The organism is Rhodovulum sp. BSW8, from assembly GCF_003314725.1.
Classification (GTDB): Bacteria; Pseudomonadota; Alphaproteobacteria; order Rhodobacterales; family Rhodobacteraceae; genus Rhodovulum; species Rhodovulum visakhapatnamense.
The window spans coordinates 122,039-203,789 of the sequence record NZ_QNVX01000005.1 but is presented as its reverse complement, the minus strand read 5'-3'; the positions used below and the strand labels follow the sequence as shown (position 1 = coordinate 203,789).

The window sequence follows — 81,751 nt, the reverse complement described above, 5'->3', positions numbered from 1 at the left end:
GTCGGTTCGCTGCTTGCCTGGATCGCTCCCCGGACTTCGGTGTCGTGGTGGCCTGCCTGTGCAGAGAGACCAGCATGCTCCCATCCCTTCCCGAACCTCGCGCAGGATCGACCTTGCCATGAACAGGGCAGACCGGCGCGGGGCTATGTGATCATCCGGGATGGAACACGCAGGCCCATGGCGAAGCGCAAAGCCGTGGGCTTTCTGATGACGGAGAAAGGCTTCAGCGCACGGCGGGCCTGCCGGATCGCCGGGCTCGCCCGGTCGGTGCAGAAATACTGGCCGAAGCCGAAGACCGACGTGGCGCTGGTTGCGCGGATGAAGGCGCCAGCGGACGAAAACCGGCGCTACGGCTATCTGCGCCTGCCCGCCATGCTGCGCCGCGAAGGGCTCATCCCGAATACCAAGCGCACCGATCGCCTCTCCACGGCCGAGGGCCTGCAAGTGCCCAAGAACAAGCGACGAAAGCTACCCCGCCGGGATCGCGTTGCACCTCAGGTGCCGAAACGGCCGATGCAGCGCTGGCCGATGGAATGAGGCGGATCAGGAAAGGCCCCGGTGGGGCGTTTGCCCGCCGAATGCGAGCGATCAGCTGGCCGATAGCCGACGGTTCCTGGCGCGGCACTTCGTCGATGATCACAGCCGCATCTGTCCCGGCCAGATCGTCGATATCTCGATCTGCGGCGCGTCGCCAGTGTCGCTCGGACCAATGACGCTCCAAATGGCGACTGAGCGGTTTCTCGAAGACTTGGCGCAGCGCGTCGGTCTGCCCGAAGAGATCGTTCTCGACAACGGCCCCGAAGGCAGCAGCAGACCGAAGTCAGCCGAGGCGTGCAAGCGAGGGGAAGGTCTCCAGCAGCCAGTAGCTGAACGCGCTGAAGGCGCCGGTCAACAGGGCCAGCCCGACCGCAATCAGCAACACGCCCATGGCGCGTTCGATCAGGGCCATGTGGCGCTTGAGGCGGTTCATCACCCCCATCGCCCGCTGAATAAAAAGCGCGGCCAGCAGGAAGGGAATGCCAAGTCCCGCCGCATAGACCGCAAGCAGAACGGTCCCCCGCGAGACGCTGGCCTCGGAGGCCGCAAGCGACAGGATCGCGCCAAGCTGCGGACCGATACAGGGCGTCCAGCCGAAGGCAAAGGCCAGCCCCAGCAGATAGGCCCCCATCGCCGACCCGCCGCGATCGCCCGCATCGACCCGCATCTCGCGATCCAGCAGCGGAATCCGAAAGACATGCAGGAAATGCAGACCGAAGACGATCACCACCGCGCCCGATACCCGGGCGAAAAGGGTCTGGTTCTGCAGGAAGAACGCCCCGAAGGCCGAGGCGGTGAACCCAAGCAGCAGGAACACGGTCGACAGCCCCAGCACGAAGAAAAGCGCGGCCACTGTCGCGCGCCGCCGTCCCGCACCCGCCCCGGTCAGCTCGCCCATCGTGATCCCGCCCATATAGGCCAGGTAGGGCGGCACGATCGGCAGCACGCAGGGGCTGAGAAAACTCAGCAGGCCCGCCGCCAGCGCCACCAGCATGGCGGGCAGAAGCCCCGCGTCGATCAGCTCGATTCCGAACATGGCCCCTCCGTCGCCCGGTCCAGGTCTCTCGACCTCGTTCCGGTCCTAGCCGAAGCCGGTCCATTCGTCACGGGCGACGGTCTCACAAAGCCGTGGACATGTCGGCGCATCGGGCCTAAGCGCGGCGCCATGGAGGACGAGATCGAAATCGACCTACGGGGGCTGAAATGCCCGCTGCCGGTGCTGCGGGCGCGCAAGGCGCTGGCCGGCCTTGCACCCGGTGGTCTGCTGCGGCTTCGGGCGGACGACCCGGTCGCGGTGATCGACATTCCGCATTTCTGCCGCGAGGCCGGGCACGTGCTGGTCTCGGCCGAAGACGAGGCAGACGCCACGCTTTACCTGATCCGGAAAGGATAGGCCCGGCCCCCCGAAGGGCGCCGGGCCAATACCGTTCTGACCGACTGTGCCTCGAGCCGCCCGTCAGCGGCCGAGCGACCACCAACCGCGCCGCTTGGGCTCGTCGCTTTGAGGCTCTTCGGCCTGCGTTTCGGGCTCGGGGTCCGAGACCGGGTGTGCATCCGAGGACCCTTCGGCGTCCGGCTCCGGCGCGTCCGCAGGATCGGCAGCAGCCTCGGTGCCGCGCTCCTCCTCCGCGAGGGACGTTTCGACAACCGGCTCGGGGTCAACCGACGGCTCGGGCGTCGCCTCGGGCGCCGGTGCCGACACATCCTCCGACACCGGTGCGGTGACCTCTGCCTCTGCCTCAGCCTCTTTCCCGGTCTCTTGCTCGGTCCGGTCAGACTTGCGGCCGCGCGAGCGGCTCCGCCGCGTCCGGCGCGGCTTGTCGTCGGACTTTTCCTCAGCCTGAGCGGACTCGTTCTCGGGATCGGCAGCCTCTTCCGGTTCGGGCTCGGCCTGATCCGCGATGTCGCCGTCGTCTTCGCCCTCGGCATCGTCCTCGGCCGAACCGGCCTCGAAGCCCTGATCGTCCCCGCCCTGCGAGGGTTTCTTGCGGCGGCGGCGGCGGCGGCGCTTCTTGCCCGGCTTGTCCTCGTTCTTTTCGTCGGCTTCGGGCTGGGCGACGGTCTCGACGACCGGCGCCTCGTCCTCTTCCTCCTCCTCGACCGGGTCGGGCATGTCGGACATGTCCAGCGACACCACCGGCGTCACCACCTCGGGCACCGACCGGGTCGCGGTCTTGAACCGTTCGATGGAGAAGTCGGGCGAGATCAGGAAGGGATCGGCCTCGATCCGTACCGACAGCCCGTAGCGGGCCTCGATCTGGGCGACATGTTCGCGCTTCTGGTTCATCAGGAAGTTGATGATGCCGATCGGCGCCTTCAGAAGCACCTCGCGCGACCGGCCGCGCACGCCCTCTTCCTCGATCTGGCGCAGGATCGACAGCGCCAGGTTGTCGTCAGACCGGATCAGCCCGGTGCCGTGGCAATGCGGACAGGGCTGCGTCGTGGCCTCGATCATGCCCGGGCGCAGACGCTGGCGCGACATCTCAAGCAGACCGAAGCCCGAGATACGGCCCACCTGAATCCGCGCGCGGTCGGTTTTCAGCTTGTCTTTCAGGCGCTTCTCGACCGAGGCGTTGTTCTTGCGCTCTTCCATGTCGATGAAGTCGATGACGATCAGCCCGGCCAAGTCGCGCAGACGCAGCTGGCGGGCCACTTCCTCGGCGGCCTCGAGGTTGGTCTTGAGCGCGGTTTCCTCGATCGAGCCTTCCTTGGTGGCCCGGCCCGAGTTGACGTCGATGGCCACCAGCGCCTCGGTCACGCCGATCACGATGTAGCCGCCAGACCGCAGCTGCACCACCGGGTTGAACATCGAGCTGAGGTAGCTTTCGACCTGATAGCGCGCGAAAAGCGGCATCGGGTCGGTGTAGTGCTTCACGTTCTTGGCGTGGGACGGCATGATCATCTTCATGAAGTCCTTGGCCAGACGGTAGCCCCCCTCGCCTTCCACCAGAACCTCGTCGATCTCGCGGCTATAGAGGTCGCGGATCGAGCGCTTGATCAGGTCGCCTTCCTCGTAGATCGGGGCGGGCGCGATGGATTTCAGCGTCAGTTCGCGGATCTGTTCCCAAAGCCGCTGCAGGTATTCATAGTCGCGCTTGACCTCGGACTTGGTGCGCTTGGCGCCTGCGGTCCGGATGATCAGGCCCGCGCCTTCCGGAACGTCCATTTCCGAGGCGATTTCCTTCAGCTTCTTGCGGTCGACGACATTGGTGATCTTGCGGCTGATGCCGCCGCCCCGTGCCGTGTTCGGCATCAGCACGCAGTAGCGGCCCGCCAGCGACAGATAGGTGGTCAGCGCCGCGCCCTTGTTGCCGCGCTCTTCCTTGACGACCTGGACCAGCATGATCTGCCGGACCTTGACCACTTCCTGGATCTTGTAGCGCCGGGCGCGCGGCTTGCGCGGACGGATCTCTTCGGTGACGTCCTCTTCGGCGACCGACTCGATCTGGTCGTCGTGATGCACCTCTTCGGGGCCGTCCTCGTCGGCTTCGGCGGCGGGCACGGCGGGCGCCTCATCCTCAGCCTCGTCGGTCTTCTTGCGCGATCCGCGACGGCGGCGGCGCGACGAGGACTTGCGGCCCTCGGACGCGCTTTCCGAAGACGGCTCGTCGGCCAGGTCGCCTGCGGTTTCGTCGTCCTCGCCCAGATCGACCACGTCCATGCCGGGAATACCGGCGCCCGGCTCGCGGGTCTCGACCGGGTCGTCGCTATGGGCCGTCATCGCCATGACGGTGGGCGGGGTATCGTCGTCCTCCTCCTCGTCGCCTTCCTCCTCTTCGGCGGCATCCGTCTCAGGGCTGTCCGCGTCGTCGTCGGAATCCGCATCGGAAGGCCCCTCGGCCTCTTCGGCGTCGGGTTCGGACGCGCTTTCGTCGTCCGCATCCTCGGCGGACGCAGAAAGCTCCTCGATTTCGTCAACGGGATCGTCGTCCCCGTCTTCAGTGTCGAGCGCACCCTCATCGGCCTGATCCACGGAAGACGGGGAGGTGCCCGACGCCCCGCTGCCCGAGCGCGGCTTGCGGCGCGACCGGCCGCGACGCTTGGGCTTGTCGCCGTCGCCATCCTCATCCTCGAGGTCCTCGGCCAGCGCGCGCTCCTCGGCCAGCAGGGCCTCGCGGTCGGCGACCGGGATCTGGTAATAATCGGGATGGATTTCCGAGAAGGCCAGGAAGCCGTGACGGTTTCCGCCGTAATCGACGAAGGCCGCCTGGAGCGACGGCTCGACCCGGGTGACTTTCGCTAGATAGATATTGCCTGCGAGCTGGCGCTTGTTGACCGACTCGAAATCGAACTCGTCAACCTTGTTTCCGTCCACCACGACAACGCGGGTTTCTTCCGCGTGGGTGGCGTCGATGAGCATCTTCTTTGCCATTGGATCTCTTTGCACCACGGCAGATCGCTCGGCCCCGGGGGGGCAGAACGGCCTGGTGGGTGTCTTGTTGGGGCGTCAAGGCGTGCATGCGAGGCGCGGGCGGCGGCGTCGAGCCGTCTGCGTCCCTGCCTCGTCATCTCTGCACGCTCCATCGCGGTTCGTCTCCGATGCCGCGTCAAGCGGCATCCATTCGGTTGTCCCGGCGTCATTTCCGCGCCGGAATGCGGTTGGCCGAAACCGGCCAGATCGATCTGTTCCTTGCGGGCAACGGGCCTCCGGGCCCTGCGCCGCGCGAAAAAACAGCGAAACTCAAAATCTTCCAGAGCGGCCGACAGGCGGCACGGTCCTCCGTCAGTTGACATTAGCGGGTGGAGACGGTCAAAGACAATGCCTTTTTCCACACGCCGCAGTTGCGGATCAAAGATAGTCCGCGCGACTGAGGCCATATTTGGCCATCTTCTCGTTCAAGGTGCGCCGCGGAAGGCAAAGCTCTTCCATCACCGCCGCAATCGAGCCCTTGTGCCGCCGCATCGTGTTGTCGATCAGCATGCGCTCGAAAGCCTCAACATATTCTTTCAGCGGCTTGCCTTCGGTCGTCATCACCGGCTGGCTGGCCTCGTTATCGGCCATCAGAAGGCTCGCGATGGTGCCCGAGCCGCGCCGGTTCTGCAGCACCGCGCGTTCGGCGATGTTGATCAGCTGGCGCACATTGCCCGGCCAGGGCGCCTGCATCAGCTGGGCGGCTTCCTGCGCGGTCACCTCGGGCGCGTCGCAGCCGTATTCCTCGGCGAACTGGTCGCTCAGCCGGTTGAACAGCGTCAGGATATCCTCGCCGCGATTGCGAAGCGGCGGCAGGGTGATCTTCATCGCCGCCAGCCGGTAGAAAAGATCCGGCCGCAGCATGTCCTCGACGGTCTTGTCCTGCTCCTGCAGGTTCGAGACGGCGATGATCCGGGTTTCGGCGGGGCTCCCCTGCTCGTTGATGAACGTCAGCAGGCGGGCCTGCAGCGTCGGCGACAGCGCCTCGATATCCTCGAGGCACAGCGTTCCGCCTCGGGCTTCCTCGACCGCCGGAAGCGTGGTCGAGCCATCTTCGATCGGCCCGAAAAGCCGCGCGGTCAGCGCCTCGGGATCGAAGGCGGCACAGGCGATCTGGACGAATTTGCGCCCGGCACGCGGCCCCACCGCATGGAGCGCGTGGGCAACCAGCGTCTTGCCGGTGCCGGTTTCGCCGTCGATCAGCACATGGCCGTCGGCCTGACCCAGGTCGAGAATGTCCTCGCGCAGCCGCTCCATCACCGCCGAGGACCCGATCAGCTTCTTGACCAGCACGGTGCCGTCGCCCAGTTCGCGCCGCAGCGCCCGGTTGTCGAGCGCCAGCCGCCGGGTCTGGCTGGCCCGCTTGGCCAGTTCGGTCATGCGGTCGGGATTAAACGGCTTTTCCATGAAGTCGAAGGCGCCGATCCGCATCGCCTCGACCGCCATCGGCACATCGCCATGGCCGGTTATCATGATGACCGGCAGCGTCGAATCCTGGCTCATCAGCCGTTTCAGAAAGGTGATACCGTCCATTCCCGGCATCTTGATGTCGGTCACGACGACGCCCGGATAGTCAGGCCCGATCTCTTTCAGCGCATCCTCGGCCCGGGCATAGGTGGCGGTTTCGAATCCGCTCAGGGCCAGCCACTGGCTGATCGACTGACGCATGTCCTGTTCGTCATCGACGATGGCGATCTTCATGGCCTGAGGCATGTGCTGCTCACTCCGCGGCTTCTTTGTCCTGGTTCAATATGGGAAGCTGCACCTCGAAGACAGCCCCCTCTTCGCGCGCATTGCGGGCGGTCAGGCGGCCGCCAAGGTCGGCAACGATCCCCGACGAAATGGCGAGCCCCAGCCCGACGCCGTCCCCGGGTTGCTTGGTGGTGTAGAAGGGTTCGAACAGCCTGTCGATGTCCTCGATCCCGTGACCGTTGTCGCGCACGGTCAGCGTCGCGGTCTCGCCCGACGACAGGATCAGGTCGATCTGCGGCACCGGGCTTTCGCGGGTCGCATCGAGCGCGTTGCGCAAAAGGTTGATGATCACCTGTTCCAGCCGGATGCGGTCGGCCATCACCATCACCGGCTCGCGCGGCAGCGACCGGGTGATCGTCACCTTCCGCCGCTTGAGCTGCGGCTCCATCATCGACAGCGCGCCAGAGACGCAAGACCGCATGTCGAGCGGCTCGAAGGCGTCGCCGCCCTTCCGGGCATAGCTTTTAAGCTGGCGGGTAATGGCGCCCATCCGCTCGATCAGGTCGTCGATCCGCTGGAACGAGGACAGCGCCTCGTCGGGGCGCTTGCGCTGCAACAGCAGGCGCGCGCCCGCCAGATAGGTCTTCATCGCAGCGAGCGGCTGGTTCAGCTCGTGGCTGATTGCGGCCGACATCTCGCCCAGCGCAGCCAGCTTCGAGCTTTGCTCCAGGGTCTGCTCGGCCACCTCGAGGTTCTTCTCGGCGCGCTCGCGTTCGGCGATCTCGCGCTGAAGGCGCGCGTTCAGCTCGCGCAACTCGACGGTTTCGCGCTGATAACCCAGCGATTTCATCTGCGCCCGGCGCGACAGCAGGTAGAAGGACAGCGCCAGCAGCATGGCAAAGCCCATGATCTCGAGCGCGAGCACGGCATTCACCTTGTCACGGATCGAGACATAGGGGGTGAACGAGATGATGCGCCAGCCGCGGAAGGGTATCCGCGCCTCGTTGCGCATCACCGCCTCCCCCATCACATAGGCATCGGGCGGCAGCGCGCCCCAGTCGGCGGTCGCCTGGATGGCACGCGCCACGGCCGAGGGCGCCGAGCGCGCGTCGAGCGCCTCATTGACCAGCCGCCCGCGCCAGCGAGGTTCGGTGGCGAGGATGATCTGCCCCTCGCTGTCGGTCACGATCACCGCATCCGAAATGCCCGCCCAGCTTTGTTCGAACTTCGCCAGATCGACGCCCACGACGATTACCCCCGCCTTCTTGCGGTCGACCGTGATGGCGCGCGAATAGGTGAAGGTGAAATTCCCCGCTTCGGCCCGCGAGGTGATGAAGACGGTATCGTTCGACCTGAGCGCCTCGACATAGAAAGGGGCAGACCGCAGATTGGTGCCGATGGTCGAGCGGTCGGTCGCGGCCACCACCCGCCCGGTATCGTCCAGAAGCTGCAGCGAGGCGGCACCGATTTCATCGACATAGGAAATCAGCAACTGCGAGCTTTGCGAGAAGTCGACATTCTCGAGCGCGCGAATCAACGTGGGGTCGCGGGACAGCAGCAGCGGCACCACCGAGGCGCGCTGCAACTCGCTGACCACGTTCCCGGAATAGAGCGCCATCCGCACCTGCGCCCGGCTGCGCGTGCTTTCGGTGAAACGGTCGGTCAGCCATGTATTTGTGGTCCAGACCGTCGCGACCGCAATCAGGATCAGAACGCAGACCGCAAGGCGCACGATCCACACCCCCCGCAGGGGATATGCGGACCGATAGGGGCTGCGCGAGGGACCGGACATGCCGGCAAATTACGCTTGCGCGAAGGAACGCTCAAGCGGCGCGGGGTCACGCCGGGACGAGTGCGCCCAGAAGCGAGCGGAAAAGCGCCGCCCCGTCGGTATTGCCATGGGCGGGTTCCGCCGCCCGTTCGGGATGCGGCATCAGGCCCAGAACCCGGCGGTTTTCCGACAGGATGCCGGCAATGTCGGCGGTCGCGCCGTTGATCGGTTCGGCATAGGTGAAGGCGATGCGGTCCTCGGCCCTCAGACGCGCCACCAGATCGGCATCGGCCACATAGTTTCCGTCGTGATGCGCGACCGGAATGGCGATCTGCTGTCCCTTGGCATAGCCCGCGGTAAAGGCGCTGTCGGCGGTCTCGACCGTCAGCGGCACCGGCCTGCAGACGAACTTGAGACCGGCATTGCGCATCAGTGCGCCCGGCAGCACGCCGGTTTCGGTCAGCACCTGAAAGCCGTTGCAGACCCCCAGCGCATAGCCGCCGCGCGCGGTATGCTCGATCACCGCGCGGGTAATCGGCGAGCGCGCCGCGATGGCGCCGCAGCGCAGATAGTCGCCAAAGGAAAACCCGCCCGGAATGCCCACCACGTCGACGCCCTCGGGCAGCGCGCTGTCCTTGTGCCAGACCATGGTGACCTCGGCGCCCACGTTGCGGAAGGCCATGGCAAGGTCGCGGTCGCAGTTCGACCCGGGGAAGACGAGAACGGCGGCTTTCATGGGCGGATTCCTCTCTGGCGGCTCTCAGGCGAGAAAATTGGTGATCACGGCAACGCCGGGCGGTGCGGGGGCATCGAAGGCGGCCAGTTCGCCACTGGCCTCGGTCAGCTTCACACGCCGCCCGATCAGCGGCGTCAGGTCCACGTGCCCGCCGTCGATCAGCGACAGCAGCGAGGGATACTTCCAGGCCGCCATGCCGCGGGTGCCGTAAACGGCCAGCTGGCCGGAATAGACCGCATCCATCGGCAGCGCCATGGTGGTGTTCTTGCCGGTCGGCATGCCGACCTGAACCATCCGCCCCAGCTTGCGCAGCGATTTCATGGCGCCGATGGTGGTCTCGGGGATGCCCAGCGCCTCGATCGCCACATGGGCGCCGCCGCCGGTAATGTCGCGCACGGCCTCGGCCGGGTCCCCGGCGCGCGCGTCGATCGCCGCATCGGCGCCCAGCGCGACCGCGTAGTTCAGCTTGTCGGGCACGACGTCGACGACCGCGACCCGCGCGCCCAGCGCCCGGCCCAGCAGCAGCGCCGAGATCCCGACCCCGCCGCCGCCGAAGATCGCCAGCCATTCGCCCGGCCGCAGCGCGGCGCGCCCGGTCAACGCCTGCCAGGCGGTCGTCACCCGGCAGCCGAGCGCGGCGGCCAGCGCCGGATCCATGGTTTCGGGCAGCGGCGTCAGGTTGGTATCGGCGAAGGGCACCGCGATCAGTTCCGCGAAGGCGCCGGCCTGGGTGAAGCCCGGCAGCACCTGATGGGCGCAGATCGTCTGATGCCCCGAGGCGCAGTCGGCGCAATGTCCGCAGGCCAGAATGAAAGGCGCGATCACCCTGTCGCCGACCTGCCAGCGCGTCACCCCGGGCCCGACCTCTTCGACCACGCCGCAATATTCGTGGCCCGGGATCAGCGGCAGCGACACGTCCGGGTCGGCGCCCGTCCAGGAATGCCAGTCGGACCGGCAGATGCCGCAGGCCAAAACCTTCAGGACCACCCCGTCCTTGGGGCAGTCCGGGTCGTCGACCTTCGAGACCTCCAGCGGCTTGCGCCAGCCGGTGAGGACCGCGGCCCGCATCGCTCAGACGATCTCGATGTCGTAGCGTTCGATCACCGTATTCGCGAGCAGCTTCTCGCACATCTCGCGCACCCGCGCCTCGGCCGCCGTCCGGTCGGTCGCGTCCAGATCGAGGTCGATCACCTTGCCCTGCCGGACCCCGCCGACGCCCTCGAAACCAAGCGTCCCCAGCGCGTGGCGCACGGCCTCGCCCTGCGGGTCGAGCACGCCGTCCTTCAGCATGACATGAACGCGGGCCTTCATCGGGTGGTCCTTCCTTGGATTGTCCTGGTGCTGTCCCCGCGCCCGGCGCGGGCACCGGGCGCGGTCTTTGGGGGCCGTCTGTCGCGGCGGGCGCGCGGCCCGCCGTCAGTCGCGCCGGGGCCGCGCGCCCCGCACGCTGCGTCTGGGATCATGTTCGGTGGAACCCTGTGATGACACAAGCCGAACACGCTTACCCTTTCAATTGATCAGGGTCGGCTTGCTGGGATGCGCGACATTGGTGGGCAGCACCCCCAGACGCTTGGCCACCTCGGTATAGGCATCGGTCAGCGAGCCCAGATCGCGGCGGAACACGTCCTTGTCCAGATGCTGGCCGGTCTTGACATCCCAGAGCCGACAGCTGTCGGGGCTGATCTCGTCGGCCACCACCAGGCGCATGAAATCGCCTTCCCAGATCCGGCCGATCTCGATCTTGAAATCGACCAGCTTGATGCCGACCGCGACCATGATCCCCGAAAGGAAGTCATTGACCCGCAGCGCCAGCGCCACGATGTCGTCCAGATCCTGCTGACCGGCCCAGCCGAAGGCGATGATGTGTTCCTCGGTGACCAGCGGGTCGCCCAGCCCGTCATCCTTGTAGTAGAATTCGATGATCGGGCGCGGCAGCTGGGTGCCTTCCTCGATCCCGAGCCGCTTGGACATCGAGCCCGCAGCGATGTTGCGCACGACCACTTCCAGCGGGATGATCTCGACCTGGCGGATCAGCTGTTCTCGCATGTTGATGCGCTTGATGAAGTGCGTCGGCACCCCGATCGCGTTCAGCCCGGTCATGAAGAATTCGGACAGGCGGTTGTTCAACACGCCCTTGCCCTCGATCACGTCATGCTTTTCGGCGTTGAACGCGGTGGCGTCGTCCTTGAAATACTGCACCAGCGTTCCCGGCTCGGGTCCTTCGTAGAGAATCTTCGCCTTGCCTTCGTAGATCTTCTTCCGACGTGCCATGGAAACTCCGAATGCGATTGGCGCGGGTGGCAGAGGTGCGCCCGCGCGATTTGACGCGCTTGTAGTCCAAGCCGCGCCCTGCCGCAAGGCGGCTGCGCGGTCGCGGCAGCCTGCCGCCTTGCGGTTGCGAGGGTCCGAAGGCGCCGCGCGGTCTTGCCGTGAGGCCCCGCCCCTGCCAACGTGTCTCTAGGCAGACGGAGGAAGTTCCCTTAAATGGCATGCACCGCAGGAATTCCACGACGGGGGGAAGAGAAATGACCACGTTCGACGACCGCGAACTTGCTTTCGAAAACAAGTTCGCCCACGATTCCGAACTTCAGTTCAAGGCCGAGGCACGGCGCAACAAGCTGCTGGGCCTCTGGGCCGCCGAACTGATGGGTCTGAGCGAGGAAGCGTCGCTCGACTATGCGAAGCAGGTCGTTAAGGCCGATTTCGAAGAGGCGGGCGACGAAGACGTTTACCGCAAGGTGTCGTCCGATCTCGGCAGCCGGGTCGACGAACCCACGCTGCGCGCCAAGATGGCCGAGCTGATGGTTCTGGCCAAGGAACAGATCATGAGCGAATCCTGAGCCCGGAGGCGCCTGCCCCGGCAGGCGCGCGCCCCGGACCCTCGATCCGCCGCCGGTCCCCGGTGGGATGACTGCCCAGCCGGGCCGCTTCAAATGCATGAGGACCCCCAAGATGACTGACGCCCTTTCCCGTTTGCTCGCCGAGCGCGACTGGCTGATGGCCGATGGCGCGACGGGGACCACCTTGTTCAACATGGGGCTGAGCTCGGGCGAGGCACCCGAATTCTGGAATGCCGACGAGCCCGACAAGATCCGCGCGCTTTACCGGGGCTCTGTCGAGGCCGGGTCGGACATCTTCCTGACCAACAGCTTCGGCGGCAATGCCTCGCGGCTGCGTCTGCACGAGGCCCAGGACCGGGTGCACGAGCTGAACCGGCTGGCGGGTGCGCTGGCGCGCGAGGTGGCCGATGCCGCCGGACGGCCGGTTGTCGTGGCGGGCTCGGTCGGGCCGACCGGCGAAATCATGGAACCGATGGGGCCGCTCTCCTATACGCGCGCGGTCGAGATCTTCCATGAGCAGGCCGAGGGGCTGAAAGAGGGAGGCGTCGATCTGCTTTGGGTCGAGACGATCAGCGCTCCCGACGAATACCGCGCTGCCGCCGAGGCCGCCAAACTTGCCGGCATGCCCTGGTGCGGCACGATGAGCTTCGACACTGCCGGGCGCACGATGATGGGCATGACCTCGGCGGGGCTGGCCGAGCTGGTCGAGAAACTGCCCCACAAGCCGCTTGCTTTCGGGGCCAATTGCGGCGTCGGCGCGTCGGACCTTTTGCGCACCGTGCTGGGCTTTGCCGCCGCCGGGACCGAATGGCCGATCATCGCCAAGGGCAATGCGGGCATCCCGAAATATGTGGACGGGCATATCCATTATGACGGCACGCCCGAGCTGATGGCCGATTACGCCGTGCTGGCCCGCGATTGCGGCGCCACCATCATCGGCGGCTGCTGCGGCACCACGCCCGAACATCTGCAGGCGATGCGTGCAGCGCTCGAAACCCGCCCGCGCGGCCCGCGCCCCAGCCTTGACGAAATCACCGACCGGCTGGGCGGGTTCTCGTCGGCCTCGGACGGCACCGGCGACGGCGAAGGCCCGGCCCGCGCCCCGCGCCGACGTCGCCGCAGCTGAGACAAACCCCGGGCATTGCCGCAATGCCCGGCTCCCCATGCCCCTCCAGACGCTTGCGACGGGAATTTCTTCCGCGATCAGAACAGAGAAAGCTGATCTCCCGCCCGGGGCGGCACCCGGAAAAGCGCGGTTGAAAGCTCGGGCTGCGCGGTTGCCAGGCCCAGCCGGGCCACGGCCAGCCGGAACCGCTGCGCCACGATCTCGGCATAGGGCCCCTCGCCCCGCATCCGGCGCCCCCAGTCGGGGCTGTAGATCTCGCCGCCATGCATCTCGCGCAGCCGTGCCAGCACCCGCGCCGCCCGGTCGGAACAGTGCCGGGCCAGCCAGTCGGAGAAAAGCGGCCCGACCTCGCGCGGAAGGCGCAGCATGATCCAGCTGGCAGCCCCCGCCCCGGCCGCCGCCGCCCGCGCCAGAATCGCCTCGAGCTCGGGATCGGTCAGCGCCGGGATCACCGGCGCCACCATCACCCTTACCGGCACCCCCGCCGCGGCCAGGCTCTCGATGGTCTGCAACCGCCGCTCGGGCGCGGGCGCGCGCGGCTCCAACCTGCGCGAAAGATCCCGGTCGAGCGTCGTCACCGAAATGCCGACCCGCACCAGCTCCAGCTCGGCCAGTTCCGACAGCAGGTCGAGATCGCGCTCGATCAGCGCGCCCTTGGTGACCACCGCCACCGGATGGCGGAAATCGCGCAACACCTCCAGAAGCCCGCGCATCACGCGATAGCTGCGCTCGATGGGCTGATAGGGGTCGGTATTGGTGCCGATGGCCAGCGTCGCGGGCCGGTAGCCTCGGCGCGACAGCTCTTCGGCCAGCACCCTTGGCGCCTCGGGCCGGGCGATCAGCCGGGATTCGAAATCGAGCCCCGGCGACAGCCCCAGCCAGGCATGGCTCGGCCGGGCAAAGCAGTAGATGCAGCCATGTTCGCAGCCGCGATAGGGATTCACCGACCGGTCGAAGGGCACATCGGGCGAGCTGTTGCGGGTGATCGCCGAACGCGGCCGCTCGACCCGCGTCTCAGTCCGCAGCGGCGGCGGCGCCTCGCCCGGGTCCCAGCCGTCATCCTCGGGCGTGACCGCCAGCCGGTCGAAGCGGTTCGCGGGGTTGCCGCTCGCCCCGCGCCCGGGCGTCGGCCCCTGCCCCGGCCCTGGCACCGGGTCGATCCTGGGGCCGGAACCGGCCGAAGACATCCGCGCGCGTGTCATGCCGCGAGACTGGAACATAACGCGAACATATACAAGCGCCAGGCGGTGTCGGGAGCGCCGTATTTTCGCGGTCAGGTCGCTTCGGGAAGCCGGCTGGTCGCAATTCGGTAAGCCTTGGATGTGCAAACTCCCGATGAAGGGACAAGAGGGTCCGGCAGGGCGCCGGGCCCCATTGGGAGCATGAGATGGCCGAGGAAGACGACGACATCGTCCTGGCGGAGCTGCCGGATGACGAACTGGTCCCGCAGATGCAGGACGACCTTTACGACGGGCTCCGGGACGAGGTCGTCGAAGGGGTCGAGATCCTGCTGTCGCGCGGCTGGGCGCCCTACCGGGTGCTGACCGAGGCGCTGGTCTCGGGCATGACCGTCGTCGGCCATGATTTCCGCGATGGCATCCTCTTCGTGCCCGAGGTGCTGCTGGCGGCCAATGCCATGAAGGGCGGAATGCAGCTCCTCAAGCCGCTTCTGGCGGAAACCGGCGCGCCGCGCATGGGCAAGATGGTGATCGGCACCGTCAAGGGCGACATCCACGACATCGGCAAGAACCTCGTCGCGATGATGATGGAAGGCGCCGGGTTCGAGGTGGTCGATCTGGGCATCAACACCGATATCGACCGCTATCTGGTCGCTCTCGAAACCGAACAGCCCGACATTCTGGGCATGTCGGCGCTGCTGACCACCACCATGCCCTACATGAAGATCGTCATCGACACGATGGCCGAAAAGGGCATCCGCGACGATTACATCGTGCTGGTGGGCGGGGCGCCGCTGAACGAGGAATTCGGCCGCGCCATCGGCGCCGACGCCTATTGCCGCGATGCGGCCGTGGCGGTCGAGACCGCAAAGACCTTCGTCGCCCGCAAGCACAACAGCGCCGCGGCGGGCTGAGCCGCGCGGTCGAAACACGCAGCGCGTCGGTCCAGATGGCCAGGCCCCGGAGGACGCCGAAACCGTCCCGCCCCCAGACCGGGCCCAGGTCCCAGGGCAGGGGATGTACGACCGCCGGGCGACGCCATCGGCGCCGGGCGATGGCGTCGCTCGGCACCCGGCGAACCGGCCGTACCGTTTCAGCTGGGTGTACGATCCGAACGGAGGTCTCGAAACGAACGGGCGGGTTCTCCCAAACCCGCCCGCCGCGCGAAAGCCGGTGCGCCTACCCCCCGGAAACGCCTGGAGCGCCCCCGTGCCGGCAATCGCTGCAGCGCCCGATCCTCCCCCGGGTCGGCCGCTGCCTGTCGTCTCTATCTGCCCCGCAGCCCCGCCCCTGCTGGGCAGGGGCACAGGTCTTTTGCGCTGACCCTGTCCGGGCGAGGCTTGTCGGAGCCACGCTTTTCGGAACGGGCCATTCGCCGGCCGCAAGGCCAATCGTCGCGAAGAACCCGATCGGACACCGCCAGATCGAAACCATGCACCGCGTTCATGGCCGTTCTCCGGGCATGCCCCCTGAAGGACGCTCCGCACCGATTACTGACACATGGCGGCGTTCCGACCTCGGCCCCGAGCGGATGCGGCCCGGTCAAGATGCCGTAACGCAACGTAACACGAGAGCGAGCAAAAGACCAGAACTGACTGACTTTATTTAATTATTCCAAATCTTTAAAGCCAACTCCCCAACATGCCTTGCCGAGCTCTCGGCTCTGCCCCACATCGGTAACGAAAGGAGACGTCATGCCTGTCCGTCGTCTTGCCCTGCTTCTGACTGCTGTGATCGGGGCCGCTGGCCTGACCGTATGGCTGGCCGCGCTTCTGCCCGCCAGCGGGGTCGCATGGCTTCTGCCGCTGGCGCTGGCCGCCGCTGTGGGACTGCGCCTGCTGCAGAGGCGGCGGTGAGCGCGCCCGACGACCGCAGCCTGACCGAGACCGGCCTGCCGCCCGACGGCATGGGACGGGTTCTGGTGATCGGCTGCGGCGCGCTCGCCCACGAGATCCTGGCACTGAAGCGGCTGAATGGCTGGGACCATCTGGACCTGACCTGCCTGCCCGCGATCTGGCACAACCACCCCGACCGCATTGCCCCCGGGCTCCGCACGCTGGTCGAGCGGCACCGCGCCGCCTATCCCACGATCCTTGTCGCCTATGCCGATTGCGGCACTGGCGGCGGTCTGGCCCGCACCTGTTCCGAGCTTGGGGTCGAAATGATGGAGGGCCCGCATTGCTATGCCTTCTTCGAAGGCCAGGCCGCTTTCGCCGCCCGCGCAAGCGGGGAAATCGACGCCTTCTACCTCACCGATTTCCTGACCCGGCAGTTCGACGCCTTCGTCTGGCGCCCGCTCGGGCTTGATCGCCATCCCGAACTCGCGCCGCTTTACTTCGGTAATTACCGAAGCCTCGTCTATCTGGCCCAGACCGAGGATGCCGCGCTCGACCGGCAGGCAGCGGCCTGCGCCGCGCGCCTCGGGCTTGCCTACGAGCGGCGGCCCACGGGCTATGGCGATCTGGCGGCGTTCCTGGCCGGGCGCGGCTGAGCCGGGCTATTTCGGCGGGATCGAATAGGTCAGGCTGGCCCGGGCTACGATCTCGTCGCTGCCGTCAGAGCGGATCATCGCATCGCCCACCGCCAGCACCCGGCCCAGCTTCAAAAGCCGCGCCTCGCAGATCAGGTCGCGCCCGGCGGCGGGCTTGCGCATGAAGTCGATCGAACAATTGGTGGTGACGGCCAGCGCCTTCGGCCCGATCATAGCCAGCACCGCCAGATAGATCCCCACATCGGCCAGCGCGAACATCGACGGTCCCGACACCGTGCCCCCCGGCCGCAAGTGCCGGTCCGTCACCGCCAGCCGCACCCGCACCCGCATCGGCGCGACCTCCTCGACGACGAACTCTTCCCCCACCTGCGGAAACGCGCTCCGCAGAAAGGCGGTCAGCGCCGCCACGTCCATCACTGGCTGCATGGGCTTTTCCCTCCTCCCGTTCCGCCCTAGTCTTCGCCGCCTGAGGGAGGAGACACAAGATGACCGAGATCCTGTTACGCGACGACACCCGCGGCGTGGCCATCCTGACGATGAACGCGCCCGAGCGGCTGAACGCGCTGTCCGACGCGATGCTGGCCGCGCTGCAGGACCAGATCGACGCGCTGGCCAAGGACCGCGAGACCCGGGTGGTGATCCTGAAGGGCGCGGGCAAGGCGTTCTGCGCGGGTCATGACCTGAAGGAGATGCAGGCCGGGCGTCAGGCGCTTGATGGCGGCAGGGCCTATTTCGCCGACCTCTTCGCACGCTGCGCGCGGGTGATGACGGGGCTCATGCGCCTGCCTCAACCGGTAATCGCGGCGCCGCATGGCATCGCCACCGCCGCAGGGTGCCAGCTGGTGGCGTCCTGCGATCTGGCGGTCGCGGCAGAGGGCACGCGATTTGGGGTGAACGGGGTCAATATCGGGCTTTTCTGTTCGACGCCGATGGTCGCCCTGACCCGCACCATCCCGCGCAAGCATGCCTTCGAGATGCTGACCACGGGCCAGTTCGTTGACACCGGCCGGGCCGAGGCTCTGGGGCTCATCAACCGCGCGGTTCCAGCGGACATGCTGGACGATGCGGCCTGGCGCCTGGCCGAAACGCTGGCGGGCAAGCTGTCGCCTGCGCTGCGGGTGGGAAAGGGTCTTTTCTACGACCAACTGGAGCGAGGCATCGACGAGGCCTATTCCATGGCAGGCGCCGCGATGGTCGAGAACATGATGCTGTCGGAAACGGAGGAAGGCATCGGCGCCTTTCTCGAGAAACGGCCGCCAGCCTGGCAGGCCTGACATCATGATCGGGGCCGGGCGACGTCCGCCCGGCCCTGATCCTCATCCTGTCATTCCGCCGGCACAACGCGGCCAGCGGCGGCGGCGCGCTTCTCGCGGCGCTCGCGCGAGGCTTTCAACTGCTCTTCGGTCTGGCGCAGGTTGATATAGGCGAAGGCGAGAACGAAGCCGAGGGTGCCAAGACCCAGAACGGCGTTGATCGCATCGATATCCATTGGTCGTGTCCTCTCTGTGCAAGTTGCAATGTACAAGGGATACGTGGCGCCCTCGGGACCGGATCACCGCATGGGCGGAAAAATCTGCAAATCCAAGGGCATGCGGCGAAAGCCGAAGCGCAAGCCTTTGAAATAGGACAAAAAAATGGCGCGATCTCGCCGCAATCAAACGAATGTGAGCGCCGCATCCGGGACCGATCAGGCCCCCGGGGCCGGGGCGCGCCTAGCGGATCAGCAGGATCACCAGAAGCAGGAAGACCAGCATCCCGAGGATGCCGGCATGGGCGAAAACCAGGCTCGTGAGGAAAAGCCCTGTCAGGACCGCAGCCACGATGGTCGCCTGGTCGCGAAGCGGCCGGGCCTCCAGCCGCGCGGAGATCTCTTCGGGCGGGCGGCGCCACCAGAGGCGGGCGACAATGGCAAAGGCCACCCGGCGGGCGGGGAGCCAGATAGCTTGCCAGAGCCGGTCATGCGAGGTCATGCCATCCTTCCTAGCAGCACCGCCCTCCCGGGGCGAGCCTCGACACGGGAGGTCAAAGCCCGTAGATCTCGCCGAACTTGGCGTCGAGATAATCGAGAAGCGGGCCTTCGCCGGGGGCGAACCCGCAGGCCCGGCGGATCGTCTCGGCCGGTTCGTAAAGCCCGCCGGACCGCTGCACCTCGGATTTCAGCCAGGCGGTCGCGGGTTCGGCATGGCCCCGCGCCAGATCGGCATCGAGCGTGGGCACCGCGGCGCGCAGCGCCTGATACAGGCAGCCCGCATAGACATTGCCCAGCGTATAGGTCGGGAAATAGCCGAAAAGCCCCACCGACCAGTGCACATCCTGCAAGAGCCCATTGCGCGGCCGGTCGACCGCAACCCCGAAATCGGCCTCGAAGCGGGTGTTCCAGGCCTCTTCCAGATCCTCGACCTCGAGCCGCCCGGCGATCAGGTCGCGTTCCAGATCGAAGCGCAGCATGATGTGCAGGTTGTAATGCACCTCGTCCGACTCGGTGCGGATATGGCCCGAATGGACCCGGTTGACCGCCGCATAGAAGGCATCCGCGTCGGCCGCCCCCGCCGTGCCGAAGACCTCGGCCATCCGCCCGAAAAGCCAGGAGCAAAAGGCGCGACTGCGGCCAAGCTGGTTCTCGAAGATCCGGCTCTGGCTTTCATGCACCCCCATCGAGACGCCGGCCCCCAAGGGCGTCAGCCCATAGGCCGGGTCGATCCCCTGTTCATAGGCGCCATGTCCGGTCTCGTGCAGTGTGGAATAAAGCGAACCCAGCGGCTCGGTCTCGTCGACCCGGGTGGTGATCCGGACATCGGTGCCCGACCCCGAGGTGAAGGGATGAACCGAGAAATCGAGCCGCCCATGCCGCCAGTCATAGCCGAAATGCGTGGCGACCTCGCGCGACAGCGCCATCTGCCCGGCTTCGGGGAAATGGCCCGAAAGCGGTGCGGGCGCCCGGCCCGAGCCCATGATCCGTTCGCGCAGGCTCACCAGACGCGGGCGCATCCGGTCGAACATCGCGGCCAGCGCCCCCGCCGTCGCGCCGGGCTCGTAATCGTCGAGAAGCGCGTCGTAAAGATCGCCGCCCATGGCCAGCGCCGCCGCCTCTTCGCGTTTCAGCCGCACCACCTCGCGCAGCGTGGGCAGGAAATGCGCGACATCGTCGGCGGCGCGGGCCTCGGCCCAGATCCCCTGGGCGCGGCTCGTGACGCGGGCGATCTCGGCCGACAAGGTCTCGGGCAGGCGCGTCGCGCGGGTATAGCTGCGGCGGATATGGCGCATCTGCGCCCGTCCGGTCTCGTCGAGCAGGTCGTCGTCGATGGCCCCCAGCCAGTCGCCCAGACGCGGGTCGGTGCGACGGCGGTGCAGCACCGATTCCAGCGCCGCCATCTCTTCGGCCCGCTGCTGCGCGGCACCGCGCGGCATCATCGTCTCCTGGTCCCAGCCCAGCCGCATCGAGACCTGCGACAGTGCCTCGGTCTCGTGCTGGAAGGCCATCAGATCGTCAAAGGCGGTCATCGCGCGTCACCCCCGAATGGATTGCTGAACAGGATATTGCGCCATGAACCGGGCGCGCAGCACCAGAACCCACAGAAGGACGGCGCCCACCAGATGGGTCAGCGCCATATGCCACTGGCCCGCGTAAAGCACGGACCCGACACCCAGCACCCCCTGCCCGAAGACCATCACCCCCAGCCAGTCGAAGGCGCGGCGGGTGCGGGCATGGGGGCTTTTGCGGCCGCGCAGCCAGGACGCAAGCCCCAGCAGCACGACCAGATAGCCAAGCCCGCGATGGATGAACTGCACAAGACCCGGATTGTCCCAGATGTTGCGCCAGACCGGCTCCAGCGACAGCGGCTCGGGCGGCAGGATGCCACCCGCCATCAGCGGCCAGTCGGGAAAGCCCCGCCCCTGATCGAGCGCGCCCAGCATCGCTCCGAACAGGATCTGCAGGAAGGCCAGATGCATGACCCCGGTCGCCATGCCGAAGGCGCGTCCGTCGCGGGCGCGCCGCGCCTGCATCAGTTGCGCCTCGGGGCGGCGCAGCAGCATCGCGCCCCAGGCCGACAGCCCCATCCCGGCAAAGCCGAAGCCCGTCATCGCCGCCAGCCGCAGCGAGGCCGCGTCGAAGGGCGCGGGCAAGAGTCCTGCGGGCCCCATCGCCCAGTCGGCCGCGCCGATCCCGAGGATCGTGCCGCCCAGCGGCAACAGCCGCAGCGCCCAGCCCTTGGGGAGCTTGCCGAAAACCAGAAAGCCCAGATAGCCCAGCGCCCAGACCAGGGCCGCAAGCGTCCCTGCCTGGCGGATGCCCCAGCCCCACCAGTAAAGCCGCTGGAAGCCCGCAAGGTCGGTCGCACCGCCCGCCGCCGTGAGACGGTCAAAGGCGGCCGTCCATCCGGCCGGATCCAGGGGCGGCAGCTGCCCGTAAAGCGGACCGAACCCCGGAAGGGCCGCCGGATGGCCGGTCAGCCGGGCGACGCCCGCCGCGATCAGCATGGCGGCGATCAGCACGAAGACCGAGATCAGCCACCAGGCCACGGCCCCGCGCGCGCCGCGCCGGGCGGCGCGGTCGATGGCGCCGGGCTGGACGACCGGGCGTTCCAGCGGCGCCTCGGTGCCGACCTCCTCGAAGATGCTGCGGGTCTTTGCCTTGCTGCGGGTCTTGCTCATCGGCCCCCCTCCGTCTTGCGCCGCGAGACTAGGCGGGCGGGCGCGGCGCTGCAAGTCACTCGCCGCGCCCCCTGACGCGCGTCAATTGCCGCAGCATCCCGTGCAGGATCTGCACATCGGGCCGGGTCAGCGGCATCCGGCTCCACATGTTGCGCAGCGCCAGCTTCATCCCGGGCGCCTTGGTCTCGGGAAAGAAGAAGCCCGCCTCGGACAGACGCTCTTCGTAATGCTCGGCGAGCTTCTCGACCTCCAGAAGGCTCGCAGGCTCGGCCCCCGCCATTTCAAGTCGCTCGGGCAGGACCTCGGCGGTCTGGCGGCGCCATTCATAGGCACTCAGCAGGACGCATTGCCCGAGGTTCAACGAAGCAAAGTCGGGGTTCACCGGCACCGAGACGATGGCATTGGCCCGGGCGATGTCGTCGTTTTCCAGCCCTGCCCGTTCCGGCCCGAACAAAACCGCGACGCGGCGCCCGTCGGCCAGCAGCGCACGGGTCTCTGTCATCGCCTGCTCGGGGGTCACGACGGGTTTCGTCAGACCGCGCGGCCGGGCCGTTGTGGCGAAGACATAGTCGCAATCGGCCACCGCCTCGGCGGTCGAGGGAAAGATGCCCGCATGATCCAGAAGCCGCCCCGCGCCACTGGCCAGCGCCACCGCGCGCGGATTGGGCCAGCCGTCGCGCGGATCGACCAGACGCATCCGGTCGAGCCCGAAATTCCACATCGCGCGCGCCGCCGCCCCGATATTCTCGCCCATCTGCGGGCGCACGAGGACAAAGACGGGCTGGGCTGCTGTCATGGGGCTCGCTTCCTTCAAAAACTGCGGGGTGATACGCTTTGACCGGCGAAAGGGCAAGCCAGAGGGGCGCATGGCATTCGACGAAGGATTGGCCGCAGAGTTGCGGGGCGATCTGAATGAGGCCGGGTTTGTCACCGAACGGCGGATGTTCGGCGGGCTTTGCTTTCTGCTGGAAAGCCATAAGGTCTGCGGCGCCTTCGGCGAGGCGGGGTTCTTCCGGGTCTGTCCCGACCGCGCGGCCGAGGCGCTGGCGCTGCCCGGTACGCGGCCCTTTGCGTCCTCGGGGCGGCGAATGACGGGGGTCATCTCTGTCGATGCCGATCTGATGGCCGACGACGCGCGGCGCGGGCAGATGCTGGCGCTGGCGCTGGCCTTCGTCCGGAGCCTTCCGCCCAAACGGGTTCGGCAGGCGGGCCGTAGCCAACCGGAAAAAACCCCGCTATAGCGGCGCCACGGATAAGAGGAGCCCGCAAATGGCCGAACCCGAGCGCCCGCAGATCTACCTGATCACCCCGCCCGCCTTCGATCCCGAGAGCTTCGGCCCGCGCCTGGCCGGGGTGCTGGACAGCCATGACATCGCCTGCCTGCGCCTGTCGATGGCCAGCCGCGACGAGGATCTCGTGGCCCGCGCCGCCGACGGCCTGCGCGAGATCGCACATGAGCGCGACGTGCCGCTGGTCATCGAGACCCATGTCGGCCTGGTCGAGCGGCTGGGACTGGACGGGGTGCACCTGACCGATGGCGGGCGCAGCGTCCGCAAGGTGCGTACGCTTCTGGGGGCAGATCCGATCGTCGGCGCCTTCTGCGGGGCCTCGCGCCATGACGGCATTGGCGCGGGCGAGGGCGGGGCCGATTACATCGCCTTCGGGCCGGTCGGCGAAAGCGGGCTGGGCGATGGCAGCCGCGCCGAGGCCGATCTGTTCGCCTGGTGGTCCGAGATGATCGAGATTCCCGTGGTGGCCGAAGGCGCGCTCGATCCCGCCACGGTCGCGGCCCTGACCCCGATCACCGATTTCTTCGCCATCGGCGAGGAAATCTGGCGCGAAGAGGACGCCTCGGCTGCGCTCGGGAAACTGATCGCGGCCATGGGCTGAGGCCCCGGCAGAGGCGCGCGGCCTAGCCTGCGGCGGCGCTCCGCACCGCCGTCTCGCAGGCCAGCGCCAGCACCTTGCGGTTTTCGGCCTCCGCCACCCGGAGCGGCGGGTGATAGACCAGCTCGACCCTGCCGGGGCGTGCCGTCGCCAGAAGCTTCAGCGCATGCGGGCCAAAGCCCATGTCGCCCCACCAGCCATAGAAGGCCGGGTCCTCGCCCTCGGGCGCGGTGTAGACGACCGTCACCGGCTGCACCCAGAGAATGTCGCGCAGGTCGGCGCCGAAGAAGGCCGCGAACAGCGTCGACTTGAAGGGCAGCACCCGGCGCCCGTCGGTCGAGGTGCCTTCGGGGAAGAAAACCAGCCGGTGCCCGGCCTTCAACCGCGTCTCGAAGAGGTCAGCCTGGGCCTTTGCCTCGCGCTTTTCGCGGGCAATGAAAACGGTTCCGGCCGCCCGCGCCAGCCAGCCGATCCCGGGCCAGTCCGCGACCTCGGCCTTCGAGACGAAATAGACCCGTCCGCCCGCGTTCAGCGCAAAGATGTCAAGCCAGGAGGCATGGTTCGCGACCAGCGCGCCGCGTTCGCGCATCGGCCGCCCCCGTCGCCGGTAGCGCATCCCGAGGATCGCCAGCGCGGCCCGGCTGACCCCTTGGGTGATCCAGGGCGTCACCGGCCGCCTCAGCCCGAAAAGCGGCCGTTCGACCAGCCGAAGCGTCAGTTTCAGCATCATGCCAACACAAAGCACCGCGATCAGCGCCCCGCCGCGCAGCGCGACCCGCAGCCAGCCCGCCGCGTCGATCGGGGGCGCCTCGGGCGGCGCGGCGCCGCGCCAGGTGCTCACCCCTGACCCCGCCCGTAGCGCGACCGGCTTTTCTCGTTCATCTTGGCGGTGTCCATCAGAAGGCACACATCGGTGGTGTTGAAGGCCCGGTCGATGAAGGCGCCCTCGCCCACGAAGCCGCCAAGCCGCAGATAGGCCTTGATCAGCGCGGGCATTGCCAGCATCGCGCGTTTGCGGTCGATCTCGGACTCGGGCATCAGGTCCATCCGCTGGAAATGCTCGGGCAGGACCCGGACCCGCAGGTCCGAAGGCGCCAGATGGCGGTGATGCAGATAGGACAGCGGCTCGGCCAGCGCCCGGGCATCGGTGCCATGAAAGCTTGCCACCCCGAACAGCACCTCGATCCCCTGGTCGAGCACGTAATCGGCCAGCCCGTTCCACAGGTGATACAGCGCGGTGCCGCCGCGATAGTCGGGATGCACGCAGGACCGGCCCAGCTCCAGCAGCCGCCGCCCCGAGGCCTTCAGCGCCGACAGGTCGTATTCGTCCTCGCTGTAGAACCGCCCGATGGCAGCCGCCCGGTCCGAGGTCAGCAACCGGTAGACCCCCACCACATGGTCAAGCGCCGCCGCGTCGCGCCTTGTGTCGATCAGGATCAGATGGTCGAAATGCGGGTCCAGATCGTCGCGTTCCAGCCGCGCCTCATGGTCCACCAGCGGCCCGTCCGCCCCCAGCTCGGCCACGAAAACCTCGTAGCGCAGGCGCTGAGCGGCCATCAGGTCGGCCTCGCCTCGGGCCAAACGAAGCTGAAAGAACTCCTCGGGCGGCTGCATCTCTTGACCCCACACCACATTGACGCCCGCTTCTAGGGCGGCACCGGCGCAAGTGCAACCGCGCGGCCTGACGCGGCCGGACCGGCAGATCGCGGCAGCGCGGGTGTTCCGGCCGCGTTAATGTCCCATTAACGATGATGGGGCAGCTTTGCGCCGTACACGTATATCAGGACTCGAAGACAGGTATGAGCTCGACCCGCGTTCCGTCGATGACGACTTTTCCGGCCTCGGTGAAATTCACCGTGATCCGCGCCCCGATGACCGATTGCACCTGGCCAAGGCCCCAGTCCGGCTGCCCCGGATGGCGGACCAGCATTCCGGGTTCGAGGATCGCGTTCATCGGGTGCATCGGCTCTGTCCTTTCCGCGGGACCGGGAGGCTGCCATGACTGATCTGACAGCGCTTGTGGGATCGCGTATCTGCCACGATCTTATCAGCCCGCTCGGCGCCATCGGCAACGGGATGGAGCTTTTGGCCATGGCCGCCGCCGAGACGCCCGATGACGCGCCGGGCGAAGAACTGGCGCTGATCTCGGACAGCGTGGCCCGCGCCAATGCCCGGATCCGCATGTTCCGCCTGGCCTTCGGCGCGGCAGGCGACGGCGCCGAGGTCGCCGGACGCGAAGTCTGCGAGATCCTTGCCGACTATTACGGCGGCAGCCGCCATAACGTGACGGCCGAACCGCCCGCAGCGCTCAGCCGTGCGATGGCCAAGGTCGCGCTGCTGGCGGTGCTTTGCGCCGAAACGGCCCTGCCCCGGGGCGGGCGCATCGCGCTGTCCTGGTCGGAGGGGCGCGTTGTCATGCAGGCCGAGGCCGAGCGGATGAGCCTCGATCCGCGGCTCTGGACGCCGCTGACCGAAGGGGCGCTCTGCCATGAGGACCTCCGCCCAGCCGAGGTACAGTTCGCGCTTCTGCCCATCGCGCTGGCCGAGGCGGGACGGCGGCTGACCTTCGATCATGACGAAACCCACCTGACGCTTGCCTTCTGAGGCAGGGCCCCGGCGCGCCCCGGGGCCCGTCACACAGCCCGGGCTCAGGCCCGGAGCGTGCCGTTGCCTTCGACCAGATACTTGAAGCTGGTCAGCTGTTCGGCCCCGACCGGCCCGCGCGCATGCAGCTTGCCGGTCGCGATGCCGATCTCGGCGCCCATCCCGAATTCGCCGCCATCGGCGAACTGGGTCGAGGCGTTGCGCATCAGGATCGCGCTGTCGAGCCGTTCGAAGAACCGCGCCGCCGCGGCGTCATCCTCGGTCAGGATGGCATCGGTATGGCCCGAGCCGAAGGTCCGGATATGCTCGATGGCGCTGTCGATATCGCCCACCACCTTGGCGGCGATGTCCATATCGAGATATTCGCGCCCCCAATCCTCGGCGGTGGCGGGCACCGTGCCCGGCAGCCGGGCCAGCACCTTGTCGGCATGGACCCGCACCCCGGCCTTGACCAGCGCCGCGACCAGATCGGCGCCAAGCGTCGCGGCCACGTCCTTGTGGATCAGCAGACATTCGGCCGCGCCGCAGATGCCGGTGCGCCGGGTCTTGGCGTTCAGCACCACCGACAGCGCCTTGGCCGGATCGGCGGCCTTGTCGACATAGATATGCACGATGCCCTCGAGATGGGCAAAGACCGGCACCCGCGCCTCGCGCTGCACCAGCCCGACCAGTCCCTTGCCGCCGCGCGGCACGATGACGTCGATATACTGCGTGAGGGTGAGCATCGCACTGACTGCGGCGCGGTCGCGGGTCGGCACGCGCTGGATCGCATCCTCGGGCAGCCGTGCCCTGGCAAGCCCCGCCACCAGGCATTCGTGCAGCGCCCCCGAGGAATGAAAGCTTTCCGACCCGCCGCGCAGGATCACCGCGTTGCCGGCCTTGAGGCAAAGCGCGCCCGCATCGGCGGTGACATTGGGCCGGCTTTCATAGATCACGCCGATCACGCCCAGGGGCGTGCGCACCCGACGGATATGCAGCCCCGAGGGCATGTCCCATTCCGCCATCACCTGGCCCACCGGGTCGGGCTGGGCGGCAACTGCACGCAGGCCCGCGGCAATGGCCTCGATCCGGGCCTCGTTCAGCATCAGCCGGTCCAGCATGGCCGGGCTCAGTTCCTTGTCGCGGCCGTATTCCATGTCGGTCGCGTTCTCGGCCAGGATCTGCGCCTTGTGCCTCAGAACGGTCTCGGCCGCGACGTCCAGTGCCCTGCGCTTGGCCGCCGCCGGGGCAAAGGCCAGTTCGGCCGCCGCCACCCGGGCGCGCGCCCCCAGATCGGCCATGAGGGCGTGAATGTCGATGATGTCCTTCATGTCGCCATGTCGTCCCTGTGTATCAGCGCCGCCCGTCCGGGATAGCCGAGGATCGACTCGATCTCGCCCGAGCGGCACCCCTTGATGAGCCGCGCCTCGACGGAAGTATAGCGCGAAAGCCCGGTGCCAAGACCCTCGCCCTGCGGGCCGAGGATCGCGACCGGCTCGCCCCGGCCGAAATCGCCGGTCACCTCGGTCACGCCTGCGGGCAGAAGCGACTTGCCGCTTTTCAGCGCCCCGGCCGCGCCCGCATCGACCCGAAGAAAGCCATGCGGTTTCATCGCGGCGATCCAGCCCTTGCGGGCGGCGCGCGGATCGCCCTTGGGGCGGAACCAGGTGCAGGCCGCGCCCTCTTCCAGCGCCTTCAAGGGCCGCATCCGCGAGCCTTCGGTGATCGCCAGCGCGCAGCCCGCGCCGGTCGCGGTCCGGGCGGCCATCAGCTTGGTCTTCATGCCCCCCTTCGAGAGCCCCGAGCCCGCATCGCCCGCCATCGCCTCGATCTCGGGCGTGATCTCCTCGATCAGGTCGAAACGGTGCGCCTCGGGGTCCTGCATCGGGTTGGCATTATAGAACCCGTCGACATCGGACAGCAGCACCGCGACATCGGCCCCCACCGTCACCGCCACCTGCGCCGCCAGCCGGTCGTTGTCGCCAAAGCGGATCTCGTCGGTGGCGATGGTGTCGTTCTCGTTGACGATAGGCACCGCGCCAAAGCCCAGCAGCGTCTCCATCGTGGCGCGGGAATTCAGATAGCGCCGCCGGTCCTCGGAATCCTCCAGCGTCACCAGCACCTGGGCGGTGGTGATGCCATGCGGTTCAAGGCAGTCCTCATAGGCGCGGGCCAGCCGGATCTGGCCGACCGCGGCGGCCGCCTGGCTTTGTTCCAGCGCGAGCGTGCCCAGCCCCAGCCCCAGCACCCCGCGCCCCAGCGCGATCGAGCCCGACGAGACCAGCACCACATCGGTGCCGCGCGCCTTGATCATCGCGACGTCCTGGGCCAACCCCTTCAGCCAGTCGGCGCGCAGGCTGCCGGTGGCACGGTCTACCAGAAGCGCCGAGCCGATCTTGACGACCAGCCGCCGGGCCGAACTCAGGGACGCCACGCTTCGCCCTCCCCGTCCTCGTCGGCCTTGAGGCGCAGCCGGTCCTCGTCGATCTCGGCACGCAGCGCGCGCAGCACCTCGGTCACACCTTCGCGCGACACCCCCGACATCAGCATCACCGGGCCGCCGGTCGCCTCTTCGAGGGCGGCCCGCTTCTCGGCGCGCTCGTCGTCGTCGAGACTGTCGATCTTGTTCAGGACCGTCACCCGCGGCTTGTCGGCCAGATCGCCGCCGTAAAGTTCAAGCTCGGTCAGCACGGTGTCCCAGTCGGCAGCGACATCCTCGGACGTGGCATCGATCAGATGCAGAAGCACCGCGCAGCGTTCGACATGGCCGAGAAAGCGGTCCCCGATTCCGCGCCCCTCATGGGCACCCTCGATCAGGCCGGGAATGTCCGCGATGACGAATTCGGCGCCGTCGACACCAACCACCCCCAGATTGGGATGCAGCGTCGTGAACGGGTAATCGGCGATCTTTGGGCGGGCATTCGAGGTCGCGGCCAGGAAGGTCGACTTGCCGGCATTGGGCAGACCCAGCAGCCCGGCATCGGCGATCAGCTTGAGCCGCAGCCAGAGCGTGCGCTCGACCCCCTCCTGCCCGGAATTGGCCCGGCGCGGCGCCTGGTTGGTCGAGGTCTTGAAATGCAGGTTGCCCCAGCCGCCATTGCCGCCCTGGGCCAGCAGCACGCGCTGACCAAGCTCGGTCAGGTCGGCGACGACGGTTTCTTCGTCCTCTTCGAGGATCTCGGTGCCCACCGGCACCTTCAGCACCATGTCCGCGCCCGAAGCACCGGATTTCTGGCGACCCATGCCGCCCTGCCCGTTCTGGGCGAAGAAATGTTGCTGATATCGGAAGTCGATCAGGGTGTTCAGCCCCTCGACCGCCTCGACCCAGACATCGCCGCCCCGGCCGCCATCGCCGCCGTCGGGGCCGCCGAATTCGACGTATTTCTCGCGGCGGAAGCTGATACAGCCGTTCCCGCCGCTGCCCGAGCGGATATAGACCTTTGCAAGGTCAAGGAATTTCATGACGAGCCTCGAATTTTGCGCGTATCAGGCGATAGTGGATATTGGGCGCAGGCTCAAGCCGCGCCAGCGACCGCCCCGCCCCACGGCCGAGCCGTTCGAAGCCGAGCTTCTCGAGCACGCGGCCCGAACCGGGATTGTCGGCGAAATGATCGGCCGCCAGCACGTCGAGCCCGCGAAACCGCGCGAAAGCCGCAGAGACGAAGGCCCGCATCGCTTCGGTGGCGTAGCCCCGTCCCCAGACCGCGGGATCGAGGAAATAGGCAAGCATCGCCGGCGCGCCGCCAAGTCCGGCCACACCGATCAGCCCCAGGCCGCGCTGCTCGATAGCCAACCGGAAGCCGGGCTCGCCCCGAAAGCGCGACCGGGCGATCCATTCGGTCGCCTGCGCCCGCGTCCAGCGCACCGGAAGCGTCGACATCATCTGCGCCACCCGCCGGTCGCGGCCGATCCGCAGCAGCGGGGTCACGTCTTCGGGCCGGAACTCCCTGAGGATCAGGCGCGGCGTCTCGACATGAAATCCGTCCGCCGCACCCGTCATCTGTCAGCCGAGCTTCTTCAGATAAGTCCAGGTGGCCACCTTGGCCTCCCGCGCGACCGAATAGGCTTCGGCGTCGCCGAGATATTCGAACCCGGCATTGGTCAGCACCCGGGCCGAGCCGGGATTATCCTGAAAGACCTCGGCGAAGACCGTCTTGGCCTTCTGCGGATTGGCCGTCAGAAGCGCACCCACCGCCTCGGAAGCGATGCCGGTATTCCAGAAGGCCGGCGCGACCCAATAGCCGATTTCCGACTGGTCGCGCTCCATCCGGTCGAGCGCGATCACGCCCAGAACCTCGGACAGCCCCTGTTCGGCCCCGTCCATGACCCAGACATCCTCGCTGCGCTCGGGGTCCTGGGCGCGTTGGATGAAGGCCTCGGTCGCGCCGGGCGGCAGCGGATGCGGGATCGAGCGGGTGAAGCGGGCCACGCGAAGATCGCCGCTGTAAAGCGACAGCAGCCCCGCATCGGACCGGCGCACCGGACGCAGCACGAAGCGTTCTGCCGCGATCGCGGGCTGGGGGGGGATCAGGTCGAGTTTCATGGCTTGCCTCCTCCGAACGGCGCCGGATTCTCCCGGTGACCGGATGTGCCGGGGCGCGTCGCGAAACATGCACGCCCCGGACCTGTCTCAAACGCCCGGGACGCGCGTCCTTCCACGCGTCCCGCGCCCACGGTCACCCGCGACCAAGATGGGTCCCGCCCCGGTCGTCTGCAAGGCACGGAGCCGGGTCCCGCGGCGGCCATCCGGCCGCCAGATCCGAGAAACGCATGGGGGCTTCATCTACCCGAGCTCCGTTTACAAAAACAAAAAGGGGACCGGCGCTCTGCCGATCCCCCGCTTTGTGATTTGCCCTGAGGTTTCGGCTTACTCGGCGGCCTCCGCCACCGGGAGAACCGAAATGAAGGTGCGGCCCTTGAGGCCCTTCTTGAAGGTCACGGCGCCTTCGCAGGTCGCAAAGATGGTGTGATCCCGGCCCATGCCCACGCCTTCGCCCGGCCAGAACTTGGTACCGCGCTGACGGACGATGATGTTGCCCGACGCGGCCGCCTGGCCGCCATAGATCTTGACGCCAAGACGGCGCCCGGCAGAGTCGCGACCGTTACGCGAGGAGCCGCCTGCTTTCTTGTGTGCCATGTCGTCCTCTCCTCTCGCTTAGGCCTTCTTGGCCAGGTCCTTGGCAAGCGCCACCCAGCCGTCATTCACGATCTTGCCCTTCAGGCCGAGACGCGAATCCATCGCGGCAGCCTGCTCGTTGGTCCAGGCAGCGATCTGCGCGAAGCGGGTGATCCCGGCCTCATGCAGTTTCTTTTCCATCGCCGGGCCGACGCCGGGCAGTTTCTTCAGGTCGTCGCCTGCGGGCGCGGCGGCTTCGGCCGGGGCCTCGGCCTTGGCTTCGGCGGCCTTGGCGGCCTTCGGCTCGGCTACGGCAACCGCAGTCCCCGACACCGAGCCGGACCCGATCGCGGCCTTCACGCCGGTCGCGGCAGCGCCCGAGGCCAGGATCTCGGTCACGCGCAGCAGCGTCAGCTGCTGACGGTGGCCCTTGGTGCGCTGCGAGCTGTGCTTGCGGCGGCGCTTGACGAAGTGGATGACCTTGTCGCCCTTGATCTGGTCGATCACGGTGGCCTGCACCGCAGCGCCCTCGACGGTCGGCGTACCGACCTGACCGTCCACCATCAGGATCTCGTTGAACTGAACCGTCTCACCGGCTTCGGCAGCAAGCTTCTCGACGCGCAGCACGTCACCCGACTGCACCTTGTACTGCTTGCCACCGGTCTTGAGGACCGCAAACATCGGCCATTCCCTTCTTGTCGCCGCGTCCTTCGGCCCCGCCCCGTAGCGGTGTTCCCGCGCTTGCGCGCGCCCCGGACAGCGCGCCCCCATCGGGGCGATGTCTATGTTTCGTCAATGTCAAACAACCCGCCATGCGCGCGAACGCAAAGACTGCGTACGAACGCCATTCGGGCCAGAGCCGTGCGTATCGGCGATTTCGACGCCCAAGTCAAGCCCGCCTGGCTGTGCCCCGGTCCCGGTCGGCCGCAGGACGGACGGGGCTAAAGATCCTGCCCGGCGATGAACCGCGCCGCAGCGAGCCCAAGGTCGCGCGAGATACCCTGGAAGGCGGCCTCGAACCCCTCGAAGAGCGCATCGTTCAGATCCTGCCCGGGGCGGGTCTCGGACAGCCGGATGTAGGATTCCATCGTCGCATCGTCGAGCGGCGCATAGGCCATCGCCAGATAAGAGAAAAGCCAGGTCCGCGTGTCCTCGCGAATCTCGGGCTCCTGGCGCCGGACATCGTCGAGGATCTGGTCCTCGGTCAGCGCATAATCGAAGGCACGACCATCGACCAGGCCGGTATAGAAGGCGTAATTGGCATTGAGCGCGCCCGCGACATTGGCCTCGATCAGCCCGTTCGCCGCGATGAAGCGGCCCACCAGATCGAGCCGCGGATCGCCGTCGGCCTGCATCTCCTCCAGCCGCTCGCGACTGGCCTTGTCGATCTCGGGGTCGAGCATCGCGCGCCGCGCCGACAGTTCAAGCGCCACGATCCGCGCCCCCTCGGGCGAGGTGAAGAAGGCCACCAGCGGCTCGATCTCGTCGGCCGCGAGTCGCGTGCCGAGGGCCTCCCGCATCGCCCTCTCGATCCGGTCGGAGTCGTAGATCCGCGCGACGGCAGCGTCCCAGCGCGCGCCCCCACGGTCGGGGAAAAGGTCGGCTTCCAACCCGTCGCCATAGACCAGCCCCTCGTCGCGCATGATCTCGACCAGATCCGGCAGCGCCAGCGCCTCGACGAGTCGCTGCACCTCGGGACCGTCGTCGGCCCGGACCGGTCCCCCGGTAAGGGCGGCAATCAGGGCGGCGGCGGCGAAGAGACGTGACATCGGCGGGTCCGGGTTCAGGGGTGGTTCAGAGCTATCGCGAAGCGGCGGGAAATCCAACCATGTCCGGGAGTCTTGGCGAAGTTTCCTGCCCGCGCGAAAAACGGTTGCACCCCGTCGCGGTTCCAACTAAATGACCGCTCCACAAGGCCACGGGCTGCGGAGAGGTGCCGGAGTGGTCGAACGGGGCGGTCTCGAAAACCGTTGAGCCTTCACGGGTTCCCAGGGTTCGAATCCCTGTCTCTCCGCCACAAAACCTTGCGAGGTTTTGGCAAATTACCAAGCAAGAACAAGACGTTAGATTGCCGCGCTCTGCGCGCGATCCGTCGTTCTACCTTGTTTTGCAACACATTTCGCCGCGCAATCCGCACACGCCACCAGCGGGGAAACGGCCATGACCATCATGAAGCGGGGCAGCACTTACCACCTGCGCAAGCGCGTGCCGCGCCGCTATGAGGGCGTGGAAGAGCGCAAGAGCATCTGGGTCAGCCTGCACACGGACTCCCTTACCGTCGCGCAACAGAAAGCCCCTATCGCGTGGCAGCACATCGTTGAGGGCTGGGAAGCCCGGCTTGCCGGTGACACCAGCGACGCAGAAAAGCGTTTCGAGGCAGCCAAGAATCTCGCTGCCGTCCGGGCCTTCCGCTACCTGCCAGCGCCCCAAATCGCCAAGCTGCCGCAAGACCAGCTCCTTGCACGTGTCGAAGCCGTCAAAGAGCGCAAAGACGGTGAACTGGATATGCGGGACACGGCTGCCCTTATGGGCGGAGTGAGTGAACCGGCGATAACAGTGACTCGGGCGCTGGAACTCTATTGGGGCTTGGTCGCGGACAAGACGCTTGGCAAAAGCCCGGACCAGCTCCGACGCTGGGAAAACCCGTGCAAGAAAGCCGTGAAGAACTTCGTGGACGTGGTAGGCGACAAGGCCATTGGCGACATTACCGGCGACGATATGCTGGACTTTCGCCAGTGGTGGTTTGAACGCATCCAGAGCGAAGACCTTACGCCCAATTCGGGCAACAAAGACCTTATCCACCTTGGCGACGTGCTGAAGACCGTGAACCGCATGAAGCGGCTCGGGCTGGTGCTGCCCCTCTCCGATCTCAGTTTCAAGGAAGGTGAGGCACAACAGCGCCCGCCCCTCTCCGAAAGCTGGATACGCGACAAGCTCTTGGCCGCCGGGGCGCTGGACGGGCTCAACAAGGAAGCCCGCTGCATCCTTCTGGCGATGGTCAACACCGGGGCGCGGCCGAGCGAGCTGGCGGCCCTCACAAGCGATCAGATACGGCTTGGCGCGGCCACACCGCACATTTCGATTGAGCCCGTTGGACGCCAGCTCAAGACGCGCAACGCACGCCGCGTCATCCCCCTGACGGGCGTGAGCCTGAAGGCTCTGGCGCAGTGCCCCGACGGCTTCCCCAAATACCGCACCAGCCCCGCCAGCCTCTCGGCCACGGTCAACAAGTATCTTCGGGCCAACAGGCTCTCGGAGACGCCGGGACATTCTCTTTACGGGTTGAGGCATACCCGCTGCCGAGACGGCCACGCCGATCTTGGTGCTTCCGCTGGCGGCGCTGGTCACAGTCCCGTCGGAGGTGCGGAAAAAGACCGCATCGCCCACGGCCAGTTCGTCGGTGGGGACTTTGGGCATCTCGAAGACGCCTTCCGTCACCAAAACCAGCGGATCGCCAATGGCGGCGTCCCCCGATGCAATGCCGAAGAGATTGCCGAGGTTGACGCCATCGCCAGAGCTGGCGGCGGCCACGGCGGTCATCCGACGGTGCTGGACGGCTGCCCGCTCCCGCACACACTTGCGTACGGAGTTTCTTACAAAGGCACCGAATTTATCACACCTTCACATTCGCCGGGGCCAGCAATTCGCCCGCTATTCGACGGTGACCGATTTGGCCAGGTTGCGGGGCTGGTCGACATCGGTGCCCTTGGCCACCGCCGTGTGATAGGCCAGAAGCTGCACCGGCAGGGCATATAGCATCGGAGCGAAAAGCTCGGGCGCCTCGGGCAGGACCAGCGTCTCCCAGACGCCGCTGCCAGCCTCGGCCGCGCCACGCGCATCGGTGATCAGCAGTACCGGACCGCCGCGCGCCATCACCTCCTGCATGTTCGACACGGTCTTGTCGAACAGCCGATCATAAGGCGCCATCACGATCACGGGCACGGTCTTTTCGACCAGAGCTATCGGGCCATGCTTCAGTTCGCCGCTGGCATAACCTTCGGCATGGATGTAGCTGATTTCCTTCAGCTTCAACGCGCCCTCAAGCGCCAGCGGGTACATCGCGCCGCGCCCGAGGAACAGAACGTCGGTGGCCTCGGCCAGACGCCGGGCCAGCCCCTCGATCCGGTCCTGGAGGGCCAGCGCCGCGTTGAACCGACCCGGCATCGCGCGCAGCGCCGCCAGATGTTCGGCCAGCGCCGCCGGCGACAGCCGCCCGCGCTGCCGCGCCGCCTCGAGCGCCAGCAGCGCCAGCACGCCCAGCTGGCAGGTGAAGGCCTTGGTCGAGGCGACGCCGATCTCGGCGCCTGCCAGGATCGGCAGCGCCAGGTCGCTTTCGCGCGCGATCGAGCTTTCGGCAACGTTGACCACCGAAACGATCCGCTCGGCCCGGCCCGCGCAATAGCGCAGCGCCGCCAGCGTGTCGGCGGTTTCGCCCGACTGGCTGACGAAGACCGCCAGCGTGCCCGCGGGAATCGGCGGCTCGCGATAGCGGAATTCCGAGGCCACATCGACATCGACCGGCAGCCCGGCCAGCCGCTCGATCCAGTATTTGGCGGTCAGGCAGGCCAGATAGGCGGTGCCGCAAGCGACCATGGTGATCCGCGTCACGCCGGAAAAGTCGATGTCGCCGGGCAACGCAATGGCGGTGCCCTCTTCGCCCAGATAATGGCGCAGCGCATCGCCCAGAACGGCGGGCTGTTCGGCGATTTCCTTGGCCATGAAATGCTTGTAGCCGCCCTTCTCGACCCGGGTGGCATCCACCTCGATGGTCCGGATCTCGCGCAGGACCTGCGCGCCCGAGGCATCGAAGATCTCGACGCCTGCGCGGGTGATGACGGCGCGGTCGCCCTCTTCGAGATAAGTGAGGCGGTTCGTCAGCGGCGCCAGCGCGATGGCGTCCGAGCCCACGAACATCTCGCCCTCGCCATGGCCGACCGCCAGCGGCGAGCCCTTGCGCGCCGCGATCATCAGATCGTCTTCGCCCTCGAACAGGAACAGGAGCGCAAAGGCGCCTTCCAGCCGGTCTAGCGCACGGGCGGCCGCCTCACGCGGGGCCATTCCCTCGTCGAGATAGGTCTGGGTCAGATGCGCCACGGTCTCGGTATCGGTATCGCTTTCGAAACCGATCCCGCGGGCGCCAAGCTCGTCCCGAAGCGCGCGGAAATTCTCGATGATCCCGTTATGCACCACCGCAACGCGGCGCGCGCGCTGGGGATGGGCATTGGCGAGGGTGGGCGCGCCATGGGTGGCCCAGCGGGTATGGCCGATCCCGGCCTTGCCCGGCAGCGGCTCGTGGACCAGAAGGTCCGACAGGTTGACAAGCTTGCCCACCGCCCGGCGGCGGTCGAGCCGCCCTGCATTGACGGTGGCGATCCCGGCGCTGTCATAGCCCCGGTATTCAAGCCGCCCGAGCGCCGCCACCAGCAGCGGCGCGGCCTCGTGATCTCCCAGAACGCCGACGATTCCGCACATGCGATTTGCTCCGAATGGGGCGGGAAGGCCCGCCTAGTGTCCCTTGCGCTTGGCCTTTTCGGCCCTCAGCCGGTCCATCAGCCGCCGCGCGAGCCCCGGCTTGACCTCTTGCCGCGCGCGGCCAAGCGCCAGCGCGTCGTCGGGCACGTTCGTGGTGATGACCGAGCCCGAGGCGGTCATGGCATGGGCGCCGATCCGCACCGGCGCCACCAGCATCGTGTCCGACCCGATGAAGGCATGGGCGCCGATCTCGGTCCGGTGCTTGAAGACGCCGTCATAATTGCAAGTGATGGTGCCCGCGCCGATATTGGCATGCTCGCCCACCGTGGCGTCGCCGATATAGGTCAGGTGGTTGACCTTGGCGCCCTCGGCCACCTGCGCATTCTTGATCTCGACGAAATTGCCGACCCGCACGTCCTCGGCCAGTTCGGCACCGGGACGCAGCCGGGCAAACGGGCCGACCACGGCACCACGGCTGACATGACAGCCCTCTAGATGCGAGAAGGCACGGATCCGAGCGCCGGATTCGACGGTGACATCGGAGCCGAAGATCACGTTGGGCTCGATCACGGCATCGCGGCCGATCACGGTGTCGAAGGCGAAGAAGACGGTTTCGGGTGCGGTCAGCGTGACCCCGTTATCCAGCGCCCCGGCACGCGCGCGGGCCTGGAAGGCGGCCTCTGCCGCGGCCAGATCGGCGCGCGAATTGACGCCCAGCGTCTCGGCCTCGTCGCAGATGACGACACCGGCCGACAGCCCGCGGGCACAGGCCAGCCCGACCACGTCGGTCAGGTAGTATTCGCCCGCCGCGTTGTCGTTCGAAAGCGCGCCGATCAGCTCGAAGAGCGTCGCGCAATCGGCGGCGATGACGCCCGAATTGCACAGCGTCAGGGCGCGTTCCGCCTCGGTCGCGTCGTTATATTCGACGATCCGGTCCAGCGCCTCGCCCGCCATCACCAGCCGCCCGTAGCGCTTGGGGTCGGCGGCATGAAAGCCCAGAACCACCACGGCATGCTGGGCGCGGGCGGCGGCCATCGCCTCCAGCGTCTCGGGGCGGATGAAGGGCGTATCGCCGTAAAGCACGATCACGTCGCCCGAAAAACCGTCCAGCGCGGGGCGGGCCTGGGCCACGGCATGGCCGGTCCCAAGCCGCTCGGCCTGCTCGACCACCGCGACCTCGGGGTCGATATCGAGCGCCGCCGCGCGCACCGCGTCGGCCTGATGCCCGGTCACAACCACGGTGCGGACCGGGTCGAGCGCGCGGCCCGCCGCCATCGCATGGGCCAGAAGCGGCGCCCCGGCCACCTCGTGCAGCACCTTGGCGCGATCGGACATCATCCGGTTGCCCTGGCCGGCGGCCAGGAGGATCAGGGCGGTGGGCATGGGGGTCTCTGCTCTTTCCTTTTTCTCGCCTCCCTTTTATCGCGGTTCCTGCGGTTCGCAACCGGCGGCCGCTTCACTTGGCATTTCGCTCTGTTACAGGGCGGCGAACGGAAGGACGAGGCACGGATGCGGACGGTGATCTTCGATTTGGACGGCACCCTGGCCGATACCAGCCACGACCTGATCGACGCGGCCAATGCCTGTTTCGAGACGCTGGGAAAGGGCCGCCCGCTGGACCCCGAGGCCGATGCCGCCACAGCCTTTCTTGGCGGGCGGGCGATGCTGCGACTTGGATTCGAACGTCTGGGGAAGATCGGCGAAGAGGCGCCGGTGGCCGAACAGTTTCCTCTTTTCCTCGACCATTACGCAGCCGGGCTCGACCGCCATACGCGGCTTTATCCGGGCGCGCTCGACGCGGTCGAGAGGCTGCGGGCCACTGGCATCGCGGTCGGGATCTGCACCAACAAGCCTGAAGCCCTGGCCGAAGACCTGATGACCCTGCTCGGCGTGCGCGGGCTGTTCGCCTCGCTGGTGGGGGCCGATACCCTGCCGGTCAGAAAGCCCGACCCGGCGCCTTACGTGCTGGCGGTCGAGCGCGCGGGCGGGCAGGTCGCGCACTCGCTTCTAGTCGGCGACAGCGCAACCGACCGCGCGACCGCGCGTGCCGCGGGCGTGCCCTGCGTGCTGGTGACCTTCGGCCCCGCCGCGGCGGAAATGACCGGCCTCGTCCCCGAGGCACTGATGAGAACCTATGACGAGCTTGACGGCCTCGTCGCCCGTCTTCTGCCGGAAAGCTGAGCCATGGCGCGCCGCTTCACCCGCAGCTTCACCCAGCAGGAACCGATATCCGAGGCCGCCATCGAGGCGGCGGTCGCGGTGCTGCGGCACGGGCGGCTGCATCGCTACAACCTCGCCGAGGGCGAGGCGGGCGAGGTCGCATTGCTGGAGGAGGACTTTGCGGCCTTCACCGGCGCGCGGTTCGCGCTGGCCGTGGCCTCGGGTGGCTACGCGCTGGCCTGCGCGCTTCGGGCGCTGCAAGTGAGGCCGGACGAGCCGGTCCTGACCAATGCCTTCACGCTGGCGCCGGTGCCGGGGGCCATCGCCAGCCTCGGCGCTCAGCCGGTGCTGGTCGAGGTCACGCCCGATTTGGTGATCGACCTCGACCATCTTAAGGCGCGGATAGACGAGACCGGTGCAAGGGTTCTGCTGCTGTCGCATATGCGCGGCCATATCTGCGACATGGACCGGCTGATGACGATCTGCGACGGCGCGGGGGTGCGGGTGATCGAGGATTGCGCCCATACGATGGGGGCCGCCTGGAACGGTGTGGCCTCGGGGCGGCATGGCGCGATGGCCTGCTATTCGACCCAGACCTACAAGCACCTCAATTCGGGCGAAGGGGGACTGCTGATTTCCGACGACCCCAAGCTGATGGCCCGGGCCGTGCTGCTGTCGGGATCCTACATGATGTATCCGCGCCACAGCGCCGCCCCCGCGCCCGAGGTCTTCGAGGATCTCTGGGCCCAGGTACCGAACGTCTCGGGCCGAATGGATGCGCTTCGCGCCGCGATCCTTCGGCCGCAGCTGGCCGACCTGCCCGGCCGGATCGTCCGCTGGGCCGAGCTGTACCGCGCGCTTGAGAATGGACTGCGGACAACGCCGGAGCTTGCGCTGATCGAGCGGCCCGCCGCTGAAAGCTTCGTCGGTTCGTCTTTCCAGGCCCGCCTGCCCGACTGGACGCCCGGCCGGATCGAGGCCCTCGTTGCCCGCTGCGCCGCGCGCGGGGTCGAGCTGAAATGGTTCGGCGCGGCACAGCCGCAGGGCTTCACCTCGCGCTATGCCCATTGGGACTATGCCGCACCCGAGCCCCTGCCCCGGACCGACCGCGTTCTGGCGGGGCTGATCGACTTACGGTTGCCGCTGACCTTCACCCCCGAGGATTGCCGCGTCATCGCGGAGGTCCTCGACGAAGAGATCCGGCGCGACACCGCATGACGCGGCCCCCGGGATCTAGCCGCCATCGAGCGCGGCGGTGCCCGGCAGCATCCGGTTCTTCATCAGCCAGCTAAGCCCGCGCCGCCAGGCTTCATCGGTGTTGCCCCGGATATCGGTCTGATAGAGCGCCAGTACCTCGCCCGTGCGGGCGTCGCGTTCGCGGATGACGATGGTCTGCACCAGGACTGACAGTTTCTGCACCGCCCCGGCAAAGGACCGCTCGGCCCCAAGCCGCGCGGCAATGTCCGCCTCAAAGGCGTTGCAGCTGAAGGGATTTCCGTGAAGCGCCAGATCGGCCTCGGCGGGCGCCATGTCGACCAGCCGGTAGCGCCCGCTTTGCGCGACAAGCCTGCGGAACGCATCCGACAGCATCCGCGCCCGCGCCCGTTCGGCCGCGTTGGTGGCGCCGAACTCGACCTCCTGGCTGAAGTTGACGAACTCGATGTCGAAGACCGCAACCGGCAGCGGATCGGCCCGTGCGGAGGCTCCGAAGACACCGGCCAGAAGCAGGATCGGAATAAGACGGCAAAGCGGCATGGGATGGTCCTCCTCCCGCGCAGGCTAAGGCTACGCGGCTTTGCGCGCTTGCCATTTCGCGCCACGCTGCGCTTGGAGGCGCCGATATGGGAGGATATGTCAGGGCCAGCGCACTGGCGCCGATCAGGTCATGCGTGGACCGTCTCGGCGGCCGGATGGATCGCATCCTGCGTGCGGTCGATCTACCCGTCGGGCTTCTCGACCGGCCCGTTCTGGTGCTGCCCCGGATGGATCACTACGCCGTCCTGCAGGCCGCGGGCCGCGACACTGGCAGCACGGATTTCGGAGCCGAGATGGGTGCCGCCGTTCGCATCGGGATGTTGGGCCCCTACGGCACCGGCACGACCGAGGCTCCGACGCTTGGCGCCGCGATCCGGCGCGCCAATGGCACGCTGAACCGGATGATGCAGACCGACACCGATCTGGTGCTTTGCCGACTGCGGCGGGGGGTGCGCTGGTCGATGGCCTTTCACACCCGGGGCAAGGCCGGGCGATTCCAGAACGAATTGCTGGCCACCGGCTATCAGTTCGACCTGCTGCGGCATTTCCCGGGAGAGGCCTGGTCGCCCAAGGCGATCCGCGTCCGCGACATCGAGCGCGCGCGGATAGCCCATCTCGAACAGCTTTTTCGCGCCCCGGTGTGCGGACCGGACCGAGGCGACAGCCCGGTTCCGGGCATGGAATTCGATGAACGGTGTCTTGCAGCCCTCAACCCAGCGACGGCATGGACGCGCCCTCGCACGACGCCGCGCCAGAGACCATGCCGACGGCCCCCGATCCCGTGGCCGGCGTGCGTGCCGCCATCCGGCTGGAGCTTTTGCGCGGACGTCCCGGGATCGACCGCGTCGCCGCCCGGCTCGGTCTGTCGCGGCGCAGCCTTCAGCGACGGCCCCATCGCCGAGATCGCCGATCAACTGGGCTATGCCGACCCGGCGCATTTCTCACGGGCCTATCGCCGCTGGACCGGCTTTTCACCGCGCGCCCATCGCCGGATGATCCTCAGCGCCGCCACGCCCGCACCTTTACCAAATCAAACCGCCGATGGCGGCCCCGCCAGTTTCAGCCGGGAAGACAGGGAAGCCTGAGCGCCAAACGTTCCCTCTCGGGATCATCGGACCCGCACCCGTTTTTCAGTCCTCGCTGCAGCCGCAGCCGCCAAGCCGGTGATCCATCATCACCGAAGGCTGGTCGCAGCCCGCCTCGCCCACAATCCGCGCGGGCACCCCGGCGACAGTCGAACAGGGCGGCACGTCCTGCAACACCACCGACCCGGCCGCGATCCGCGAGCAATGGCCGACATGGATGTTGCCCAGAACCTTGGCCCCGGCCCCGATCAGCACCCCGTCGCCGATTTTCGGGTGACGGTCGCCATCGTCCTTGCCGGTCCCGCCCAGCGTCACCGAATGCAACATCGAGACGTTATCGCCCACCACGGCGGTTTCGCCGATCACGATGGAATGGGCATGGTCAATCATGATCCCCTGCCCCATCCGCGCTGCCGGGTGGATGTCGACGCCAAAGCACTCCGACACCCGCATCTGCACCAGATAGGCCATGTCCTGACGGCCCCGCCGCCAAAGCCAATGCCCCACCCGATAGGCCTGCAAGGCTTGGTAACCCTTGAAGAAAAGGATCGGCTGAATATAGCGGTGGCAGGCCGGATCGCGGTCGTAGACGGCGGTCAGATCCGCCCGCGCCGCCCGGCCAAGCCCCGGATCGTCGGCATAGGCCGCATCGGCGATCTCTCGCAACAACTGCTCGGACATGTCGCCGGAGGACAGCTTCATCGCAAAGCGGTAGGCCAGCGCGTCGTCGAACCCGGCATGGTGCAACAGGCTCGAATGCATCAACCCGCCCAGCAAGGGCTCTGCGTGCACGGCCTCCTCGGCCTCGTCGCAGATCCGTTTCCAGACCGGGTCGAGTTCGGCAAGGCGGGGCTTGATCTCGGGCATGGGCGTTCCCTTTCTTTTCCGCCCCATACTACAGCAGATCCGCGCCTCCTTCCAAGATCAAGCCGCGCACACGCGCAGACGTGACCTTAACCGGCCCGCCGTCGCCCGTATACGCGGCGGCTATCGGCTCAGCCCGGGGAGGGAAAGGCCGCCTTCCAGTCCCGCCACGCCGCCAGCGCCGCGAAGACTTGCGCCAGGCATCGGCAATAGTCGGGCTCGTCCAGGGAGGGTTCGGGCGGCAGCGCCCCGCGCTGAACCAGTGCCATCAGCGATCCGTTTCCCCAAAGCGGATGGCCGCGCCCGAACCGCTTGCGATAGGCATCCGCCGCCTCGACCCGCAAGAGCATCGCCTGGAGCGCCCCGGCACGGTCGGCCTGCGGCAAGGTGTAAAGTGCCCGCGCCGCGGCCACCGCATCTCCATGAAGCACCGGACGCATCCCGCCGCCTCAGACGCTGGCCGGAATCGTCAGTTCGGCGAAATGGACGGCAAGCCGCACGGTGCCGCCGGAAAAGTCGCCGCCCTCGGGCGTCAGGGTCAGCGGCATCGGCGCGTAGCCCGTCAGGGGCGAGCCCAGAACCCCGTGCACATAGGAATTGAGCCCCAGGCCGAGGCCCGACCCGAATCGGTTGTCCGATCCGTCCGCGCCCAGCCGCCAGCCGGAAAGCGTGCCCGAGATTGCCTCGATCACCCGCCCGGTCACGCCGAAAACGGTCGCATGGGACGGGATCGCCACACCCGTGTCCTGCGCCCCTCCGGGCGTCAGGACATGGTCGAACTCCAGCACCCGCAGCGCAATACCTGCACCCGAGGCCGAAACCGCCGCGCCGATGGCAGACCAGGCGCTGCCGGTCCAGCGCATGTCCGCGCCCGCATCGACCACATAGGCCCGCCAGCCGGGCAGCGGGGCGACGAAGACCCAGCCGCCATTGTCCTGCACCGCGATCCGGCCGTCCTGTCCCTCCCAAAGGCCCTCGCCCGCGGCCGGAACGCCCCAGGCCTGACCGTCCGGCACCCCCATTGGCGGGGCCGAAACGGTGACGCTTTGCAGCCGAAGCTGTACCAGCGCGTCGAGCCTGGTCAGCGCCTCGTTCACGGTCACATGCTTCTGAGCCTGCGCCGCCTGCAGCAGCGGAAGCGACAGGTTCGCGGTGTCAGCCATCGATCTCGATCCTCCGATAGGGTCCGGGTCCGAACTGGTCGGACAGTTGCGCCACCTCGAGGGCGGAGGGCGCTGTCGTCCCGTCTGCCGCCTGCATGGCTGCGGTATAGGTCCAGCCTGTTGCGGCGACAGTTTCGGTCCGCAGCACCGCACCTTCGCCGGATTTCACCAGCACCGAATAAAGCTCGCGCTCTTCGCCCAGCGGCACCTCGACCGAGGCCCAACTGTCGCCGTCCACCCGCGTTCGGCGTACCCAGCTCAGCTCCAGATCGCCGCCGGGCGCTCGCACCGCCTTAAGATGACAGGGGGCATAGGGCCGAAGCCCGATCCCGTCGAAGGCCAGCCGGACATGGTCGTAGCTCGGGTCGTCATAGGCCCGCGTCCCGGGGCCGATCCGGTAATGCCGCGCAAGCCCCCGCGCCGACGCGGCAAGCGCGATCTGCGGCACCCGCGCATCAAGCAGCACGACGGTGCTTCCCACGGGCCAGATCTGGGGCATGTCGGCCTCGGTCCCGGCCTGCCCGCGAAGCCTCAGCCTCAGCTCGTAGGTCCGCGGCCCGATCAGTTCGGCTTCGGCGAACTGGAATACCTCCCAGCCCCCGGGTCCGCCCGCCCCGATCGCCGCGACATTGGCCCCGGCCAACAGATCGGCCTCGCCGACCGAGGCAAGGCTGCCCGCCGCAAGCTTGACCCGAAGCGCGGGCCCCCGGTCCCAACGGCCGGGGTCGGCTGCCGCAAGCGGCGTCTCGGTCAGACCGATCACTGCGGACCGGTCGAGCGTCGCGTTCAACGTGTAGCCCGCATCCTCGACCGCCGTGTAGACGTCGACCGTACCGGGCCAGGGGGCCGCGACCGCCGCGACATGGGGCGCATGGGGTACCTCCTCGCCGGTCAGCAGCGGCAAATCGAGGAAGACCGCATGCACCGGCACCGGCGCCACAAAGGCGGCTTGGGCCACGCCGCGATCCTCGAAGCGCGGCGGCAGGTAAAGTCCCCGCTCGACCCGCACTGCCTCGATCTGCCGCGTATCGGCCAGATCGACCCGATCAATCCGGTAATCGCCGGATGGCAGCCGCATCACGTCGCCCGCCCCCACAGACAGCGTCGACAGCGGCAAGGCCAGCCGCACCCGGTCGCGCGCCACCCGGGATTCCGACAGCCAGCGTTCGACGACGGCCTGCCCCTCGGCCGCAGTCAGCACCAGCGGCAATTCGCTGACCGAGACCGCCCGGCTGGCTTCATCGGGAAAGATCGCCTCGGCCGCCCGGGTCTCATAGGCACCATCGGCCTCGACGAAAGACAGGCGCACCCGTCCGGCGGTCTCGGCCCCCGGGGTCCGGCTGTGTTCGATATCGCCGGCCAGATCTCCGGTCTGGGCCAGATCGGCGGGGTCGAGGACGACCCCGGCCCGCCCGTCGCGATTGAAGAACACGATCCGGCCGTCGCGCTCCGCCGCCTCGATGCCGAAAGCCAGCATCAGTGGCTGCAACGCCGACCGTGCCCCGGCCAGGTCGCCAACCGCATAGCCCCGTACCAGCCCGTAGACATCGGACACATCCAGATCGGTCACCCCCGAGGCGGTACAAATCTCGCGGATCACCGCATCCAGAGCCTGCGCCGAGGCCCGTCCGTTCAGCCAGTGCCCACGACCGTAATTGTCGCCATCCGACCAGAGCGTCCGGTTCCCGGGAAACTGCGGATAGGGCCGCGCGTCCCAGGCCCAGACATGCGCCCGCGACAGATCCACCATCGGCCCGCCGTAAAGCGGCGAAACCGGGTTCACCGCCGGGTCGGCCCAATAGCCCAGCAGCGCACGCAGATACTGGTGCTGGATCAGGTCGTCGCGGGCGCCGGTCGAATAGGGCGGCAGCGCGCTTTCCGAGGATTTGGCGTCGCTGAAAAGGTTGGGTGCATTAGTCCCCTTGTCGACCGCCGGACAGCCCAGTTCGGTGAACCAGATCGGCTTCGACTGCGGAACCCAGGCCGTCGGCGTCGCACTGCGGACCCCGTCGATCCGGTCGTGATGGGTGCTCTGCCACCAGCTTCGGATGTCCTTGTAGCGCCAGACCCAGGGCTCGCCATGGGCGCCATCGGTGATCGGGCTGCGGATCTGCGCGTCGCGGGCAGCCTGCGAGGCATAGTACCAGTCGAACCCTTCTCCACCCTCGATATTCGCGCGCAGATAGTCCAGATCGTGGATCGCGCCCCAGGCGGCATCGGCATGATCGTCGCCGTCGCGCCAGTCCGACAGGGGCATATAGTTGTCGATCCCGATGAAGTCGATCGCCGGGTCCGCCCAGAGCGGATCGAGATGGAAATGCACGTCGCCCGGAGCGGTCTCGGGGTGATAGCCGAAATACTCGCTCCAGTCGGCAGCATAGCCGATCTTGCAGCCGGGCCCGAGGATGGCACGCACATCCTCGGCCAGCGCACGCAGGGCATCGACCGCGGGAAACCGCCCGGCCCCGCCGCGGATCGTCGTCAGACCGCGCAGTTCGGACCCGATGCAGAAGGCCGACACGCCCCCCGCCAACGCGCAAAGATGGGCATAGTGCAGGATGAAGCGTCGATAGCTCCAGTCATCGGTCCCGACATAGGCAACGCTCTGTCCCGAGGCAGTGAAATCCTCCGGCCGAGCCGTGCCGAAGAACAGCGCAACCTCGTCTTCCGCGAACCGCGTGCCATTCGTGGTGAAGGGATGGGCGGGCGCGAAATTCAGCGTGATGCGGCCGCGCCAGGGCAAGGGCGGCTGACCCGCCGCGCCGGTGTAGGGGTCGATCAGCGCATTGCCCGGCACCTGGTCCATCAGGATGAACGGATAGAAGACCGGGTCCTGACCGCGCGCGTTCAGCGCCCGGATCGCCTCGATCACGCTGGCATCGGCAGGCGTGCCGCCATAGATCGGCCGCCCGTCGACATGGGGCACGATCTCGGCCGCGCTCCGGCTGAGCCCCGCCACCCGCCAGGGCATCGGGTTGCCGTCGAAGCCTGTCTGTTCGACCTTCGGCCGAAGCCGCGCGACCGGCGCGCGCAGGTCCGAGGCGAACCAGCTGACCACCAGAGAGACCGAACGCACATTCGGCAATTCGCCCTGCAGCATGTCGAGCGATGTGGCGATGTCGGTCTTGCCACTCGGCGAATTGACGTTCGCCGATACCGCCTGACCCGGCCCGTAGGAGAAATGAACCGGCGTCGTTGCCAGGGCATATTCGCCGGTGCCCGGGATCAGCGACACGCCCTGCACCAGCGCGGGCAGATCGTCCGTCGCTCCCGCCGCCCGCCGCACGACCTCGAAGGACAGTTGCGGCACGCGGTTGCCGAAGCGTGCAAGCTCCATGTCCTCGATCACCACATAGGCGATGCCGCGATAGGCCGGAGCCCGCCCCGGCCCCTCGACCGCCTCGATCAGCGCATCGGGCAACTGGTCTTCGGACCCGTCATAGACGCGCAGCGTCAAGGATTGCGGCTCGATCTCGGCGCCGTCTGCCCAGATCCGGCCGACCCGGGCGATCTGGCCCTCGCAGAGTGCGATCCCCAGACTGACCGAATAGCTGTATTCCTTGACCTTGGGCTTGCTGGGCGCGCCTTTTCCTCCGCCATGCGTGCTGACCGTCTCGCGAAAGCGCGAGGCCCAGATCACCTGCCCCGCCACCCGCGACCGCCCCCATAGCCGGCCGACGGCCGCGCCCTCGCTGGCGCCGGTCAGGCGGAACCTCTCGACCTTTCCGGTCTCGACCGCCTGCGATCCGCTGCCAAGAAGCTGCTGGTCGATCACGCGGCCCAGCGTGGCGCCCACGGCCCGTCCGATGACCGCGCTCGACAGCCCCAGGACCGACCCGCCCAGCGCCGAGCCGGCGGCCGCTCCGGCCGCCGACAAAACAATCGTTGCCATGGGTCAGATCCCCTCGGGAAAGGCAAAGCGGGCCACGATCCGCCGCGCCCAGGGCTGGGAAAGCGAGCTTTCGACCACACCGCGCCCCGAATAGGCGTGGATGAAACTCGGCGCCTCTTCGACCCGACCCTGAACGCCCAGATGCTTGGCAACTGTGTCGTCGCGCATCCGGAACAGGATCACATCGCCCTCGGCGGCCTCTTCCAGCGGTTTGGCGATCAGATGCCGCCCGGCCGCGCGCCACAGGATCTCTTCGCCCTGAGGCTCGGACCAGTCCGGCGTATAGGGCGGCACCTCTTCCGGCTCGCGCCCGTAAAGCGACCGCCAGACACCGCGCAGAAGCCCGAGGCAATCCGCCCCGGCACCGCGCACCGATCCCTGATGCCGATAGGGTGTCCCGATCCAGCGGCGCGCCTCATTGGCGGCGCGTTCTCCCATGATGGTCATGATTTCAGACTTCCCCCGTCGTTCAGCCCCGAGCGGGTCGGATAGCTCATCAGCCAGTCCTCGCCCGGAATATGCGGAAACCCTCTGAAGTTGAGGAAATTGTCGAACTTGTCCCGGCAGGTCTCTGCCCGCCGGTCGCAGCCCGCGACCAGCCGCAGACTGTCGCCCGCCAGGACGGTGCCGCGGATCTCGGACCAAAGCTCGATCACCCGCCCCCCGCTGTCCTCGCGGTCCCCCTTGATGGCGCCCACCAGCCCCGCCGCCGGCCCCGACACCACCTCGAGCCGCCCCTGTTCGAACCAGCGTGGGGCAAAGCCCGACAGTCCGGCGATCCGGAACAGGCGTCGTCCGGTCACGCTTGCCACAGGAACGACCGTCGAGAAATCGGGATGAGCGGTGTCGAAGCGGCAGGCCGCATCGCCCAGAACCGCCCCGCAGGGCGCCTGATAGACCAGACCTTGCGGCTGGTTCAGCGCCTCGGACAGACCGCGCAATTCGGCCTCGAAGACCCCGGCCGTCCGGGTCATCTCGCCCAGCGTGCCGGTGAAGATCAGCGCGTGCTGGGCGGCATCGCGCCAGTTCACCATCCAGATCCTCAGCGCCGCACCGTCATAGCGTCCGGCCGAAATGTCCTCTTCGGTGATCGCCTCCGAACTCAGCGCCGACACGGCCGCCGAGTTGTCGACCGAAAGGCCCGTGGTCTGGCTCAACGCCCGCGCCGTCATGCCGGTATCGGCGCGGAAGGTGATGCCCGCGAAGGTCATATCGCGGTCGTGATCGGTAAAGCCCATGACCACGCCGTCCTGGCGCGTCAGCGCCCAGGCCCTGGCAAGCGTCGTCGCGCCGCTTTCCAGATGGGCCTGAAATGTCGCCGACAGCGGCATCAGATACGCAGCTCCACGACCGGGACCGAGGGGACTTCGCCCGCCCGGAAACTCTCGACCGAGGTCTGGATCCGGTCTGTGTCGAATCGCACCGGTACATCGAACTCGAAGCCCGCGGTCACCACTGCGCCCATCCCCGGCGGCTCGGCCAAGGTCACGATCCCCGTCGATGTCTCGATGGCAAAATCGACCGGGGCAAACAGCTGGCGCCCGTCGACTGCGACAGACACCGTGCCGGCCACCGGCTTGGCGATCGGGCGCAGATAGGACTGGCTGCCCGAGGCATAGGTCTTTCTCAGCTGGAACTCGACAGTGCTGGCATCCCCGATCCCGATCACCTGATCTTCTGGATCGACCGCGCCCGACGGGCGGCAGGACTTGTAGTCGGACCAGTCCTTCCAACGGAATCCGTAAAGCTGGCCGCGCCGCGCCTCGAAGAAGGCGATCAGCTGCTCTACATCGTCGAGCGAACTCATCGCGACCCCCGCATCGTAGCGCCGCCGGGCATGTTCCCAAGGCGAGTTGCGCTCCTCATAGCCATTGGCGAGCGTCACGATCTCTGTTCGGCGCTCCGGACCGCCGACCGACCCGAAACTCAGATTGGCCGGGAAGCGGACTTCATGAAATGCCATGGGCTCTGTCCTCCTTCACCTGTTCCGCTGGCCGCGCGACAGCAGGCGGCTCATTTCGGCCGCGATCTGACTTTGGCTGCGCGCGAATCCCTGCACGTCAGGCGTACTGATGTTCATGACGATCTGGATCGGGCGCGACGACCCGCTGCCGTCCGACCGGACCCCCAGCCGGCCATCCGCCCCGCGCGACAGCGGCAGGATCGCTTCCGGCCCCGCCTCGCCCATCAATCCGGTCGCCCCCCGCATCGGGAAATAGGTCGCCTGGCCGACGATGCCCCCAGAGGCGAAGGGAATGACCCGCCCCTGCGAGAAGGGCGCACCCCGGGCAAAGGGAAGTGCGGCGCCCAGAAGCCCCTCGATACCGCCGGCAAGCAGACCGCCCAGCTGGTTCTGCACCGGCTTGACCGCTGCGGCATAGGTCGCATTCGCAACCGAGTTTGCGACCGATTTCAATGCATCCGACAGTTTCATTCCGTCGAAGACCAGTCCGTCGAAGGCCCCCCTCAGGCCGCGACCGATGGCATTCGACAACGAACTGACCTCTCGGTTCGTCAGCGTCAGCGAGTCCCGCATCCGCACAAGTTCCACCTCGAAGGCCGCGGCCGTACCGCTCGCTCCCCCCAAGGTCGTCTCCAGCGCCTCCAGTTGCGCCTCGAAAGACTCGATATCCTCAGCCTCGGCCATGGCCTATCCTTCGTCCCTCAGTTTATCCGGAAAGGCGCGGGCCAGTTCCTCCAGCCGCGCACGGCTCATGGGGGCGGGCCCGCCTTCGGCCCCCAGCATCAGCATCAGTTCCGCAGGTGTGAGATCCCAGAACTCGGACGGCCTCAGACCGAGACCGCGAATGCCTGCCCGCATGAGGCCGCCCCAGTCAAAGCCCATCGTGCTTTGCCTCCGGCAAGGTGAAGGCCCGGGCCAGAAGCTGCGCGGCCGCCTGGGCCGCGGCGATCGGACCGCCGCCGATATCGGCTTCGGCAAGGTCGGCAGTCGTGCCCTTCCAGCCGCCCCCCCGAAGCCCCGCCAGCAACAGCGCAATCACGTCGCGCGTCGCGAAATGCCCTTCCTCGTAGCGCTCGATCAGGGTCAGCAGGGTGTCGGCGCCCAGCGCCGCCTCCAGCTCGGCCAGGGCACCAAGCGTAAGCTTGAGAACCTGCCGTTCTCCATTGACCATCAGCGCGACTTCGCCTGCGTGGGGGTTTGGCATGCTCAGATCGCCGTAAAGTTGAGGACACCGGCCGAAGCAAGCGTCATTTCATAGGTGGCTTCGCCATTGTGGCTGCCGGCATATTCCAGGCTGCTGACCTGAAACCGTCCCTCGACGATCCCGAAATCCGGGATCACCAGCTGAAAGACCGGCATCAGACCCTCGAAGAAGACCTGTCGCGCGCGCGTGTCGGTTTCCGCATCCTTGAAGACGCCCGATCCGGTGATGGCGGCCGACTTGACGCCCGCGCCCGCCAGAAGTTCGCGCCACCCACCCTGGCTTTCCAGGCTGGTCACGTCCACAGGCTCGGCATTGAAGCTGATGCGCGAGGCCCGCAGACCCGCAAAGGTCGAGAAGTCTCCCGCGCCCGAGATATCGACCTTGATGAGAAGATCCTTGCCGTTCTGCGCCGTCATTTCGCGTACTCCAGGTGTGTCATTCAATCGTCCTCGACCCGGACGGAGAACCGCAGGTCGATGCGACGCTGATCCTGCGCGCCGACACGTCGGGCGCGGGCACGGTCGAACCACAGTCCGACCACCCTGCCCCGAACCAGCACAAGCGGTGCCTCGGTCAGGGCATCGGAAATGGCCCCGGCGGCAGCTTTCGCCCGGGCGAATCCCGCCTCCTCGCTGACGACCGATATCGTCACGAGATGCAGCGCGCCGCCCGCGTCCTTGTCGGACGCATCACGGACCTCTTCTGGTCCGAGGCTCACATAGATCGGCGGAAGGCGACCCGCGGGCACAGCGTCATACACCGCTTCGCCCACAATCGCGGCAACGGCGGCATGCCCCGAAATCCGCTGAAAGATCGCAGCCTGCAAAGCGGCCGCCATGCCATAGCTCATGCCGCCAACTCCTCTTCGGCGAGGCAGGCCAGATACTGCCCGCGCGTGTCGTGCTCGGTCACTGCGCGGATGCGGAACGACCGCAAACCCTCGCGGAACCGCTGACCGGCAACGGGCCGCTCCGGGGCGCCCGGAGGAGCGCCGCGGACCACGATCCGGTACAGCACCCGCGACAGGGCCAGTTCCTCGCCGGACTGTTCGCCGCCCGAGCGCACCGTGACCTCGGCCCACAGCGTGCCGCGCGCCACCCAGGTCTCGGAAAAGCCACCGGCACCGTCGGCGACCCGCACCGGCACTTCCAGCTCAAGGCGCCGGTTCAGGATCGGGGACCTCGCCATCACACGCCTCCCGGTGTCATCCGAAGCCTGCGCCAGCGGTCGGTCAGGGCCGCGATCCCGAAGGGCATCGCTCCGCCGCCCACGGTCTGCTCCAGCCGGTTCTCATAGTAATGCGCCGCCAGCAGCAGCACGGCATGGCCCAGATCCTCGGGCACCGCCGCCCAGTCGGAACCGAAGCCCGCTTCGAAGTCGATTTCGGCGCTGCCTTCGAAGGGAATCCCGGGCATCGAACCGCCCGCGCCGCGCACCACCGGCAGATGGGCATCGGCCAGCAGGTGATAGCGCTCGGGCGCGACCGGCACCGCCACGCCGCCCCGGTCAACGATCCGGATCTCGGTCACCGCCCGCACCGGAGCGACCGGCAAGGACTGGCTGCCCCCGTGGCGCCAGCCATAAAGCACATAACTGAAACTTCGGGAAATCAGCACTTTGCCGGTCCGCGCCTCGATTGCCGCCAGCGCCGCGCGCAGCAGCGTCTCCAGATAGGCGTCCTGGTCCCCGGCATCGGCAAAGCCGGTTCCGAGGCGCAGGTGCGCCTTGAACTGCGCAAGCGGAAGCGCCGCAGCCGGCACCGTCGTCTGCTCTATCAGCATCATCTTTTCCGTCTCTCCGCTTTCCCTCGACGCAAGGTTGACGCGCGCCGGCCCGTCCCGCTCCGATGGAGGGAGCACCGGGGCGGGCCCCGGGGGACCGGCGCGCGTCTCACCGGCCCACTGTCGGGGCCGGGTTTGCTGGTGCAGGCCAGATCCGCCGGTGTCAGGCGACCGAGAACTTCAGCACCTTGATTGCGGCAAAGTCGCTGACATCGCCGCCCACGCGCTTGGTGGCGTAGAAAAGCACATGCGGCTTGGCCGAGAAGGGATCGCGCAGCACCCGCAGATCGGGGCGTTCGGCGACGGTATAGCCGGCCTGGAAGTCGCCAAAGGCGATGGCCGCCGCGTCCGGTGCGATGTCGGGCATATCCTCGGCGATCAGCACCGGATAGCCCAGAAGCCGTGCGGGCTCGGCCGCGGCCAGACCGTCCGACCACAGAAACCGCCCGTCGGCATCCTTCATCTTGCGCACGGCGCCCGCAGTCTTCGAGTTCATCACGAAGCTGCCATTCGCCCGATAGAACGCGCCCAGCGAATAGACCAGATCGAGGATCGCGTCCGACGGCGCGCCCACGTCGAAATCGCCATCGGCGCCGGTGGCGACATAACCGAGGCTGCCCCAGCTCCAGCTTGCTTCGGCGACCTTGGGATGGCTGAGGAACCCGCGCGGCTTGTCGGTCCCGTCGCCCAGAATGAAGGCCGCGGCCTCGGCCCGCGAGAACTTGTCGGCAATCCGGCCTGCCAGCCAGCCCTCGATATCGAAGGCACTGTCGTCCAGCAGGCGCTGGCTGACCTTCGGCATCGCCGACAGCTCGTGCAGCGGGATCGTCACCCGCTCGATCTGCGGCGTCCCGGTCTCGACCTGGCTGCCGGTCTCGCTGGACCAGCCCGACCCGGTATCCGCATGATCGACCAGCACGTCATAGGAACTGGCCTCGACCGTCACCACCTGGGCAATCGACCGGATCGAGGCCGTCGCGGTCAGCACCGACTTGATCGTGCTGGCCGTCTCGGGGTCGATCAGATAGCCGCCGTCGCCGGCGACGGCCGTCGACATGGCCTTGCCCTCGAATTCGAGCCCGCGCAGCGCATCGTCGTCGCCGGACCTCAGATAGGCGCCGAAGGCCTTCTTGTGGGGCACCTCGATCTCGACGGCGCGGGACAGGGCGGGACGACCCGCCGTGATTTGTGATTTCCGGTCGAACATGGTCAGTCGCTCTTCCTGTTGCTTGAGCCTCGATTTCACTTCCGACTGGAACCCCCTGAAATCGATCAGGAAGTCCTCCAGAGCTTCACGCATCTCCATAGCGGGACCATGGGCCCGCCCGGCCTTGATTTCGGTCTCGGTCATGTTGGCAGTCCTGTCTGGGAGTGAGATTTGAAGAGGGAGCTAGCCTTCGGCCAGCATCCGGCGGGCGCCCGCAAAGGCCTCCGCCAGGTCGCGCAAGAGCTCCTCCGCGGTGCCCTCCGCCTTGGTGCCGACGCGCGCGTCGGCCAGCATCGGAAAGGTCACCAGCGACACCTCCCACAGCTCCAGTTCGGCCAGCAGACGGTGCCCGCTGTCATCCTTGCCGGCCCGCTTGGTACGATAGCCGATCGACAGCCCGTCGATGGCGCCCGCCGCAACCAGCGCCACCGCCTCGCGGCCCCGCGCCACGTCGGTCAGGATACGGCCCTTGACATACAGCCCGCGGGCATCCTCGCGCACCTCGTCCCAGACCCCGATCGGCTCGCAGGGATCGTGCTGCCAAAGCATCTTCACCCGTCGGCCTTCGGTCCCCATCTGCCGCAGACAGGCGGTGTAGGCGCCGCTCTGGACGATATCGCCCCCGTAATCGGCGGCGCCGAAGACCGAAGCATAGCCCTCGATCACCGCGCCATCCTTCAGCGCCAGCGGCAAGGTATCGCTCTTGCAGAACTTGCGTTCAAGTGCGATGCCACTTTCGTACTCCTTCATCACCTCTGTCCTCTTCGCTTCTAGGGCGTCGAAATGGCGGACAGGATCGAGGCGATCCCCTCTGCCAGGATCACCGCCACGATTCCGTAGACCGTCAGCCACATGCGCTTTTCGATCTGGTCCAGCATCTCCTCGATGCGTTTCAGGCGGTATTCGAGGGCGCTCCAGCGCTCCTCCATCACCCGCTCGCTGGCCTCGATCCGGATATGCGTCGCGTCGAACGGGGCGTAGAGAAACCGCGAGCCGGACCGTTGCCCGGCCACGGTTACCTGCCCTCCGGCCGCCTCGGCAGGCCGAGCAGCGCGCGTTTCTCGTCTTCGGTCAGGAAGTCGGCTTCGGAGATTCTTTTCCATTGCGTATCCCGCTCTGCGGCCAGCGCCGGCACCTGATCGAGATCGGGCCGAAGCGAAACCGCGGCGCCGCTGAAATGGGTCAGGAACTCGGCCACCGCTCCCGCGACCTTAGCCACCAGCGGGACCACGGTCAGCCGGTAGAAGGCGCGGTTTGCCTCCTGGTAATTGGCATAAGTTGCCTCGCCCGGGATACCCAACAGCATCGGCGGCACCCCGAAAGCCGTGGCAATCTCGCGGGCCGCGGCCTCCTTGGTCTTCTGGAATTCCATGTCCGAGGGCGAGAACCCCATCGGCTTCCAGTCGAGCCCGCCCTCCAGCAGCATCGGCCGCCCGGCATTGGCCGCCCCCTGATGATAGGACAGCATCTCATCCTGCAGCCGGGCATATTGCTCTTCGCTCAGCGTCGACTGCCCCTCGCCGCCGTGATAGACGATTGCCCCGGAGGGCCGCGCGGCGTTGTCCAAGAGCGCCTTCGACCAGCGCGAGGCCGAATTGTGCACGTCGATCGCGGTCGCCGCCGCCTGCATTGCAGACAACCCGTAATGGTCGTCCTGCGGATGGAAGTTCTTGATATGGCAGATGGGCGGGACCGCCCCTGTCATGTCGAACCGGTGCTTGCGCGCGCCCACCATGTAGTCGTAGGCAACCGGCCAGCCATCGGCCCCCGGCACCAGCCGCATCCGGTCCGACCGCAGCACATGCAGCTCGAACGGCAGCCCGCCCTCGCCGCCTACCGCCTCGAGATATCCGTTCCCCGACAACAGCAACTGACCGTAAAGCGCCTCCAGCAGCTCGGCCCGGCCCTGCGCCGGATTCGGCCGCTTCAGCAGATCCAGCACGGGATGCGCCTCATAGCGCCGCTCGTCATCCTGACAGATCAGCGGCAGCGCCGCCGCGGACTCCGCGATCAGCTTCACCGCACGAAAGCCCACGGGATTTCCGTTGAACCCCGACCGGATCAGCGAACTCGTATCGCGCGGCGTCCAGGCCGCACGCCCTGCCCCCGCCCAGGCGATCACCGGGCCGGTGGCCGAGGCCTTGGTCTCGGGCAGTCGTTCCGTCGCACGGCGGAAAAGGTTGAATTTCATTGCAGATCATCCTCCGATTTCCGTCGGTTTCGCCGACGGTCGGCCCAAAAGCTGCGGCGCGCACCCGGGACAGTCCCGGATAGGCCTGGACATGGCACGACCTGCGCGGGGCCGAGGGCGAGACGGCCCGCAAGCGCGATCCGGCCGGACTAGAGACCCCGCACCCGCGGCCGCCGCCAATGCGCCGCCGGGGCGATCATCAGGTCGTTGATCGCCCAGACCAGCGCGTCCACCCGGTCCGGGCTGCCCTGGCTCTCGTAGCCCCGCGCCGTCATGTGGCACATCTGCTCTTCCAGAACCTGCAGGCCCCGGAGGTGCTTGACCCGGCCCTGCTCGTAAAGCGCGGCCACCGGCTCGGCCCGGGCGATCTTGCCCCGCGTGGCGCGAACCGCGCGGAAGGGCACCATCGGATCGAGCTGGCGGATCACCGTCTCGACCAGATCGCCCCCCTGATTGACCTCGGCAACCAGCCGCTCGGCGCCATAGCGCTCCATCGCCTCGATGGCGACCGTCGCCCAGGCCGTCGGGGCGACGCCGCTGATGCTGACATCCTCCAGCACATAGGCGCACCAGGTTTGCGGCGGCCCCTGCATCCGGACCCCTGCCACCACGATCCCGCATTCGTCCGAGCTGTCGCGGCTCGTGACCGGCGGATCGACGGCAACCACGATCCGGTCCAGCGGCGGCGCCTCGTCGACCCTCAGCGCCTCGATCCGGCTCAGCGTCCAAAGCGCGCCGTCCGACTCGTCGAGAAGCACGCCGTCAAGCTCCTGCCGCCCGAGCCGGGTGCCCGCATAACGGGTCCGGACCGCCTCGAGGAACGAGGCTGCCAGATTGGCCCGGTTGGCCTCGGTCGGCGCGTGGGTGACCACGGTCGAGGGGTTCGCCAGGATCGACTTCAGCACCGCCACGTTGCGGGGCGTCGTCGTCACGCATTGCCGCGGCGCCTGCCCCAGACGCAGCCCGAACTGCAACATGTCCCAGGTCTCTTCGGCCCGCTTCCATTTCGCCAGTTCATCCGACCAGGCAGCATCGAATTGCGGACCACGCAGGGAATCCGGGTCATGCGCCGAAAAAACCTGCGCCACCGCACCATTCGGCCAGACCAGCCGCCGCCGCGTTGCCTCCCAGTTCGGCCGCCGGTCGGGAGGCGAACAGGCCAGAATGCCGCTTTCGCCGAACACCATGATCTCGCGGGCCTCGTCGACGGTCTCGCCGACCAGGGCCACCCGCCGGGCCTGGCCTTCGTCAAGCGGCCTTGCGCCCTCGACCTGCGACCGGACCCATTCCGATCCGGCCCGCGTCTTGCCCGAACCCCGGCCGCCCATGATCACCCAAGAACGCCAGTCGCCCTCGGGCGGCAGCTGATGCGGCAACGCCCAGAACTCGAAGAGATAAGGCAGCGCCAGCAGCGCCGAGTCATTCAACCCCTCCAGAAAGGCGGCCTGCATCTCGGGTGTTGCGCAGGCGATCCAGTCGGCGCCCGACTTCAAGGCGGGCCTGTTCAAGATCAAGCGCTTGGATTCCACCTTCGGACTCGCTTTCCGCATTCAGCCGCCTTTCAACCCGCTGCCGTTCGTCGAACGCCGTCTGTGCCGCTTTCCCGAGATCGTTCAGCGCCCCGCGCAGCATGCGGGCACGTTCGGAATTGCCGGCCTCGATTTCCTCGATCAGTTCGTTCAGGGCGCGGATCGTGCGCCTGTAGTGTTCTTCAGCTTCCTCAAGCAGCGCCCACGCCGCCGCGCCGCCCGCTTCAGGAGAGGGATCATCTGTCATCGCATCTGCCTGATTGGTCTGCCCGGCGCAGGAAGAAGACAACAAAAAGGCGGCCTCCGGGGGTACCCCGGGCCGCCAAACCCACGTCTTCCAGCATGCCGCAAGGTATACCCCAGACCGTTCGCAGAGTCAAGAAGTTTAATGCTAACAAGAAGTTAACAGCGCATAACCGACGGCTTCCCAGGCAAGTATCCCGCAAACCGCCCTGCGTCCGATGCCCCATGCCCCAAGACCGCCCGCATCCGTCAAGCGGCACGCGAACCGGGCTTCACGCACCGGCCCGACACGAACGCGCCCAGTCCCCGCTTGTCGAATGGTATCGGGCCACGAACGCCCCTATGATGGCGCTCTCAATCCTGACAGGTTCGGAAAAACGAAATGATCCACGTCGTCACGACCTGCCCCGACATCGACAGCGCCCGGGCCATCGCGCGCGCCGCGCTCGACCGCAGGCTCGCGGCCTGCGCCAATATCCTGCCCTGCGTCGTCAGCCTGTTTCATTGGCAGGATCGCATCGACGAAGAGCCGGAATTGCAGCTGACGCTGAAAACCGACGATGGCCACCGCGCCGCGCTGGTCTCGCTGATCGCCGAGACCCATCCCTACGACCTGCCGGTCATCACCTGGGAAACGGTCGAAACGACGCCCGAGGCGGCGGCCTGGCTGACGGCCGAAACGACAGCCTGACCGCCTGCGTCCCGGCACCGGGACCCCCAGCGCCTGCCCCACCCCGTCAGGCAGGTTCCTTCAGCGCCTCCAGGCGGACGCCCACGCCGCACCATTCGGGCAGGCGGTCGGCTCCGGTGACCTGATGGCCCATCCAGCGCATGCACTCCTCGGCGCGGCCGCAATGGGCGCAGGCAGCCACCAGTTCCGAATATTCGCCCCGGCCCAGTTGCCCGGACCGGAGAGCATCGTTGAGATTGACCCCGATGGTGCGCGCCATCCCCTGGGTCAGCCAGAAATGTTTCGACAGCCTGCCCTGGTCTTCCATCGCCCTCAGGCGGACACCAACCGTGCCCGCATCGCCTCCAGCAGATCCTTGTTGCGGCAGAACCCCGGCGTCTCGTCGGTCCCGGTATCGTGAGACCCGAGCCAGCCCTTGCATTGCGAGGGCTCGGTACAGCCGAGGCAGCGCGAGACGGTATCTTGCATGTCTTCGGGGGTCCAGCGGCCGGCCATGGCCTCTTCCTCAAGATCCACGCCAAGCACTTCTGCCATCTTTTCAACAAGATGGGCGTGTTCGTCGTATTTGGTTTGACCCGACATCGAAGGTCTCCTGTCGATTTCGAATTGATGGAACTAGACCGCAAGAGCTCACCGGGCGCCTTGATGCGTGTCAAATGGGGACACCGCCCGAGGCGCGGAGACAGGTGCGCCCCCTGGTGCGGACCGGCAAATGCCGGGCAAGACCGCTTCACAAGCCGGCCGTGGGCGGCTAGCCTTGCGCCATGTTCAGCATCGAGCACGAATTCGACGCCACCGTCATCACCCTCGTCGACGAGGGGCCGCAGCATCTGCAGGAGGACGTAACGATCACGGCCTTCGAGGATTGCGTGACAGTCGAACAGCTGGACCCGCGCACCGACCGGGTCCAGAAGATCACGCTGTCGCTGGCCCAACTGCACGAGCTTGGCGCGGCCTTCGACCTGCCCGAAGGGGTCTACCGGATCGCCTTCGGCCGTGACTAAACCCGGCCGCGAACTGGATCAGCTTCCCCAGATCCGCCGGACATAGGTCTGCGTCTCCTGATACGGCGGGACGCCGCCGTGCTTTTCGACAGCTTCCGGCCCGGCATTATAGGCGGCAAGCGCCAGCCGCCAGGATCGGAACCGGTCGAACTGCCGCCGCAGATAGCGCGCACCGCCGTCGAGATTCTGGTGCGGGTCGGTCGGATCGACCCCAAGCCTGCGGGCGGTGTCCGGCATCAGCTGCGCCAGCCCGATCGCGCCCTTGTGCGAAACCGCGCCCGAGTTCCAGCCCGATTCCTGCTGCACGAGCCGCAGGAACAGGTCTTCCGGCACGCCATGCTTGCGGGCCGCGTCGCGCGCCACATCCACGAACTCGCCGCGATAACGGCCCGAATAGAGCAGGCTGCCCTGCGAAGGCGTATGCACGCGATCGGGCTGCAGGCGGACCGAATTCGAATACTGCTGGGCGGCGCGACCGTCGAGCACCCGGGTCTGGGATTTGAAGAGCATCAGACGCGCCTTCGAGGACACTACGGACTCGGCCAGACCGGACGCGGGATGCGAACCGGACACAGCCAGAACCGTCAGCGCGATCGCTGCAAGCCGTGGCTTCACTCTCGTCCCTCCCCCGTCATGGGTGTTTTCGCGCAGGGACTATAGGAATAAAACGCGTCCCTGGCCAGCCTGCCCGTCGCCGCGGCCCGAACCGGCCCAATTCGCCGTCGCTATCCCCCTCCGGGGTGGTGTAAACGGGTACACGATGGAACACCAAGATTCGAAAAGAGGGCATGCATGGCAGGTTCGGTGAACAAGGTCATCCTGATCGGCAATCTCGGCCGCGACCCCGAGGTGCGCAGCTTCCCTTCGGGCGGCAAGGTCTGCAACCTGCGGATCGCGACGTCGGAAAACTGGAAGGACCGCAATACCGGCGAGCGGCGCGAACGCACCGAATGGCATTCGGTCGCAATCTATTCCGAGCCCCTGGTCCGCGTCGCCGAACAGTATCTGCGCAAAGGGTCGAAGGTCTATATCGAAGGCCAGCTCGAGACCCGAAAATGGCAGGACCAGTCCGGTCAGGACCGCTACACGACCGAGATTGCCCTGCGGCCCTATCGCAGCGAGCTGACCATGCTCGACGGCCGCGACGGCGGGGGTAGCGGCGGCGGCAATTATGGCGGCGGAAGCGGCGGGTACGATCAGGGCGGCAGCCGCGGCGGCGACTATGGCGGCCCCCAGCCCGCGGGCGATTTCGATGACGAGATCCCGTTCTGAGCCATAGCCGGGATGCGGAGTGAGGGGAGCCTGCGCCGATGACCTGGTCCTATCCTGTCGGACGGGTATTCGGGTCCGAAATCAGGATCCACGCGACTTTCTTCCTGCTTCTCGCCTGGATCGGCGCCGCCGCGTGGATCGCCGACGGTCCGATCGCGGCGGTGGCGAACCTGGTCTTCGTGCTGGCTCTCTTCGCTTGCGTCGTCGCCCATGAATTCGGCCACGCGCTGACCGCCCGGCGCTTCGGCATCGCGACGCCCGACATTACGCTGTTGCCCATCGGCGGGCTTGCCCGGCTCGACCGGATGCCCGAGCGGCCGGGCCAGGAAATCGCCGTGGCACTGGCGGGCCCGGCCGTGAACCTGGCAATCTGCACCCTGCTGATCGTCCTAGGCGCTAGGACGGATCTGACGGGGGCGGCGGCCCTTCAAGATCCGGCGGCCGGATTCTGGAGCAAGCTCGCGACGGTGAACCTCTTTCTCGCGCTTTTCAATCTGCTTCCCGCCTTTCCGATGGATGGGGGCCGGGTGTTTCGCGCCCTGCTGGCACTGCGCCTCGGCCGGGTCGCCGCCACCCGTTTCGCGGCGCGGTCGGGTCAAGCGCTGGCTTTCGGCTTCGGGTTTCTCGGGCTCGTCACCGGCGATGCCGTGCTGATGCTGATCGCCATCTTCATCTTTGCCGCCGCCGGGGCCGAAAGCGCGGATGTCGCGCTGCGGGACATGGCACGGCACCTGCGCGCCCGCGATGCGATGATCACCGATTACGAAGCGCTGCAGCCGTCCGACACGCTTCGGGGGGCCTCCTCGACGCTGATCCGGACTGCCCAGCATGAGTTTCCCGTGGTCGATGCGGGGGGCGGTCTGCGCGGAATTCTGACCCGGACCGCTCTTTTTCAGGCACTGGCGGAGGGACGAGACATGAGCCCGGTGGCCGAAAACATGGCGCGCGGAATTCCGACTGTCCCCCTGGCCGCCCCGCTCGACGCGGCGCTTGACGCCTTGCAGGATTCGGGCGCACCGGCCGTCGCGGTCACGGAACCATCCGGACGGATGATCGGATACATCACACGCGAGAATATCGGCGATCTGATCGTGATCTGCGGACGCGACCGCCACCGCTGACGCCGCGAAAATTCTGCGAATTTTCGGCGCACCGCCCGGCGCGCGCTATCCTTGAGCCAGCCGCGCCTCGCGCGCCGTACGCAACCTGGCGAAATCCTCGCCCGCGTGATAGCTCGACCGCGTCAGGGGCGTCGCTGAAACCATCAAGAACCCCTTGCCATAGGCTGCCCTCTCATAGGCCGCGAATTCCTCCGGCGTCACGAAACGGTCGACCCCGTGATGCTTGGGCGTCGGCTGCAGGTACTGCCCGATGGTCAGGAAATCGACATCGGCCGCCCGCAGGTCGTCCATCACCTGATGCACCGCCTGGCGATCTTCGCCGAGCCCGACCATGATCCCCGATTTGGTGAACATCGCCGGATCGATTTCCTTCACCCGCTGCAGCAAACGAAGCGAATGGAAATAGCGTGCGCCCGGCCGCACCTCGGGATAAAGCCCCGGAACCGTCTCGAGATTGTGGTTGAAGACATCGGGCCGCGCCGCAACGACCGTCTCGACCGCCCCTGCCCCGCATTTGAGGAAATCCGGGGTCAGCACCTCGATCGTCGTCTCGGGCGCCCGGTGGCGCACCGCGCGGATCGTCTGCGCGAAATGCTCGGCTCCACCGTCCGCGAGATCGTCGCGATCGACCGAAGTGATCACGACATGCCTGAGCCCCAGCTTCTGAACCGCATCCGCCACCCGGCCTGGCTCGAAGACGTCCAGCGCGTCGGGTCGGCCCGTGGCCACATTGCAGAAGCTGCAGCCGCGGGTACAGATCTCGCCCATGATCATCATGGTCGCGTGGCCATGCGACCAGCATTCGCCCACATTGGGGCAACCCGCCTCTTCGCAGACGGTGGCCAGCCCGTGTTCGCGGATCACGCGGTGGGTATCGCGATACCCCTCTCCTCCGGGCGCGCGCACGCGTATCCAGGCTGGTTTCTTCGGCTGGGGGGCATCGGGACGGCGGGCTTTTTCGGGATGGCGTTCGGCCGGGTTCTTCAGGTCGCGCAACTGGGGTCTCCCTGACGGGACGGGTCGCCCTCTCTTAGGCTCTTGTCACCGCGAAGGCAACCGGCCGACTCAGCCGCCGGCAGCCGCGCGGGCACTGTCGGTCAGGCTCCGTCCCGCCTCGGCCAGAATAGCCGCCAGAGCTTCGAACCAGCCATCGTCGCGCGAAAGCCGCCGACGCACCAGACCCAGCCGACGCGCGGGCTCGGGCGAGGCAAAGCGATGCACAGCGAGCGCCGGACTGGCCGCCCGTTCCGAGACAAGCGCGATTTCCGGCAGGAAGGTCAGACCGAAGCCCTCGGCCGCCAGACCGCAGAGCGTGGCCAGGGACGAGGCTCCCAGATCGACCCTGGTCTCCTCGCGCCGCATGCCGCAAACCTCAAGCGCCTGATCCGCAAGGCAATGCCCCTCATCGAGCAGAAGCAGCCGGTCGGGATCGAGCGCTGCCGGCCGAACGCCTGCAGTTTCGCCGCCCAGCGCCGCGATCTGCCGCGCCGATCCGGCCAGCAGGAAACGATCCTCGAAAAGCGGCGCCTCGATCAGATCGTCGCGTCCGACCGGCAGCGCCACCAGCGCGGCGTCCAACCGCCCCTCATCGAGATCGGCCAGCAGCCGGTCGGTACGCGCCTCGCGGACCCCGATCTCCAGCGTCAGGTTTTGCGCCCGGATCAGCGGCAGCGCCTTCGGCAACAGATAGGGCGCCACCGTCGGAATGAGCCCGAGGCTCAACCGCCCGCCCAGTCCGCGCTGCCAGCGCGCGGCATCCCTGAGGGCCCGCACCTCCTGCATCACCCGCTGCGCATGCCGCAGGAGATCGTGCCCAGCCGGGGTCAGCACGACGGCGCGCGGCTGCCGTTCGACCAGTTGCACGCCAAGGTCGGTCTCCAGCTCACGGATCTGCACCGACAAGGCAGGCTGGCTGACATGCACGGATTCGGCCGCACGGCCGAAATGCCGTGTCTCGGCAAGCGCGATGAAATAGGATAGCTGGCGAAGCGTGATATTCATGGCTTAGGCCTATCAAACAGACCGAATAACGCAACGCGGTCCGGCCGCGGCGAAAGCACACCGGCAGGCGCCCCTCCCCCTTGGAACAGGCGAAGAGTTCACAACCTCGCTTTAACCGCGGCGCTCGCCGGACCGGTGATGACCGAGGATCTCGAAGACCCTTGATCCGTATCGCCTCGGGCTTGGGGCGCATGCGGGTTCGGACAAAAGGTCGAAGCCCTCAGGCGGCTCACGCCAATGGAAACCGCCAAAGGATCGATTCCGACGTCAGCGCGTAGGTCTCCCATCCCGGATGATCACATAGCCCCCGTCGGTCTGCCCTGTGCATGGCAAGATCGCGTCTGCGCGAGGTCCGGGATGGAGGGCAGAGGTGCCGATCTCTCTTCACAAGCAGGCGACAACGACACCGGGGATCCGGACGGCGATCCAGGCGGGCACGGACCCGGCCTGGATGGTGGCCGAGCGCGACGGGATCTCTGAACAGACGGTCTGGACGTGGCGGGGGCGCGATGGCGTTCACGACCGGAGCCACACGCCGCACAGGCTTGAGACGACGCTGACCCCGGCGCAGGAGGCGGTGGCGTGCGCTGCGCAAGGCGCTCCTCCTGCCGCTCGACGAGCCGCCTGCCGTGGTGCGCGAATTCCTCAGCCCGCATGTCTCGCGCTCGGGGCTCGACCGCTGCCTCCGGCGCCATGGCCTGGGCAACCTGCGGGCGCCGAAGCCGAAGGCATCCAAGCCCGCGCACGGCAGCTTCAAGGCCGACGACCCCGGCGACCTGCACATCGACATCAAATACCTGCCCCGGATGGCCGACGAGGATCGCCGCCGCCACCTCTTCCTGGCCATCGACCGGGCCGCGCGGTGGGTCTTCGTGCGCATCTGCCCGGCACAGAGCGCGGCCAACGCCCGCCGCTTCCCTGCGCGACCTCGAGCGCGCGGCCCCGATGAAGATCACCCGGGTGCTGACCGAGAACGGCAAGGCCTTCACCGACCGGCTGTTCGGCCTGCGCAAGCGCGCGGCACCCCGACAACACGCGTTTGATCTGCTCTGCACTGACCTCGGTATCGAACACCACCTGGCGCCGCCGATGCGGCCGCAGACGAACGGCATGGTCGAGCGGTTCAACGGTCGGATCGAGGGCGTGCTCCAGAGCCATCGCTTCCACAGCGGCGAGGACCTCGAGCAGACTATCCTGCGCTGTGTGCACCTCTCCAACAGCCAGCTGCCGCAATCGGCCCTGAAGCGGTGCCCCCCGTCGCAACCCTCGAGGACTGGCAACGTCACAGACCCGAACTCTTCAGGAAGCAGGCCTACAATCACACGGGATGTGACACGTCGGCCGTACATGGCCGGGCAGCGGTGGCAATTTTCCGTTTCCAGGGGTCGTCACGGGGCGGAAACGCCTATGGCAGCCCTCTTCCGCGCCTCAACGCGAGACGGCCGCATCACTCGGGTGTGGCGACCAGACTTTCGAGGCGAACCCGTCAACAGGCGCGCTGGACCCAGGCACGCGAAACCGCATCAGCGTTCCGCCATAGGGATTGGCTTCGCACCAGATGCGGCCGCCATGCCGCTTGACGATCTTTTGGCACGTGGCAAGCCCCAGCCCGGTCCCCGGCTTGTCGGTCGCCCAGGAAAGACGCTGAAACGGCTCGAAAATGCGCTGCCGGTATTCCTCGGGAACCCCGATGCCGCGATCCGCAACTTCGAAAAGCACGTCTCCATTTTCGAGCCGCCGCGCCGAAATCCGGATCTCGGGGGCGTTCTCGCCGCAATACTTGATCGCATTCGATACCAGGTTCTGCAGCAGCTGAGCCAGCATCGCGGGACTGCAAAACACATCGAAGTCCGACAGATCGACATCGACGCTTCCGCCGCTTTCTCGAATATCCTGATCTAGGAATGAAAGCGCATTTTCGACGAGTTCGGTGGCGGGAATCGTCTCGAAGACCGGATTGATGTCCGTGCGAATATGATCGGCCAGCGTTTCGACCAGATGCGACATCTGGGTTGCGGTCTTCTTCATCATGACCATCAGCTTCTGCAGTTCCGCCGATTGCACCTCGCCCATTTCCTCGTCGAGCTGCTCGCAGATGAACCGGATGCTGCGGATTGGCGCACGGAAGTCATGAACAAGAACATTTGAGAACGTCAGCAATTCCTGCCGTTGTTCTTCGACCCGCTGCGCAAGGCGCACCATTTCGACCGCCCGGACCAGCATCCTCTCAAGACCAGCCTGGTTGATCCGCGATTTCGGGGTATAGTCGGCGGCCCCAGCAAGGATTGCCGACTTGGCGATCTGCTCGTCGCCCTGGCCGGTCATAAGAATGAAAGCGGCGCCGGGCCATTTTCTCTTGAGCGTCTCAAGTCCGTCGAGCCCGTTTTCCCCGGGAAGAACATAGTCTATGAAAACCGCGTCGAGCGTCTCGGAACCGTGATCGAGTGCCGCATGCACCAATTCCGCTTCACAAATGGATCGGCACATCCCGGATCGTTCCAGCAACCGGCGAATGAGTTTCCGGTCGCCGGCGTCGTCATCGATGATCATGACATCCAGATCGCGCATCCTTTAGTCCTCGCTGAGGCGAATATCCGGAAAGCTCACTATATTCCAGAAGCGGTCCAGAGTCTCTATGAGCGACGCAAAATCGCGCCCGACCCTTTGTTTGAGGATATACCCCGAGATACCTGCCTCATAGGCAATGCGTTTGTCGTCATCGTCATTGGATGTCGTCAGCACAAAGACAACGGCTTGCCTGAGGCTGCAGTCATTGCGCAACTCATGCAGGAATTCGAGACCGTTCATCCTTGGCATCCGGATGTCGGCCAGCACGATATAGGGAGAGGCGGGAACAGGGCCGGCGACACCACGCATGATCGACAAGGCTTCGACACCATCGACGGCGCGGGTCAATGTCGCCTTAATTCGTGAGCGGTTCAGAGCCCGGCGCACGGCCTTGGCATCACCGTCGTCATCCTCGACGATAAGAAGGTTCAGCGGCGTCCGGCCAAGGAGGTCTGCATCCTGCGTCATGCCGCGCGCCACGCCGATTTGTCCGACTTCGCACGGACCTTGGGCCAGACCACATGCATCGTCGTGCCGCGACCGCCGTCGCTTTCGATCCGCACTTGCCCCCCGGCGATCTGCACGTATTTCAGGACCATCGCGAGCCCCATCCCGCTGGCCTCGACTTCGTCGCGGGGACGCAATGTCTGGAACATTTCGAAAACCTTCTTATGATAGGCTGGCGGAATGCCCGGGCCGTCATCGCTGACCGACAGGCAATAGGCGTCATCCGTTTCGCGGCCCGACAGACGAACGAGCCCGGTCGGCCGGTCATGGTGCTTTAGCGAATTACCCAGAAGATTCAGAAGGATCGTCTTGATCGCCATATTCGGTATATGCAGCTTGTCGAAATCGGGCGTCACTTCGAACGTGAACCCCTCGGGAAGGTTCAGAAGCCCGCGCAATTCGCTGGCAAGCTCCCTGCCCTCGACGATCTGGGCCTTTTCGTCGATCCGGCCAATCCGCGAATGGTTCAAGAGATCGTCCAGAAGCCGGTCCATCCGCGCGACCCGACTGCGCAGCAGGTTCATGCTGTCGCGGGTGTCGTCGTTGAGATAGGGCGCCAGATCCTCCTCGAGCCAGGCCGAGGCATTGTCGATGACGCGAAGCGGCGCCTTCAGGTCGTGGGAGGCGAAATAGGCGAAGGCATCGAGATCGGCATTCGAACGTTCCAGCGCCTGGACGAGCGCCTCGCTACGGGCCTGAGCCTCGCGCCGGCTGCTCACATCGCGCAGCACGCCAATGAACCGCGTGCCGCCGGCATGACTTGTGCTTGCGACCGAGATCTCGACGGTAATCTCGGTGCCGTCCTTGCGCTTGCCGGGCATCTCACGCCCGGCGATCAGACGCTGCGGCGTCGCCTGACCGATCCGCCTGCGCATCATCCTGTCGTGTTTGACGGCCTCTTTGTCGCTCATCAGCATCGACACATTCCGCCCCAGCAGTTCGGAGGGTTCGTATCCGAAAATCCGGGCCACGGCGACATTGGCTTCCTCTATGACACCCTCCTGATTTATGGTGATCAGCCCATCCGCCGCCTCGGCGAAAATCGCGTTGAGTTTCGCCGATTTCTGATAAAGTCTCTCGTTCAGCTTGACGACCGCGCGGGCCAGTTCGGCGACCTCGTCGTTGCTTTCAGGGACTAGGTCCCGCAGATCGTCGCCCGGCTCGCTGGCGCGCAAGCCGCGGGCCAACCGGTTCAGCGGTCCCGTCAGCCGGTTTCCGAAATGCCAGGCTACCAGCCCGGCCAGGACCGACAACACGATGCCCGCCGCAAGCCCATAGACAAGCTGCTGACGGATCGGCGCGAAAAGATACGGAGTCGGCAGTTCGGTCACGACAAAGATGTCGGTCCGCAGAGGCAGACGCTCCCCCCGGCTCAGCGAAGCCGCGCTGAGCCCGGTGACATTGATCGCCCGTTGCCAGCCGATCTTGGTGGCCCGCGTCGACCCGGACGGTACGATGCCGCTAAGGTCCGGAAGATCCTCGGCGCGCCAGCCCGGAGTGCCATGAAATCGCAGCGGCCCGGGTCCGGTGACCGGATCGTAACGCATGAAATCGCCGGATGACGTCATGGCCGTGACGACATACCCGTCCGCCGGATAAATGACCGCGGCCCGCAGGATCGATTCGAAATCGGCATTGATCACCAACGCTCCGACAGCGCGGCCATCGGAGCCTGGCACCGGCACGACAAGACGAATCGTCGGCGGCCCCTCGTCGCGGCCTTGTTCCCGGTTCAGGGTAACCCGCGAGAAGAACGGCTGCCCGGCATCGAGCGCGGCTTCGTCGGCCAGATAGGGTTCGTCTCCCTTCGACTGCAACGCACTGCGCCGAACGGCTTCCGTGCGGTCGCTGACACGGTTCACGCGCACGACTTCGCGCCAGTTGTCGTCCCGCCCGATATAGCGCAGCTGGGAATAGTGCGGCCGGGTCCGCAGGACGGAATCGAAGACCGCCTCCAGCCGCCGATGCCAGTAGATGTCCGGCGACTCCTGGACTTTCTGATCGTGCAGTCCCTGACCCGTGGCCGCCACCACACCGTCGATTTCCGGAAGGGCCGCGATTCTGCGGCCGTCGGACGCCATCAGATCCAGTTGCTGCAGCAGCCGTTCCGCAAAGAACCCGCCCGCGAATTCCATCCGCGACACCGCGGCGGTGCGATACCACTGGACGCCGAACAGGTTCACCGCAGCGAAGAATAGACTTGCCACAAGGACGACGCAAAAGGCCATCAGGGCGAGTTTCACGCCCAGACTGATCTGCCGGCCGACGATGACCTGACGCGTTTCCAAAGGTCTCCCCTATCTCAACAGTCGTTCCGTCTTCGGTTGCGCCTCGAGTGCGAGAATGGTTTTCATGTTCTCCAGGTATTCGAACAGCTCGAGGCAGGCCCGCTCGGCCTCGGCGGCCTCCTTGCGGATCTCGGAATGGCCCTCGACAGACTGGGTCACCACACGGATCTTGCGCAGCATGCCCGACAGCATGCCACGAATATCGGCCGCGCAGACGGCCGAAAACCGTTCGAGCATCTGTTCCACCTCGGCCCGCGCTTCGCGTTCGTGAAGGATCGCGGCCCGGTAGATCTCGCGCTCGATCGCAGCGGTCACCGCGCGGCGGATCATCGAGATGGTCAGTTCGTCCTTGACCAGATAGTCCGAACACCCCGAGCGCATCGCCTCGGCGACCGTGGCGGGGTCGTCGGAACTGGTGATCATGATGGCGATGGCCTTGGGCTGATCGGGATGGGCCTTGAGCAGTTCGAGCGCGTCAAGCCCGGTTTCCATCTTCAGATCGTAGTCGAGAAAGACCATGTCATAAGAGGTCTCGTCCAGTGCGGCGCGGAAATCGTGGATGCTTGCCGCTTCGCGCACCCGGAACTTGAGCCCGGCGCGCAGGCACAGTTTCTTCAGGCGCAGCCGGTCGATCTCGTTATCGTCGAGCATGAGCACGACAAAGCTCCGCTCGGCAGGACGACGAGGCACAGGTAGACTGTCCGTTGGCATATTCGTCATGTCAGGAAACCTTGATCACGAGCCAGGAAACAGGCGATCTGTCAGAGATCGGCATCCTTGGCGGAACACTACCCGCATGATTTGCGCCGCGGGTTAACGTTACGTAAAATCGCGGTCCATTTCACCAGAAAACCGCAATGGATCAACTGAATTCGCTGCAAAAGACCGAAATTGGCCTCACCCGTTTCACATACTTGAAAGGGTTGAGGAAAAGGGCCGGAAGGCGGCGACACCGCTCTCCGGCCCCAGGGGGGCGGACCCGGCCGGACCCGCCGGCCAGCCCCGTGCGTCCGCTCAGGCCAGATCGAACCGGTCGGCGTTCATCACCTTCGCCCAGGCCGCTGCGAAGGCCTCGGCAAAGGCCGGACCGGCCTCATCCTGGGCATAGACCTCGGCCAGCGCCCGCAGCTGCGAGTTCGACCCGAAGACCAGATCGACCCGGGTCCCGGTCCATTTCACCGCGCCGGTCGCGCGGTCGCGGCCCTCGAACAGGGTCTCGTCGGCATCGGTCGGCACCCAGACCGTACCCATATCCAGAAGGTTGACGAAAAAGTCGGTCGTCAACTGCCCGGGGCGGTCGGTAAAGACGCCATGCGCGCTTTGCCCGGCATTGGCGCCCAGCATCCGGAGCCCGCCGACCAGAACCGTCATCTCGGGCGCGCTGAGGGTCAGGAGTTGCGCCCGGTCGACCAGCATCTCCTCGGCGGTGACGCTATAGGCGCCCTTCTGGTAGTTGCGGAACCCGTCGGCGACCGGCTCCATCACCTCGAAGGACTCGGCATCGGTCTGCTCGGCCGTGGCATCGGTGCGGCCGGGCGCGAAGGGCACCTCGACCGCATGGCCCGCATCGGCAGCGGCCTTTTCCACCGCGGCCGATCCACCCAGCACGATCAGATCGGCCAGCGAGACCCGCTTGCCCCCCGCGGCACGGGCGTCGAAGCCCGCCTTGATGCCCTCGAGCGCCTCCAGAACCCGGGCCAGTTGCGCGGGCTCGTTCACCTCCCAGTCCTTCTGCGGCGCAAGGCGAATGCGCGCGCCATTGGCCCCGCCGCGCTTGTCGGACCCGCGGAAGGTCGAGGCCGAAGCCCAGGCGGTCGAGACCAGTTCGGCCACCGACAGGCCCGAACCAAGGATCTCGGCCTTCAGCGCAGCGATGTCGTCCGCATCGATCAGCGGATGATCGACCGGCGGCACCGGATCCTGCCAGATCAGGTCCTCGGACGGCACCTCGGCACCGAGATAGCGCGATTTCGGCCCCATGTCGCGATGGGTCAGCTTGAACCAGGCCCGCGCAAAGGCATCGGCGAACTCCTCGGGGTTCTCGTGGAAATGCCGCGAGATGGGTTCGTAGATCGGGTCCATCCGCATCGCCATGTCGGCGGTGGTCATGATGATCTTGCGATTGCGCTCGCCGGTTTCCGGATCGGGCGCGTGATCCTCGGGCTTCAGGTCCTTCGGCGTCCACTGCCAGGCCCCGGCGGGGCTTTTCGTCAGCTCCCAGTCATAGCCGAAGAGCACGTCGAAATAGCCCATGTCCCAGGTCGTGGGATTGGGCGTCCAGGCGCCCTCGATGCCGCTGGTGATGGCATCGGCGCCCTTGCCGCTGCCATGCCGGCTGAGCCAGCCCAGCCCCATCGCCTGCAGCGGCGCGGCCTCGGGTTCGGCGTCCAGCAGGGCAGCATCGCCCGCCCCGTGGCATTTGCCGAAGGTGTGCCCGCCCGCGGTCAGCGCGACGGTCTCGTAATCGTTCATCGCCATCCGCGCGAAGGTCTCGCGAATGTCGCGGCCGGAGGCGACCGGGTCGGGGTTGCCATCGGGGCCTTCCGGGTTGACGTAAATCAGCCCCATCTGCACCGCCGCCAGCGGATTTTCCAGATCGCGGTCGCCCGAATAGCGGCTGTCCGGCTTGTCGCTGGTGGCCAGCCATTCGCGTTCCGACCCCCAGTAGATGTCTTCCTCGGGCTCATAGACATCCTCGCGCCCGCCGGCGTAGCCGAAAGTCTTCAGTCCCATCGATTCCAGCGCGACATTGCCCGCGAGGATCATCAGGTCGGCCCAGGAAATGGCGTTGCCGTATTTCTTCTTGATCGGCCAGAGAAGCCGCCGGGCCTTGTCGAGGTTGACGTTGTCGGGCCAGCTGTTCAGCGGCGCGAAACGCTGGGTCCCGGTGCCACCGCCACCGCGGCCATCCGCGGTGCGATAGGTGCCGGCGCTGTGCCAGGCCATGCGGATGAACAACCCGCCGTAATGGCCGTAATCGGCGGGCCACCAGTCCTGGCTGTCGGTCATCAGCGCATGCAGGTCGGCCTTGACCGCCTTGAGGTCGAGCGTCCCGAAGGCTGCCGCATAGGAAAAGCCGGGGCGCATCGGGTTTCCGGCGGTCGGGTTCTGATGCAGGATTCTCAGGTTCAGCTGGTTCGGCCACCAGTCGCGGTTCGACTGGCCGCCGAAGGTGGTGTGCAGCACGGGGCATTTGCCCGCCGGCGTGTCGTTTCCGTCCATCTCTTCCTCCGGGTCGCTGGTTCGAGGGTCAAATCTGAAAACGGAGGAGCCAGAAACGGACCGCGTGCACCCGAAACGACCGGCTTGCCCGGCCGCGGCACCCGCGGATCTGGTCCGCGTCCTCCCTGCGGGTCTTCTACCAGAGCCGGTCGATAGATGGAATTTGGCATTAATGATATTAACGATAGGATCGCGTTATCAGACTGGCAGTGCGCCCCCCGATCCGGGCCCCGACCGGTGCGACGCGATTGTTTCGGCGGCGCGACGTCCCATATTTCGGGGGATGCTGAAACTGACCCCGATCCTTCTGGCGGTGCTTTACGCGCTTGCGATGTACCGGTTCTCGGCCTGGCGCACGGGGCGCGAGCTTGACGCGCGTTCCTCGGAACTGGCCGATCCCGCATTGAAAGCGCTGACCGACCGGATGGCCCGGGCGCTCGACCTGCCGCGAATCCGCGTCGACATCTACGAGATCGCGCCGGTCAACGGGCTGGCAGCGCCCGACGGGCGGATCTTCATCACCCGCGGGTTTCACGACCGCTACCGCGCGGGCGAGGTGACCGCCGAGGAACTGGCCAGCGTGATCGCCCACGAACTGGGTCATGTGGCGCTTGGACACGGCCGCCGCCGGATGATCGACTTTTCCGGCCAGAACGCCATGCGGACGGCGCTGGCGATGGTTCTGGGCCGGGTCCTGCCCGGCATCGGCGTCTATCTGGCCAATGCTCTGGCCTCGCTCCTGGCTGCACGGCTCAGCCGTCAGGACGAATACGAGGCCGATGCCTATGCCGCGGCACTCTTGACCAAGGCCGGTATCGGGACCGGACCGCAAAAGACCCTGTTCGAAAAGCTCGACCGCATCACCCAAAGCCGGGGCGGCGCCATGCCTGCCTGGCTGATGAGCCACCCGCGCACAGCCGACCGCATCGCAGCAATCGAGGCGATGGAGACCCGCTGGACCCCGGCGACGACGACCTAGCGTCGGATATCGAAAGATGTATCCTTAATGAACTTTTCACTCCGGCCCTGTTAGGTCCGAGTCCTGTTGCCCAGAGTTGCCCGTCATGAGTGTGGAACCCCAAGGCCTCGACTTTGCCGGAACGCTGCGCGCGCAACGCTCGTTCGACGCGGCCTGGCTGGTTTTCAACGATCACCTGCGCGCGCATGGCGTGTCGCATGCCCTCTATGCGCAGCTGCCGTCCGTTCGGGTGCGGTCTATCTCGCGCGAGATGATCTATCACGCGACCTATCCCGAAGGCTTCACCCGGCGCTATGCCTCGGAAGGGATGATCGATCACGATCCGCGCGCGCATTACTGCGAGTCCGACGCCGAGGCCCCGCTTTACTGGAACCGGCCCGGCGACACCCTTGCCGCCGATCCCGAGGCACGCGATGTGCTGGGCCTGTGCGAGGATTTCGGCCTGGCCTTCGGGATGACCCTTCCGCTCAAGGGCCGGTCTCGGCTGAACCGAAGCGGTATGGGGTTGGCCTTCGACGCGCGCACCTTGGCCCAGGCCGAAGAGATCCTTGCCGCCAGCGAGGGCGCGATCCTCAGCGCGGCCGCCCTCTTCCATGCCCTGGCGCAGACGCCTGACATTGCCGCCGACATGATCCGGCTGTCTCTGCGCGAACGGGAATGCCTGCTCTGGTCCGCGGCCGGGCTCCGCAACAAGGAAATCGCGTTCCGGCTGTCGATCGCCGAAAAGACCGTGGAACATCACATGGCCTCGGCGATGACCAAGCTGCATGCGGTCAACCGGACCCATGCCGTGGCCCGCGCCCTGATCCTCGGCCTGATCGCGCCCTGACCCGCCGCGACCTCACATGCATGAGGGAAAATCCCCAATTCCCGCAGGGCCCGTCAAAGGCATATTTGGACCACCCTTTTTCAGGGGGGCGGTGGATCGGTCAGATCGGATCCGGTGGGGGCCGTGGTCCTGACGGGTCTGGCCCTGATGCCAGATCGATGCAGGATCGCGTCCGAGACCGGCACCGCAGGAGAGAGCGATCTCTCTTCATTTTCGTGGCCCCTGGCCACATTCGCGGGAGGCGACGGAGAGTGGCCGTGGCTTCCCGCTTTTCCCTCGTCGCAAGCCGCGCGTCGGATCAGCCCAACGCCTTGCCCAGCCGGGGCAGCCGTGCCCGCTTGAGCAGCGCGCGCAGGGCCAGCGGCTCGCCCGCCATCCGTTCGGCGGCGGCATGAACCTCGGCCACCGCCCGTTCGACCGGCCCGGGATCGGCCAGCCACAGATCCATCAGGAGCCCGTCCGGCGCGGCACGGACAAGCCCCTCGGCCGCCAGCAGATGGCCGGGAAAGTCACGTGCGTTGAAGGTCAGGATCGCATCGGCCCCGCCCGCCACGGCGGCCGCCAACACATGCACGTCGTCGGGATCGGGCAGCCAGAGCCGCGCCTCAAGCCCCGCCTTCGGCGCCACCTCGGCCCCCGGCCAAGCCCCCCGCAAAAGGGCGATCTCGGCCCGGGCCTGCGCCTCGCCGGTCGGTCCGATCTTGCACGCGGCCCGCGCCCATTCCTCGAGGATGCGGGCCGACCAGAGCGGGATGAACAGCCCCGTCCCCGCCACCTTCAGCAGGATTTCGCGCAGCACGGTCGGGTAAAGGACACAGGTGTCCAGCAGGACCTTCATTCGGTCAGGCGGAAGGCCAGCGCCTTCAGATAGCCCGACTCGGCCAGATGCGGCAGCACCGGATGATCCGGCCCGGCAAAGCCGGTGTAAAGGATCTGCCCGCGCCGCCCGGCCTTGCCGATGCCGCGCGCGCTGGCGGCCCGGAATTTCGCCAGATCGGCGGCATGCGAACAGGAACACAGGACCAGATACCCGCCCGGCGCCACCAGCGCCGCCGCCAGCCGCGCCACCCGCTCATAGGCCCGAAGCCCGGCATCGAGCGCCGATTTCGACGGCGCGAAGGCAGGCGGGTCGCAGACCACCAGTTCGAATTGCGCGCCCTCGGCGCCCAGCGCCGCCAGCGTGTCGAAGGCATCGCCCTTCCGTGTCGCGAACCGCCCGGCCAGCCCCGAAGCCTCTGCCCCGGCCTCGGCCAGCGCCAGCGCGGGCTCGGACCCGTCGACCGCCAGCGCGCTTTCGGCACCTGCCGCCAGCGCCGCAAGGGCAAAGCCCCCCACATGCGAAAAGACGTCCAGCACCCTGCCGCCCTTCGCCAGCCCCGCCGCGAAGGCATGGTTCGGGCGCTGGTCGTAGAACAGCCCCGTCTTCTGCCCGCCGGTCAGATCGGCCATGTAGGTCGCACCGTTCATCGGAACCGGCACCGGTCCCTCCAGGGCGCCCCGCAAGACCAGCGTCTCTTCGGGCAGGCCCTCCAGCCCCCGCACCCGGCCCGAGCCGTTCTTGACCACGGTCTCGACGCCCTTGACCTCGACCAGCGCAGCCACCAGCGCGTCGAGCCGATACTCGGCCCAGGCGGCATTGGGCTGCACCACCGCGGCGCTGCCGAAACGGTCGATGACCACCCCGGGCAGACCGTCGGCCTCGGCATGGACCAGCCGGTAGAAGGGCGCGTCGTAAAGCCTGTCACGCAGCGCCAGCGCCGACCCGATCCGGGCCGCGAACCATGCCTGATCCACCACCGCCTCGGGGTCGCGGTCGATCACCCGCGCCACGATCCGCGACAGCGGATTGACCGCCGCCAGCCCCAGCGGCCGCCGCTCGGCATCTTCCAGGACCGCCAGCGTTCCGGGCGCCAGCGCCTTGGTGCGCCGGTCCATGACCAGCTCGTCGGAATAGACCCAGGGAAAGCCGTGGCGGATAGCGCGCGCCTCGGCCTTGGGCATCAGCCGGATCGTGGGATAGTCGGTGCTCGGTTCGGTGCTCGGTTCGGTGCTCATGGGCCTCTCCTACGGCCAGACGATGGCGGCGGGAAGGGGAATCGCGCGGCCCGCCCGCCCTTTCCCCGTTAGCGCTAACGTTCTATATGCCGCCTTATCCACCCGCGAGAGGAGACCGCCATGCCGCTTCACCCCGTGCTCGAAGAGGTCACCCGGGCCATCGTCCGCCGCTCGGCCGACAGCCGCGCCGCCTATCTCGACCGGATCGCCCGCGCGGCCGATCAGGGCCCCGCCCGCGCCCATCTGACCTGCGGCAACCGGGCCCATGCCTATGCCGCCTCGGGCGCGGCCAAGGACCTCCTCGCCGAAGGCCGCGCCCCCAATCTCGGGATCGTCACCGCCTATAACGACATGCTTTCGGCGCATCAGCCCTTCGAGCGGTTCCCCGCCCTGATCCGCGACGCCGCGCGCGCAGCAGGCGCCACCGCCCAGGTCGCGGGCGGCGTGCCCGCCATGTGCGACGGCGTCACCCAGGGCCAGACCGGGATGGAGCTGTCGCTGTTCTCGCGCGACGTGATCGCGCTCTCGGCAGGCGTCGCGCTCAGCCATAACTGCTTCGATGCGGCGGTCTTCATGGGCGTCTGCGACAAGATCGTGCCTGGCCTCGTGATCGCCGCGGCAAGCTTCGGCCATATCCCGGCGGTGTTCCTGCCCGCGGGACCGATGACAAGCGGCCTCCCCAACGACGAGAAATCGAAGGTCCGCCAGAAATACGCCACCGGAGAGATCGGCCGCGACGAGCTGATGCAGGCCGAGATGGCCAGCTATCACGGCCCGGGCACCTGCACTTTCTACGGCACCGCCAATTCCAACCAGATGCTGATGGAGCTGATGGGCTTGCACCTCCCGGGTGCCAGCTTCGTCACCCCCAACACGGATCTGCGCGATGCGCTGACCGTCGCGGGCGCGCAAAGGTCGATCGAGATCACCGCCCAGGGCAACCGGTACACCCCCGCGGGCCGGGTTCTGGACGAACGCGCCTTCGCCAATGGCATCGTCGGGCTGATGGCGACGGGCGGGTCCACGAACCTCGTGCTGCACCTGCCCGCCATGGCCCGCGCGGCGGGCATCCTGCTCGATATCGAGGATTTCGCGCGGCTCTCCGAGGTCACGCCCCTGATGGCCCGGGTCTATCCGAACGGGCTGGCCGACGTGAACCACTTCCACGCGGCGGGCGGGCTTGGCTACATGATCGGCGAGCTGCTCGCGGCGGGCCTCCTGCATCCCGACACCCTGACCGTCGCGGGCGAGGGTCTCGCGCGCTACACACAGGAACCGAAACTCGTCGACGGCACCCTCATATGGACCGACGGCGCCGGCGAAAGCCTCAACGACAAGATCCTGCGCCCCACCGCCGATCCGTTCCAGGCGACGGGCGGCCTGCGCGCCCTGACCGGCAATCTGGGGCGCGGCATCATCAAGGTCTCGGCCGTCGCACCCGAACGCCACATGATCGAGGCGCCCGCGCGCATCTTTCACGACCAGGAAGAGGTCAAGGCGGCGTTCAAGCGGGGCGAGTTCACCTCCGACACCATCGTCGTCGTCCGCTTCCAGGGTCCGCGCGCCAACGGCATGCCGGAGCTGCACGCCCTGACCCCCACGCTGTCGGTCCTGCAAGACCGGGGCCTGAAGGTCGCCCTCGTCACCGACGGGCGGATGTCGGGCGCCTCGGGCAAGGTCCCGGCCGCGATCCATGTCACCCCCGAAGCGGTCGATGGCGGCCCGCTCGCGCGTCTCCGGGACGGCGACCTGATCCGGCTCGACGCGCCCGCCGGCCGGCTCGACGTGCTGACCGAAGGCGCGCTCGACCGCCCGCCCGTCACCCCCGATCTCTCGGCCAATGAGACCGGACTGGGGCGCGAGCTCTTCGCCGCCTTCCGAGCGCATGCGAAATCCGCGACCGAGGGCGCGGGGATCGTTGTCTAGCCGCTTCTTCTTGGCCTAAATACCCACCGAAACGTCAGACGACCGCGCGAAAGGACCGCCAGAATGACCCCCCATGCCGCCAGCGAGATCACCGAGGCGCTCTGCCGCAAGGCTCCCGTCATCCCGGTGCTGGTGATCGAGGACGCGGCCCTTGCCCGTCCTCTGGCCGAGGCGCTGGTCGCGGGCGGCCTGCCGGTGCTCGAGGTCACGTTGCGCACCCCGGCCGCGCTCGACGCGATCCGCGAGATGGCGGGCGTCGAGGGCGGCGTGGTCGGCGCAGGTACGCTGCTGACCCCGGCGGATGTCGAGGCCGCCACGGCCGCGGGCGCCCGGTTCGGGGTCTCGCCGGGGTCGACGCCCGCGCTTCTCGATGCCGCGCGGGCGGGCGACCTGCCGCTTTTGCCGGGTGCCGCGACCGCCTCCGAAGCGATGGCGCTTCTGGAAAAGGGCTACAGCGTCCAGAAGTTCTTCCCGGCCGAAACCGCGGGCGGCGCGGCGGCCCTGAAAGCGCTGGCAAGCCCGCTGCCGCAGATCCGGTTCTGTCCGACGGGCGGGGTCAGCCTAGCCAATGCCGCCAGCTATCTGGGCCTGCCGAACGTGCTGTGCGTCGGCGGCTCCTGGGTCGCGCCAAAGGAGAAGGTCGCGGCAGGCGACTGGGACGCCATCGTGGCGCTGGCCCGCGAGGCCGCCGCCCTGCCGCGCTGAACGCAAGGCCCGCCGAGGCGCCCCTAGCCGATGATCTCGAAGGCCTCGACATCGACGAGGCCGCGATCGGTGATCTTCAGCGCCGGGATCACCGGCAGCGCGATGAAGGCCAGCTGCAGGAAAGGCTCGTCCAGCACCACGCCAAGGCTCTTCGCCGCCGCGCGCAGCGCCTTCAGCCGCGCCTCGACCGTCTCGAAGGGCTCAAGGCTCATCAGCCCCGCGACCGGCAGCGCCAGTTCGGCCCGCACCCGCCCGCCCTCGGCCACGACAAACCCGCCCTCGATCTCGGAAAGCCGGGTCGCGGCCAGCGCCATGTCGGCCTCGGACACGCCCACCGCGACGATGTTGTGGTGATCGTGACAGACGGTCGAGGCAATCGCCCCCCGCTGCAAACCAAAACCGCGCACGAAGCCGACCGCAATATTGCCGTTCTTGCCGTGCCGCTCGACCACCGCGACCTTGGCCAGATCGCGCCTCGGGTCGGCGCGCTTTTCACCGCCCTCCGGTGGCACCGCCTCGATCAGATGCTCGGTCAGGATCTTGCCCGGCAGGATGCCGATGACATGGGTCTCGGCCGCGTTCGAGGTGGCACGGAAACTGGCAGCCGTCACCTTCGGCGCCCTGACCGAGCCGCGCCCGACCGGCGCCACATCCTCGCGCGCGGCGAAAGCCCCGGCCGAAGCCAGCCGCCCGCCCGCCAGAACCAGCCGCGCCCGGCACGCCGCAAGATCCTCGAGCGCCACGATATCGGCCCGCTTGCCCGGCGCGATCTGGCCGCGATCCTTCAGACCGAACGCCTCGGCCGCCGACAGAGACGCCGCCCGATAGGCCGCAAGCACCGGCGTGCCCTGCCCGATCATCCAGCGGATCATGTGATCGAGATGGCCCTGCTCGGCGATATCCAGAGGGTTCCGGTCGTCGGTGCACAGGCACATATAGGGCGAGGTCCGTTCGCTCAGCAGCGGCGACAGCGCCACCATGTCCTTCGAGACCGACCCTTCGCGGATCAGCACCCGCATCCCCTTCTGCAGCTTCTCGCGCGCCTCGGCGGCGCTCGTCGCCTCATGCTCGGTGCGGATGCCCGCCGCGATATAGGCGTTCAGGTCCCTGCCCGACAAAAGCGGCGCATGGCCGTCGATATGGCCGCCGCGAAACGCCTCGAGCTTGGCCAGAACGCCCGGGTCCTGCATCAGAACGCCCGGATAGTTCATCATCTCGGCCAGCCCGATGACCTTTGGGTGATCCTTCAGTGCGACCAGCGCCTCGGCCTCGATCCGCGCGCCCGCCGTTTCCATCCCGGTCGAGGGCACGCAAGAGGACAGGTTCACCCGGATGTCCATCACCGTGCGCGTCGCGGCCCGAAGGAAATAGTCGATGCCCTCGATCCCGATCACATTGGCGATCTCATGCGGGTCGCAGATTGCCGTGGTCACGCCGCGCGGGCAGACGCAGCGGTCGAATTCCAGCGGCGTCACCAGCGAGCTTTCGATATGCAGATGGGTGTCGATGAACCCCGGCACCAGCGTCAGCCCGGAAACGTCGAGGACTTCGCGCCCTTCATAGGCACTGCCGATGCCGACGATCGTTTCGCCGCAGATCGCGACATCGCCCGGCACCATCTCGCCGGTCACCAGATCGAGCACCTGCCCGCCTCTCAGCACCAGATCGGCCGGCACCAGCCCGCGGCCCTGGGCAATCAGATCGGAAAGCGGCTGGACCATCGGCGACTCCTTGGCGAGGGACTGCCGGCAGGGTCGCAAGGCCGGGTGACACAATCAAGACGCGAAAGAACCGGCCCGCCGCACGGCACCTCAGAAAGGCTGCGGTCGCGAGCGCTCGCGGCTCCGGTCGGCCCGGCGCGGGGTCACGGCCTCTATCCGGCCGCGCGGGTTCCGGTCCGGCGCGGCGGCTGCCAACGCGCGAGAAGGCCGTTGACCCCTTTCGAGGTCCCGACCCGGATCGCGCCCGACAACACCGCCGACAGGAACGCTGGTCGATGCGACGATCATCGATGCGCCGTCGTCCACAAAGAACAAGGCGGGCGCCCGCGACCCGGAGATGTCGTCCACGAAGACGGGCAACACCTGGTCTTTCGGGATGAAGGCGCATGTCGGCGTCGATGCGCAGAGTGGCACGGTCCACAGCCTCGAGACCTCGACCGCCAAGGTGCATGACAGTCGGATCCGGGACAAGGTGCTGCATGGCGAGGAAAGCTCGGTCTGAGCCGACAAGGGCTATGTCAGCGCCGAGCGGAAGGCCGCGTTCGTCGCCGTCGGCGGCGCCTGGGGTGTCATGCGCAAGGCGCCCATGGGCGGCAAGCTTCACCCCGAGGACGAGAAGATCAACCGGATCATCGCCATGGTGCGGGCCCGCGTCGGCCACCCGTTCCGGGTCCTCAAGCGGCAGTTCGGCGACGTGAAGACCCGCGATCGGGGACTGGCCAAAAACCGCGCTCAGCTCTTCACGCTGTTCGCGCCTGGCAACCTGCTCCTGGTCCGACGGAGGCGGAGGGCGTGGGGACGAGTCCGTCCGAATTCTGCAAAACCGCCAACACGGCGGGCCAAGACATCGCGAAAGGGTCCGTGAAAGACCCGAGCCAAGGTCCCCGCAGCGATCAGGCCGCCATCTCGGCGCAGCCGAACCCGAAGATCAGACGCTCCCTTTGTCCAATCCTCGCAGCTTTGTTTATCATGATTCCAGATCTTTCAGAATGTCCAATTACCAAGGGAGGCAGCCTCATGCCTCTATTCGCCAAAGCAACTTGTTAACTGATTCCAGCAATATTTTGGTTTTAAACGACTTTTCTTCCAGAGTCAGGACCCATGAATCTGCTTGAGGCTGTCCCGGCTGCATGATTCAAGCTCCCAAACACGAGGGGCATGATGAGCGGGCATTTCTGGCTGACCGACGAACAGATGGATCGACTGCAGCCGTTCTTTCCGAAGTCCCGGGGCAAGCCTCGCGTCGATGACAGGCGGGTGCTGCCCGACGAACTTGCCGCCCGCTGCGCCGCGCTTGAACGCCAGGACGGGCAATAGGGCGCCTGGTCGATC

Annotated in this window: 85 protein-coding genes, 1 tRNA gene and 6 pseudogenes; 29 read left to right on the top strand and 63 right to left on the bottom strand. The window is 67.1% G+C overall.

Annotation, left to right across the window (positions count from 1 at the left end; genetic code table 11):
* Nucleotides 1–537: IS3 family transposase (locus DSD19_RS03240; protein WP_207802409.1), on the top strand; the 537-nt coding region annotated here is incomplete at its 5' end.
* Nucleotides 538–820: 283 nt separating this feature from the next.
* Here the strand turns inward: DSD19_RS03240 and DSD19_RS03235 are convergent.
* Entirely contained in the window at nucleotides 821–1,573 is a 753-nt protein-coding gene (locus tag DSD19_RS03235) for a cytochrome c biogenesis CcdA family protein (protein ID WP_113668511.1), read from the bottom strand.
* Nucleotides 1,574–1,702: 129 nt separating this feature from the next.
* Between DSD19_RS03235 and DSD19_RS03230 the strand changes: the two genes are divergently transcribed.
* The gene (locus DSD19_RS03230; RefSeq protein WP_113668510.1) at nucleotides 1,703–1,930 is read left to right on the top strand and encodes a sulfurtransferase TusA family protein; all 228 of its coding nucleotides are present in this window, start codon (nucleotides 1,703–1,705) and stop codon (nucleotides 1,928–1,930) included.
* Nucleotides 1,931–1,993: 63 nt separating this feature from the next.
* On the opposite strand, the gene DSD19_RS03225 is transcribed toward DSD19_RS03230, so the two are convergent.
* The 7 genes from DSD19_RS03225 to purC all read right to left on the bottom strand — a co-directional run bounded on the left by DSD19_RS03225 (nucleotide 1,994) and on the right by purC (nucleotide 11,418).
* Nucleotides 1,994–4,909 carry a ribonuclease E/G gene (locus DSD19_RS03225; protein ID WP_113668509.1) on the bottom strand — a complete coding sequence of 972 codons (2,916 nt, stop codon included), beginning with the start codon at nucleotides 4,907–4,909 and terminating at the stop codon, nucleotides 1,994–1,996.
* A 417-nt stretch (nucleotides 4,910–5,326) separates the two neighbouring features.
* Nucleotides 5,327–6,661 carry a sigma-54 dependent transcriptional regulator gene (locus tag DSD19_RS03220; protein WP_113668508.1) on the bottom strand — a complete coding sequence of 445 codons (1,335 nt, stop codon included), beginning with the start codon at nucleotides 6,659–6,661 and terminating at the stop codon, nucleotides 5,327–5,329.
* A gap of 7 nt (nucleotides 6,662–6,668) precedes the next feature.
* Nucleotides 6,669–8,432, bottom strand: a complete 1,764-nt coding sequence (locus DSD19_RS03215) for an ATP-binding protein (RefSeq protein ID WP_075785633.1) — start codon at nucleotides 8,430–8,432, stop codon at nucleotides 6,669–6,671.
* 46 nt (nucleotides 8,433–8,478) lie between these two features.
* Complete coding sequence (gene purQ / locus DSD19_RS03210; RefSeq protein ID WP_113668507.1) at nucleotides 8,479–9,147, bottom strand: phosphoribosylformylglycinamidine synthase subunit PurQ; 669 nt, start codon at nucleotides 9,145–9,147, stop codon at nucleotides 8,479–8,481.
* Between the two features lie 24 nt (nucleotides 9,148–9,171).
* Complete coding sequence (locus DSD19_RS03205) at nucleotides 9,172–10,215, bottom strand: zinc-dependent alcohol dehydrogenase family protein (RefSeq protein WP_075785631.1); 1,044 nt, start codon at nucleotides 10,213–10,215, stop codon at nucleotides 9,172–9,174.
* A 3-nt stretch (nucleotides 10,216–10,218) separates the two neighbouring features.
* The gene (gene purS / locus DSD19_RS03200; RefSeq protein WP_075785630.1) at nucleotides 10,219–10,458 is read right to left on the bottom strand and encodes a phosphoribosylformylglycinamidine synthase subunit PurS; all 240 of its coding nucleotides are present in this window, start codon (nucleotides 10,456–10,458) and stop codon (nucleotides 10,219–10,221) included.
* Nucleotides 10,459–10,656: 198 nt separating this feature from the next.
* Nucleotides 10,657–11,418, bottom strand: a complete 762-nt coding sequence (gene purC, locus DSD19_RS03195; RefSeq protein ID WP_113668506.1) for a phosphoribosylaminoimidazolesuccinocarboxamide synthase — start codon at nucleotides 11,416–11,418, stop codon at nucleotides 10,657–10,659.
* A 254-nt stretch (nucleotides 11,419–11,672) separates the two neighbouring features.
* Between purC and DSD19_RS03190 the strand changes: the two genes are divergently transcribed.
* Nucleotides 11,673–11,987: a DUF1476 domain-containing protein gene (locus tag DSD19_RS03190; protein ID WP_075785628.1), complete on the top strand. Its 315-nt coding sequence runs from the start codon at nucleotides 11,673–11,675 to the stop codon at nucleotides 11,985–11,987.
* Nucleotides 11,988–12,099: 112 nt separating this feature from the next.
* Entirely contained in the window at nucleotides 12,100–13,113 is a 1,014-nt protein-coding gene (gene bmt, locus DSD19_RS03185) for a betaine--homocysteine S-methyltransferase (RefSeq protein WP_113668505.1), read from the top strand.
* 77 nt (nucleotides 13,114–13,190) lie between these two features.
* On the opposite strand, the gene DSD19_RS03180 is transcribed toward bmt, so the two are convergent.
* Nucleotides 13,191–14,315 carry a PA0069 family radical SAM protein gene (locus DSD19_RS03180; RefSeq protein WP_243627646.1) on the bottom strand — a complete coding sequence of 375 codons (1,125 nt, stop codon included), beginning with the start codon at nucleotides 14,313–14,315 and terminating at the stop codon, nucleotides 13,191–13,193.
* A gap of 185 nt (nucleotides 14,316–14,500) precedes the next feature.
* Between DSD19_RS03180 and DSD19_RS03175 the strand changes: the two genes are divergently transcribed.
* From DSD19_RS03175 to DSD19_RS03170, 3 genes are all read left to right on the top strand, one after another.
* Entirely contained in the window at nucleotides 14,501–15,205 is a 705-nt protein-coding gene (locus DSD19_RS03175; protein WP_075785626.1) for a B12-binding domain-containing protein, read from the top strand.
* 780 nt (nucleotides 15,206–15,985) lie between these two features.
* A complete protein-coding gene (locus DSD19_RS21610; RefSeq protein ID WP_165828029.1) occupies nucleotides 15,986–16,147 on the top strand; it encodes a hypothetical protein in 162 nt (53 codons plus the stop codon).
* Between the two features lie 50 nt (nucleotides 16,148–16,197).
* Nucleotides 16,198–16,782: a DUF1638 domain-containing protein gene (locus tag DSD19_RS03170; protein ID WP_243627704.1), complete on the top strand. Its 585-nt coding sequence runs from the start codon at nucleotides 16,198–16,200 to the stop codon at nucleotides 16,780–16,782.
* Nucleotides 16,783–16,788: 6 nt separating this feature from the next.
* Here the strand turns inward: DSD19_RS03170 and DSD19_RS03165 are convergent, their stop codons facing one another.
* Nucleotides 16,789–17,208: a PaaI family thioesterase gene (locus DSD19_RS03165; protein WP_075785625.1), complete on the bottom strand. Its 420-nt coding sequence runs from the start codon at nucleotides 17,206–17,208 to the stop codon at nucleotides 16,789–16,791.
* 59 nt (nucleotides 17,209–17,267) lie between these two features.
* Between DSD19_RS03165 and DSD19_RS03160 the strand changes: the two genes are divergently transcribed.
* Nucleotides 17,268–18,056: an enoyl-CoA hydratase gene (locus DSD19_RS03160; protein WP_113668502.1), complete on the top strand. Its 789-nt coding sequence runs from the start codon at nucleotides 17,268–17,270 to the stop codon at nucleotides 18,054–18,056.
* A gap of 50 nt (nucleotides 18,057–18,106) precedes the next feature.
* Here the strand turns inward: DSD19_RS03160 and DSD19_RS21605 are convergent, their stop codons facing one another.
* The 5 genes from DSD19_RS21605 to DSD19_RS03140 all read right to left on the bottom strand — a co-directional run bounded on the left by DSD19_RS21605 (nucleotide 18,107) and on the right by DSD19_RS03140 (nucleotide 22,231).
* Nucleotides 18,107–18,271 carry a hypothetical protein gene (locus tag DSD19_RS21605; RefSeq protein WP_165828028.1) on the bottom strand — a complete coding sequence of 55 codons (165 nt, stop codon included), beginning with the start codon at nucleotides 18,269–18,271 and terminating at the stop codon, nucleotides 18,107–18,109.
* 223 nt (nucleotides 18,272–18,494) lie between these two features.
* The gene (locus DSD19_RS03155; RefSeq protein ID WP_113668501.1) at nucleotides 18,495–18,752 is read right to left on the bottom strand and encodes a hypothetical protein; all 258 of its coding nucleotides are present in this window, start codon (nucleotides 18,750–18,752) and stop codon (nucleotides 18,495–18,497) included.
* Between the two features lie 52 nt (nucleotides 18,753–18,804).
* Nucleotides 18,805–20,283, bottom strand: coding sequence for a carboxypeptidase M32 (locus DSD19_RS03150; RefSeq protein ID WP_113668500.1), 1,479 nt, complete (start codon nucleotides 20,281–20,283; stop codon nucleotides 18,805–18,807).
* Between the two features lie 6 nt (nucleotides 20,284–20,289).
* Nucleotides 20,290–21,435 (bottom strand): COX15/CtaA family protein, encoded by a 1,146-nt coding sequence (locus DSD19_RS03145; RefSeq protein WP_113668499.1) that lies wholly within the window; start codon nucleotides 21,433–21,435, stop codon nucleotides 20,290–20,292.
* Between the two features lie 55 nt (nucleotides 21,436–21,490).
* Nucleotides 21,491–22,231: an RNA methyltransferase gene (locus DSD19_RS03140; protein ID WP_113668498.1), complete on the bottom strand. Its 741-nt coding sequence runs from the start codon at nucleotides 22,229–22,231 to the stop codon at nucleotides 21,491–21,493.
* A 70-nt stretch (nucleotides 22,232–22,301) separates the two neighbouring features.
* Between DSD19_RS03140 and DSD19_RS03135 the strand changes: the two genes are divergently transcribed.
* Nucleotides 22,302–22,676 (top strand): TfoX/Sxy family protein, encoded by a 375-nt coding sequence (locus DSD19_RS03135; protein ID WP_165828027.1) that lies wholly within the window; start codon nucleotides 22,302–22,304, stop codon nucleotides 22,674–22,676.
* 28 nt (nucleotides 22,677–22,704) lie between these two features.
* Entirely contained in the window at nucleotides 22,705–23,325 is a 621-nt protein-coding gene (locus DSD19_RS03130) for a thiamine phosphate synthase (protein ID WP_113668496.1), read from the top strand.
* 22 nt (nucleotides 23,326–23,347) lie between these two features.
* On the opposite strand, the gene DSD19_RS03125 is transcribed toward DSD19_RS03130, so the two are convergent.
* The 3 genes from DSD19_RS03125 to DSD19_RS03115 all read right to left on the bottom strand — a co-directional run bounded on the left by DSD19_RS03125 (nucleotide 23,348) and on the right by DSD19_RS03115 (nucleotide 25,285).
* Complete coding sequence (locus DSD19_RS03125; protein WP_243627641.1) at nucleotides 23,348–24,163, bottom strand: 1-acyl-sn-glycerol-3-phosphate acyltransferase; 816 nt, start codon at nucleotides 24,161–24,163, stop codon at nucleotides 23,348–23,350.
* Nucleotides 24,160–24,936, bottom strand: coding sequence for a GNAT family N-acetyltransferase (locus tag DSD19_RS03120; RefSeq protein ID WP_075785616.1), 777 nt, complete (start codon nucleotides 24,934–24,936; stop codon nucleotides 24,160–24,162). The genes DSD19_RS03125 and DSD19_RS03120 overlap by 4 nt, the downstream gene beginning before the upstream one ends.
* A 166-nt stretch (nucleotides 24,937–25,102) precedes the next feature.
* Nucleotides 25,103–25,285 carry a DUF3553 domain-containing protein gene (locus DSD19_RS03115; RefSeq protein ID WP_113668495.1) on the bottom strand — a complete coding sequence of 61 codons (183 nt, stop codon included), beginning with the start codon at nucleotides 25,283–25,285 and terminating at the stop codon, nucleotides 25,103–25,105.
* Nucleotides 25,286–25,320: 35 nt separating this feature from the next.
* On the opposite strand from DSD19_RS03115, the gene DSD19_RS03110 reads away from it, so the two are divergent.
* Nucleotides 25,321–25,926: a histidine phosphotransferase family protein gene (locus tag DSD19_RS03110; protein ID WP_113668494.1), complete on the top strand. Its 606-nt coding sequence runs from the start codon at nucleotides 25,321–25,323 to the stop codon at nucleotides 25,924–25,926.
* A gap of 44 nt (nucleotides 25,927–25,970) precedes the next feature.
* Here DSD19_RS03110 and DSD19_RS03105 read toward each other — a convergent pair whose 3' ends face one another.
* From DSD19_RS03105 to DSD19_RS03070, 8 genes are all read right to left on the bottom strand, one after another.
* Entirely contained in the window at nucleotides 25,971–27,236 is a 1,266-nt protein-coding gene (locus DSD19_RS03105; RefSeq protein ID WP_113668493.1) for a glutamate-5-semialdehyde dehydrogenase, read from the bottom strand.
* On the bottom strand, nucleotides 27,233–28,339 hold the full coding sequence (gene proB, locus DSD19_RS03100; protein WP_075785612.1) for a glutamate 5-kinase: 1,107 nt from the start codon (nucleotides 28,337–28,339) through the stop codon (nucleotides 27,233–27,235). Before proB ends, DSD19_RS03105 begins: the two co-directional genes overlap by 4 nt.
* Nucleotides 28,327–29,367 (bottom strand): GTPase ObgE, encoded by a 1,041-nt coding sequence (obgE, locus tag DSD19_RS03095; RefSeq protein WP_113668492.1) that lies wholly within the window; start codon nucleotides 29,365–29,367, stop codon nucleotides 28,327–28,329. Before obgE ends, proB begins: the two co-directional genes overlap by 13 nt.
* A complete protein-coding gene (locus tag DSD19_RS03090) occupies nucleotides 29,354–29,905 on the bottom strand; it encodes a GNAT family N-acetyltransferase (protein ID WP_113668491.1) in 552 nt (183 codons plus the stop codon). Before DSD19_RS03090 ends, obgE begins: the two co-directional genes overlap by 14 nt.
* A gap of 3 nt (nucleotides 29,906–29,908) precedes the next feature.
* A complete protein-coding gene (locus DSD19_RS03085) occupies nucleotides 29,909–30,448 on the bottom strand; it encodes a GNAT family N-acetyltransferase (RefSeq protein ID WP_075785609.1) in 540 nt (179 codons plus the stop codon).
* 324 nt (nucleotides 30,449–30,772) lie between these two features.
* A complete protein-coding gene (rpmA, locus tag DSD19_RS03080; RefSeq protein WP_075785608.1) occupies nucleotides 30,773–31,042 on the bottom strand; it encodes a 50S ribosomal protein L27 in 270 nt (89 codons plus the stop codon).
* 18 nt (nucleotides 31,043–31,060) lie between these two features.
* Nucleotides 31,061–31,702 carry a 50S ribosomal protein L21 gene (locus DSD19_RS03075; protein WP_113668490.1) on the bottom strand — a complete coding sequence of 214 codons (642 nt, stop codon included), beginning with the start codon at nucleotides 31,700–31,702 and terminating at the stop codon, nucleotides 31,061–31,063.
* A gap of 260 nt (nucleotides 31,703–31,962) precedes the next feature.
* Nucleotides 31,963–32,790 (bottom strand): DUF2059 domain-containing protein, encoded by an 828-nt coding sequence (locus DSD19_RS03070; protein WP_113668489.1) that lies wholly within the window; start codon nucleotides 32,788–32,790, stop codon nucleotides 31,963–31,965.
* Nucleotides 32,791–32,948: 158 nt separating this feature from the next.
* Here DSD19_RS03070 and DSD19_RS03065 point away from each other — a divergent pair.
* Nucleotides 32,949–33,038 (top strand) — tRNA-Ser (locus tag DSD19_RS03065).
* 143 nt (nucleotides 33,039–33,181) lie between these two features.
* Nucleotides 33,182–33,343 (top strand): annotated as a pseudogene (locus DSD19_RS22675) (DUF6538 domain-containing protein); the annotation flags it as partial.
* 1,029 nt (nucleotides 33,344–34,372) lie between these two features.
* Here the strand turns inward: DSD19_RS22675 and DSD19_RS22670 are convergent.
* The 3 genes and pseudogenes from DSD19_RS22670 to glmU all read right to left on the bottom strand — a co-directional run.
* Nucleotides 34,373–34,561: pseudogene (locus tag DSD19_RS22670) on the bottom strand (capsid cement protein); the annotation flags it as partial.
* A gap of 111 nt (nucleotides 34,562–34,672) precedes the next feature.
* Nucleotides 34,673–36,493, bottom strand: coding sequence for a glutamine--fructose-6-phosphate transaminase (isomerizing) (glmS, locus tag DSD19_RS03055; protein ID WP_075785232.1), 1,821 nt, complete (start codon nucleotides 36,491–36,493; stop codon nucleotides 34,673–34,675).
* 33 nt (nucleotides 36,494–36,526) lie between these two features.
* On the bottom strand, nucleotides 36,527–37,876 hold the full coding sequence (gene glmU / locus DSD19_RS03050; protein ID WP_113668487.1) for a bifunctional UDP-N-acetylglucosamine diphosphorylase/glucosamine-1-phosphate N-acetyltransferase GlmU: 1,350 nt from the start codon (nucleotides 37,874–37,876) through the stop codon (nucleotides 36,527–36,529).
* 126 nt (nucleotides 37,877–38,002) lie between these two features.
* Between glmU and DSD19_RS03045 the strand changes: the two genes are divergently transcribed.
* Together DSD19_RS03045 and DSD19_RS03040 are read left to right on the top strand one after the other, a co-directional pair.
* Nucleotides 38,003–38,674: an HAD-IA family hydrolase gene (locus DSD19_RS03045; protein WP_113668486.1), complete on the top strand. Its 672-nt coding sequence runs from the start codon at nucleotides 38,003–38,005 to the stop codon at nucleotides 38,672–38,674.
* Nucleotides 38,675–38,677: 3 nt separating this feature from the next.
* On the top strand, nucleotides 38,678–39,871 hold the full coding sequence (locus tag DSD19_RS03040; RefSeq protein WP_113668485.1) for a DegT/DnrJ/EryC1/StrS aminotransferase family protein: 1,194 nt from the start codon (nucleotides 38,678–38,680) through the stop codon (nucleotides 39,869–39,871).
* A gap of 15 nt (nucleotides 39,872–39,886) precedes the next feature.
* Here DSD19_RS03040 and DSD19_RS03035 read toward each other — a convergent pair whose 3' ends face one another.
* The gene (locus DSD19_RS03035) at nucleotides 39,887–40,408 is read right to left on the bottom strand and encodes a DUF3280 domain-containing protein (protein WP_113668484.1); all 522 of its coding nucleotides are present in this window, start codon (nucleotides 40,406–40,408) and stop codon (nucleotides 39,887–39,889) included.
* A gap of 155 nt (nucleotides 40,409–40,563) precedes the next feature.
* On the opposite strand from DSD19_RS03035, the gene DSD19_RS03030 reads away from it, so the two are divergent.
* Entirely contained in the window at nucleotides 40,564–41,493 is a 930-nt protein-coding gene (locus DSD19_RS03030; protein ID WP_165828026.1) for an AraC family transcriptional regulator, read from the top strand.
* 45 nt (nucleotides 41,494–41,538) lie between these two features.
* On the opposite strand, the gene cysE is transcribed toward DSD19_RS03030, so the two are convergent.
* Nucleotides 41,539–42,360 (bottom strand): serine O-acetyltransferase, encoded by an 822-nt coding sequence (gene cysE, locus DSD19_RS03025; protein WP_075785225.1) that lies wholly within the window; start codon nucleotides 42,358–42,360, stop codon nucleotides 41,539–41,541.
* Nucleotides 42,361–42,488: 128 nt separating this feature from the next.
* A complete protein-coding gene (locus DSD19_RS03020; protein WP_075785224.1) occupies nucleotides 42,489–42,797 on the bottom strand; it encodes a hypothetical protein in 309 nt (102 codons plus the stop codon).
* On the opposite strand from DSD19_RS03020, the gene DSD19_RS22665 reads away from it, so the two are divergent.
* Nucleotides 42,796–42,915: a hypothetical protein gene (locus DSD19_RS22665; RefSeq protein ID WP_371412527.1), complete on the top strand. Its 120-nt coding sequence runs from the start codon at nucleotides 42,796–42,798 to the stop codon at nucleotides 42,913–42,915. The two genes, DSD19_RS03020 and DSD19_RS22665, sit on opposite strands and share 2 nt — an antisense overlap.
* Nucleotides 42,916–43,208: 293 nt before the next feature.
* Here the strand turns inward: DSD19_RS22665 and DSD19_RS22660 are convergent.
* The 18 genes and pseudogenes from DSD19_RS22660 to DSD19_RS22175 form a co-directional block, all read right to left on the bottom strand.
* A pseudogene (locus DSD19_RS22660) lies at nucleotides 43,209–43,520 on the bottom strand (DUF2793 domain-containing protein); the annotation flags it as partial.
* Entirely contained in the window at nucleotides 43,513–47,412 is a 3,900-nt protein-coding gene (locus DSD19_RS03010; protein ID WP_113668482.1) for a glycoside hydrolase/phage tail family protein, read from the bottom strand. The gene DSD19_RS03010 and the pseudogene DSD19_RS22660, both read right to left, overlap by 8 nt.
* Before the next feature lie 3 nt (nucleotides 47,413–47,415).
* A complete protein-coding gene (locus DSD19_RS03005; protein WP_108026940.1) occupies nucleotides 47,416–47,859 on the bottom strand; it encodes an NlpC/P60 family protein in 444 nt (147 codons plus the stop codon).
* On the bottom strand, nucleotides 47,856–48,743 hold the full coding sequence (locus tag DSD19_RS03000; protein ID WP_113668481.1) for a DUF2163 domain-containing protein: 888 nt from the start codon (nucleotides 48,741–48,743) through the stop codon (nucleotides 47,856–47,858). The genes DSD19_RS03005 and DSD19_RS03000 overlap by 4 nt, the downstream gene beginning before the upstream one ends.
* Entirely contained in the window at nucleotides 48,743–49,375 is a 633-nt protein-coding gene (locus DSD19_RS02995; protein WP_113668480.1) for a DUF2460 domain-containing protein, read from the bottom strand. The genes DSD19_RS03000 and DSD19_RS02995 overlap by 1 nt, the downstream gene beginning before the upstream one ends.
* Nucleotides 49,376–49,390: 15 nt before the next feature.
* Complete coding sequence (locus tag DSD19_RS02990; RefSeq protein WP_075785218.1) at nucleotides 49,391–50,059, bottom strand: phage tail tape measure protein; 669 nt, start codon at nucleotides 50,057–50,059, stop codon at nucleotides 49,391–49,393.
* Nucleotides 50,060–50,062: 3 nt separating this feature from the next.
* Nucleotides 50,063–50,233, bottom strand: coding sequence for a rcc01693 family protein (locus DSD19_RS02985; protein ID WP_243627637.1), 171 nt, complete (start codon nucleotides 50,231–50,233; stop codon nucleotides 50,063–50,065).
* 13 nt (nucleotides 50,234–50,246) lie between these two features.
* Nucleotides 50,247–50,579, bottom strand: coding sequence for a gene transfer agent family protein (locus DSD19_RS02980; RefSeq protein ID WP_075785216.1), 333 nt, complete (start codon nucleotides 50,577–50,579; stop codon nucleotides 50,247–50,249).
* A gap of 2 nt (nucleotides 50,580–50,581) precedes the next feature.
* The gene (locus DSD19_RS02975; protein WP_075785215.1) at nucleotides 50,582–50,995 is read right to left on the bottom strand and encodes a phage major tail protein, TP901-1 family; all 414 of its coding nucleotides are present in this window, start codon (nucleotides 50,993–50,995) and stop codon (nucleotides 50,582–50,584) included.
* Nucleotides 50,996–51,018: 23 nt separating this feature from the next.
* Nucleotides 51,019–51,429 (bottom strand): DUF3168 domain-containing protein, encoded by a 411-nt coding sequence (locus tag DSD19_RS02970; RefSeq protein ID WP_075785214.1) that lies wholly within the window; start codon nucleotides 51,427–51,429, stop codon nucleotides 51,019–51,021.
* Nucleotides 51,426–51,767 (bottom strand): head-tail adaptor protein, encoded by a 342-nt coding sequence (locus DSD19_RS02965; protein WP_113668479.1) that lies wholly within the window; start codon nucleotides 51,765–51,767, stop codon nucleotides 51,426–51,428. Before DSD19_RS02965 ends, DSD19_RS02970 begins: the two co-directional genes overlap by 4 nt.
* Nucleotides 51,767–52,363: a hypothetical protein gene (locus DSD19_RS02960; RefSeq protein ID WP_113668478.1), complete on the bottom strand. Its 597-nt coding sequence runs from the start codon at nucleotides 52,361–52,363 to the stop codon at nucleotides 51,767–51,769. Before DSD19_RS02960 ends, DSD19_RS02965 begins: the two co-directional genes overlap by 1 nt.
* A gap of 160 nt (nucleotides 52,364–52,523) precedes the next feature.
* On the bottom strand, nucleotides 52,524–53,711 hold the full coding sequence (locus DSD19_RS02955; RefSeq protein WP_113668477.1) for a phage major capsid protein: 1,188 nt from the start codon (nucleotides 53,709–53,711) through the stop codon (nucleotides 52,524–52,526).
* A 39-nt stretch (nucleotides 53,712–53,750) separates the two neighbouring features.
* Nucleotides 53,751–54,317, bottom strand: coding sequence for an HK97 family phage prohead protease (locus tag DSD19_RS02950; RefSeq protein WP_075785210.1), 567 nt, complete (start codon nucleotides 54,315–54,317; stop codon nucleotides 53,751–53,753).
* A 20-nt stretch (nucleotides 54,318–54,337) separates the two neighbouring features.
* Nucleotides 54,338–54,580 (bottom strand): hypothetical protein, encoded by a 243-nt coding sequence (locus DSD19_RS02945; RefSeq protein ID WP_075785209.1) that lies wholly within the window; start codon nucleotides 54,578–54,580, stop codon nucleotides 54,338–54,340.
* 2 nt (nucleotides 54,581–54,582) lie between these two features.
* Nucleotides 54,583–55,758: a phage portal protein gene (locus DSD19_RS02940; RefSeq protein WP_113668476.1), complete on the bottom strand. Its 1,176-nt coding sequence runs from the start codon at nucleotides 55,756–55,758 to the stop codon at nucleotides 54,583–54,585.
* Nucleotides 55,759–55,907: 149 nt separating this feature from the next.
* Entirely contained in the window at nucleotides 55,908–57,209 is a 1,302-nt protein-coding gene (locus DSD19_RS02935) for a DNA-packaging protein (protein ID WP_113668475.1), read from the bottom strand.
* Nucleotides 57,178–57,534, bottom strand: a complete 357-nt coding sequence (locus DSD19_RS22175; protein ID WP_075785206.1) for a hypothetical protein — start codon at nucleotides 57,532–57,534, stop codon at nucleotides 57,178–57,180. Before DSD19_RS22175 ends, DSD19_RS02935 begins: the two co-directional genes overlap by 32 nt.
* 378 nt (nucleotides 57,535–57,912) lie before the next feature.
* On the opposite strand from DSD19_RS22175, the gene cutA reads away from it, so the two are divergent.
* A complete protein-coding gene (cutA, locus tag DSD19_RS02925; RefSeq protein WP_113668474.1) occupies nucleotides 57,913–58,221 on the top strand; it encodes a divalent-cation tolerance protein CutA in 309 nt (102 codons plus the stop codon).
* 46 nt (nucleotides 58,222–58,267) lie between these two features.
* On the opposite strand, the gene DSD19_RS02920 is transcribed toward cutA, so the two are convergent.
* Both DSD19_RS02920 and DSD19_RS02915 read right to left on the bottom strand, forming a co-directional pair.
* Nucleotides 58,268–58,528 carry a DUF6455 family protein gene (locus DSD19_RS02920; RefSeq protein WP_075785204.1) on the bottom strand — a complete coding sequence of 87 codons (261 nt, stop codon included), beginning with the start codon at nucleotides 58,526–58,528 and terminating at the stop codon, nucleotides 58,268–58,270.
* A gap of 5 nt (nucleotides 58,529–58,533) precedes the next feature.
* Complete coding sequence (locus DSD19_RS02915) at nucleotides 58,534–58,803, bottom strand: DUF6455 family protein (RefSeq protein WP_075785203.1); 270 nt, start codon at nucleotides 58,801–58,803, stop codon at nucleotides 58,534–58,536.
* A 182-nt stretch (nucleotides 58,804–58,985) separates the two neighbouring features.
* Between DSD19_RS02915 and DSD19_RS02910 the strand changes: the two genes are divergently transcribed.
* On the top strand, nucleotides 58,986–59,225 hold the full coding sequence (locus tag DSD19_RS02910; RefSeq protein ID WP_075785202.1) for a hypothetical protein: 240 nt from the start codon (nucleotides 58,986–58,988) through the stop codon (nucleotides 59,223–59,225).
* Between the two features lie 18 nt (nucleotides 59,226–59,243).
* On the opposite strand, the gene DSD19_RS02905 is transcribed toward DSD19_RS02910, so the two are convergent.
* Nucleotides 59,244–59,840 (bottom strand): lytic transglycosylase domain-containing protein, encoded by a 597-nt coding sequence (locus DSD19_RS02905; protein WP_371412519.1) that lies wholly within the window; start codon nucleotides 59,838–59,840, stop codon nucleotides 59,244–59,246.
* Between the two features lie 177 nt (nucleotides 59,841–60,017).
* Here DSD19_RS02905 and ssb point away from each other — a divergent pair, with 177 nt between their 5' ends.
* Together ssb and DSD19_RS02895 are read left to right on the top strand one after the other, a co-directional pair.
* Nucleotides 60,018–60,497, top strand: coding sequence for a single-stranded DNA-binding protein (gene ssb, locus DSD19_RS02900; RefSeq protein ID WP_075785201.1), 480 nt, complete (start codon nucleotides 60,018–60,020; stop codon nucleotides 60,495–60,497).
* A gap of 38 nt (nucleotides 60,498–60,535) precedes the next feature.
* Complete coding sequence (locus tag DSD19_RS02895; RefSeq protein WP_113668473.1) at nucleotides 60,536–61,618, top strand: site-2 protease family protein; 1,083 nt, start codon at nucleotides 60,536–60,538, stop codon at nucleotides 61,616–61,618.
* Between the two features lie 45 nt (nucleotides 61,619–61,663).
* On the opposite strand, the gene lipA is transcribed toward DSD19_RS02895, so the two are convergent.
* Together lipA and DSD19_RS02885 are read right to left on the bottom strand one after the other, a co-directional pair.
* A complete protein-coding gene (lipA, locus tag DSD19_RS02890) occupies nucleotides 61,664–62,614 on the bottom strand; it encodes a lipoyl synthase (protein WP_113668472.1) in 951 nt (316 codons plus the stop codon).
* 69 nt (nucleotides 62,615–62,683) lie between these two features.
* On the bottom strand, nucleotides 62,684–63,619 hold the full coding sequence (locus DSD19_RS02885; RefSeq protein ID WP_075785198.1) for a LysR substrate-binding domain-containing protein: 936 nt from the start codon (nucleotides 63,617–63,619) through the stop codon (nucleotides 62,684–62,686).
* A 370-nt stretch (nucleotides 63,620–63,989) separates the two neighbouring features.
* On the opposite strand from DSD19_RS02885, the pseudogene DSD19_RS02880 reads away from it, so the two are divergent.
* A pseudogene (locus tag DSD19_RS02880) lies at nucleotides 63,990–64,956 on the top strand (DDE-type integrase/transposase/recombinase); the annotation flags it as partial.
* Nucleotides 64,957–65,047: 91 nt separating this feature from the next.
* Here DSD19_RS02880 and DSD19_RS02875 read toward each other — a convergent pair.
* The 5 genes from DSD19_RS02875 to katG all read right to left on the bottom strand — a co-directional run bounded on the left by DSD19_RS02875 (nucleotide 65,048) and on the right by katG (nucleotide 72,204).
* Complete coding sequence (locus tag DSD19_RS02875) at nucleotides 65,048–66,187, bottom strand: ATP-binding protein (RefSeq protein ID WP_075785195.1); 1,140 nt, start codon at nucleotides 66,185–66,187, stop codon at nucleotides 65,048–65,050.
* Between the two features lie 3 nt (nucleotides 66,188–66,190).
* Nucleotides 66,191–66,667 carry a response regulator gene (locus DSD19_RS02870; RefSeq protein WP_243627635.1) on the bottom strand — a complete coding sequence of 159 codons (477 nt, stop codon included), beginning with the start codon at nucleotides 66,665–66,667 and terminating at the stop codon, nucleotides 66,191–66,193.
* The gene (locus tag DSD19_RS02865; protein WP_113668471.1) at nucleotides 66,652–68,982 is read right to left on the bottom strand and encodes a PAS domain S-box protein; all 2,331 of its coding nucleotides are present in this window, start codon (nucleotides 68,980–68,982) and stop codon (nucleotides 66,652–66,654) included. The genes DSD19_RS02870 and DSD19_RS02865 overlap by 16 nt, the downstream gene beginning before the upstream one ends.
* Before the next feature lie 9 nt (nucleotides 68,983–68,991).
* Nucleotides 68,992–69,633 carry a response regulator gene (locus tag DSD19_RS02860; protein WP_165828025.1) on the bottom strand — a complete coding sequence of 214 codons (642 nt, stop codon included), beginning with the start codon at nucleotides 69,631–69,633 and terminating at the stop codon, nucleotides 68,992–68,994.
* A gap of 363 nt (nucleotides 69,634–69,996) precedes the next feature.
* Nucleotides 69,997–72,204: a catalase/peroxidase HPI gene (gene katG, locus DSD19_RS02855; protein ID WP_113668469.1), complete on the bottom strand. Its 2,208-nt coding sequence runs from the start codon at nucleotides 72,202–72,204 to the stop codon at nucleotides 69,997–69,999.
* A gap of 283 nt (nucleotides 72,205–72,487) precedes the next feature.
* On the opposite strand from katG, the gene DSD19_RS02850 reads away from it, so the two are divergent.
* Complete coding sequence (locus tag DSD19_RS02850) at nucleotides 72,488–73,183, top strand: M48 family metalloprotease (protein WP_075785191.1); 696 nt, start codon at nucleotides 72,488–72,490, stop codon at nucleotides 73,181–73,183.
* Between the two features lie 85 nt (nucleotides 73,184–73,268).
* The gene (locus DSD19_RS02845) at nucleotides 73,269–74,012 is read left to right on the top strand and encodes a LuxR family transcriptional regulator (RefSeq protein ID WP_075785190.1); all 744 of its coding nucleotides are present in this window, start codon (nucleotides 73,269–73,271) and stop codon (nucleotides 74,010–74,012) included.
* Nucleotides 74,013–74,310: 298 nt separating this feature from the next.
* Here the strand turns inward: DSD19_RS02845 and DSD19_RS02840 are convergent, their stop codons facing one another.
* Together DSD19_RS02840 and DSD19_RS02835 are read right to left on the bottom strand one after the other, a co-directional pair.
* A complete protein-coding gene (locus DSD19_RS02840) occupies nucleotides 74,311–74,850 on the bottom strand; it encodes an RSP_2648 family PIN domain-containing protein (protein ID WP_113668468.1) in 540 nt (179 codons plus the stop codon).
* The gene (locus tag DSD19_RS02835) at nucleotides 74,847–76,067 is read right to left on the bottom strand and encodes an RSP_2647 family RNA methyltransferase (protein ID WP_075785188.1); all 1,221 of its coding nucleotides are present in this window, start codon (nucleotides 76,065–76,067) and stop codon (nucleotides 74,847–74,849) included. Before DSD19_RS02835 ends, DSD19_RS02840 begins: the two co-directional genes overlap by 4 nt.
* Nucleotides 76,068–76,187: 120 nt before the next feature.
* Here DSD19_RS02835 and edd point away from each other — a divergent pair, with 120 nt between their 5' ends.
* Both edd and eda read left to right on the top strand, forming a co-directional pair.
* The gene (edd, locus tag DSD19_RS02830) at nucleotides 76,188–77,993 is read left to right on the top strand and encodes a phosphogluconate dehydratase (protein ID WP_113668467.1); all 1,806 of its coding nucleotides are present in this window, start codon (nucleotides 76,188–76,190) and stop codon (nucleotides 77,991–77,993) included.
* Between the two features lie 63 nt (nucleotides 77,994–78,056).
* The gene (gene eda / locus DSD19_RS02825; protein WP_113668466.1) at nucleotides 78,057–78,698 is read left to right on the top strand and encodes a bifunctional 4-hydroxy-2-oxoglutarate aldolase/2-dehydro-3-deoxy-phosphogluconate aldolase; all 642 of its coding nucleotides are present in this window, start codon (nucleotides 78,057–78,059) and stop codon (nucleotides 78,696–78,698) included.
* Between the two features lie 23 nt (nucleotides 78,699–78,721).
* Here eda and ade read toward each other — a convergent pair whose 3' ends face one another.
* Nucleotides 78,722–80,419 carry an adenine deaminase gene (ade, locus tag DSD19_RS02820; protein WP_113668465.1) on the bottom strand — a complete coding sequence of 566 codons (1,698 nt, stop codon included), beginning with the start codon at nucleotides 80,417–80,419 and terminating at the stop codon, nucleotides 78,722–78,724.
* Nucleotides 80,420–80,684: 265 nt separating this feature from the next.
* Here ade and DSD19_RS21595 point away from each other — a divergent pair.
* From DSD19_RS21595 to DSD19_RS02810, 3 genes and pseudogenes are all read left to right on the top strand, one after another.
* A pseudogene (locus DSD19_RS21595) lies at nucleotides 80,685–80,921 on the top strand (transposase); the annotation flags it as partial.
* Between the two features lie 84 nt (nucleotides 80,922–81,005).
* A complete protein-coding gene (locus DSD19_RS21590) occupies nucleotides 81,006–81,284 on the top strand; it encodes a transposase (protein WP_143540510.1) in 279 nt (92 codons plus the stop codon).
* A 296-nt stretch (nucleotides 81,285–81,580) separates the two neighbouring features.
* Nucleotides 81,581–81,682 (top strand): annotated as a pseudogene (locus DSD19_RS02810) (IS5/IS1182 family transposase); the annotation flags it as partial.
* Nucleotides 81,683–81,751 lie beyond the last annotated feature (69 nt).

Excerpts from the sequence above, each read along its gene's own strand:
- cysE (WP_075785225.1), bottom strand. The coding sequence starts at position 42,360 with ATGCCCGAGATCAAGCCCCGCCTTGCCGAACTCGACCCGGTCTGGAAA.
- DSD19_RS02860 (WP_165828025.1), bottom strand. The coding sequence starts at position 69,633 with ATGCTCGACGATAACGAGATCGACCGGCTGCGCCTGAAGAAACTGTGC.
- DSD19_RS03110 (WP_113668494.1), top strand. The coding sequence starts at position 25,321 with ATGACTGATCTGACAGCGCTTGTGGGATCGCGTATCTGCCACGATCTT.
- DSD19_RS03105 (WP_113668493.1), bottom strand. The coding sequence starts at position 27,236 with ATGAAGGACATCATCGACATTCACGCCCTCATGGCCGATCTGGGGGCG.
- DSD19_RS02980 (WP_075785216.1), bottom strand. The coding sequence starts at position 50,579 with ATGCCAAACCCCCACGCAGGCGAAGTCGCGCTGATGGTCAATGGAGAA.
- obgE (WP_113668492.1), bottom strand. The coding sequence starts at position 29,367 with ATGAAATTCCTTGACCTTGCAAAGGTCTATATCCGCTCGGGCAGCGGC.
- DSD19_RS03040 (WP_113668485.1), top strand. The coding sequence starts at position 38,678 with ATGGCGCGCCGCTTCACCCGCAGCTTCACCCAGCAGGAACCGATATCC.
- DSD19_RS03030 (WP_165828026.1), top strand. The coding sequence starts at position 40,564 with ATGGATCGCATCCTGCGTGCGGTCGATCTACCCGTCGGGCTTCTCGAC.
- DSD19_RS03215 (WP_075785633.1), bottom strand. The coding sequence starts at position 8,432 with ATGTCCGGTCCCTCGCGCAGCCCCTATCGGTCCGCATATCCCCTGCGG.
- DSD19_RS03160 (WP_113668502.1), top strand. The coding sequence starts at position 17,268 with ATGACCGAGATCCTGTTACGCGACGACACCCGCGGCGTGGCCATCCTG.
- purQ (WP_113668507.1), bottom strand. The coding sequence starts at position 9,147 with ATGAAAGCCGCCGTTCTCGTCTTCCCCGGGTCGAACTGCGACCGCGAC.
- DSD19_RS02845 (WP_075785190.1), top strand. The coding sequence starts at position 73,269 with ATGAGTGTGGAACCCCAAGGCCTCGACTTTGCCGGAACGCTGCGCGCG.
- eda (WP_113668466.1), top strand. The coding sequence starts at position 78,057 with ATGACCCCCCATGCCGCCAGCGAGATCACCGAGGCGCTCTGCCGCAAG.
- DSD19_RS02835 (WP_075785188.1), bottom strand. The coding sequence starts at position 76,067 with ATGAGCACCGAACCGAGCACCGAACCGAGCACCGACTATCCCACGATC.
- DSD19_RS03175 (WP_075785626.1), top strand. The coding sequence starts at position 14,501 with ATGGCCGAGGAAGACGACGACATCGTCCTGGCGGAGCTGCCGGATGAC.
- DSD19_RS03070 (WP_113668489.1), bottom strand. The coding sequence starts at position 32,790 with ATGTCACGTCTCTTCGCCGCCGCCGCCCTGATTGCCGCCCTTACCGGG.
- DSD19_RS02850 (WP_075785191.1), top strand. The coding sequence starts at position 72,488 with ATGCTGAAACTGACCCCGATCCTTCTGGCGGTGCTTTACGCGCTTGCG.
- DSD19_RS03005 (WP_108026940.1), bottom strand. The coding sequence starts at position 47,859 with ATGACCATCATGGGAGAACGCGCCGCCAATGAGGCGCGCCGCTGGATC.
- DSD19_RS03045 (WP_113668486.1), top strand. The coding sequence starts at position 38,003 with ATGCGGACGGTGATCTTCGATTTGGACGGCACCCTGGCCGATACCAGC.
- DSD19_RS03075 (WP_113668490.1), bottom strand. The coding sequence starts at position 31,702 with ATGTTTGCGGTCCTCAAGACCGGTGGCAAGCAGTACAAGGTGCAGTCG.
- DSD19_RS03010 (WP_113668482.1), bottom strand. The coding sequence starts at position 47,412 with ATGGCAACGATTGTTTTGTCGGCGGCCGGAGCGGCCGCCGGCTCGGCG.
- DSD19_RS02875 (WP_075785195.1), bottom strand. The coding sequence starts at position 66,187 with ATGCGCGATCTGGATGTCATGATCATCGATGACGACGCCGGCGACCGG.
- DSD19_RS03135 (WP_165828027.1), top strand. The coding sequence starts at position 22,302 with ATGGCATTCGACGAAGGATTGGCCGCAGAGTTGCGGGGCGATCTGAAT.
- DSD19_RS02935 (WP_113668475.1), bottom strand. The coding sequence starts at position 57,209 with ATGCAGGCCGCCTTTCTGGAGGGGTTGAATGACTCGGCGCTGCTGGCG.
- DSD19_RS02840 (WP_113668468.1), bottom strand. The coding sequence starts at position 74,850 with ATGAAGGTCCTGCTGGACACCTGTGTCCTTTACCCGACCGTGCTGCGC.
- cutA (WP_113668474.1), top strand. The coding sequence starts at position 57,913 with ATGATCCACGTCGTCACGACCTGCCCCGACATCGACAGCGCCCGGGCC.
- DSD19_RS03155 (WP_113668501.1), bottom strand. The coding sequence starts at position 18,752 with ATGACCTCGCATGACCGGCTCTGGCAAGCTATCTGGCTCCCCGCCCGC.
- DSD19_RS02955 (WP_113668477.1), bottom strand. The coding sequence starts at position 53,711 with ATGACCGAGACCGAAATCAAGGCCGGGCGGGCCCATGGTCCCGCTATG.
- purS (WP_075785630.1), bottom strand. The coding sequence starts at position 10,458 with ATGAAGGCCCGCGTTCATGTCATGCTGAAGGACGGCGTGCTCGACCCG.
- DSD19_RS02910 (WP_075785202.1), top strand. The coding sequence starts at position 58,986 with ATGTTCAGCATCGAGCACGAATTCGACGCCACCGTCATCACCCTCGTC.
- DSD19_RS02895 (WP_113668473.1), top strand. The coding sequence starts at position 60,536 with ATGACCTGGTCCTATCCTGTCGGACGGGTATTCGGGTCCGAAATCAGG.
- DSD19_RS02990 (WP_075785218.1), bottom strand. The coding sequence starts at position 50,059 with ATGGCCGAGGCTGAGGATATCGAGTCTTTCGAGGCGCAACTGGAGGCG.
- DSD19_RS03180 (WP_243627646.1), bottom strand. The coding sequence starts at position 14,315 with ATGACACGCGCGCGGATGTCTTCGGCCGGTTCCGGCCCCAGGATCGAC.
- DSD19_RS03000 (WP_113668481.1), bottom strand. The coding sequence starts at position 48,743 with ATGCCGCTGTCGGCGACATTTCAGGCCCATCTGGAAAGCGGCGCGACG.
- DSD19_RS02885 (WP_075785198.1), bottom strand. The coding sequence starts at position 63,619 with ATGAATATCACGCTTCGCCAGCTATCCTATTTCATCGCGCTTGCCGAG.
- DSD19_RS02920 (WP_075785204.1), bottom strand. The coding sequence starts at position 58,528 with ATGGAAGACCAGGGCAGGCTGTCGAAACATTTCTGGCTGACCCAGGGG.
- DSD19_RS03020 (WP_075785224.1), bottom strand. The coding sequence starts at position 42,797 with ATGCGTCCGGTGCTTCATGGAGATGCGGTGGCCGCGGCGCGGGCACTT.
- DSD19_RS03145 (WP_113668499.1), bottom strand. The coding sequence starts at position 21,435 with ATGAGCAAGACCCGCAGCAAGGCAAAGACCCGCAGCATCTTCGAGGAG.
- DSD19_RS21605 (WP_165828028.1), bottom strand. The coding sequence starts at position 18,271 with ATGGATATCGATGCGATCAACGCCGTTCTGGGTCTTGGCACCCTCGGC.
- edd (WP_113668467.1), top strand. The coding sequence starts at position 76,188 with ATGCCGCTTCACCCCGTGCTCGAAGAGGTCACCCGGGCCATCGTCCGC.
- ssb (WP_075785201.1), top strand. The coding sequence starts at position 60,018 with ATGGCAGGTTCGGTGAACAAGGTCATCCTGATCGGCAATCTCGGCCGC.
- DSD19_RS02970 (WP_075785214.1), bottom strand. The coding sequence starts at position 51,429 with ATGAGCTATGGCATGGCGGCCGCTTTGCAGGCTGCGATCTTTCAGCGG.
- DSD19_RS02975 (WP_075785215.1), bottom strand. The coding sequence starts at position 50,995 with ATGACGGCGCAGAACGGCAAGGATCTTCTCATCAAGGTCGATATCTCG.
- DSD19_RS03130 (WP_113668496.1), top strand. The coding sequence starts at position 22,705 with ATGGCCGAACCCGAGCGCCCGCAGATCTACCTGATCACCCCGCCCGCC.
- ade (WP_113668465.1), bottom strand. The coding sequence starts at position 80,419 with ATGGTCCAGCCGCTTTCCGATCTGATTGCCCAGGGCCGCGGGCTGGTG.
- DSD19_RS03170 (WP_243627704.1), top strand. The coding sequence starts at position 16,198 with ATGGGACGGGTTCTGGTGATCGGCTGCGGCGCGCTCGCCCACGAGATC.
- glmU (WP_113668487.1), bottom strand. The coding sequence starts at position 37,876 with ATGCCCACCGCCCTGATCCTCCTGGCCGCCGGCCAGGGCAACCGGATG.
- DSD19_RS02915 (WP_075785203.1), bottom strand. The coding sequence starts at position 58,803 with ATGTCGGGTCAAACCAAATACGACGAACACGCCCATCTTGTTGAAAAG.
- DSD19_RS02965 (WP_113668479.1), bottom strand. The coding sequence starts at position 51,767 with ATGGCGAGGTCCCCGATCCTGAACCGGCGCCTTGAGCTGGAAGTGCCG.
- DSD19_RS02950 (WP_075785210.1), bottom strand. The coding sequence starts at position 54,317 with ATGAAGGAGTACGAAAGTGGCATCGCACTTGAACGCAAGTTCTGCAAG.
- DSD19_RS03115 (WP_113668495.1), bottom strand. The coding sequence starts at position 25,285 with ATGCACCCGATGAACGCGATCCTCGAACCCGGAATGCTGGTCCGCCAT.
- DSD19_RS03090 (WP_113668491.1), bottom strand. The coding sequence starts at position 29,905 with ATGACGGGTGCGGCGGACGGATTTCATGTCGAGACGCCGCGCCTGATC.
- DSD19_RS03165 (WP_075785625.1), bottom strand. The coding sequence starts at position 17,208 with ATGCAGCCAGTGATGGACGTGGCGGCGCTGACCGCCTTTCTGCGGAGC.
- purC (WP_113668506.1), bottom strand. The coding sequence starts at position 11,418 with ATGGCACGTCGGAAGAAGATCTACGAAGGCAAGGCGAAGATTCTCTAC.
- DSD19_RS22175 (WP_075785206.1), bottom strand. The coding sequence starts at position 57,534 with ATGACAGATGATCCCTCTCCTGAAGCGGGCGGCGCGGCGGCGTGGGCG.
- DSD19_RS03085 (WP_075785609.1), bottom strand. The coding sequence starts at position 30,448 with ATGAAACTCGACCTGATCCCCCCCCAGCCCGCGATCGCGGCAGAACGC.
- DSD19_RS03190 (WP_075785628.1), top strand. The coding sequence starts at position 11,673 with ATGACCACGTTCGACGACCGCGAACTTGCTTTCGAAAACAAGTTCGCC.
- DSD19_RS02960 (WP_113668478.1), bottom strand. The coding sequence starts at position 52,363 with ATGATGCTGATAGAGCAGACGACGGTGCCGGCTGCGGCGCTTCCGCTT.
- DSD19_RS21610 (WP_165828029.1), top strand. The coding sequence starts at position 15,986 with ATGCCTGTCCGTCGTCTTGCCCTGCTTCTGACTGCTGTGATCGGGGCC.
- DSD19_RS03225 (WP_113668509.1), bottom strand. The coding sequence starts at position 4,909 with ATGGCAAAGAAGATGCTCATCGACGCCACCCACGCGGAAGAAACCCGC.
- DSD19_RS03235 (WP_113668511.1), bottom strand. The coding sequence starts at position 1,573 with ATGTTCGGAATCGAGCTGATCGACGCGGGGCTTCTGCCCGCCATGCTG.
- DSD19_RS03140 (WP_113668498.1), bottom strand. The coding sequence starts at position 22,231 with ATGACAGCAGCCCAGCCCGTCTTTGTCCTCGTGCGCCCGCAGATGGGC.
- DSD19_RS03205 (WP_075785631.1), bottom strand. The coding sequence starts at position 10,215 with ATGCGGGCCGCGGTCCTCACCGGCTGGCGCAAGCCGCTGGAGGTCTCG.
- DSD19_RS03220 (WP_113668508.1), bottom strand. The coding sequence starts at position 6,661 with ATGCCTCAGGCCATGAAGATCGCCATCGTCGATGACGAACAGGACATG.
- glmS (WP_075785232.1), bottom strand. The coding sequence starts at position 36,493 with ATGTGCGGAATCGTCGGCGTTCTGGGAGATCACGAGGCCGCGCCGCTG.
- DSD19_RS03035 (WP_113668484.1), bottom strand. The coding sequence starts at position 40,408 with ATGCCGCTTTGCCGTCTTATTCCGATCCTGCTTCTGGCCGGTGTCTTC.
- DSD19_RS02995 (WP_113668480.1), bottom strand. The coding sequence starts at position 49,375 with ATGGCATTTCATGAAGTCCGCTTCCCGGCCAATCTGAGTTTCGGGTCG.
- bmt (WP_113668505.1), top strand. The coding sequence starts at position 12,100 with ATGACTGACGCCCTTTCCCGTTTGCTCGCCGAGCGCGACTGGCTGATG.
- katG (WP_113668469.1), bottom strand. The coding sequence starts at position 72,204 with ATGGACGGAAACGACACGCCGGCGGGCAAATGCCCCGTGCTGCACACC.
- DSD19_RS21590 (WP_143540510.1), top strand. The coding sequence starts at position 81,006 with ATGGGCGGCAAGCTTCACCCCGAGGACGAGAAGATCAACCGGATCATC.
- DSD19_RS02940 (WP_113668476.1), bottom strand. The coding sequence starts at position 55,758 with ATGAAATTCAACCTTTTCCGCCGTGCGACGGAACGACTGCCCGAGACC.
- DSD19_RS03150 (WP_113668500.1), bottom strand. The coding sequence starts at position 20,283 with ATGACCGCCTTTGACGATCTGATGGCCTTCCAGCACGAGACCGAGGCA.
- DSD19_RS03120 (WP_075785616.1), bottom strand. The coding sequence starts at position 24,936 with ATGCAGCCGCCCGAGGAGTTCTTTCAGCTTCGTTTGGCCCGAGGCGAG.
- DSD19_RS03230 (WP_113668510.1), top strand. The coding sequence starts at position 1,703 with ATGGAGGACGAGATCGAAATCGACCTACGGGGGCTGAAATGCCCGCTG.
- rpmA (WP_075785608.1), bottom strand. The coding sequence starts at position 31,042 with ATGGCACACAAGAAAGCAGGCGGCTCCTCGCGTAACGGTCGCGACTCT.
- DSD19_RS02985 (WP_243627637.1), bottom strand. The coding sequence starts at position 50,233 with ATGCGGGCAGGCATTCGCGGTCTCGGTCTGAGGCCGTCCGAGTTCTGG.